The 102,596-nt window shown below is 66.7% G+C and carries 134 protein-coding genes, 4 tRNA genes and 1 pseudogene (2 of these 139 cut by a window edge); 65 read left to right on the forward strand and 74 right to left on the reverse strand.

Translation table 11 applies throughout. The features are described 5' to 3' along the window. Window positions 1–525, reverse strand: a protein-coding gene (prfB, locus tag ACSQ9I_RS08890; protein WP_139191607.1) for a peptide chain release factor 2 whose coding sequence is annotated in 2 segments (ribosomal slippage) — window positions 1–443 and window positions 445–525 — 1,104 coding nt in all; it reaches 580 nt to the left of the window's first position. Because the reading frame shifts where the segments join, the coding sequence is not laid out codon by codon here. A gap of 62 nt (window positions 526–587) precedes the next feature. After that, the gene (locus tag ACSQ9I_RS08895) at window positions 588–1,502 is read right to left on the reverse strand and encodes an alpha/beta fold hydrolase (protein ID WP_436312892.1); all 915 of its coding nucleotides are present in this window, start codon (window positions 1,500–1,502) and stop codon (window positions 588–590) included. Window positions 1,503–1,576: 74 nt separating this feature from the next. Here ACSQ9I_RS08895 and ACSQ9I_RS08900 point away from each other — a divergent pair, with 74 nt between their 5' ends. The 4 genes and pseudogenes from ACSQ9I_RS08900 (at window position 1,577) to ACSQ9I_RS08915 (ending at window position 3,919) form a co-directional block, all read left to right on the forward strand. Next, complete coding sequence (locus ACSQ9I_RS08900) at window positions 1,577–2,638, forward strand: aldo/keto reductase (protein WP_436312893.1); 1,062 nt, start codon at window positions 1,577–1,579, stop codon at window positions 2,636–2,638. Window positions 2,639–2,763: 125 nt separating this feature from the next. Continuing rightward, window positions 2,764–2,898 (forward strand): annotated as a pseudogene (locus ACSQ9I_RS08905) (Cys-tRNA(Pro) deacylase); the annotation flags it as partial. A gap of 19 nt (window positions 2,899–2,917) precedes the next feature. Continuing rightward, window positions 2,918–3,559 carry a glycerol-3-phosphate 1-O-acyltransferase PlsY gene (plsY, locus tag ACSQ9I_RS08910; RefSeq protein ID WP_436312894.1) on the forward strand — a complete coding sequence of 214 codons (642 nt, stop codon included), beginning with the start codon at window positions 2,918–2,920 and terminating at the stop codon, window positions 3,557–3,559. Window positions 3,560–3,565: 6 nt separating this feature from the next. Further along, a complete protein-coding gene (locus ACSQ9I_RS08915) occupies window positions 3,566–3,919 on the forward strand; it encodes a RidA family protein (RefSeq protein ID WP_436290764.1) in 354 nt (117 codons plus the stop codon). Window positions 3,920–4,044: 125 nt separating this feature from the next. Here ACSQ9I_RS08915 and ACSQ9I_RS08920 read toward each other — a convergent pair whose 3' ends face one another. Both ACSQ9I_RS08920 and ACSQ9I_RS08925 read right to left on the reverse strand, forming a co-directional pair. Continuing rightward, window positions 4,045–4,686 carry a retropepsin-like aspartic protease family protein gene (locus ACSQ9I_RS08920; protein WP_436312895.1) on the reverse strand — a complete coding sequence of 214 codons (642 nt, stop codon included), beginning with the start codon at window positions 4,684–4,686 and terminating at the stop codon, window positions 4,045–4,047. Between the two features lie 7 nt (window positions 4,687–4,693). Then, the gene (locus tag ACSQ9I_RS08925; RefSeq protein WP_126838876.1) at window positions 4,694–5,179 is read right to left on the reverse strand and encodes a YajQ family cyclic di-GMP-binding protein; all 486 of its coding nucleotides are present in this window, start codon (window positions 5,177–5,179) and stop codon (window positions 4,694–4,696) included. Between the two features lie 44 nt (window positions 5,180–5,223). Between ACSQ9I_RS08925 and murB the strand changes: the two genes are divergently transcribed. Together murB and ACSQ9I_RS08935 are read left to right on the forward strand one after the other, a co-directional pair. Next, the gene (gene murB / locus ACSQ9I_RS08930) at window positions 5,224–6,276 is read left to right on the forward strand and encodes a UDP-N-acetylmuramate dehydrogenase (protein WP_436303360.1); all 1,053 of its coding nucleotides are present in this window, start codon (window positions 5,224–5,226) and stop codon (window positions 6,274–6,276) included. Next, window positions 6,273–7,073 (forward strand): glycine-rich domain-containing protein, encoded by an 801-nt coding sequence (locus ACSQ9I_RS08935; protein ID WP_436312896.1) that lies wholly within the window; start codon window positions 6,273–6,275, stop codon window positions 7,071–7,073. Before murB ends, ACSQ9I_RS08935 begins: the two co-directional genes overlap by 4 nt. A 19-nt stretch (window positions 7,074–7,092) precedes the next feature. Here ACSQ9I_RS08935 and argG read toward each other — a convergent pair whose 3' ends face one another. The 4 genes from argG to ACSQ9I_RS08955 all read right to left on the reverse strand — a co-directional run bounded on the left by argG (window position 7,093) and on the right by ACSQ9I_RS08955 (window position 9,841). Beyond that, a complete protein-coding gene (gene argG, locus ACSQ9I_RS08940; RefSeq protein ID WP_436312897.1) occupies window positions 7,093–8,430 on the reverse strand; it encodes an argininosuccinate synthase in 1,338 nt (445 codons plus the stop codon). A 14-nt stretch (window positions 8,431–8,444) separates the two neighbouring features. Beyond that, complete coding sequence (locus ACSQ9I_RS08945) at window positions 8,445–8,768, reverse strand: pyrimidine/purine nucleoside phosphorylase (RefSeq protein WP_436290760.1); 324 nt, start codon at window positions 8,766–8,768, stop codon at window positions 8,445–8,447. 72 nt (window positions 8,769–8,840) lie between these two features. After that, window positions 8,841–9,407: a hypothetical protein gene (locus tag ACSQ9I_RS08950; protein WP_436312898.1), complete on the reverse strand. Its 567-nt coding sequence runs from the start codon at window positions 9,405–9,407 to the stop codon at window positions 8,841–8,843. A gap of 77 nt (window positions 9,408–9,484) precedes the next feature. Then, window positions 9,485–9,841 (reverse strand): ArsC family reductase, encoded by a 357-nt coding sequence (locus ACSQ9I_RS08955; RefSeq protein ID WP_436312899.1) that lies wholly within the window; start codon window positions 9,839–9,841, stop codon window positions 9,485–9,487. Between the two features lie 46 nt (window positions 9,842–9,887). Between ACSQ9I_RS08955 and folC the strand changes: the two genes are divergently transcribed. The 9 genes from folC to ACSQ9I_RS09000 all read left to right on the forward strand — a co-directional run bounded on the left by folC (window position 9,888) and on the right by ACSQ9I_RS09000 (window position 17,128). Then, window positions 9,888–11,183, forward strand: a complete 1,296-nt coding sequence (gene folC, locus ACSQ9I_RS08960; protein WP_436312900.1) for a bifunctional tetrahydrofolate synthase/dihydrofolate synthase — start codon at window positions 9,888–9,890, stop codon at window positions 11,181–11,183. A gap of 61 nt (window positions 11,184–11,244) precedes the next feature. After that, on the forward strand, window positions 11,245–12,102 hold the full coding sequence (locus ACSQ9I_RS08965) for an SPOR domain-containing protein (protein ID WP_436312901.1): 858 nt from the start codon (window positions 11,245–11,247) through the stop codon (window positions 12,100–12,102). 7 nt (window positions 12,103–12,109) lie between these two features. Then, complete coding sequence (locus ACSQ9I_RS08970) at window positions 12,110–12,595, forward strand: CvpA family protein (protein ID WP_093102111.1); 486 nt, start codon at window positions 12,110–12,112, stop codon at window positions 12,593–12,595. A gap of 12 nt (window positions 12,596–12,607) precedes the next feature. Then, window positions 12,608–14,128, forward strand: a complete 1,521-nt coding sequence (purF, locus tag ACSQ9I_RS08975; protein WP_093102112.1) for an amidophosphoribosyltransferase — start codon at window positions 12,608–12,610, stop codon at window positions 14,126–14,128. 15 nt (window positions 14,129–14,143) lie between these two features. Next, window positions 14,144–15,358 (forward strand): O-succinylhomoserine sulfhydrylase, encoded by a 1,215-nt coding sequence (locus ACSQ9I_RS08980; protein WP_436312902.1) that lies wholly within the window; start codon window positions 14,144–14,146, stop codon window positions 15,356–15,358. Continuing rightward, window positions 15,355–16,743 carry a glutamate--tRNA ligase gene (gene gltX, locus ACSQ9I_RS08985; RefSeq protein WP_436312903.1) on the forward strand — a complete coding sequence of 463 codons (1,389 nt, stop codon included), beginning with the start codon at window positions 15,355–15,357 and terminating at the stop codon, window positions 16,741–16,743. Before ACSQ9I_RS08980 ends, gltX begins: the two co-directional genes overlap by 4 nt. A 34-nt stretch (window positions 16,744–16,777) precedes the next feature. Then, window positions 16,778–16,853 (forward strand) — tRNA-Ala (locus ACSQ9I_RS08990). Between the two features lie 51 nt (window positions 16,854–16,904). After that, a tRNA-Glu gene (locus tag ACSQ9I_RS08995) sits at window positions 16,905–16,980 on the forward strand. A 71-nt stretch (window positions 16,981–17,051) separates the two neighbouring features. After that, window positions 17,052–17,128: transfer RNA gene (locus ACSQ9I_RS09000), tRNA-Asp, on the forward strand. 70 nt (window positions 17,129–17,198) lie between these two features. Here ACSQ9I_RS09000 and ACSQ9I_RS09005 read toward each other — a convergent pair. The 4 genes from ACSQ9I_RS09005 to ACSQ9I_RS09020 form a co-directional block, all read right to left on the reverse strand. Next, a complete protein-coding gene (locus ACSQ9I_RS09005; RefSeq protein ID WP_436312904.1) occupies window positions 17,199–17,648 on the reverse strand; it encodes a hypothetical protein in 450 nt (149 codons plus the stop codon). Between the two features lie 26 nt (window positions 17,649–17,674). Next, window positions 17,675–18,268, reverse strand: coding sequence for a DUF4272 domain-containing protein (locus tag ACSQ9I_RS09010; RefSeq protein ID WP_436312905.1), 594 nt, complete (start codon window positions 18,266–18,268; stop codon window positions 17,675–17,677). Beyond that, on the reverse strand, window positions 18,265–18,714 hold the full coding sequence (locus ACSQ9I_RS09015; protein ID WP_436312906.1) for a hypothetical protein: 450 nt from the start codon (window positions 18,712–18,714) through the stop codon (window positions 18,265–18,267). Before ACSQ9I_RS09015 ends, ACSQ9I_RS09010 begins: the two co-directional genes overlap by 4 nt. Window positions 18,715–18,777: 63 nt before the next feature. Next, a complete protein-coding gene (locus ACSQ9I_RS09020) occupies window positions 18,778–19,398 on the reverse strand; it encodes a DUF1294 domain-containing protein (RefSeq protein WP_436312907.1) in 621 nt (206 codons plus the stop codon). A gap of 184 nt (window positions 19,399–19,582) precedes the next feature. Here ACSQ9I_RS09020 and ACSQ9I_RS09025 point away from each other — a divergent pair, with 184 nt between their 5' ends. The 3 genes from ACSQ9I_RS09025 (at window position 19,583) to ACSQ9I_RS09035 (ending at window position 22,951) form a co-directional block, all read left to right on the forward strand. Further along, window positions 19,583–20,143 (forward strand): hypothetical protein, encoded by a 561-nt coding sequence (locus ACSQ9I_RS09025; protein ID WP_436303370.1) that lies wholly within the window; start codon window positions 19,583–19,585, stop codon window positions 20,141–20,143. A gap of 218 nt (window positions 20,144–20,361) precedes the next feature. Beyond that, window positions 20,362–21,153: a CHAP domain-containing protein gene (locus ACSQ9I_RS09030; protein WP_436312908.1), complete on the forward strand. Its 792-nt coding sequence runs from the start codon at window positions 20,362–20,364 to the stop codon at window positions 21,151–21,153. Window positions 21,154–21,316: 163 nt separating this feature from the next. Beyond that, a complete protein-coding gene (locus tag ACSQ9I_RS09035) occupies window positions 21,317–22,951 on the forward strand; it encodes a hypothetical protein (protein ID WP_436312909.1) in 1,635 nt (544 codons plus the stop codon). A gap of 26 nt (window positions 22,952–22,977) precedes the next feature. On the opposite strand, the gene merR is transcribed toward ACSQ9I_RS09035, so the two are convergent. After that, complete coding sequence (merR, locus tag ACSQ9I_RS09040; protein ID WP_436312910.1) at window positions 22,978–23,382, reverse strand: Hg(II)-responsive transcriptional regulator; 405 nt, start codon at window positions 23,380–23,382, stop codon at window positions 22,978–22,980. Between the two features lie 66 nt (window positions 23,383–23,448). On the opposite strand from merR, the gene merC reads away from it, so the two are divergent. Continuing rightward, window positions 23,449–23,871 (forward strand): organomercurial transporter MerC, encoded by a 423-nt coding sequence (merC, locus tag ACSQ9I_RS09045; RefSeq protein WP_436312911.1) that lies wholly within the window; start codon window positions 23,449–23,451, stop codon window positions 23,869–23,871. Continuing rightward, window positions 23,868–24,143 carry a GDCCVxC domain-containing (seleno)protein gene (locus ACSQ9I_RS09050; RefSeq protein WP_436312912.1) on the forward strand — a complete coding sequence of 92 codons (276 nt, stop codon included), beginning with the start codon at window positions 23,868–23,870 and terminating at the stop codon, window positions 24,141–24,143. The genes merC and ACSQ9I_RS09050 overlap by 4 nt, the downstream gene beginning before the upstream one ends. Before the next feature lie 42 nt (window positions 24,144–24,185). Here ACSQ9I_RS09050 and ACSQ9I_RS09055 read toward each other — a convergent pair whose 3' ends face one another. The 9 genes from ACSQ9I_RS09055 to ACSQ9I_RS09095 all read right to left on the reverse strand — a co-directional run bounded on the left by ACSQ9I_RS09055 (window position 24,186) and on the right by ACSQ9I_RS09095 (window position 31,197). Next, window positions 24,186–24,647, reverse strand: a complete 462-nt coding sequence (locus tag ACSQ9I_RS09055) for a methyltransferase family protein (RefSeq protein ID WP_436312913.1) — start codon at window positions 24,645–24,647, stop codon at window positions 24,186–24,188. Further along, entirely contained in the window at window positions 24,634–24,924 is a 291-nt protein-coding gene (locus ACSQ9I_RS09060) for a hypothetical protein (protein ID WP_436312914.1), read from the reverse strand. Before ACSQ9I_RS09060 ends, ACSQ9I_RS09055 begins: the two co-directional genes overlap by 14 nt. Before the next feature lie 76 nt (window positions 24,925–25,000). Further along, window positions 25,001–26,146, reverse strand: coding sequence for a glycosyltransferase family 4 protein (locus ACSQ9I_RS09065; RefSeq protein ID WP_436312915.1), 1,146 nt, complete (start codon window positions 26,144–26,146; stop codon window positions 25,001–25,003). Between the two features lie 13 nt (window positions 26,147–26,159). Beyond that, window positions 26,160–27,101, reverse strand: coding sequence for a methyltransferase, TIGR04325 family (locus tag ACSQ9I_RS09070; RefSeq protein WP_436312916.1), 942 nt, complete (start codon window positions 27,099–27,101; stop codon window positions 26,160–26,162). Between the two features lie 51 nt (window positions 27,102–27,152). Continuing rightward, a complete protein-coding gene (locus ACSQ9I_RS09075) occupies window positions 27,153–27,503 on the reverse strand; it encodes a copper-binding protein (protein ID WP_436312917.1) in 351 nt (116 codons plus the stop codon). Window positions 27,504–27,538: 35 nt separating this feature from the next. Then, a complete protein-coding gene (locus ACSQ9I_RS09080) occupies window positions 27,539–28,024 on the reverse strand; it encodes a cupredoxin domain-containing protein (RefSeq protein WP_436312918.1) in 486 nt (161 codons plus the stop codon). 33 nt (window positions 28,025–28,057) lie between these two features. Further along, on the reverse strand, window positions 28,058–29,470 hold the full coding sequence (locus ACSQ9I_RS09085) for a multicopper oxidase family protein (RefSeq protein ID WP_436312919.1): 1,413 nt from the start codon (window positions 29,468–29,470) through the stop codon (window positions 28,058–28,060). A gap of 24 nt (window positions 29,471–29,494) precedes the next feature. Beyond that, window positions 29,495–30,916 carry a TolC family protein gene (locus tag ACSQ9I_RS09090; protein ID WP_436312920.1) on the reverse strand — a complete coding sequence of 474 codons (1,422 nt, stop codon included), beginning with the start codon at window positions 30,914–30,916 and terminating at the stop codon, window positions 29,495–29,497. Continuing rightward, entirely contained in the window at window positions 30,913–31,197 is a 285-nt protein-coding gene (locus ACSQ9I_RS09095) for a hypothetical protein (protein ID WP_436303382.1), read from the reverse strand. Before ACSQ9I_RS09095 ends, ACSQ9I_RS09090 begins: the two co-directional genes overlap by 4 nt. 284 nt (window positions 31,198–31,481) lie before the next feature. Here ACSQ9I_RS09095 and ACSQ9I_RS09100 point away from each other — a divergent pair, with 284 nt between their 5' ends. Next, a complete protein-coding gene (locus ACSQ9I_RS09100) occupies window positions 31,482–31,769 on the forward strand; it encodes a hypothetical protein (protein ID WP_436312921.1) in 288 nt (95 codons plus the stop codon). 52 nt (window positions 31,770–31,821) lie between these two features. Here ACSQ9I_RS09100 and ACSQ9I_RS09105 read toward each other — a convergent pair whose 3' ends face one another. From ACSQ9I_RS09105 to ACSQ9I_RS09130, 6 genes are all read right to left on the reverse strand, one after another. Next, window positions 31,822–32,193, reverse strand: coding sequence for a copper-binding protein (locus tag ACSQ9I_RS09105; RefSeq protein ID WP_436303384.1), 372 nt, complete (start codon window positions 32,191–32,193; stop codon window positions 31,822–31,824). Further along, window positions 32,190–32,660, reverse strand: coding sequence for a DUF411 domain-containing protein (locus ACSQ9I_RS09110; protein WP_436312922.1), 471 nt, complete (start codon window positions 32,658–32,660; stop codon window positions 32,190–32,192). Before ACSQ9I_RS09110 ends, ACSQ9I_RS09105 begins: the two co-directional genes overlap by 4 nt. Before the next feature lie 235 nt (window positions 32,661–32,895). Next, window positions 32,896–33,360, reverse strand: a complete 465-nt coding sequence (gene cueR, locus ACSQ9I_RS09115) for a Cu(I)-responsive transcriptional regulator (RefSeq protein WP_436312923.1) — start codon at window positions 33,358–33,360, stop codon at window positions 32,896–32,898. A 232-nt stretch (window positions 33,361–33,592) separates the two neighbouring features. Continuing rightward, the gene (locus ACSQ9I_RS09120) at window positions 33,593–34,513 is read right to left on the reverse strand and encodes a F510_1955 family glycosylhydrolase (protein WP_436312924.1); all 921 of its coding nucleotides are present in this window, start codon (window positions 34,511–34,513) and stop codon (window positions 33,593–33,595) included. An 88-nt stretch (window positions 34,514–34,601) separates the two neighbouring features. Then, complete coding sequence (gene cueR / locus ACSQ9I_RS09125; RefSeq protein ID WP_436312925.1) at window positions 34,602–35,081, reverse strand: Cu(I)-responsive transcriptional regulator; 480 nt, start codon at window positions 35,079–35,081, stop codon at window positions 34,602–34,604. After that, window positions 35,081–37,315, reverse strand: coding sequence for a heavy metal translocating P-type ATPase (locus ACSQ9I_RS09130; protein WP_436312926.1), 2,235 nt, complete (start codon window positions 37,313–37,315; stop codon window positions 35,081–35,083). Before ACSQ9I_RS09130 ends, cueR (ACSQ9I_RS09125) begins: the two co-directional genes overlap by 1 nt. A gap of 332 nt (window positions 37,316–37,647) precedes the next feature. On the opposite strand from ACSQ9I_RS09130, the gene ACSQ9I_RS09135 reads away from it, so the two are divergent. Next, window positions 37,648–38,484, forward strand: coding sequence for a JmjC domain-containing protein (locus ACSQ9I_RS09135; RefSeq protein WP_436312927.1), 837 nt, complete (start codon window positions 37,648–37,650; stop codon window positions 38,482–38,484). A 6-nt stretch (window positions 38,485–38,490) separates the two neighbouring features. Here the strand turns inward: ACSQ9I_RS09135 and ACSQ9I_RS09140 are convergent, their stop codons facing one another. The 3 genes from ACSQ9I_RS09140 to ACSQ9I_RS09150 all read right to left on the reverse strand — a co-directional run bounded on the left by ACSQ9I_RS09140 (window position 38,491) and on the right by ACSQ9I_RS09150 (window position 41,976). Beyond that, a complete protein-coding gene (locus ACSQ9I_RS09140) occupies window positions 38,491–39,717 on the reverse strand; it encodes an IS110 family transposase (RefSeq protein ID WP_436312928.1) in 1,227 nt (408 codons plus the stop codon). 277 nt (window positions 39,718–39,994) lie between these two features. Continuing rightward, entirely contained in the window at window positions 39,995–41,257 is a 1,263-nt protein-coding gene (locus ACSQ9I_RS09145; RefSeq protein ID WP_436312929.1) for a c-type cytochrome, read from the reverse strand. A gap of 2 nt (window positions 41,258–41,259) precedes the next feature. Next, entirely contained in the window at window positions 41,260–41,976 is a 717-nt protein-coding gene (locus ACSQ9I_RS09150; RefSeq protein WP_436312930.1) for a c-type cytochrome, read from the reverse strand. A gap of 101 nt (window positions 41,977–42,077) precedes the next feature. Here ACSQ9I_RS09150 and ACSQ9I_RS09155 point away from each other — a divergent pair, with 101 nt between their 5' ends. Next, window positions 42,078–42,728 (forward strand): DUF1345 domain-containing protein, encoded by a 651-nt coding sequence (locus tag ACSQ9I_RS09155; protein WP_093102159.1) that lies wholly within the window; start codon window positions 42,078–42,080, stop codon window positions 42,726–42,728. Here the strand turns inward: ACSQ9I_RS09155 and ACSQ9I_RS09160 are convergent. From ACSQ9I_RS09160 to ACSQ9I_RS09170, 3 genes are read right to left on the reverse strand one after another with little or no spacing between them, the layout of a single operon-like run. Beyond that, complete coding sequence (locus ACSQ9I_RS09160; RefSeq protein ID WP_436312931.1) at window positions 42,725–43,681, reverse strand: DMT family transporter; 957 nt, start codon at window positions 43,679–43,681, stop codon at window positions 42,725–42,727. The two genes, ACSQ9I_RS09155 and ACSQ9I_RS09160, sit on opposite strands and share 4 nt — an antisense overlap. Then, window positions 43,678–44,175, reverse strand: coding sequence for a methylated-DNA--[protein]-cysteine S-methyltransferase (locus tag ACSQ9I_RS09165; RefSeq protein ID WP_436312932.1), 498 nt, complete (start codon window positions 44,173–44,175; stop codon window positions 43,678–43,680). The genes ACSQ9I_RS09160 and ACSQ9I_RS09165 overlap by 4 nt, the downstream gene beginning before the upstream one ends. Next, on the reverse strand, window positions 44,172–45,707 hold the full coding sequence (locus ACSQ9I_RS09170) for a DNA-3-methyladenine glycosylase 2 family protein (RefSeq protein ID WP_436312933.1): 1,536 nt from the start codon (window positions 45,705–45,707) through the stop codon (window positions 44,172–44,174). The genes ACSQ9I_RS09165 and ACSQ9I_RS09170 overlap by 4 nt, the downstream gene beginning before the upstream one ends. A 109-nt stretch (window positions 45,708–45,816) precedes the next feature. Between ACSQ9I_RS09170 and ACSQ9I_RS09175 the strand changes: the two genes are divergently transcribed. Together ACSQ9I_RS09175 and ACSQ9I_RS09180 are read left to right on the forward strand one after the other, a co-directional pair. Next, window positions 45,817–47,199, forward strand: coding sequence for a phosphomannomutase/phosphoglucomutase (locus tag ACSQ9I_RS09175; RefSeq protein WP_436312934.1), 1,383 nt, complete (start codon window positions 45,817–45,819; stop codon window positions 47,197–47,199). 11 nt (window positions 47,200–47,210) lie between these two features. Beyond that, window positions 47,211–48,566, forward strand: coding sequence for a 3-deoxy-D-manno-octulosonic acid transferase (locus tag ACSQ9I_RS09180; RefSeq protein WP_436303400.1), 1,356 nt, complete (start codon window positions 47,211–47,213; stop codon window positions 48,564–48,566). A 6-nt stretch (window positions 48,567–48,572) separates the two neighbouring features. On the opposite strand, the gene ACSQ9I_RS09185 is transcribed toward ACSQ9I_RS09180, so the two are convergent. From ACSQ9I_RS09185 to ACSQ9I_RS09210, 6 genes are read right to left on the reverse strand one after another with little or no spacing between them, the layout of a single operon-like run. Further along, window positions 48,573–50,090: a TolC family outer membrane protein gene (locus ACSQ9I_RS09185; protein WP_436312935.1), complete on the reverse strand. Its 1,518-nt coding sequence runs from the start codon at window positions 50,088–50,090 to the stop codon at window positions 48,573–48,575. A 22-nt stretch (window positions 50,091–50,112) separates the two neighbouring features. After that, window positions 50,113–50,451: a rhodanese-like domain-containing protein gene (locus ACSQ9I_RS09190; RefSeq protein WP_093102168.1), complete on the reverse strand. Its 339-nt coding sequence runs from the start codon at window positions 50,449–50,451 to the stop codon at window positions 50,113–50,115. Window positions 50,452–50,462: 11 nt separating this feature from the next. After that, window positions 50,463–51,146 carry a protein-L-isoaspartate O-methyltransferase family protein gene (locus ACSQ9I_RS09195; RefSeq protein ID WP_093102170.1) on the reverse strand — a complete coding sequence of 228 codons (684 nt, stop codon included), beginning with the start codon at window positions 51,144–51,146 and terminating at the stop codon, window positions 50,463–50,465. 29 nt (window positions 51,147–51,175) lie between these two features. Continuing rightward, on the reverse strand, window positions 51,176–54,406 hold the full coding sequence (locus ACSQ9I_RS09200; RefSeq protein ID WP_436312936.1) for an efflux RND transporter permease subunit: 3,231 nt from the start codon (window positions 54,404–54,406) through the stop codon (window positions 51,176–51,178). A gap of 12 nt (window positions 54,407–54,418) precedes the next feature. Then, window positions 54,419–55,579 carry an efflux RND transporter periplasmic adaptor subunit gene (locus ACSQ9I_RS09205; protein WP_436290729.1) on the reverse strand — a complete coding sequence of 387 codons (1,161 nt, stop codon included), beginning with the start codon at window positions 55,577–55,579 and terminating at the stop codon, window positions 54,419–54,421. Next, the gene (locus ACSQ9I_RS09210; protein WP_436312937.1) at window positions 55,576–56,256 is read right to left on the reverse strand and encodes a TetR/AcrR family transcriptional regulator; all 681 of its coding nucleotides are present in this window, start codon (window positions 56,254–56,256) and stop codon (window positions 55,576–55,578) included. Before ACSQ9I_RS09210 ends, ACSQ9I_RS09205 begins: the two co-directional genes overlap by 4 nt. A 100-nt stretch (window positions 56,257–56,356) precedes the next feature. Here ACSQ9I_RS09210 and msrA point away from each other — a divergent pair, with 100 nt between their 5' ends. The 4 genes from msrA to ACSQ9I_RS09230 all read left to right on the forward strand — a co-directional run bounded on the left by msrA (window position 56,357) and on the right by ACSQ9I_RS09230 (window position 60,457). Then, window positions 56,357–56,911, forward strand: coding sequence for a peptide-methionine (S)-S-oxide reductase MsrA (gene msrA, locus ACSQ9I_RS09215; RefSeq protein WP_436312938.1), 555 nt, complete (start codon window positions 56,357–56,359; stop codon window positions 56,909–56,911). 50 nt (window positions 56,912–56,961) lie between these two features. Then, entirely contained in the window at window positions 56,962–57,303 is a 342-nt protein-coding gene (locus ACSQ9I_RS09220) for a hypothetical protein (RefSeq protein ID WP_436312939.1), read from the forward strand. Window positions 57,304–57,384: 81 nt separating this feature from the next. Then, window positions 57,385–59,487 carry a TonB-dependent receptor gene (locus ACSQ9I_RS09225; protein ID WP_436308781.1) on the forward strand — a complete coding sequence of 701 codons (2,103 nt, stop codon included), beginning with the start codon at window positions 57,385–57,387 and terminating at the stop codon, window positions 59,485–59,487. A 22-nt stretch (window positions 59,488–59,509) separates the two neighbouring features. Further along, a complete protein-coding gene (locus ACSQ9I_RS09230; RefSeq protein ID WP_436312940.1) occupies window positions 59,510–60,457 on the forward strand; it encodes an AEC family transporter in 948 nt (315 codons plus the stop codon). 12 nt (window positions 60,458–60,469) lie between these two features. Here ACSQ9I_RS09230 and pdxH read toward each other — a convergent pair whose 3' ends face one another. Continuing rightward, the gene (pdxH, locus tag ACSQ9I_RS09235; RefSeq protein WP_436312941.1) at window positions 60,470–61,117 is read right to left on the reverse strand and encodes a pyridoxamine 5'-phosphate oxidase; all 648 of its coding nucleotides are present in this window, start codon (window positions 61,115–61,117) and stop codon (window positions 60,470–60,472) included. 40 nt (window positions 61,118–61,157) lie between these two features. Here pdxH and ACSQ9I_RS09240 point away from each other — a divergent pair, with 40 nt between their 5' ends. After that, a complete protein-coding gene (locus ACSQ9I_RS09240; RefSeq protein ID WP_436303414.1) occupies window positions 61,158–61,721 on the forward strand; it encodes a nucleotidyltransferase family protein in 564 nt (187 codons plus the stop codon). Here the strand turns inward: ACSQ9I_RS09240 and ACSQ9I_RS09245 are convergent. Together ACSQ9I_RS09245 and ACSQ9I_RS09250 are read right to left on the reverse strand one after the other, a co-directional pair. Beyond that, window positions 61,708–62,247 (reverse strand): superoxide dismutase family protein, encoded by a 540-nt coding sequence (locus tag ACSQ9I_RS09245; RefSeq protein WP_436312942.1) that lies wholly within the window; start codon window positions 62,245–62,247, stop codon window positions 61,708–61,710. The two genes, ACSQ9I_RS09240 and ACSQ9I_RS09245, sit on opposite strands and share 14 nt — an antisense overlap. 2 nt (window positions 62,248–62,249) lie before the next feature. Beyond that, complete coding sequence (locus tag ACSQ9I_RS09250; protein ID WP_170855461.1) at window positions 62,250–62,924, reverse strand: gamma-glutamylcyclotransferase; 675 nt, start codon at window positions 62,922–62,924, stop codon at window positions 62,250–62,252. Window positions 62,925–63,032: 108 nt separating this feature from the next. On the opposite strand from ACSQ9I_RS09250, the gene ACSQ9I_RS09255 reads away from it, so the two are divergent. Next, window positions 63,033–63,542 carry an OmpA family protein gene (locus ACSQ9I_RS09255; RefSeq protein ID WP_436290827.1) on the forward strand — a complete coding sequence of 170 codons (510 nt, stop codon included), beginning with the start codon at window positions 63,033–63,035 and terminating at the stop codon, window positions 63,540–63,542. A gap of 10 nt (window positions 63,543–63,552) precedes the next feature. Here the strand turns inward: ACSQ9I_RS09255 and ACSQ9I_RS09260 are convergent, their stop codons facing one another. Beyond that, the gene (locus tag ACSQ9I_RS09260) at window positions 63,553–63,939 is read right to left on the reverse strand and encodes a cupin domain-containing protein (protein ID WP_093102187.1); all 387 of its coding nucleotides are present in this window, start codon (window positions 63,937–63,939) and stop codon (window positions 63,553–63,555) included. A 116-nt stretch (window positions 63,940–64,055) separates the two neighbouring features. On the opposite strand from ACSQ9I_RS09260, the gene ACSQ9I_RS09265 reads away from it, so the two are divergent. The 5 genes from ACSQ9I_RS09265 (at window position 64,056) to ACSQ9I_RS09285 (ending at window position 69,667) form a co-directional block, all read left to right on the forward strand. Continuing rightward, a complete protein-coding gene (locus ACSQ9I_RS09265; protein WP_436290724.1) occupies window positions 64,056–64,937 on the forward strand; it encodes a LysR substrate-binding domain-containing protein in 882 nt (293 codons plus the stop codon). A gap of 87 nt (window positions 64,938–65,024) precedes the next feature. Next, window positions 65,025–66,863 carry a phosphogluconate dehydratase gene (edd, locus tag ACSQ9I_RS09270; protein ID WP_436312943.1) on the forward strand — a complete coding sequence of 613 codons (1,839 nt, stop codon included), beginning with the start codon at window positions 65,025–65,027 and terminating at the stop codon, window positions 66,861–66,863. Then, on the forward strand, window positions 66,854–67,495 hold the full coding sequence (eda, locus tag ACSQ9I_RS09275; RefSeq protein WP_093102191.1) for a bifunctional 4-hydroxy-2-oxoglutarate aldolase/2-dehydro-3-deoxy-phosphogluconate aldolase: 642 nt from the start codon (window positions 66,854–66,856) through the stop codon (window positions 67,493–67,495). The genes edd and eda overlap by 10 nt, the downstream gene beginning before the upstream one ends. Continuing rightward, complete coding sequence (locus ACSQ9I_RS09280; protein WP_436312944.1) at window positions 67,492–68,217, forward strand: haloacid dehalogenase type II; 726 nt, start codon at window positions 67,492–67,494, stop codon at window positions 68,215–68,217. The genes eda and ACSQ9I_RS09280 overlap by 4 nt, the downstream gene beginning before the upstream one ends. Before the next feature lie 232 nt (window positions 68,218–68,449). Beyond that, window positions 68,450–69,667: a tyrosine-type recombinase/integrase gene (locus tag ACSQ9I_RS09285; protein ID WP_436312945.1), complete on the forward strand. Its 1,218-nt coding sequence runs from the start codon at window positions 68,450–68,452 to the stop codon at window positions 69,665–69,667. On the opposite strand, the gene ACSQ9I_RS09290 is transcribed toward ACSQ9I_RS09285, so the two are convergent. From ACSQ9I_RS09290 to ACSQ9I_RS09340, 11 genes are read right to left on the reverse strand one after another with little or no spacing between them, the layout of a single operon-like run. Continuing rightward, on the reverse strand, window positions 69,615–69,890 hold the full coding sequence (locus ACSQ9I_RS09290) for a helix-turn-helix domain-containing protein (RefSeq protein WP_436312946.1): 276 nt from the start codon (window positions 69,888–69,890) through the stop codon (window positions 69,615–69,617). The two genes, ACSQ9I_RS09285 and ACSQ9I_RS09290, sit on opposite strands and share 53 nt — an antisense overlap. Continuing rightward, window positions 69,887–70,435 (reverse strand): hypothetical protein, encoded by a 549-nt coding sequence (locus ACSQ9I_RS09295; protein WP_436312947.1) that lies wholly within the window; start codon window positions 70,433–70,435, stop codon window positions 69,887–69,889. The genes ACSQ9I_RS09290 and ACSQ9I_RS09295 overlap by 4 nt, the downstream gene beginning before the upstream one ends. Beyond that, window positions 70,432–70,839: a hypothetical protein gene (locus tag ACSQ9I_RS09300; RefSeq protein WP_436312948.1), complete on the reverse strand. Its 408-nt coding sequence runs from the start codon at window positions 70,837–70,839 to the stop codon at window positions 70,432–70,434. Before ACSQ9I_RS09300 ends, ACSQ9I_RS09295 begins: the two co-directional genes overlap by 4 nt. Then, window positions 70,832–71,536: a hypothetical protein gene (locus tag ACSQ9I_RS09305; RefSeq protein ID WP_436312949.1), complete on the reverse strand. Its 705-nt coding sequence runs from the start codon at window positions 71,534–71,536 to the stop codon at window positions 70,832–70,834. Before ACSQ9I_RS09305 ends, ACSQ9I_RS09300 begins: the two co-directional genes overlap by 8 nt. After that, window positions 71,533–72,102, reverse strand: a complete 570-nt coding sequence (locus tag ACSQ9I_RS09310) for a J domain-containing protein (protein WP_436312950.1) — start codon at window positions 72,100–72,102, stop codon at window positions 71,533–71,535. Before ACSQ9I_RS09310 ends, ACSQ9I_RS09305 begins: the two co-directional genes overlap by 4 nt. A gap of 2 nt (window positions 72,103–72,104) precedes the next feature. Further along, window positions 72,105–72,329, reverse strand: a complete 225-nt coding sequence (locus tag ACSQ9I_RS09315; protein ID WP_436312951.1) for a hypothetical protein — start codon at window positions 72,327–72,329, stop codon at window positions 72,105–72,107. After that, complete coding sequence (locus tag ACSQ9I_RS09320; protein WP_436312952.1) at window positions 72,326–72,862, reverse strand: DUF1643 domain-containing protein; 537 nt, start codon at window positions 72,860–72,862, stop codon at window positions 72,326–72,328. Before ACSQ9I_RS09320 ends, ACSQ9I_RS09315 begins: the two co-directional genes overlap by 4 nt. Next, window positions 72,859–73,173 carry a hypothetical protein gene (locus ACSQ9I_RS09325; RefSeq protein ID WP_436312953.1) on the reverse strand — a complete coding sequence of 105 codons (315 nt, stop codon included), beginning with the start codon at window positions 73,171–73,173 and terminating at the stop codon, window positions 72,859–72,861. The genes ACSQ9I_RS09320 and ACSQ9I_RS09325 overlap by 4 nt, the downstream gene beginning before the upstream one ends. Further along, window positions 73,170–73,547, reverse strand: a complete 378-nt coding sequence (locus tag ACSQ9I_RS09330) for an ASCH domain-containing protein (RefSeq protein WP_436312954.1) — start codon at window positions 73,545–73,547, stop codon at window positions 73,170–73,172. Before ACSQ9I_RS09330 ends, ACSQ9I_RS09325 begins: the two co-directional genes overlap by 4 nt. Beyond that, complete coding sequence (locus ACSQ9I_RS09335) at window positions 73,547–73,810, reverse strand: hypothetical protein (RefSeq protein WP_436312955.1); 264 nt, start codon at window positions 73,808–73,810, stop codon at window positions 73,547–73,549. Before ACSQ9I_RS09335 ends, ACSQ9I_RS09330 begins: the two co-directional genes overlap by 1 nt. Then, window positions 73,807–74,862: a DUF5131 family protein gene (locus ACSQ9I_RS09340; protein WP_436312956.1), complete on the reverse strand. Its 1,056-nt coding sequence runs from the start codon at window positions 74,860–74,862 to the stop codon at window positions 73,807–73,809. The genes ACSQ9I_RS09335 and ACSQ9I_RS09340 overlap by 4 nt, the downstream gene beginning before the upstream one ends. A gap of 29 nt (window positions 74,863–74,891) precedes the next feature. On the opposite strand from ACSQ9I_RS09340, the gene ACSQ9I_RS09345 reads away from it, so the two are divergent. Continuing rightward, a complete protein-coding gene (locus ACSQ9I_RS09345; RefSeq protein ID WP_436312957.1) occupies window positions 74,892–75,191 on the forward strand; it encodes a hypothetical protein in 300 nt (99 codons plus the stop codon). Window positions 75,192–75,193: 2 nt separating this feature from the next. Here the strand turns inward: ACSQ9I_RS09345 and ACSQ9I_RS09350 are convergent, their stop codons facing one another. The 18 genes from ACSQ9I_RS09350 to ACSQ9I_RS09435 form a co-directional block, all read right to left on the reverse strand. Next, window positions 75,194–76,879, reverse strand: coding sequence for a DNA cytosine methyltransferase (locus ACSQ9I_RS09350; RefSeq protein WP_436312958.1), 1,686 nt, complete (start codon window positions 76,877–76,879; stop codon window positions 75,194–75,196). After that, window positions 76,876–77,043 carry a hypothetical protein gene (locus tag ACSQ9I_RS09355; RefSeq protein ID WP_436312959.1) on the reverse strand — a complete coding sequence of 56 codons (168 nt, stop codon included), beginning with the start codon at window positions 77,041–77,043 and terminating at the stop codon, window positions 76,876–76,878. Before ACSQ9I_RS09355 ends, ACSQ9I_RS09350 begins: the two co-directional genes overlap by 4 nt. 2 nt (window positions 77,044–77,045) lie before the next feature. Beyond that, window positions 77,046–77,738 carry a hypothetical protein gene (locus ACSQ9I_RS09360; RefSeq protein WP_436312960.1) on the reverse strand — a complete coding sequence of 231 codons (693 nt, stop codon included), beginning with the start codon at window positions 77,736–77,738 and terminating at the stop codon, window positions 77,046–77,048. 38 nt (window positions 77,739–77,776) lie between these two features. Beyond that, window positions 77,777–78,541 carry a hypothetical protein gene (locus tag ACSQ9I_RS09365; protein WP_436312961.1) on the reverse strand — a complete coding sequence of 255 codons (765 nt, stop codon included), beginning with the start codon at window positions 78,539–78,541 and terminating at the stop codon, window positions 77,777–77,779. A gap of 108 nt (window positions 78,542–78,649) precedes the next feature. After that, window positions 78,650–78,934 (reverse strand): KTSC domain-containing protein, encoded by a 285-nt coding sequence (locus ACSQ9I_RS09370; RefSeq protein WP_436312962.1) that lies wholly within the window; start codon window positions 78,932–78,934, stop codon window positions 78,650–78,652. A gap of 24 nt (window positions 78,935–78,958) precedes the next feature. Continuing rightward, window positions 78,959–80,896: a Heme peroxidase gene (locus ACSQ9I_RS09375; RefSeq protein WP_436312963.1), complete on the reverse strand. Its 1,938-nt coding sequence runs from the start codon at window positions 80,894–80,896 to the stop codon at window positions 78,959–78,961. Window positions 80,897–80,907: 11 nt separating this feature from the next. After that, window positions 80,908–82,026: a RecT family recombinase gene (locus ACSQ9I_RS09380; RefSeq protein WP_436312964.1), complete on the reverse strand. Its 1,119-nt coding sequence runs from the start codon at window positions 82,024–82,026 to the stop codon at window positions 80,908–80,910. Window positions 82,027–82,033: 7 nt separating this feature from the next. Further along, window positions 82,034–82,180 carry a hypothetical protein gene (locus tag ACSQ9I_RS09385; protein ID WP_436312965.1) on the reverse strand — a complete coding sequence of 49 codons (147 nt, stop codon included), beginning with the start codon at window positions 82,178–82,180 and terminating at the stop codon, window positions 82,034–82,036. Between the two features lie 10 nt (window positions 82,181–82,190). Further along, on the reverse strand, window positions 82,191–82,454 hold the full coding sequence (locus ACSQ9I_RS09390; RefSeq protein ID WP_436312966.1) for a hypothetical protein: 264 nt from the start codon (window positions 82,452–82,454) through the stop codon (window positions 82,191–82,193). A 10-nt stretch (window positions 82,455–82,464) separates the two neighbouring features. Next, window positions 82,465–82,707, reverse strand: coding sequence for a hypothetical protein (locus tag ACSQ9I_RS09395; RefSeq protein WP_436312967.1), 243 nt, complete (start codon window positions 82,705–82,707; stop codon window positions 82,465–82,467). After that, window positions 82,704–82,892 carry a hypothetical protein gene (locus ACSQ9I_RS09400; protein WP_436312968.1) on the reverse strand — a complete coding sequence of 63 codons (189 nt, stop codon included), beginning with the start codon at window positions 82,890–82,892 and terminating at the stop codon, window positions 82,704–82,706. Before ACSQ9I_RS09400 ends, ACSQ9I_RS09395 begins: the two co-directional genes overlap by 4 nt. Continuing rightward, window positions 82,889–83,311, reverse strand: a complete 423-nt coding sequence (locus ACSQ9I_RS09405; RefSeq protein ID WP_436312969.1) for a hypothetical protein — start codon at window positions 83,309–83,311, stop codon at window positions 82,889–82,891. Before ACSQ9I_RS09405 ends, ACSQ9I_RS09400 begins: the two co-directional genes overlap by 4 nt. Then, the gene (locus ACSQ9I_RS09410) at window positions 83,308–83,511 is read right to left on the reverse strand and encodes a hypothetical protein (protein ID WP_436312970.1); all 204 of its coding nucleotides are present in this window, start codon (window positions 83,509–83,511) and stop codon (window positions 83,308–83,310) included. Before ACSQ9I_RS09410 ends, ACSQ9I_RS09405 begins: the two co-directional genes overlap by 4 nt. Next, window positions 83,508–83,783, reverse strand: a complete 276-nt coding sequence (locus ACSQ9I_RS09415) for a hypothetical protein (protein WP_436312971.1) — start codon at window positions 83,781–83,783, stop codon at window positions 83,508–83,510. Before ACSQ9I_RS09415 ends, ACSQ9I_RS09410 begins: the two co-directional genes overlap by 4 nt. Continuing rightward, window positions 83,783–84,094: a hypothetical protein gene (locus ACSQ9I_RS09420; protein ID WP_436312972.1), complete on the reverse strand. Its 312-nt coding sequence runs from the start codon at window positions 84,092–84,094 to the stop codon at window positions 83,783–83,785. The genes ACSQ9I_RS09415 and ACSQ9I_RS09420 overlap by 1 nt, the downstream gene beginning before the upstream one ends. Before the next feature lie 169 nt (window positions 84,095–84,263). Continuing rightward, the gene (locus tag ACSQ9I_RS09425; protein WP_436312973.1) at window positions 84,264–84,473 is read right to left on the reverse strand and encodes a hypothetical protein; all 210 of its coding nucleotides are present in this window, start codon (window positions 84,471–84,473) and stop codon (window positions 84,264–84,266) included. 164 nt (window positions 84,474–84,637) lie between these two features. Next, window positions 84,638–84,889 (reverse strand): hypothetical protein, encoded by a 252-nt coding sequence (locus ACSQ9I_RS09430; RefSeq protein WP_436312974.1) that lies wholly within the window; start codon window positions 84,887–84,889, stop codon window positions 84,638–84,640. A 1-nt stretch (window position 84,890) separates the two neighbouring features. Beyond that, entirely contained in the window at window positions 84,891–85,493 is a 603-nt protein-coding gene (locus ACSQ9I_RS09435; RefSeq protein WP_436312975.1) for a hypothetical protein, read from the reverse strand. An 83-nt stretch (window positions 85,494–85,576) separates the two neighbouring features. Between ACSQ9I_RS09435 and ACSQ9I_RS09440 the strand changes: the two genes are divergently transcribed. The 25 genes from ACSQ9I_RS09440 to ACSQ9I_RS09560 are packed head-to-tail and all read left to right on the forward strand — an operon-like array spanning window position 85,577 to window position 99,400. Then, a complete protein-coding gene (locus ACSQ9I_RS09440; protein WP_436312976.1) occupies window positions 85,577–85,825 on the forward strand; it encodes a hypothetical protein in 249 nt (82 codons plus the stop codon). Next, the gene (locus ACSQ9I_RS09445; protein ID WP_436312977.1) at window positions 85,826–86,029 is read left to right on the forward strand and encodes a hypothetical protein; all 204 of its coding nucleotides are present in this window, start codon (window positions 85,826–85,828) and stop codon (window positions 86,027–86,029) included. A gap of 3 nt (window positions 86,030–86,032) precedes the next feature. After that, window positions 86,033–86,260, forward strand: a complete 228-nt coding sequence (locus tag ACSQ9I_RS09450) for a hypothetical protein (protein WP_436312978.1) — start codon at window positions 86,033–86,035, stop codon at window positions 86,258–86,260. A gap of 3 nt (window positions 86,261–86,263) precedes the next feature. Next, window positions 86,264–86,755 carry a transcriptional regulator gene (locus ACSQ9I_RS09455; RefSeq protein ID WP_436312979.1) on the forward strand — a complete coding sequence of 164 codons (492 nt, stop codon included), beginning with the start codon at window positions 86,264–86,266 and terminating at the stop codon, window positions 86,753–86,755. Beyond that, complete coding sequence (locus ACSQ9I_RS09460; protein WP_436312980.1) at window positions 86,752–87,075, forward strand: hypothetical protein; 324 nt, start codon at window positions 86,752–86,754, stop codon at window positions 87,073–87,075. The genes ACSQ9I_RS09455 and ACSQ9I_RS09460 overlap by 4 nt, the downstream gene beginning before the upstream one ends. Next, window positions 87,075–89,582, forward strand: a complete 2,508-nt coding sequence (locus tag ACSQ9I_RS09465) for a DNA methyltransferase (RefSeq protein WP_436312981.1) — start codon at window positions 87,075–87,077, stop codon at window positions 89,580–89,582. The genes ACSQ9I_RS09460 and ACSQ9I_RS09465 overlap by 1 nt, the downstream gene beginning before the upstream one ends. Beyond that, complete coding sequence (locus ACSQ9I_RS09470; RefSeq protein ID WP_436312982.1) at window positions 89,579–90,814, forward strand: phosphoadenosine phosphosulfate reductase domain-containing protein; 1,236 nt, start codon at window positions 89,579–89,581, stop codon at window positions 90,812–90,814. Before ACSQ9I_RS09465 ends, ACSQ9I_RS09470 begins: the two co-directional genes overlap by 4 nt. After that, the gene (locus ACSQ9I_RS09475) at window positions 90,811–91,059 is read left to right on the forward strand and encodes a hypothetical protein (RefSeq protein ID WP_436312983.1); all 249 of its coding nucleotides are present in this window, start codon (window positions 90,811–90,813) and stop codon (window positions 91,057–91,059) included. Before ACSQ9I_RS09470 ends, ACSQ9I_RS09475 begins: the two co-directional genes overlap by 4 nt. Beyond that, the gene (locus ACSQ9I_RS09480; RefSeq protein WP_436312984.1) at window positions 91,053–91,688 is read left to right on the forward strand and encodes an HNH endonuclease; all 636 of its coding nucleotides are present in this window, start codon (window positions 91,053–91,055) and stop codon (window positions 91,686–91,688) included. Before ACSQ9I_RS09475 ends, ACSQ9I_RS09480 begins: the two co-directional genes overlap by 7 nt. A gap of 59 nt (window positions 91,689–91,747) precedes the next feature. Next, on the forward strand, window positions 91,748–92,641 hold the full coding sequence (locus tag ACSQ9I_RS09485) for a hypothetical protein (RefSeq protein WP_436312985.1): 894 nt from the start codon (window positions 91,748–91,750) through the stop codon (window positions 92,639–92,641). After that, on the forward strand, window positions 92,638–94,083 hold the full coding sequence (dnaB, locus tag ACSQ9I_RS09490; protein ID WP_436312986.1) for a replicative DNA helicase: 1,446 nt from the start codon (window positions 92,638–92,640) through the stop codon (window positions 94,081–94,083). Before ACSQ9I_RS09485 ends, dnaB begins: the two co-directional genes overlap by 4 nt. After that, window positions 94,080–94,454 (forward strand): hypothetical protein, encoded by a 375-nt coding sequence (locus ACSQ9I_RS09495; RefSeq protein ID WP_436312987.1) that lies wholly within the window; start codon window positions 94,080–94,082, stop codon window positions 94,452–94,454. Before dnaB ends, ACSQ9I_RS09495 begins: the two co-directional genes overlap by 4 nt. After that, the gene (locus tag ACSQ9I_RS09500) at window positions 94,451–94,930 is read left to right on the forward strand and encodes a RusA family crossover junction endodeoxyribonuclease (protein WP_436312988.1); all 480 of its coding nucleotides are present in this window, start codon (window positions 94,451–94,453) and stop codon (window positions 94,928–94,930) included. Before ACSQ9I_RS09495 ends, ACSQ9I_RS09500 begins: the two co-directional genes overlap by 4 nt. Beyond that, window positions 94,930–95,172, forward strand: a complete 243-nt coding sequence (locus tag ACSQ9I_RS09505) for a hypothetical protein (RefSeq protein WP_436312989.1) — start codon at window positions 94,930–94,932, stop codon at window positions 95,170–95,172. Before ACSQ9I_RS09500 ends, ACSQ9I_RS09505 begins: the two co-directional genes overlap by 1 nt. Beyond that, on the forward strand, window positions 95,169–95,672 hold the full coding sequence (locus ACSQ9I_RS09510) for a DUF4406 domain-containing protein (RefSeq protein ID WP_436312990.1): 504 nt from the start codon (window positions 95,169–95,171) through the stop codon (window positions 95,670–95,672). The genes ACSQ9I_RS09505 and ACSQ9I_RS09510 overlap by 4 nt, the downstream gene beginning before the upstream one ends. After that, the gene (locus ACSQ9I_RS09515; RefSeq protein WP_436312991.1) at window positions 95,669–96,112 is read left to right on the forward strand and encodes a hypothetical protein; all 444 of its coding nucleotides are present in this window, start codon (window positions 95,669–95,671) and stop codon (window positions 96,110–96,112) included. Before ACSQ9I_RS09510 ends, ACSQ9I_RS09515 begins: the two co-directional genes overlap by 4 nt. Continuing rightward, complete coding sequence (locus ACSQ9I_RS09520; protein WP_436312992.1) at window positions 96,109–96,513, forward strand: hypothetical protein; 405 nt, start codon at window positions 96,109–96,111, stop codon at window positions 96,511–96,513. The genes ACSQ9I_RS09515 and ACSQ9I_RS09520 overlap by 4 nt, the downstream gene beginning before the upstream one ends. Further along, window positions 96,510–96,728 carry a hypothetical protein gene (locus tag ACSQ9I_RS09525; protein WP_436312993.1) on the forward strand — a complete coding sequence of 73 codons (219 nt, stop codon included), beginning with the start codon at window positions 96,510–96,512 and terminating at the stop codon, window positions 96,726–96,728. The genes ACSQ9I_RS09520 and ACSQ9I_RS09525 overlap by 4 nt, the downstream gene beginning before the upstream one ends. After that, the gene (locus ACSQ9I_RS09530) at window positions 96,725–96,877 is read left to right on the forward strand and encodes a hypothetical protein (RefSeq protein WP_436312994.1); all 153 of its coding nucleotides are present in this window, start codon (window positions 96,725–96,727) and stop codon (window positions 96,875–96,877) included. Before ACSQ9I_RS09525 ends, ACSQ9I_RS09530 begins: the two co-directional genes overlap by 4 nt. Next, the gene (locus ACSQ9I_RS09535; RefSeq protein WP_436312995.1) at window positions 96,874–97,332 is read left to right on the forward strand and encodes a hypothetical protein; all 459 of its coding nucleotides are present in this window, start codon (window positions 96,874–96,876) and stop codon (window positions 97,330–97,332) included. The genes ACSQ9I_RS09530 and ACSQ9I_RS09535 overlap by 4 nt, the downstream gene beginning before the upstream one ends. A 20-nt stretch (window positions 97,333–97,352) precedes the next feature. Then, window positions 97,353–97,565, forward strand: a complete 213-nt coding sequence (locus ACSQ9I_RS09540) for a hypothetical protein (protein WP_436312996.1) — start codon at window positions 97,353–97,355, stop codon at window positions 97,563–97,565. A 1-nt stretch (window position 97,566) separates the two neighbouring features. Next, complete coding sequence (locus ACSQ9I_RS09545) at window positions 97,567–98,025, forward strand: hypothetical protein (protein ID WP_436312997.1); 459 nt, start codon at window positions 97,567–97,569, stop codon at window positions 98,023–98,025. Next, complete coding sequence (locus tag ACSQ9I_RS09550; protein ID WP_436312998.1) at window positions 98,022–98,231, forward strand: hypothetical protein; 210 nt, start codon at window positions 98,022–98,024, stop codon at window positions 98,229–98,231. The genes ACSQ9I_RS09545 and ACSQ9I_RS09550 overlap by 4 nt, the downstream gene beginning before the upstream one ends. Window positions 98,232–98,262: 31 nt before the next feature. Then, window positions 98,263–99,021: a hypothetical protein gene (locus ACSQ9I_RS09555; protein WP_436312999.1), complete on the forward strand. Its 759-nt coding sequence runs from the start codon at window positions 98,263–98,265 to the stop codon at window positions 99,019–99,021. 43 nt (window positions 99,022–99,064) lie between these two features. Next, entirely contained in the window at window positions 99,065–99,400 is a 336-nt protein-coding gene (locus tag ACSQ9I_RS09560; RefSeq protein WP_436313000.1) for a hypothetical protein, read from the forward strand. A gap of 323 nt (window positions 99,401–99,723) precedes the next feature. On the opposite strand, the gene ACSQ9I_RS09565 is transcribed toward ACSQ9I_RS09560, so the two are convergent. Beyond that, window positions 99,724–100,014 (reverse strand): hypothetical protein, encoded by a 291-nt coding sequence (locus tag ACSQ9I_RS09565; protein WP_436313001.1) that lies wholly within the window; start codon window positions 100,012–100,014, stop codon window positions 99,724–99,726. 181 nt (window positions 100,015–100,195) lie between these two features. Between ACSQ9I_RS09565 and ACSQ9I_RS09570 the strand changes: the two genes are divergently transcribed. The 3 genes from ACSQ9I_RS09570 to ACSQ9I_RS09580 all read left to right on the forward strand — a co-directional run. Next, a tRNA-Met gene (locus ACSQ9I_RS09570) sits at window positions 100,196–100,272 on the forward strand. Between the two features lie 175 nt (window positions 100,273–100,447). Next, entirely contained in the window at window positions 100,448–102,043 is a 1,596-nt protein-coding gene (locus ACSQ9I_RS09575) for a hypothetical protein (RefSeq protein ID WP_436313002.1), read from the forward strand. Window positions 102,044–102,102: 59 nt separating this feature from the next. Continuing rightward, window positions 102,103–102,596 carry the 5' portion of a phage tail fiber protein gene (locus tag ACSQ9I_RS09580; protein ID WP_436313003.1) on the forward strand. It continues 388 nt past the right edge of the window, so only the first 494 of its 882 coding nucleotides appear in the window; its start codon is at window positions 102,103–102,105; its stop codon lies beyond the right edge, outside the window.

Below are 102,596 nucleotides of genomic sequence, written 5' to 3' on the forward strand. Positions count from 1 at the left end.
GTGTCGCCGGGCGTCTCGTCCTCGATCTGGGTCTTGAAGCCCTTGCGCTCGGCGTACTTCAGGTACTGGCGCAGCAGCATGCTGGCCCAGTCGCAGGCCTCGGTGCCGCCGGCGCCGGCCTGGATGTCGACGAAGGCGTTCAGCGGGTCGGCCGGGTTGTTGAACATCCGGCGGAACTCGAGCTGCTTGATGTCGGCTTCGAGCTTGGCTGCGTCATCGGCGATGGACTGCAGGCCGTCCATGTCGCCTTCTTCCTTCGACATTTCGAAGAGCTCGGTGTTGTCCGAGAGGCCGCTGGTGAGCCGGTCGAGCGTGACGACCACGTCGTCGAGCGACTTCTTCTCGCGGCCCAGCTCCTGGGCCTTCTTCGGGTCGTTCCAGACGTTGGGATCTTCGAGCGATGCGTTGACCGTCCTCAGACGTTCGGCTTTGGCATCGTAGTCAAAGATACCTCCGTAGATCGACCGTCCGGGCGCTCAGGTCCGCGAGGGTTGCGCCGATTTGGTTGATTTGCTCTGCATCCATGGGGTGTCCTGACGGTGTTCGGGGGAAACCGGGCATTTTCTCATGCCCGTCAAGCCCCGGTTTCAGGCCAGGAAGTCTTCGATCAACGCGGCCACCCGCGCGGGCCGGTCGTGGTGCAGCATGTGGCCGGCATCCTCGACGCGGGCCAGGCGCACGTCGGGCACGGATTTCAGCCGTTCCTGGAAGTCGGCCAGGGTGTAGCGGCCCTTCCACCACTTGCCGAGGCTGTCGTCGGAGGCCACCACCGCCAGCACCGGCGCGGCGATGCCGGCATAGAGCGCCAGCGCCTCGTCGACGCGGAAGATGTTGGCGTTGATGATCTTGTGCGCCGGGTCGCCGAGGATCTCCCAGCGCTCGCCGCCCTCGGGCAGGTGCCGGGCGGCGGACCATTGGCCGGCCAGCCAGTCGGCCTTGTCCTGCGTGAGGCGCGGGTTGGTCTTCATGAGGCGCCGTGCGACGCCCTCCGGCGCCGGATAGCCGGCCAGGGCCATCTCGCCGCGGTGTAGGCGCTTGAGTTCGTCGATCCACTTGCCGTAGCGCTGGGGCGCTTCGTCCGGCTGCAGCAGCGGCATGCCGAAGCCCTCGAGGTTGACCAGGCGGCGCACCCGCTGCGGCCGAACGCTGCCGTACTGCATGGCGATGTTGCCGCCCATGCTGTGGCCGACGAGGTCGACCGGCGCGTCGCCCGCGTAGTGGTCGAGCAACCAGTCCAGGTCGGCCAGGTAGTCGGGCATCCAGTAGTTGTCGACCCCGCCGCCTTCGGTGAGGCCGAAGCCGCGCCAGTCGGGTGCGATCACGTGGCGTTCCTCGGCCAGCGCATCGACCACGAACTGCCAGGAGGCGGCCACGTCCATCCAGCCGTGGAGCAGGACCAGCGGCGGGCGCTCGGTTGAAGGCTGGCCCCAGACGCGCACGTGGTAGCGGAGGTTGCGGACGCGGATGAATTCGCTGACGAAGGGGCGGAGGGCTTGGTACATCCGGTCGATGATAGGGAGGCAACGCAAGCCGCGCAGTCCAGCGCAGGACACGCACCCGCTGTAGCATTTCGCGCATGCAAAAAATCCAACTCGGTCAGAGCGACCTCCGCGTCACGCCGATCTGCCTCGGCACCATGACTTTCGGCGAACAGGTGGACGAGCCCACCGCCCACGCCATCCTCCACCGCTCGCTCGAACGCGGCGTCGACTTCATCGACACCGCCGAGATGTACGCGGTGCCGGCCCGCAAGGAAACCTACGGCGCGACCGAAACCATCATCGGCAACTGGTTTGCGAAGAATCCCGGCACGCGCGCCAAAACCGTGCTCGCCACCAAGGTCGCCGGCCCCTCGCGCGGCATGCCCTGGGTGCGCGAGGGTGGCGGCATGACGGCGGCCGACATCGTCGCCTCCTGCGAGGGCAGCCTCCGGCGCCTGCAGACCGACGTGATCGACCTCTACCAGATCCACTGGCCCGAGCGGCATGTGCCGGCCTTCGGCAACATCTACTACGACCCGGCCAAGGAGAGCTCGCAAACCTCCATCCGCGAACAGCTCGATGCGCTGGCGGGGCTGGTGAAGGCCGGCAAGGTGCGCACCATCGGCCTTTCGAACGAAACGCCCTATGGCGTGCACGAGTTCGTGCGGCTGGCCGAGGAACACGGGTTGCCGCGCGTGGCCTCGGTGCAGAACGTCTACAACCTGGTGAGCCGCGCGGCAGAGAACGGGCTGGACGAGACCGTGCACCGGCTCGGCGTTGCTTTCCTGGCGTATTCGCCGCTCGCCTTCGGGCTCCTGACCGGCAAGTACGACAAGAGCGGCATCGTCGGCCCTGATGCGCCCCAGGAGGCGCGCATCGCGCGCTACGAATCAGTGCGCAAGCAGCGCTGGGGCCGGCCCGAGTCGCTGAACGCGGCGCGCCGCTATAACGCGCTGGCGCGCGAGCTCGACATGACGCCGACGCAGTTTGCGCTGGCCTTCTGCTACACCAAGTGGCTGGTGGCGAGCACCATCATCGGCGTGACTTCGGTGGCGCAGCTGGACGAGGACATCGATGCCTGGGGCACGACGCTGACGCCGGAGGTGGTGGGCGAAGTCGACAAGCTGCGCTGGGAAATGCGGGACCCCGCGATCTGATGTCAGCCCCCGGCTTTTCACGCGCTCCGCGCGTGTAACTCCACCCCCGAGGGGGAGGCTCGGCCGCCTTGGGGCGGCCCGGCGGCGGCCGAATGAGCAAGAAGACCCACGTCAGCGAAACACCCTTGGAGGCGACGATCCTCGATTTGCCCAAGATCGCGATCAACGGCGGGCGGCGGGGCTACCTGGTTGGCATCGACCCGCAGGTTTGCGTCCGGCTGCTCGGCGCAAAACCGGTGCAGTGCGCGCTGGCAGAATAGCCGGCCGCCTGGAGACACCGTGAGTTCTTATCTTCCCTCGCTCATCGCGATCGTTCTGTCCTACCTGCTCGGATCGCTGTCCTTCGCGGTGATCGTCAGCAAGTCGCTCGGCATGGCCGACCCCCGCAGCTACGGCAGCAAGAACCCGGGCGCCACCAACGTGCTGCGCTCGGGCAACAAGGGCGCCGCGCTCGCGACGCTGCTGCTCGATGCGCTCAAGGGCTGGGTGCCGGTGTTCCTGGTCCATCGACTCGGCGCCGATTTCGGCATGGGGCCGGGCACGGCGGCGCTGGCCGGGCTGGCAGCCTTTCTGGGGCATCTCTACCCGGTGTTCTTCGGTTTCAAAGGCGGGAAGGGCGTCGCGACGGCGGCCGGTGCGCTGGTCGGCATCGAATGGCTGCTGGGGCTGGCGACCGGCACCACCTGGCTGATCATCGCCGTCTTCTTTCGCTATTCGTCGCTGGCTTCGCTGGTGGCGGCCTTCTTCGCGCCGGCCTACTACCTGATTGGCGGCGGCATCGCCTGGCCGTTGCATCCCACGGTGCTGCTGGCGCTGGTGGCGATCAGCCTGCTCCTGATCTGGCGGCATCGCGAAAACATCCGCCGGCTCGTGGCCGGCACCGAGTCCCGGCTCGGATCGAAACCAAAGACACAGGAGTAAACGGCCATGGGCACCATTCAGCGCTTTCACGTCGGCCCGCGCCTCAGCGAGACGGCGGTCCACAACGGCACCATCTACCTCGCGGGCCAGGTGCCCGACGACACCACGCAGGACATCCGCGGCCAGACCTCGCAGGTGCTCGCGATGGTCGACCGCCTGCTGGCCGAGGCCGGCGGCGACAAGTCGCGCATCCTGATGACGCAGATCTTTCTGGCCGACATCACCGACATCACGGCGATGAACGAGGTGTGGGACGCATGGATCCCCGCCGGCCACACGCCGCCGCGCGCGACAGTGCAGGCGACGATGGCCAAGGCGGCCTACAAGATCGAGATTGTCGTGACCGCAGCGGCTCAGTAGTTGTTCATAGGGCAAGCCCGACCCCGGGGCATGAAGCAGGGGGGCGCGGGTTGGTGCTTCTTAGTAGTTGTTCATCGGGCAGGCCCGACCCCGGCGCATGAAGCATGGGGTGCGAGTAGTGCTTCTTAGTAGCGTTTTTCGAGAACCATCTGGTCGGCGTCGCGCCGCATCGAGAAGCGGCTGATGAAGCTGTTGCCCAGCAGCACATAAGGCATCGGCTGCTGCGAGACCACCGCCTCGACGTCGTAGACCTCGACGTCGCCGACCCGCACGGAGTTGAGGCGCACGCGATAGCCCAGCGCAATGCCATTGGCCGTGCCCATGCGGATCGGCTGCCCCTTGCTGAAATCGAGCCCGATGCGCTGCGCGTCGGCGGCCGACATGGCGATGCTGGTGGCGCCGGTGTCGAGCATGAAGTTGACCGAACGGCCGTTGATGGCGCCCTGCGTCATGAAGTGCCCGCCGCTCGATACCGGCAGCACGATGCGGTTGCCGCCGCCACCGCCAGGACCGGCGCCGCCGATGCTGACCGGCGTATCCATGCGCAGCGCCACGCGCTTGCCGCCGGCCTCGACGGTGGCCTGCTCGCCCGCCAGCGAGAGCAGCTTGACGCCCTGGAAGGTCTCGCCCACGGCCACCGTCTTCGGCGCGCCGCCGTCCACGATCAGGATGGCGCGGCTGCCGATGGTGCCGGTGAGCATCACCGACTGGGCGTGCGCGAAGGTGCATGCCGCGGCCAGCAGCAGCACCGGAAGGATGGGCTTCATGGGCGGCTCAGTCGCGGAAATTGTTGAAGGACAGCGGCATGTCCGGCACGTCCTTCTTGATCAGCGCCATCGCGGCCTGCAGGTCATCGCGCTTGGCGCCGGTGACGCGCACCGCGTCGCCCTGGATCGCGGCCTGCACCTTGAGCTTGCTGTCCTTGATGAGGCGCTGGATCTTCTTGGCGGTTTCGCTTTCGATTCCGTTCTTGACCTTGATCACCTGCTTGACCTTGTCGCCGCCGATCTTCTGCACGTCGCCCTTGTCGAGGAAGCGCACGTCGACACTGCGTTTGGTGAGCTTGCTGCGCAGGATGTCCTCGACCTGGACCAGCTGGAACTCGGCATCGCCGATCAGGGTGATTTCCTTGTCCTTGAGCTCGACAGCGGCCGCGGTGCCCTTGAAGTCGAAACGCGTGGCGATTTCCTTGGCCGTGTTCTCGACGGCATTCTTGACCTCGGGCAGGTTGGGCTCGCAGACGGTATCGAAAGACGGCATGGACTCTCCTCGGACTCGCGCTGTGTGAATGCGACAATTCTCCCATGATCGTGGAGCACAACGTACCGCTGCAGCAGCACAACAGCTTCGGCATCGTCGCGCGCGCCCAGCACCTGGTGCGCGTCGCGGGCGAGGCCGACGTGGCGGCGGTCCTGGCGGATGCAGAGTGGCGCGGCGCGCCCAAGTTCGTGCTCGGCGGCGGCAGCAACATCGTGCTGACCGGCGACGTCAAGCCGCTGGTGCTCAAGGTCGAGATCAAGGGCCGCCGGCTCGTGGAAGAGACGCCGCGCGCCTGGATCGTGGAGGCCGGCGCCGGCGAGACCTGGCATGAGGTCGTGCGCTGGACGCTGGAGCAGGGCCATCCCGGCCTCGAAAACCTGGCGCTGATCCCCGGCACGGTGGGCGGCGCGCCGGTGCAGAACATCGGCGCCTACGGCGTCGAGCTGCAGGACCGCTTCGATTCGCTCGATGCCATCGACCTGGAAACCGGCCGAAGCTTCACCCTCGACGCCGCGCAATGCGCCTTCGGCTACCGCGACTCGGTGTTCAAGCACACGGCCAGCGGCGAGAACGATTTCGGCCTGGCCGGGCGGGCGCTGATCACGCGCGTGCGCTTTCGGCTGCCCAAGCCATGGAAGCCGGTGCTCGGCTACCTCGATCTGGAGCGCAAGATGGCCGAAACCGGCAACTTCACGCCCAGCGCGACCGAGATCTTCGACTGGGTCTGCGCCATCCGCACGGTCAAGCTGCCCGACTGGCGCGTGCTCGGCAATGCCGGCAGCTTCTTCAAGAACCCGACCGTCACGCCCGAACAGTGCGCCGACATCATCGCGCGCGACCCGAAGATCGTGCACTACCCGATGGCCGACGGCAGCATCAAGCTGGCGGCCGGCTGGCTGATCGACGCCTGCGGCTGGAAGGGCAAGTCGGTCGGCAATGCCGGCGTCTACGAGAAGCAGGCGCTGGTGCTGGTCAACCGCGGTGGAGCGGCGCACCCGGTGACCGGCGGCGAGGTCATGACGCTGGCCAAGGCGATCCAGACCAGCGTCTACGAGCGCTTCGGCATCCGGCTGGAGCCGGAGCCGGTGGTCGTGTGACGGAGCTGCTGCAGCTCAACTTCCGGCGCCGCATCCAGGCGTTGCTGTGGGGGCGCCGGCTCTTGTGGCTGGTGGGCATCGTGGTCGTGGTGTATTGGCGCACGGGCGCATCGCTGATCGCCTCCGTCATGGTCGGGCTGGTGCTCGGCGGTGCGCTCAAGGCCTGGGAAATGAGCGCGCGACGCCAGTTCGTGCGCGAGGCGACGTTTCCGCGCTTTCTCGGCGCCAAGCTGCGTGCCGCCTACCCGCAGCTGCAGGAGCGCGACACCGACCTGGTGCTGCGCGGTTTGCGCCAGTTCTTCATGGCCCACCTGCGCAGCGACCGCAAGTTCGTGGCGATGCCGTCCAAGGTGGTCGATGCCGCCTGGCACGAGTTCATCCTGCACACCCAGGGCTACCAGCGCTGGTGCGCCGCCGCCTTCGGCGGGCTGCTGCATCACACGCCGGCCGAGGTGCTGGGCCGGGATGCGCGCCGCAACGACGGCCTGCGCCGCACCTGGTTCTGGGCCTGCAAGGAGGAAAGCATCGACCCACGCACGCCGACGCGGCTGCCGCTGCTCTTCGCGCTCGATGCCAAGTTCGGCGTGGAAGGCGGATTCCAGTATGTGCCGGACTGCAAGGTGATAGACCAGCAGGCGGGCTCCGACGCCCATTGCGGCACCAGCTTCAGCGATTCGGGTGGCGGCTCCGGCGATGCGGGCGGCTTCGGCGGCAGCGAATCGTCGAGCGGCGGGGATGGCGGCAGCGGCGACTCCGGTTCGGGCTGCGGCGGCGGTTGCGGCGGAGGCGGCGACTGACCGCGGCCCCCGCTCAGGCTCACTCGCGTTCGTCGTTCTTCAGCTGGGGCAGCGAAGCGCCCTGGCCCGAAGACAGCAGCCCGGCCTGCGTATAGATCGCCAGCTTGTCGCGCGTGTCGACGATGTCGAGGTTGCGCATCGTGAGCTGGCCGATGCGGTCGGCCGGCGAGAAGCTCGATTCGCCTTTTTCCATCGTCAGCCGCTCGGGCTTGTAGGTGAGGTTGGGCGACTCGGTATTGAGGATCGAGTAGTCGTTGCCGCGGCGCAGCTCGACCGTGACTTCGCCCGTGACCGCGCGCGCCACCCAGCGCTGTGCCGTCTCGCGCAGCATGATGGCTTGCGGGTCGAACCAGCGGCCCTGGTAGAGCAGGCGGCCCAGGCGGCGGCCGTGGTCGCGGTACTGCTCGATCGTGTCTTCGTTGTGGATGCCGGTGACCAGGCGCTCGTAGGCGATGAACAGCAGCGCCAGGCCCGGAGCCTCGTAGATGCCGCGGCTCTTGGCCTCGATGATGCGGTTCTCGATCTGGTCGCTCATGCCCAGACCATGGCGGCCGCCGACGCGGTTGGCTTCCAGCAGCAGCTCGACCAGGCTCGGGTATTCGACGCCGTTGATCGCCACCGGGCGGCCTTCGGCGAAGCGCACCGTGACCTCCTCGCGCTTGACTTCGACCTCGTCCTTCCAGAAGGCCACGCCCATGATCGGCTGCACGATCTTCATGCCGCTGTTCAGGTGTTCCAGGTCTTTCGCCTCGTGCGTGGCGCCGAGCATGTTGGAGTCGGTCGAGTAGGCCTTCTCGGCCGACATCTTGTAGGCGAAGCCGGCCTTCTGCATGAATTCGGACATCTCGGCGCGGCCGCCCAGCTCGTCGATGAAGACCTGGTCCAGCCAGGGCTTGTAGATCTTCAGCGCCGGGTTGGTGAGCAGGCCGTAGCGGTAGAAGCGCTCGATGTCGTTGCCCTTGTAGGTGCTGCCGTCGCCCCAGATGTGGACGTCGTCTTCCTTCATGGCCGACACCAGCATGGTGCCGGTGACGGCGCGGCCCAGCGGCGTGGTGTTGAAGTAGGTGACGCCGGCGGTGGTCACGTGGAAGGCGCCGGCCTGCAGCGCGGCAAGGCCTTCGGCGGCGAGCTGCGTGCGGCAGTCGACCAGCCGCGCCTTCTCGGCGCCGTAGAGCATGGCCTTGCGCGGAATCTCGTCGTAGTCGGGCTCGTCGGGCTGGCCCAGGTTGGCGGTGTAGGCGTAGGGAATGGCGCCCTTGTTGCGCATCCAGTGCAGGGCCGCGCTGGTGTCGAGGCCGCCGGAAAAGGCAATGCCGACCTTCTGGCCGGCGGGAACGTTCTGAAGAATGGTCGACATGCAGGAATCCCGGTTCAGCCGAAATGGCAGATGTAGCTGTAGGGCTCGCCGCTCACGCGGATCTGGAAGCTCGAGTTGCCCGGCACGCTGAATTTTTCGCCCGGGCCTGAGCTTGCCCATTCGCTGCTGCCGGAGAGCAGGTATTCGCAGCGGCCGCCGGTGCCTTCCATGACTTCGGGCGCGCCGGTGTTGAAGGTGAGGGTGGACGGAAGGATCACGCCCACCGATTTCTTGCTGCCGTCGGCGAGCGTGAGGCTATGGCTCACGCACTTGCCGTCGAAATACACGTTCGCCTTGGTCGCTACCGCGGCGCTGTGAAGGGATTCGGTTGTCGTCATGGGAAGGAAGGCCTGGCGCCGGTGGAAAGCCCGTGATTTTAGGCTGTGCCGGCAGGCCCTCCGGCCCGGGGCTCAGCGCCAGCGGCCGTGGTAGCCGCCGCGATAGCCGCCGCCCCATCCGCGCGAGTAGCCGAGGTTGAGCGAAATGCCCACCGGCGGATAGATGTAGGGCTGCGGATAGTAGGCGGGCGCCACATACACCGGGGCCGGGGCGTAGTAGACGGGCGCCGGCTGCGCGTAGACCGGAACCGGCTGGCTGTAGACCGGCGCCGGAGCGCCGCCGCCCGAGACCACCACGCCCGGCTCAGGCACCACGTTGTTCCAGTCGGGCTGGCCGCTGTCGACGGGGCTCGGCGCCAGCTGCGGCTGAGGCGCCACGGGCGAGGTGGTGGCGACGCCGTAGCCGCCGACCTCGATCGGGATGCTGGCGCCGGGGCGGGTGTCGGTGACCGTGGTGTAGTGCCGGCCGCCGTACTCGTAGGTGACGTTGTAGCGGGTGGTGCCGGTCGCCTCGTGCGAGGGCGTGGCCGAGATCACGCGGGCCCAGACCTGCTCCGCCTGGGCCAGGCTGGCGGTGCCGGCCAGCGCTGCCAGGAGCGAAAGGGCCGTGAGGTTGCGAATGGTTTTTTGCGTGCGCATGTCGGAACTCCTGAGGGTTGGGGCGCAGGCCCCGCTGAAGCCGGTTGGACGCAAGCCGCTGGCCAGGGTTCAACCGTTTACACGGCGTGGTCTTTCTTCCATTGGGCGGCGTCGAACCCTGTGCTAACGCCGTGTTGCGGGCCCCAGTTGACCACCGGGCGCTTGATCAGGCTGGGGTTGGCGAGCAGCGCCGCACGCGCCGAGGCGGTATCGACCACCGACGCGCGCGTTTCGTCGTCGAGCCGCCGCCAGGTGGTACCGCGGCGGTTGACCAGGGCCTCCCAGCCGGGCGCGCGCAACCACTGGTCGAGCTCGTCCTCGGGCACGCCTTCTTTCTTGAAATCGTGGAATCGGTAGGCCACGCCGTGCTCGTCGAGCCAGGCGCGGGCGCGTTTGACGGTGTCGCAGTTCGTGATGCCATAGAGCGTTGTCATCCCGCGATGATGCCCGCGCGGCGGGTCGGCGACAATTCCGGGCTCCATGAAAAGCCTTGCCGACTGGCTCGCGCACGCCGAGCGCCTGCATCCCAAGAACATCGAGCTCGGGCTCGACCGCGTGCGCGCGGTCGCCCTGAAGCTCGGCCTCGCATTCGACTGCCCGGTGATCACCGTGGCCGGCACCAACGGCAAGGGCTCGACCTGCGCGATGCTGGAGTCGATCCTCACCCATGCGGGCTACCGCACGGCGGTGTTCACTTCGCCGCACCTGGTGCGTTTCGAGGAGCGGCTGCGGCTCTCGGGCGAGGCGGTCGACGGCAACGCGCTGTCGGCGCATTTCGAGGCGGTCGAAAAGGCCCGCGGCGAAGTCGCGCTGACCTACTTCGAATTCACGACGCTGGCCATCCTGCTGTGCACGGCGGCGAGCAAGCCCGACGTCGCGATCCTCGAAGTCGGCCTCGGCGGCCGGCTGGATGCGGTCAACATCGTCGACGCCGACTGCGCCGTGATCACCAGCATCGACCTGGACCACATGGATTTTCTCGGGCCGGATCGCGAAAGCATCGGCTTCGAGAAGGCCGGCATCATGCGCGCCGGCCGCCCCGCGATCGTCAGCGACCCGATGCCGCCGCAAAGCGTGATCGATCATGCAGAAGCCATCGGCGCCGACCTCTGGCGCGTGGGCCGCGACTTCAACGTCTCGGGCGACAAGCAGCAGTGGGGCTGGAGCGGGCGCGGCCGGCGCTACAGCGGGCTGGCCTATCCGGCGCTGCGCGGCGCCAACCAGCTGGTCAACGCGGCCGGCGTGCTGGCCGCGCTGGAATCGCTGCGGCAGCGGCTGCCTGTCACCGCACAGGCCGTGCGCACCGGCCTCGCGATGGTCGAGCTGCCGGGGCGCTTCCAGATCGTTCCGGGCGAGCCGGCGCTGGTGCTCGACGTGGCGCACAACCCGCACGCGGTCGCGGCGCTGACGGAGAACCTCGACGCGATGGGCTTCTATCCGACCACCCATGGCGTGTTCGGCGTGATGGCGGACAAGGACCTGGCGCCCATGTTCGCCCGCATCGGGCCCTTGATCGACCGCTGGTACTTCACCGATCTGCCCACCGCGCGCGCGGCCAAGGCGGCCGATCTGCTGGCCCGGTGGCAGGCGCAGAACACGCGCGCCGATGCCTCCGCCAGCGTGCACGCCGCACCGATGGAGGCCCTGCAGGCGGCCATCGATCGCGCGGGCCCCGCTGATAGAATCGTCGTCTTCGGATCGTTCTTCACAGTGGGTGGTGTGCTCGAGCACGGAACACCTCGTCTCGGGGCCAGGCACTTGTCGCCGGGCTCCTGATTGGCCTGATCTCCGGCGCCTTTTCCAACTCACGCTGCACTCCATCAGGGAAACGAATTTCATGGCGTTCTTCAAGTTCCGCAGCCGCGGTCCGCAGGCCAACGAAGGGCGAAACGCCAGCGTCGCAGCGGCGCCGGCGGAAAGTATCGAGGCGATGCGCCGCCGCGCGCGGCACCGGCTTCTGGGCGCCGCGGTGCTGGTGCTGGTCGGCGTGATCGGCTTCCCCTTGTTGTTCGACACCCAGCCTCGCCCCGTGTCGGTCGACATCCCGATCGAGATTCCGGATCGCAGCAAGACCAAGCCGCTCGCCCTGCCTTCGACGCCCGCGCCCACATCGACCACCGCGCCCACCACCGGCGCGAACACCGGCGCTGTCGTGGCCGCCGCGCCCTCCGGCGGCGGCATGATCACCGAATCGGCGGACGGCGCCGAGATCCCGCCGTCCAGGCCGGCACCCGCGGCACCGCCCGCCGACACCAAGCCGGCCGCACCGGTTGCCGAAGCGAAACCGGAACCCAAGCCGGAGCCCAGGCCGAAGCCGGAGGCCAAACCCGAAGCGAAGGCCGAGGCCAAGCCCGACAAGCCGCCCGCCAAGCCGGCCGACGACGGCAATCGCGCCCGTGCCTTGCTCGAAGGCAAAGCCGCCGCCGCAGCAGCAGCCAAGCCCGCCGTCGCAGCCGACGAAAGCGGCCGCTTCGTCGTCCAGGTCGGCGCCTTCGCCGATGCCGACAAGGCGCGCGAGGTGCGGCAGAAGCTGGAAAGGGCCGGGCTCAAGACTTACACCAACGTCGCGAAGACGGCCGACGGCGAGCAGCGCACGCGTGTGCGCGTCGGCCCCTTCGGTACGCGCGCCGAGGCGGACAAGGCGGCGAGCCGCGTCAAGGGCTTGTCTTTGTCGGCCTCCGTCCTCAGCTTGTAGAACTGGCGTGGCGCTCTTCGACTGGATCGCCATCGTGTTGCTGGTGGTGTCGATGCTGTTCGGCCTGGTGCGCGGCCTGGTGTTCGAGGTGATTTCGCTGGCGGGCTGGGTGGCGGCCTTCTTCTGCGCGCAGTGGCTGGCGGACGATGCGGGGGCTTGGCTGCCCTTCGGCGACCCGGCGGCCACCTGGCGCTATGCGGCCGGATTCGTGCTGGTGTTCGTGGCGGTGGCTTTCGGCGTGGGGCTGGTCGCAGCGATCACGCGCAAGCTCATCGCGGCCGTGGGGCTGCGGCCGGTGGATCGCGTGCTGGGCGCGGCCTTCGGCGTGGCGCGCGGGGCGGTCGCCCTGCTGGCCATGGCAGTCGTGGTTCATTTGCTGGCGTTGGGCGACAGTGTCTGGTGGCACGAATCGCGCAGCGCCATTGTTCTCGATGCGGCATTGCAGGGCCTGAAACCCGCGCTGCCTGAAAAGTTGGCAAGCTACCTGCCCTGAGAGGATCGCTTCATGTGTGGAATCGTCGGCGTTGTCAGCAACGCACCCGTCAACCAGCTGCTCTATGACGCGCTGTTGCTGCTGCAGCACCGCGGCCAGGACGCGGCCGGCATCGTCACCCTGCTGGAACGCAAGTTCTTCATGCACAAGGCCAAGGGCATGGTGCGCGACGTGTTCCGCACGCGCAACATGCGGGCGCTGCCGGGCAGCGTCGGGCTGGGGCAGGTGCGCTATCCGACTGCCGGCAATGCCTACAGCGAGGAAGAGGCGCAGCCCTTCTACGTGAACGCCCCCTTCGGCATCGTGCTGGTGCACAACGGCAACCTCACCAATGCGCATGCGCTGCGCGCAGAGCTGTTCTCGACCGACCATCGCCACACCAATACCGAGAGCGATTCCGAAGTGCTGCTCAACGTGCTGGCGCACGAGCTCGACCGCGCGACGCGCGACGGCATGCTCACTTCCGAGACGCTGTTCGCCGCCGTGCGCAACGTGCACCGGCGGCTGCGCGGCTCCTATGCCGTGGTGGCGCTGATTTCAGGCCACGGCCTGCTCGCGTTCCGCGACCCTTACGGCATCCGGCCGCTGGCGATGGGCCGCAACGCCGACGGCACCGTGATGGTGGCCAGCGAGTCGGTGGCGCTCGAAGGCTCGGGCCATGTGTTCGAACGCAACATCGCGCCGGGCGAGGCCGTGTTCGTCGACCTGCAGGGCCAGGTGCACGCCGAGCAGTGCGCCGAGGCGCCGACTCTGAACCCGTGCATTTTCGAGTTCGTCTACCTGGCGCGGCCCGACTCGGTGCTCGATGGCATCTCGGTCTACCAGGCGCGGCTGAACCTGGGCGAAACGCTGGCCAAGCGCGTGGTCTCGACGGTTCCGCCGAACGAGATCGACGTGATCATCCCGATCCCCGAATCGAGCCGCCCGAGCGCGACGCAGCTGGCGCACCTGCTGGGCGTTCCGTACCGCGAAGGCTTCGTGAAGAACCGCTACGTGGGCCGTACCTTCATCATGCCGGGGCAGGGCGTGCGCAAGAAGTCGGTGCGCCAGAAGCTCAACGTGATCGCGAGCGAGTTCAAGGGCCGCAACGTGCTCCTGGTCGACGACTCGATCGTGCGCGGCACCACCAGCCGCGAGATCGTGCAGATGGCGCGCGAGGCCGGCGCACGCAAGGTCTATCTCGCCAGCGCGGCGCCGCCGGTGCGCTACCCCAACGTCTACGGCATCGACATGCCGACCAAGGACGAGCTGGTTGCGCACGACCGCACCATCGAAGAGATCCGCGAGCTGATCGGCTGCGACGCGCTGATCTACCAGGACGTTGAAGGCATGAAGCGCGCCATCCTGAAGGCCATGCCGGGCACGGCGGGGACGCTGAAGCTCGACGGCTTCGATGCCTCGTGCTTCGATGGCGTCTACGTGACCGGCGACATCGACACCGAGGCCATCACGCGCATGAACGGCAACCGTCCCCGCATCGAGGAAACCGAGGAAGACTCCTCGCGCCTCGCGCTGCCCAATCTGAGCGAATAGAAGAAGAACCACGACGTGACCGATCGATCCCTGCCCCCCGGCCTGCACCGCGACACGCTCGCGGTGCGCACGGCGCTGGAACGAAGCCAGTACGGCGAGAACTCGGAGGCGCTCTTCCTCACGAGCAGCTTCGTGCAGCCCGATGCCGAGACCTCGGCGCGCCGCTTCGCCGGCACCGAGGAGGGCTTCACCTATACGCGCACCTCGAACCCGACGGTGGCGAGTTTCGAGCAGCGCCTGGCCGCGCTCGAAGGCACCGAAGCCGCGATCGGCGCGTCCAGCGGCATGGCTGCGATCCTCATGATGTGCATGGGGCTGCTCAAGGCCGGCGACCACGTGGTGTGCTCGCGCTCGGTGTTCGGCTCCACGCTCAACCTGATCGGGCGCGAGTTCGGCAAGTTCGGCGTCGAGACCACCTTCGTCTCGCAGACCGATGTCGCCGAATGGAGGGCGGCCATGCGGCCGAGCACCAAGCTGCTCTTCGCCGAGACGCCGACCAACCCGCTGACCGACGTGTGCGACATCCGCGCGCTGGCCGATCTCGCGCACGATGCAGGTGCGCTGCTCGCGGTCGACAACTGCTTCTGCTCGCCGGCGCTGCAGCGGCCGACCGAGCTCGGGGCCGACCTCGTGATCCATTCGGGCACCAAGTACCTCGAAGGGCAGGGCCGCGTGCTGGCCGGCGCCATCTGCGGCCCCGCGAAGCTCGTCAACGACGTATTCGGCCCGGTGGTGCGCACCGCGGGCATGGCGCTGTCGCCCTTCAACGCCTGGATCGTGCTCAAGGGGCTCGAAACGCTGGGCATCCGCATGCAGGCGCATTGCGCCGCTGCGCTCGCGCTCGCGCAATGGCTCGAAACGCAGCCGGGGATCACGCGCGTCTACTACCCGGGCTTGGCCTCGCATCCGCAGCACGAGCTCGCGATGCGCCAGCAGTCGGGGCAGGGCGGGGCGGTGGTGTCCTTCGACGTGCAGGGCGGCGATCCCGCAGCGGCGCGCGCCAACGCTTTTCACGTGATCGACAGCACGCGCGTGCTGAGCATCACCGCCAACCTGGGCGACACCAAGACCACCATCACCCATCCGGCCACCACCTCGCACGGCCGCCTCACCGAGGCGCAGCGCCAGGCGGCCGGCATCGGCCAGGGCCTGGTCCGCGTGGCGGTCGGGCTGGACCATATCGACGACATCAAGGCCGACCTGCTGCGCGGCTTGAGCACCCTCGCATGACGCAAAAGACCCGCACCCGCTTCGCTCCCTCGCCGACCGGTTTCATCCACCTCGGCAACATCCGCTCCGCCCTCTACCCATGGGCCTTCGCGCGCTCCACGGGCGGCGACTTCGTCCTGCGCATCGAGGACACCGACGTCGAGCGTTCGTCGCAGGCGGCCGTCGACGTGATCCTCGAAGGCATGCAATGGCTGGGCCTCGATCATGACGAGGGCCCCTACTACCAGATGCAGCGCATGGACCGCTACAAGGCGGTGCTGGCCGAGCTGCAGGCCGCGGGCCAGCTCTATCCCTGCTACATGAGCGTGGCCGAGCTCGACGCGCTGCGCGAGAAGCAGATGGTGGCCAAGCAGAAGCCGCGCTACGACGGCACCTGGCGCCCCGAGCCCGGCAAGACGCTGCCCCCGGTGCCCGAAGGCGTGCAGCCGGTGCTGCGCTTTCGCAATCCGCAGGGCGGCGTGGTGGCCTGGGACGACAAGGTCAAGGGCCGCATCGAGATCGGCAACGACGAGCTCGACGACCTCGTGATCGCGCGCCCCGACGGAACGCCCACCTACAACTTCTGCGTGGTGGTCGACGACATCGACATGGCCATCACGCACGTGATCCGCGGCGACGACCACGTCAACAACACGCCGCGCCAGATCAACATCTTCCGTGCGCTCGGCAAGGAGCCGCCGGTCTATGCCCACCTGCCGACCGTGCTCAACGAGCAGGGCGAGAAGATGAGCAAGCGCAACGGCGCCAAGCCCGTCACGCAGTTCCGCGACGAAGGCTTCCTGCCCGATGCGATGGTCAACTACCTCGCGCGCCTCGGCTGGAGCCATGGCGACGACGAGATCTTCACGCGCGCGCAGTTCATCGAGTGGTTCAACCTCGACCACCTGGGCCGCAGCGCGGCGCAGTTCGACGAGGCCAAGCTGCGTTGGGTCAATGCGCAGCATCTGAAGGCGATGGCCGACGATGCGCTGGCGCCGCTGGTCGCGTCGCAACTGCAGAAGCGCGGCATCGCTGCCGACGATCGGCTACCTGCGATCTGCGGTCTCTTCAAGGACCGCTGCGACACCACGGTCGCGCTCGCGAACTGGGCCGCGGCCTTCTACGCCGACGTCGCGCCGAGCGAAACCGATCGCGCGCAGCATGTGACCGAGGCCGTGCGCCCCGCGATCGCCACGCTGGCCGACAAGCTCGCAAGCGTCGCGTGGGACAAGGCCGCGATCGCAGCCGCCATCAAGGAAGTGCTGGCCGCGCATGGCCTCAAGATGCCCGCGCTCGCGATGCCGGTACGCGTGCTCGTGATGGGAACGCCACAGACGCCGTCGCTCGACGCGGTGCTCTCGCTCTTTTCTCGTGAAACAGTCATCACGAGATTGAAAGCAGCCTGATTTTTCAGGCTATAATTTGAGGCTCGACACCCAAGGGGGTATAGCTCAGCTGGGAGAGCGCTTGCATGGCATGCAAGAGGTCAGCGGTTCGATCCCGCTTACCTCCACCATCAGGGCGTCGAGAAAACAAGCGCTGATCGCAGCGCGGTTCCGAAGGTTTTGACCCTATCGTCTAGAGGCCTAGGACACCACCCTTTCACGGTGGCTACCGGGGTTCGAATCCCCGTAGGGTCGCCAGTTTTCACCGCTCGGTGAAGCGGGCACAAGTCGCAGCACTTGGCTCCATATGGAGCGAACGTTGTCTACCAGGAGTGGTAGTTCAGTTGGTTAGAATACCGGCCTGTCACGCCGGGGGTCGCGGGTTCGAGTCCCGTCCACTCCGCCAGATTCCTCAAAGAGATCAATGGGTTGCAGCTTCATCGCTGTGACCCATTTTTGTTTTTGGAATCTTGGCACTATGCATGCGACGAGTTGAAGGTGCCGCGCTCCAGGATGCCTGTGCGCGCCAAGGGCACACGAGTGCAAAAGTCCAGCGGGAAGACATGCTGACGGCCGAGTCCAAGCCGCTTCAGGCTGCGCCGGATTTCGGATGGCGAATCATTCTTCGAAAACAGGACGCGACCTCCCGTGGTCAGAAGCGCAACCGCCGCTATGTCGAGGCCGGCATGTGTGTCGCAGAACATCACGCCAGGATAGACACGCCCGTTGGCCAGCTTGAGGACAGCGGCCACACTGAGTGAGAAGCCGTCGGCCGGCACTTCGGAGGTTGGCACGGGCCTCACCCAGGTTTCGTCCTGTTCTTCGACTTCCTCTTCGTCCATGGCGAACTCCCACACGGGGAACGCATCGAGGTCCGAGGCCGTGAGTTCGTCGACCGGCTTGCGTGTGGCGATGGTGGCTTGCATGCGTTGCGTTCCAAGGGAGAGGTCTGTCAGGTGTCAGTTGTGATCTCATTCCAGGACTGAGCTTCGTACCCGACGAGCCAATTGATCGCGTGGTGACGTTCCTGTACGACCTCGATGTCCACCGCCGGCTCACCTGCACGGTGGCTTGGCTCTTTCGTCCTCTGCCTTGCGCGTGCGTGGAGCGTTTGAAGGTCGACCGCTGTGTCGAACAGTTCGTCCTCCGATCGAAGGCGAGCGGATTCGCGAAACACGGCAAGCGACTGATCTCCGTACGGCGGCAGCAGTTCCTCCAGCGTTCCGAGGCGGCACTGCTCCGCAGGAGACGGTATCTCCTCAATCTTGCAGAGAGCCCACAGGAGAACGAGGAGCCGCTCGCTTTGCCACGACATGTTGGCAACTTGCTTGGCGTTGCGGGCATCCATTCCAAGAAAGGAACGCTCTTCCGGCGTGAGCGCCGTTTCGAGATTCGACTCGTGCAACCATGCAACAAGCTCGGCTGCCGGTGCTCCAAAGCTCGCGGCTACGGCAGCACCCAAGGCAAGTGTGCGGTCCAGCACCTCGCCAAGCGAGCGCGGTACGTCGCCTTCTTCACCCCCGATCTCAATCGACCGCTGTGTCATGACACCAAAGGGCCAAACCGCCGAGCGACCAGTACGACGAAGAGAAGGACCCAGATCGCCGACCCCATGACGGCGGCCAGCCAGTCCTTCCATCCGATGGAGCCTGGGTACATGCGACCGAGAACAATGGGACTCGATGCGGCTTCATAGAGCGACCAACCTCCTATGGCAATGAAGATGGCCAGGCCCCACGTGCTGCCGCTTGAGGCTGAGTTGTAGGCAAATGCCGCGACGGCTGTGACGGCAACGAACCAAACCACGCTGATCCACAGGAACCCCTTTGCCATTTCGCTCTTCTCTTCCCCTTGCACCGATGGCTCGACCTTCTCCACGGCCAAGAGTAGGGCGGGCAGGGGTTTGCCTCCTAGCAGCGAAGCCGCAAGCAGCACGGCGCGAACGCCAGACCAAATGAGAAAGATATACAGCGCCAGACTTGTTGATGGCATGCGAGAAACCCAATGTTTGACATGCGCGGCTGGCCGAGCATAGGCGACGTTCAGGATTCGACCTCAGGCTCGCGCCCACAATGAACTACGCAGCGGAGAGCACAAAGCCACGAAGCCAAGCGCATTGAGAACGACCGTTGCCCAGAATACGCTGCGGAACTCAGCCTTGGTGGACTTGTGACGCAAGAGCTGTTGCGCGAGGAGCGCGCCTGGCCATCCGCCAGCAAGGGCCAGAAGGTGAAGAGTGCTTTCCGACGTGCGCCAAGCTTGGCGGCGTGCAGCCGACTTGTCGACTGCGTATGCCAGGAACGTCAGCGCACTGCCCACGACGTAGACAGCGGCAAAAAACCAGAGAGGCGGTCTCCAGAGCAAGCTGACTGCGACGAACAGGATCAAGAAGACAGGAATGGCGAACAGCGAGGCGGTTCCCCACTGTGCCGGAGATTCGCCACGCGCATTGGGGCGTCTGCGGACGGGCTGCACGGGCGCAACGTTCTTTGCACGCTTCTTGCCCTGAGGCCCGAGTTCAATCTCGAACGAGAACACCTGATTGATCTGCGGCCGGCCAGTTCGGGCCTTGAACGCCTTGACGTGGACGAAGATCTCTTGTCCGCCTTGACTGGACTCGATGAATCCGAAGCCGCGTTCGTCGTTCCATGTCTTGAGAGTTCCTTCAAAGCGCATGTCGGGAGTCGTGATGAGGGGCCAGCGCTTGGCGTGAGGAGCGGGCGACGTGGAAGTACTCGTGCGAGACGGGCGGGATGACAGGATAACTTGGCGTCCGGCTCGAAGAGATCCTCGAATCAGTAGTTAAGTTCTACCTTTGTGCGGCCGAGCATTTTTCGGTCGCGGCTGCGCGAATCCTCTGTTGCCAAAAATTGACGAGTTGCCCGAGTTTCCCGTGCAGAAGACGTGCGCATCAGCGCTGCTCGCCCCACACTTGAGCCTGTCGCAAAAAGAGGCTGCCATGGAAAATCTGGATCTGGAAACGATCGAGAAAGCAAGGACCGCCATCGAAGAGGTGATTGCGGGTCGAAGTCTTGGGGTGCAGGCCGTGCCCTACTTTGCTCCCACCGATCTGGGCGTCCTCCCTTCATCCCAGCAGGAGGCGGAACTTCGGCTCAAGGAAGAGAACGATTACGGCAATCGCGTACGTGCCGGCATCCACATGAGCCTGAGTGCCGCAGAGGCCGCGCTGCGGGTTGCCGAGACCTTGCTGAGGGACGCCGCCTACTTCACGCTGAGCGAGCGAAAGCAGGAGCTCGCCAAGTGCGCGAACCGCGCGCGAAGGGCAAGCGCCTCCGCATCGCATGCGGCGGCCGTTCTTGCCGGGGAAGAAGCACCGAAGACCGATGCGATGATGGAGATCAAACGGCTCGGGTCCGCCATGTTTCAGCGTTTCGGCCAGGTCCCCGAAGACAAGCCCTAGGCCGCCGGCAATACCGAGGGATTGAGCGCTTCTTTCAACCTTCCTTCGGCGAACTGGTTGATGTGGTCGAAGGCGATGCCGAAATAGCGCCCGAGCTGAGTGCGCCGCTGCTGGCGCTCGGCGAGCAGATCGGTGCGGCATTCCGGGATACGCCGTTTGCCAGATGAATTTCCGTGAGGGCAAACCTAAGCTGAGTCCGCACCAGCAAGGAGAAGCCCATGGAATATCCCGGACGCGTCGTCAAGCTCGGGGAGGCGGATGCCTCGGTCGTCCAGGCCGTGCGCGGCCAGCTCAATCGAATGATGGCGGGCGAAAGCAATCTCGATGATCCGCAGGGCACCGCATTCGACGCCGACATGAAGCGCGTGGTCAAGCTCTTCCAGGCCCGCCATGTCGATCCGGCAGGCCGTCCGTTGAAGCAGGACGGCGAGATCGGCTCGCTGACCTGGGGCGCCCTGTTCGGCCTGGACACCATCGCATCCGACAACGTTGCGGGCAGTGATCTGCTGGCGCAAGTGCTGGCGGTCGCGGCAGGCGAAGAGGCGAAGGAAGTGCGCGAGATCCCGATGAACTCGAATCGCGGCCCCGACGTCGAAAAGTACCTCGCGCGGACAGGGGCGTCACCCGGCTTGCCGTGGTGCTGCGCCTTCGTCTACTACTGCTTCGACGAGGCGTCGAAGAAGCTGGGCCGGCCGAAGAATCCCATGGTGCGCACCGCCGGTTGTCTCGATCACTGGAACAAGGCGCCTTCCAGAGGCGCGGCACGCATCCGCGCGGCCGAGGCCACGGACGACCCGACGTTGGTGAAGCCCGGAATGATCTTCATCATGGACCACGGAAAGGGCCGCGGCCACACCGGCCTGGTCGATGCGGTCGAAGCCGGCATGCTGAGCACCATCGAGGGCAATACCGATGCGAGCAAGACGCGCGAAGGCGGCGGCGTCTACCGGCTGACCCGCAAGGTAGGGGAGATCAACAAGGGCTTCATCGACTACACGCTGGTCGGCTGAGAGGAGGCCGTTGTCGCATGTTTGCTAGCCATTCGGCGCCCATCGAATGGTGGATGCGCGCGCCGATGGTCGTGCGTAGGATTTCTCGATCGCCTTTGCCATCAGTGGCCGGTCGAAGAAGAGCACTGTGTGCTTATGTCCACCAAAGAAGAGTGAGGATGTCATGGTCAAGCCCAGCGCAACGGGGAATTCGTCTGCCCACGGGATCAAGATCGCCATCAAGTCCTTCGGGCCCACCAGCGAAGAACTGGCGTCGATCGGCGAGCGCTTGTCGCTCAATCCCGCGCTGCTCGACTACGTCGGGCATTCCAGGGCACGGCTCCTGTACGTCGAGGCGCTGGAGGAAGCCGAGCCGGCCAAAGGCGGCAGGCCAAAACCGCCGAGCGCGTTCCGTGCCACGCTGTATGACGACAAACGTCATCGCACAATCTTGGCCGAAGGGCTGCTCAGCGCGCCGCGCAAGCTGTCGCTGACCGAATCGGCCCTTCCCCCGCCGCCGTCGGATGCCGAATTCGCCGCTGCCGTCAAGATCGTGCGCCGTGATGCAGCCTTGGGTGCTGCTCTCGCTGGCGGCCAGTCAGAGCCATACCAGCCGATCCCGGCTCTTTCGCTGACCGAGTTGCCCGACGGAAGCATCGAACGCCGTATCGCCGTCGGCTTGCTCCCCCGGGGCCCCAACGCGGAGCACGAGATCGTCGCTGTCGATCTAGCGGCGCGCGCAGTGACTCGATTCGAGGGGCGTGCGCCTGGCAACGCGCGTCCTCACGGAGGCGGGTTGTGCGGCGTGCCGCATGATGCCAATCAGGCCACGGCCGCCAAGGGCACGGCCGGCCAAGTCTGGGTGACAGTGACTCAAGGCGGCCAGACCCTGTGGCGCTTCCTCGCCGTACGCCCGGCCGCGTCAAGTGGCACTAACGGCTCGGGCATCGAACTGCGCTTCGTCGACTACAAGAGCAAGCGCGTTCTGTACCGAGCCCATGTGCCGATCCTGAACGTCAAGTACGACGCGGACGCCTGTGGTCCCTATCGCGACTGGCAATACCAGGAAGGAATGATCCAGGCACAAGGCATCGACGTGGCGCCGGGCTTCCGTCTCTGTTCGGTGCCCGCCTCGACCATCATGGACACGGCCTCCGACACCGGGAATTTTCTCGGGGTCGGCATCTACGTGCGTGGCAACGAGGTGGTCCTCGTGAGTGAAATGGAAGCGGGCTGGTACCGCTACGTCAGTGAGTGGCGCCTTGGCACCAACGGCACCATTCGACCGCGCTTTGGTTTTGCCGCCGTCGAGAGCCAGTGCGTGTGCAACGTGCACCATCACCATGTCTACTGGCGCCTGGACTTCGATATTCGGACCGCGGGCAACAATCGAGTGCGAGAGTTCAATGATCCGCCCTTGGTCGGATCGAGCAAGTGGCACACCAAGTCATTCGAGATCCGCAGGGCGCGCGACTTTGCGCGCAAGCGCAAGTGGCGCGTGGAGAACACCGTCAGCCGGGAGGGCTACGAAATCATCCCGAACGCGAGCGACGGGGTCGCCGGCGCCGAGCCAGATGCGCCCTTTGGTCGCGGAGACGTCTGGATACTGCGCTACCGGGGTAGCGAGATCGATGACGGTTCCGTCGCGATTGGCCCGCCGTACGAGGCCGACATCGATCGATGGGTCAATGGCGAGGCCATATCGAACCACGATGTCGTGGTCTGGTATGGCGCGCATTTCACGCATGACGTGAACCATGCCGGCCCGGCCCACCCTGATCACATCGTTGGGCCCGACCTGAAGCCAGTCAACTGGTAGTTGCGGCAGGTACTCCTCTCAACGCACTAGCCCTGCAGCGCGGCGATCAATGGGCAAGACACCCTGCCGCGGCTCGCGCAGCAGTCGTCAATCAAGGTGGCCAGGACTGACTCGATGCGATGCAGGTCCGCCAGCTTGGCACGCACATCGGCGAGTTTTTGCTCCGCGAGTTGGCGCGCCTCGTCGCAATGCGCGCCATCGTCCAGGGTGAGCAATCCGGCGATCTCGTCGAGGCTGAAGCCCAGGCGCTGGGCAGACTTGACGAATCGGACCCGCGCCACATCGGCCTTGCCGTAGCGCCGGATGCTGCCGTATGGCTTCTCTGGTTCCGGCAGCAGTCCCTTGCGCTGGTAGAACCGGATGGTCTCCACATTGACGCCGGCCCTCTCAGCGAAGGCGCCGATGCTCAGGGTGTCGATTGCCTGTTCCATACCGGTTGACTCCGTACTTGAGTACGGGAGTATTGTGGGCTCATCGAAGAGACAAGGAGCCGATCCATGGAATGGATCACGCGTGCGGCCGACAAGGCCGGTGCTCTGGGCAGCGTTGCCTCGGCGGCCTCGTGCCCGGCCTGCTTTCCGGCCCTGGCGAGCCTCGGCGCCGCCGCAGGCCTGGGCATCTTCAGCGCGTACGAGGGCCTGTTCCTCAGCACCCTGCTTCCACTGTTCGCGGCCGTCGCGCTGGTCGCCAACGCCGTCGGCTGGTTCAGCCATCGTCAGTGGCATCGCAGCCTGCTGGGCATGATCGGCCCGGCGATGGTGCTCGCGGCCATGCTGCTGTTCTTCGGCCAGCGGTGGACCGCCGGGCTGCTGTACACGGGGCTGGCCTTCATGGTCGGCGTCTCGCTGTGGGATCTTTTGTCGCCCGCGAACAAGCACTGCAGCACAGATGGCTGCGGGACCGGGCAGGCGCGCCCATGACGGGAGGACAGAACTCGCGCAGCGCCTTGATTCTCGACTCGGTGCTGACATGCCCGCACTGCGGCCACGCAAAACGCGAGGACATGCCCGTCGACGCCTGCCAGTTTTTCTATGAATGCGAGAACTGCAAGACCCTGCTGCGACCGCAGCCCGGCGATTGCTGCGTGTTCTGCTCATTCAGCTCGGTGAAGTGCCCGCCGGTCCAGGCGCGGAGGCAATGTTGCGGGGAAGGCCTGCTCGCCATCCCCGCAGATCGTGCCCAGATTACTTGACCGCCGCCACGACGTAGCCAAATGGATGGAGGAGGTTCGGCCTCACAGCCAGCGGCGAACCCTTTCCTTGTATGCGGCGTAATCTGGACCAAACAGCGAGGACAACGCGCGCTCCTCAGGCTTGATCTGGAATTCGTTGATGTAGAGCACGAACACGGGCACAAAGAGCAAGGCCCACACGTTTGACAAGTACACGGCCCACGCAAGCAGGTAGAGCAGAAGGCTGAGGTACATGGGATTGCGTGTGAAGCGAAAGGCACCGCTGGTAACCAGAGACGATGTAGCCATAGGCTTGATTGGATTCATCGTGGTTCTTGCTCGCCAGAAGGAGACCATGCCCGAGACGCCGAAAACCAGGCCAACTGAAGCAAGAACAAGGGCAACCGATACGCGAGGGCCAGACGGCACTTCAAGCGGCGCGACCAGTGAGGACACGAGCCACATGAGGACGCCGAAAAGCAGCGCCACTGCAGGAGGCGGGACCTTCAGCTCAAGCGAGTTCATGGGGCTGCAACAACGCACGCTGCTCGTGCTCTTTACGCACTCCGTACTGGGTCCTGCCCCGCGGCTTGTAAACCGACAGCACGGCGGGCACGAGCAACACCAGCAGGCCGCCGGCGGCGATCAACTCCATCGCGAGATAGGCGGCGCGCGCCATTTGAGCGTTTTGACTGGTCACACCGGCAATGGCGAGAGCCAGGAAGCTGGAGATCGCGCCGAGCAAGCCGACCGAGGAGACGACATGTACGATGAGCGCGAACTTGCGGAGGCGGTGTGTCATGTCGTCACGTATATTGGGGTGATGCCGAAGCTGTGGAACGAGACGATCGAAGCGCACCGTCGCGACCCGCGCGGCCCTATTGGCGGCGCTGCCGTGCTCCCAGCACGCGGCGATATGCAGCGAGGTAGTTCGCCATCATCTGTGCCGCCGAGTACTGCAGAGCGTTCTCCAATCCCAAGGCGCGCATCTCCTCAAATCGCCCAGCCGCCTGCTCGATGGCCTGGGCCATGGCTTCGGGATTGTGTGGATCCACGTAGCACACGCCGGGGCCTCCGATCTCATTCATCGGCGCCAGGTCGGACGTGAAGACCGGGCAGCCGCAGGCCTGCGCCTCGATCAACGGCCAGCCGAACCCTTCCTGCAGGGAAGGGAACAACAAGGCCGTGGCGCTGGCGTAGAGCGCGCGCAGTTCCTCATGGGAGACGTGTTGCAAGGTCCTTATCCGATCCGCAACGCCATGGTGGGATGCCAAGTCGATCAGGTCTGTCTCCAAACTCGGCCCCACGAAAACCAGGTGCTGCACGATAGGAGGGCCGCCGCATGCAGCAGCACGCTGCTGCAGCGCAATGAACGTCTCGACGACCGCCTTGCGATTCTTGCGCGGCAAGTCCGAGCCGACATGGATCAGGTACTTGTCGTTTGCGCACAACCCGAAACGCTCGATCAGTGCGTCGGCTTCCTCTGGCTGGACAAGATAGAAGCTGTCGTTGAGGCCGTTGAGCACCGTTGTCACCCTACGCTCATCCGCGAACTTCAAGCCCAGCAGCTCACGTCGCGTCATGTGCGAGACGCAGGCGATCAGGTCGGCCTTCGCAAGTCCCGACGCGATGAGCCGCTGGAACACGCGTCCGCTCCAACCGACGTTCCACCCTTGCACCATGCCTCTGGCGGCCTGCACGGCGATGACATCGTGGCAGGTGATGACCGTCGGGCTGCTTTTCACCCAGCGCACGTACATACTGTTGGAGTGATCGCAAATGTGAACGACGTCCGCCCAACGCGACTGCGTAGCAAGCGTAGGGATGAAAAGGACGAACTTGTCTAAGTAGCCAAGCCACTTCCACAAGAGGGACGTTTGTGGCACGCGCTGCAGCCACCGCTTAGGCGTGAGGATGCGCAGCTCGCAACCCTGGTTCGACAACTCACGCTCAAGGACTCGCATGAAAGCTCGCATGCTGGTCTGATTGTCAGGCACATAGTTGCCTATCAGCAGGATCTTCATGGGTTGGCGGCCCTCATCGATGCCACCGGACCGCGCAGTCGCTGCAGGCCTCGATGCATTCGGTACATCTTTCATGTGGCATCTCGATCTCCTTGGGATGTGCCGAAACTCCGGCGAGCGGGGCGGCTGATTGCGACTCGGCCGCGAAATACAGACCTGTGAAGGACGGAAATGAGCGTTCCGGGTAGCCCGGCAGGTACAGCGCCCGCTCGTGGACTGCCCATCGATCCCGAAGGTGGTAGCCCAGTGCTTCGATGCTTCGTATCAATCGATCGCGGTTGAAAACATGCATGGGTGCAAAACAGCCTTCGCTGATGTTCTGCGTGGTGACGAAGTCATCGCCTTCGTAGAGCGGCAGCTTGTTGAGAAGGATGTGCATGGGCGCCTCAAGGCATCGCTTGAGCAGATCGCTCGGCCGCGCATCTTCCATGTAATGAAGAGTACCTGATGAGATCCAGATGTCAGCGCCGGCGCTGGTCAGGCCCTCTTCCAGATCGTCGGTGAAGCTCAGTGCCATCGCCCCGCGTTCTGCAGCCAGCCTGCGGCCGATGGCGACCATTGCCGGAACTTCGACAATGCGCCATGTCAGCGCCGATGGCATATCGATGTATGACCGATACGCGTGGTAGTGAACGCCGACCGAGCCGCCGATATCGAGCACGCTCGCGGCGCCGTGACGAAACGCTCGGTCAAGCCACCACATCATCGGATAGTCATAGGTAAATACCTGCCGGGTCCGGACCTCGACATACTCGGTGGCCAATGTGTCGTGATTGAATCCCGGATTCGGCGGCAGCCATTCGCGCGCGGCCGCAAAGCTCTCGAACACCCCAAAATAGAAGCCGAATCCTTCCTTGGCGAGGAATTGCTGTCGCCGCCACCGCAGCAACGCGGGTCGAGCGACCGGTCCTTCCAGTAGCTCGCGCATGATCTGCGCAGCACTCGCGTGTGTCATGGGAACCTCCTTTCCGGACGTTGCGCCGTTGCGAGCGGCGCACTCTGAGGCCTAGCGCGCCGCTTCGAGCTTGGTGATGGTGAATTTGCCGTCGATCTTCTCGGCCTGGAAACGGATCTTGTCCCCGGCCTGGACCTTGTCCAGCATAGCGTCGTCCTTCACTTGGAAGACCATCGTCATGCCAGGCATGTCGAGACTCTTCAGAGGACCATGCTTGAGCGTGAGCTTCTTGCTTTCCTTGTCCACCTTGCGGACCTCGCCCTCGGCGAGGTCGCTGGCAGCGGACGATGGCGCAGAACCTGCAGTCGGTGCAGCGGTGCCACTGCCAGTCTGTGCGGAGGCCAAACCTGAGAGGGCGAGCGCAGCAATGGTGGCGGCGAGAGCGGTACGAATGTCGATCATGTGAGTTCCTTCGATGGAGTGGGGCGAGGGTGGCGCTACTTGCGAGCGGCCTTGGTTACGTTGACGGCGCCTTTCATTCCGGCGTCGTAGTGACCCGGCTGCAGGCACGCGAAGTCGACTTTCCCGGCCTTGGTGAACTGCCAGATGATCTCGCCCGTCTTGCCGGCGGCGAGCGTCACCATGTTCGGATCGGCGTGTTCCATCTCCGGATTCTTCTTCATGACTTCGTAGTGCTCCTTCAGCTCCTTCTCGGTGCCAAGCACCAGTTCGTGCTTGAGCTTGCCGGAGTTGGTGACCACGAAGCGCACGGTCTCGCCTTGCTTCACATCGATGCTGGCCGGGCTGAAGCGCATGCCGTCGGTCATGTCGACCTTGACCGTGCGGGTCGCCTTGGCGACGACGCCGGGCTTGCCGATGAGCTCTTCGGAGTGGTGACCGCCGGCATGCGTGCCGGAGGCATGGACGCCTGTTGTAGCCAAAGCGCTCAACGCAGCCAAAGCGGTGTGGCGGAGGGTTTTCATGAAAGTCCTTTCAGAGGGTGGTTAAAGAAGAAATCAATGGCCCGAGTGACCGCTGGGCTTGCGGACCTGGACCTCGATGTTTTTGGCGGGCATGTTTTGCGCGGGCATGGCAGCTGAACCGGCGCCCTTGGCGCGCGGTGCCTCGGGCATCGTCGCGTTGAATTCGTACGCGACCTGGCCTTTGGGATGCTTGAACCAACCTGGGTTCGAGTAGTCGCGGGGCCTCTGTCCCCTGCGCACCTTGACGACGCTGAACATGCCGCCCATCTCGACGGAGCCGAACGGACCTTCGCCGCTCATCATTCGCGCGGTGTTGTCGGGCAGCGGCATCTCCATCTCGCCCATGTCGGCCATGCCGCGCTCGCCCATCACCATGTAGTCCGGGACCAGCTTGGTGATCTTCTTGACCACGTCACGGTGGTCCACGCCGATCATGGTCGGCACGTCATGGCCCATCGCGTTCATCGTGTGGTGGCTCTTGTGGCAATGGAAGGCCCAATCGCCCTCTTCGTCCGCAAGGAACTCGATCTGGCGCATCTGGCCGACCGCCACATCGGTCGTCACTTCGTGCCAGCGGCTGCTCTTCGGTGTCGGGCCGCCATCGGTCCCCGTGACCACGAACTCGTGGCCGTGCAGATGCATCGGGTGGTTCGTCATCGTCAGGTTGCCGAACCGGATGCGCACCTTGTCGTTCAGCCGCACGTTGAGCGAATCGATGCCCGGAAAAATGCGGCTGTTCCAGGACCACAGGTTGAAGTCCAGCATGGTCATGATCTTGGGCGTCGCGCTGCCGGGCTCGATGTCGTAGGCATTGAGCAAGAAGACGAAGTCGCGGTCGACCTCGTCGATCAGCGGGTGCCTGGCCTTGGGATGCGTGACCCAGAAGCCCATCATCCCCATCGCCATCTGCGTCATCTCGTCCGCATGCGGGTGGTACATGAAGGTTCCAGGGCGGCGCGCGACGAACTCGTAGACGAAGGTCTTGCCGGGCTGGATCGCCGGCTGCGTCAGGCCGGTCACACCATCCATGCCGTTGGGAATGCGCTGGCCGTGCCAGTGGATGCTGGTGTGCTCGGGCAGTTTGTTGGTGACGAAGATGCGCACGCGGTCGCCCTCGACCACTTCGATGGTGGGCCCCGGCGACTGGCCGTTGTAGCCCCACAGGTGGGCCTTGAAGCCGGGCGCCATCTCGCGCACCACGGGCTCGGCCACCAGGTGGAACTCCTTGACGCCGCTGTTCATGCGCCAGGGCAGCGTCCAGCCATTGAGCGTGACGACGGGGTTGTATGACCGCCCGGTGGATGGCGCCAGCGGCGGCATCGTGTCGGGTTTCGTCTGGAGCACGGGCTCGGGCAAGGCAGCCATCGCCACCTTGCCGACCGAAGCGGCGGCGATGGCGCCCGTGATGGCGCCTGCACCGCTGAGAAAGTTGCGTCTGTTTGTCATGTTGATCCGTAGAAGGAGCGCCGCTCAGTGAGCGGCAGCGGCCGCAGGCGGTGCGCCTGCGCTGGCCGTCGGTGCCGTCATGGCCGAGGGCTTGCCGATCACGGACGCCGCAAGCGCTGCGTCCGCCAGCCAGAACTGCTGCTGCGCGTTGATGGCGTTGTTCACGCTCGCGATCTGGTCGCGGGCCTCGGCCAGCAGCTCGAAGACGCCGATCAGCATCCCGTTGTAGCGAAGCACGTTCTCGTCGGCCATGGCCTGGCGCAGCGGCACGATCTCGTCGCGGTAGTGGCGCGCGATGTCGTAGGCCGTGCGATAGGCGGAATAGCCTTCGCGCAGCTGCGAGGTCGCGCCGCGCACGGTGGCGTCGTAGCGGTTGGCCGCAGCGAGCGCCTGGGCGTTCAGCGCGTTGCGCTGGGCGGATCCCCAGTCGAAGAGCGGCAGCCGGATGTCGAGCTCGAAACCGCGCCGCGTCCCTCGGGTGCCCGCCGCGTTGTCGAACACCGTGTCCCGCCGGATGCCGGCCTCCACGTCGATGAAGGTCGACAGCAGGTTGATGCCCTGCGACTTCCCGGCGACGTCGAGTTGCGCTCGGGCTTGCTGCACATCCAGGCGTTGCTCGCTGGCGGTCGCAGCCACGTCGCGTGCTTCGCGAGGTGCCTTGGGCAGATCCGGCAGGCGCTCAGGCAGCTTCAGCTTGGCCGCCTGGGCATCGTCCAGGCCAAGGGCGCGGACCAGCTCTTCACGCGCGGCCGTAGCCGCGTGTCGCGCCGATGCAAGCTGCGTCGTGGCGTCTGCATAGAACACCTGCTGGCGTGCGCGCTGCAGCTTGCTGAAATTGCCGACGAGCTGCATGCGCCGTGCGAGTTCGGCGCTGGCCTCGGCCGATTCCTTGACCTGCTCTGCATACTGCAGCGACTGCTGGGCCGCCACGGCGCGCACCCAGGCTTGCCGCACCTGCGTGACCTGGTCCACCACCGTGCCGCTCAACTGCACTTGCGCTTGCGCGGCCTGGCTTCGGGAAATCGAAAGCCGCTGGGGCAGCAGGATGAGATCGACCAGTCCGAAAGACAGCAAGCGCCCGATCTCGAGCTCGTCGCCGAGGCGCACGCGCTCGAAGCTGAACACGGGGTTGGTCAGCCGGCTCGTCTGGTTGGCCGCAGCAATGTCGGCCCAGCTTTGCGCGATGAGCGCCTGGACTGCAGGACTGTTCGCAAGTGCCAGGCGGACTGCATCATCCTGAGAAAGCGGCTTGCCGAGCAACTCCTCGGAAAGCGCCGTGCGGGCCTCCCGCTGCTCCCTGGTTCGACTCAGTTCGAGTTTCCCCCCGGTGAACTGCGAGGCGGAGGAATTCGTCTCCTTTAGCGCATCGTCGATTCCAACGGAAGCACAGCCGGCGAGGAATGCAGCGGCGAGTGCGATCCAGGCAATCTGCAGCGTTCGCCTCATGGCTTTTCCTTCGGGGGTGCTGCCATCGGCGTGGACATCGAATGCCCGGCGTGCGGGTCATCGGTTTCGCCGGCACCCTCCTTGGCGTAGGCGCGCCAGCCTCCGCGTTGATAAACGGTCTCGTTGGCCTCCTTCCACGGAATGGGCTTTTCTTCGGCGAAAGGCTTGTAGCCCTCCATGGCCGAGCGGAAAGAAAGCGGTGCCGCGGCTTCGGTGGCGGCCGCGGTGTTTGGCGCAGGGCTGGTCTGAGCGCCCGCTGCAAGAGCAGCCAGGGCGGGCAAGGCAGCCAGCCATCGGGCCGGCAAGAAAGTGAACATGGGATCCTCGCGATGTTCATGAACGGCATGTCGTCAGCGAGCCCGCGAAGGGCGTGACGACACGAGCGATGCATGCGCGTCCGCGCGCCGGCAGCCGAGCTGCCGGACGCTGGACGCGGTTACGCGCGAGGAGGTTTGTGAGGAACGCTGGGCGAGACAGTCGCCATCGCGTGAAAAGGCTCTGCAAGGTCGGCCGGCGGGAGACCGTGAAGAAGGGATGTCCCGAGCGTCGGCATCATCCCGACCGAATGACACGCCGCGCAGTTGCCACATTTGTGGAACGCATCGGACTGGTCGTCCTGCGCGCTCTGAGCGACGTGATGGTCCTCGCCATCGTCGCCGCTCACATTCACGTGATGATGCTCGACGCCTTGCGGCGAGGCACGGTCGCGCTGGCTGTGATCGTGCACCACGCCGGCACTCATCTGCGCCGGCTCAGGTGCGCAAAACGCCATGGCCGCAGCCGCGTAGCCCTGAAAGGGCACTGCGAGCATCATGAGCCACAGCAGGATTGCGCGAAAGCTGACCATCGCTGAAATTGTAGTGGGCTTGTCAGGGGTTTGGCTATTCACCTAAGCCAGATACTGGCTACCGACCGCGTGCACGCGCGGGTTTGTTAGCAAGTTCCATGTGTGTGATGGTTGGCCTACCTTTCACGATTTCCGCCTGAAAGCGCACCTTGTCGCCGGGCTTTACCGCATCGAGCATCTTCTTGTTTCCGACGTCGAAAGCCATGGTCATCGCAGGCATCGCGAGATTGGGCAAATCCTCATGCTCCAAGACGATTTCACCGGATTCACGAAGGACGCGTTCGACAATGGCGTCCGTCAGCGGGAGCGAGGCAGTCTGACCGGGCTTGGCCGATTGCTTGGTCACTGACATCGCATTCGGGGATGTCTGCGTCTGGGCGCCGGCAGCCGTGAGCACCAGGCCGAGAGCCAGGAAAGAAGCGAATCTCATCCTGCGCCTCCAACGGTTGAACTGCCCGGGTAACTGGCAAAGACGCTATCCCGGCCTCGGCGATCAATGAGCAGCACCTTGTAGGGCTCGCGGCGGTTGCCGTACTCCATGCCAGGCGAACCAACGGGCATGCCAGGTACAGCGAGGCCGACGGCTTGCGGCTTCGTCGCCATCAGGCGCTTGATATCGGCCGCGGGCACATGACCTTCCAGGACATAGCCCTCCAGCGTCGCGGTATGGCAACCTGCCAAGCGCTCCGGCATTCCGAAGCGCCTGCGGATGCTGGACATGTCCGGAGTTTCCGTCACCCGCACGGAAAAACCGGCGGCCTTCAAATGGTCGACCCAAGCGCTGCAGCAGCCGCACTTCGGGTTCTTGTGGACCTGGATCGGAGCAGCTGCAAGGGACTGGCCTGGCTGCAGGAAGGGGGTCGCTCCGATTGTGAAGAGGAATGAACGTCTTTTCATGTGAGTCCTTCGAGTGCGCTTATCGCAGCGCCGCGGTGACCACCAGACCCACCTCCGGCATCCCGGCCATCAGCACCGTGGTCTCGATGATCGTGTTGTCCGTGCGAAGCTTCCTCGGGAGTCGCGATGGGCGCGGTCGGATGGCGGGAATGTGGATTCATTGAGACCTCTTGTATTGTCAGTCTCGACCCTCCAACCATAGGAAGGTCAACAGGCTTCTGGTATCGGCCGCAGGCTAGGTCGCTAGGACTTGAGCCTTGGACCTGTGATGGCAGTCTGCGAACCCGCTGAGCTCGGCGAGTTCGTCGATGATGGGGCAGTCCGGCCGCTGGTCTCCCTGGCAGCAGTCCGCCAGCCGCTCCAGCGTGCGCTTCATGCTTTCCATCTCTTCGATACGCCGGCTGAGGTCGTCGGCATGCGTCAGAGCAATGCGTTTGACGTCGGAGCTTGCGCGGCGCTTGTTCCGCCACAGCTTCAACAGCTCAGAAATCTCGGCCATGCTGAAGCCGAAAGAGCGTCCGCGCCGAATGAACCGCAGCGTGTGCACATCCTTCTCGGTGTACTGGCGGTAGCCCGAGTCCGTGCTGCCGACCTTGGACAACAGTCCAAGCGATTCGTAGTGACGGATCATCTTGGCATTGACCCCGCAACGGGCGGATGCCTGACCGATATTGAACGGCCCATCAAAGGTGCTGCACATCACGCACCTCCTTTCCAGCGCCGCGACGCATGCTGTTGCTCATCGACATCTCCTGTCTTTAGATTTCCAATTCAGGAAATATCAACTCTCCCATCATGGGAAGGTCAATCCGACATGTACGAACCCCACCTTTTTTCAGGGTTAAGCAGGCCTTGGGGACTACTTGAGCGGCAATTTCAGGATGCTTCCGCTTGCTGCCGCAGACGCATCAACATGCCCCGACACATGTGAGTCACTCATGGGTCGTTCCGCCCTTCGCGATCTGCGTCCAGGTCCGACCCTGGTCCTTGCTGAGAAACACGCTTCGCTTGAAGGTCGCGATCGCGATCTCTCCGCGCCGGACAGGGTTCTGCGCGATGTACGCCACAGCATCGTCTGTCGGCGCTGGGATCGGCACCTCTTCGGCCTTGGCCCTGGCCTTCAATACGATCCTCGCCAGCACCGCCTTGTCGGCATAGGTGCTGAACCACAAGTGCTGCCCATCCAGATCGAAGCTTGCGGCAGTCACCATGCCGCCGACCAGCCGCTCGAAGCTCTCGGCCGAATTCCGGGACAGATAGAGTCCCTCGTCCGTGCTGGCGGCGACGACGGCAGCGTCGGTGGGATGCACGGCCAGGCTATGGAGCCAGCGCCCCAGTCCCTTGGCCGCGGCGCGTCGCCACCTGAGGCCGTCGGTCCGCGTGTGGTAGATGCCGACTTGGCTCATGCGGGTGTTTGCCTCTTTGTTGGCCACGTACACGGCGTTGGTCGCGAAGCTGGTTGCCAGTATGTGGAAGTCCGACTCGCCCGTGAGCCCGAGCTGCTGCCAGGTTTTGCCGCCGTCGCTGCTCTTGATCAGGCCAAAGGGATCGGTCAGCTCGGAACCCGGCGCCGGGTGCCCGCTGCTGTACAGCGCATCGCGCGTGGCGGAGAAGCCCATGTAGTCGTGCGCCGGCCCCTCCGCCTTGGACCAATGCCCGTCCGCGTACACGGCAAGGCCATGGTGGCTGGGGATCAGGAGCTGCTTTCCGTCAGCGCTATAGGACAGCCCGTGGACGTGAGTCAGGGTCACCGGTTGGCCGGCACGAACCGGCGGCGCCGCGAGGACGCCAAGTGCGCATGCGAGCATCCAGGCGTGGAGAGTCTGTCGTTGGGCGAGGCTCGCACGAATCATCTGAGGCCTCCGGTCCTCGTCATGATGATTTGTGTATCGGCAGGTAGAACAGTTCCTCGCCACGCAAACCAGCTTCTTGATCCGGCACCTAGACTGTCGAGTCCGCCTGCAAGATTTGGCGCTTGGCAGCAACAGGATGGCGGCCCGCAATTCCGGTGAGGTCGGCGAGCTCGTCAATGATCGGACAGTCTGGCCGCTCGTTTCCCTGACAGCAATCCGCCAGCCGCTCCAGCGTGCGCTTCATGCTTTCCATCTCTTCGATGCGCCGGCCGAGATCTTCCGCATGTGCGAGCGCGATGCGCTTGACGTCAGCGCTTGCACGGCGCTTGTTCTGCCACAGCTTCAGCAGCTCGGCAATCTCGGCCATGCTGAAGCCGAGCGCGCGCCCTCGCCGGATGAAGCGCAGCGTGTGCACATCGTTCCCGGTGTACTGGCGGTAGCCCGAGTCCGTCCGGCTGATCTTGGGCAACAGGCCGAGAGATTCGTAGTGCCGGATCATCTTGGCGTTGACCCCCGAGCGGGTGGCTGCATCGCCGATGTTGAACGGCCCCGCAAAAGTACTGCTCATCACGCACCTCCTTTCCAGCGCCGCAGGAGCAGCGCATTGCTCACCACGCTCACGCTGCTGAAGGCCATCGCCGCGCCGGCGATCACCGGGCTCAGCAGGCCGAAGGCCGCGAGCGGGATGGCGACCACGTTGTAGACGAAGGCCCAGAACAGGTTCTGCCGGATCTTGGCGTAGGTGCGGCGCGAGATGTCGATCGCGTCGCTCACCAGCGCCGGGTCGCCGCGCATCAGCGTGATGCCGGCCGCATGCATCGCGACGTCGGTGCCGGTGGACATCGCGATGCCGACGTCGGCCGCGGCCAGCGCCGGCGCATCGTTGATGCCGTCGCCCACCATCGCAACGCGCTGGCCCTCGACCTTGAGCTGCGCGACCACGGCGGCCTTGTCTTCGGGCAGCACCTCGGCGCGCACGGTGTCAATCTTCAGCAGCTTCGCCACCGCCTCGGCGCTGCCGCGGTTGTCGCCGGTGACCAGCGCCGTGCGGATGCCCTGCGCGTGCAGTTGTTCGATGGCGGCCGCGGCATTCGCCTTCGGCGCATCGCCGAAGGCAAGGAGGCCGATCAGCTTCGGACCTTCGCTGACGTCGGCCAGCCAGGACACGGTGCGGCCTTCGGCCTGCAGCTGCGAGGCGCGCGCGTCGAGCTTGCCCAGCGGCACCGAGAGCTCGCGCATGAAACGCGTGCTGCCCAGACGCAGCGCGCGGCCCTCGACCGTGGCCGCCATGCCGCGCCCGGCCGCGGCGCGCACTTCGCCGGCGCGCGGGATCGCGAGGCCCATCTGCTGCGCTCGCGCGAGCACCGCGCGCGCCAGCGGATGCTCGCTGCCCGCCTGGATGGCTGCGCTTGCGCGCAGCAGGGCGGTTGCATCGCCGTCCACCGCTTCGAAGGCCGCCAGTTCCGGCCGACCTTCGGTCAGCGTGCCCGTCTTGTCGAAGGCAACGATCTTCACGCTGTGCGCCACTTCGAGCGCCTCGGCGTCCTTGATCAGCACCCCGTGGCGCGCGGCCACGCCGGTGCCGGCCATGATCGCGGTCGGCGTCGCTAGACCCAGCGCGCAGGGGCAGGCGATCACGAGCACGGCCACCGCATTGAGGATCGCGGCTTCCCAGTCGCCCGTGCCCAAGCCCCAGCCGAGCACGGTCACGAGCGCGATGCCGATGACGATCGGCACGAAGACGCTGCTGACCCGGTCGACCAGGCGCTGGATCGGCGCCTTCTTCGCTTGCGCGGATTCGACCAGCCGCACGATGCGCGCGAGCGTCGATTCCGCGCCCACCGCGGTGGTCCGGACGACGAGCAGGCCCTGGCCGTTGACGGCACCGCCGGTCACCGCGTCGTCCACTTGTTTGGCGACCGGCAGGCTTTCGCCGGTGATTAGCGACTCGTCGACCTCGCTCGCGCCCTCGGCCACGAGGCCGTCCACCGGCACGCGCTCGCCGGGCCGCACGACCACCAGGTCGTCGACCTGGACCTGCCCGAGCGCGACGTCCCGGTCCACGCCGTTGCGGCGCACGCGGGCGCGCTCCGGACGCAATGCATTCAAGGCGCGGATCGCCTCGGTGGTCTGGCGCTTGGCCCGCGTCTCCAGCCACTTGCCCAGCAGCACCAGCGTGATCACCACCGCCGAGGCCTCGAAGTACAGATGCGGCGGCATGCCGTCGCCCGCATGGGTATAGAGCAGGTAGACGCTCAGCCCGTAGCCGGCCGTGGTGCCGAGGGCCACCAGCAGATCCATATTGCCGGTGCCAGCCTTCAGGGCTTTCCATCCGGCGCGGTAGAAGCGCGCTCCGAGCCAGAACTGCACCGGTGTCGCCAGCGCGAGCTGCAGCCAGCCGTCGAGCATCCACGCGCTGCCGAACAGGAGGCCCAACATCGGCAGCATCAGCGGCGCCGAGAGCAGGGCCGCCACCGCGACCGGCCACCAGTCGGGCCAGCGGCGAGCGACCGTGGCCGGCGCAACGGGCGCCTCCTCCTCGACCTCGTGCGCGGCATAGCCCGCCTTCTGAACGGCGGCGATCAGGCTGTGCACGTCGAGCGAGCGGTCGACGAACGCGACCTCTGCCTTCTCTGTGGCCAGGTTCACCGTCGCGGAAGCCACGCCCGGCACTTTGGCCAGCGCCTTCTCGACGCGCGAGACGCAGGATGCGCAGGTCATGCCCTCGATCTGCAGACTCAGCGTCTGCTCGCCGGCGTCGTGGCTCGATGCGGGCGGCCGTAGCGCCAGGCTGTCGTTCATGAACTCTCCTATTTCCAGACGGTGTTGCAGCTGGCAAGGAGCTTCAACCTTCCCATGATGGGAGAGTCAAATGATCTCACGGGACAACCTTGTTCCGCGCGCGGTCTACGGGTGGTCCGTTCTCGCCGGCTGCCGTTTAATCTGGCTGTGGAAAGGTAAACGAAAGTATTAGACGCGATGAAGCGCGCCGGGGAGATGCGATGGGAGATTGCACCGCGATTGCCGTGCCGTCCTCTGCAACCCATAGGTTGTGGATGGATGACCCTGCAAGTTTTTCGACCTACAGGATTGCTACGTTGCATCACAACCTGCACGAGCATCCTCTGTTTCAAATGCGCGAACTCGCGAAGCTCGCCAAGGAGCTCGTCCCGTTCAGCCAGTGCCGGTTCATGCGGCCGGACATCACCCCGGCTTCCAAGATCGCGCACGACAGCCTGCATCCGGACGGGCGCAGCATCGACGAGTGTTTCGAGCGCATCGAAGAGCTGAATTCGTGGCTCGCCCTCTACAACATCGAAGTCATTCCGCGCTACCAGGCCTTGCTGTTCGACATCGTCGACACCATGCGCTTCTATGTGGAACGCGAGCAGCCGGACATCTTTCGGGTGAACGGCTTCGTCTTCATCACGGTGCCGCCCTCGGTGACGCCCTTCCACATCGATCGCGAGAACAACTTCTGGCTGCAGTTGCATGGGCGCAAGACGCTGTACGTCTGGGACCATGCGGATCGCAGCATCGTGCCGGCCGAGGCGGTGGAGGATTTCATCGTCACCCATTCGCTCAGGAAGGTGCGCTTCAAGGAGGAGTTCAGGCCTCTCAGCCACGAGTTCAACGCCCGTCCGGGAGACGGCGTCTATTTCCCGAGCACCTCGCCGCACATGACGAGTTCCGATACCGCCTGGACCTCACCGGGTGACCGCGTGTCGATCTCGGTCGGCGTGACCTTCTACACCTCGGTCACGCGCATGACCGCTCGCGTCCACCAGGTGAACCGGGTCTTGCGCAGATGCGGCCTCTCGCCCGCCTACCCCGGCGAGTCGCCCGCCGTGGACGTCCTCAAGGCGCCCGTGGGCCGGCTGATCGGTGCTGCGCGATCTTCGATCGTCAAGAGGATCGGGCCGGCCGCGCGCTTCAAGCTGTCGACGGCGCCGCCGCCGGGCTCCTACTAAGAAGCGCTAACCCGTATGTACCAGCGCAGGAACATCGCAGCCGAGGTCTTGAAGTCGTTTCATGAGGCGACGGATGATCTTGGTTCGATCCTGGCGGTCGAAGTGTTCGCTGCCCAAGTCGTTGTACTCGGTGCCGTCGCGAAGCATGTGGTACGCGGCGGTGAGCATCGAGGCGGCCACAGCGAGGATGGCCTTCTTGGCTCCGCGGCGTGCCTTGATACGCAGGAACTGCGCTCGCAGGTAGCTGGTCTTCACGCGCACCGCGGCCCAGGCGGCGGTCACCAGGGTGGTCTTGATCCAGGTGCCGCTCTTGCGCACGCGGGTGGAGCGACGCTTGCCGGCGCTCTCGTCGCTGCGCGGACACAGGCCTGCCCAGGAGATCAGATGGCCGGCACTGGGGAAGCGCGACATGTCTACGCCGATCTCCGCCACTACGACGCTGGCCGTCAGGTCACTGACCCCCGGCATCGTCGTGAGCAGGCGGGCGCGCTGCCGGATCGGCGCCAGCGCTTTTCCCACGGCCGCATCCAGTTCGGCCAACGTGCGTTGCAGGGCATCGATCACCTGCAGGTGCAGCCGCAGCATCGTGCGATGGTGCTCGGTGATGCGTCCGCGCAGCGCCTCGCGCAGCTCAGCGCTCTTGTTGCGCGCCGTGCCCTGGGCCAGCGCGGCCAGATGCGCCGGATCGCTCTGGCCGGCGACGATGGCATCGAGCATGGCGCGCCCGCTCTTGCCCAGCACATCCGACAGGACGCTGCCCAGCTTGAGATTGGCGTCCTCCAACACCTTTTGAATGCGCAGCGAGTGCTGAGAGACCTCGCGCACGAGTTGCTTGCGGGTGCGGGTGAGGTCGCGCAGCTGCTGGATGGCCTGCGGCGGCACGAAGCTGGAGCGGATCAAGCCGTGCGCGAGCAGATCGGCAATCCACATCGCGTCGTTGACGTCGGTCTTGCGACCAGGCACGTTTCGAATATGCGCCGCATTGGCCAGCACCAACTCGAACTCAGCCTCCAGCACATGCCACACCGGCTTCCAGTACACGCCGGTGGCCTCCATCGCCACGTGGGTGCAGTCGTGCTCGGCCAGCCAATCGGCCAGTTCGAGCAACTGGGCAGTCGTGGTGCCGAAGCTGCGCACCTCCTGATGCATGGGCGGCGAGACGCATCGCACGCAGGCCACGATGGTGTCCTTGTGCACGTCCAGGCCCGCACAGCGCGTGTAAAGCACTTGCATGAGAACCTCCTGGCGGTTGATGGGCACCGCAGGCAGTCCTCGTCATCGAACTCTACTAAGCGTGCTTCGGGGCGTCGCCGCCCTCTGCCACATTCCGGGGTGCTCGCAGGACTGCGGGTCCAACTACTGAACGGGCTTGTCGCACCAAGGGAAAGCCGACCTCGTCAGCAGCGCCCAAATTCATCCTACAACCACGCGCCATCTGTCGCCAGCCACGTCCCCCGCTTCATGCCCCGGGGTCGGGCTCGCCCGATGGCGAACTACTGAGCGCGAAGCCTCAGCGGCGCATCGTTTCCCGCTGCGTGACCGGCGGCGCGTTGTTGCCCCACGAGCCGCGGATGTAGGTCAGCACGGCGGCGATGCCGTCGTCGTCGAGCACATGGCCGAAGGGCGGCATGCCGTAGGGCCGTGGATTGCCGGCGGTGGAGGGCAGGAAACCGCCGTGGCGCAGTGCCTGCACCAGGTTGACCGTTGAATCCATCTTGACCGTGCGGCTGCCCGCCAGGGCCGGGTAGGCACCCTCGGCGCCTTGGCCCGCGTCGCCATGGCAGTAGGCGCATTGCTGGTCGTAGATCTTGGCGCCGCGCGCCATCACGCCGGCATCACGGCGCGCGGGTGCTGTCGCTGCAGCAGTCGGCGCGCGTTCGGGTAACTGCTTCAGGAACACCGCCATCGCCTGCAGATCGGCCTCGCTCAGGTGCTGGGTGCTGCGGTACACCACGTCGGCCATCGGCCCCATGACCGAGCCGCGCGGCGAAGTGCCGTTCTTGAGCAGGGCGACCACGTGCCGCGTGTCCCAGTCGGCCACGCCGGCCTCGCGCTTCGAGTTCAGCGAAGGCGCATACCAGTTCTCGACCGGGCCGCCCGCGAGGCCCAGCTTCTCCTCGGTGGCGCCCAGCACGTTGCGCGTGCCGTGGCAGGCGATGCAGTGGCCGAGGCCGTCGACCAGGTAGGCGCCGCGGTTCCATTCGGCCGGCTTCGCCGGATCGGGAACGAAGCCGCCGGGCGAGAAGAAGAGCGCGCGCCACACCGCGAGTGCCGCTTGCGTGTCGTAGGGAAAGCGCAGCTTGTGCGGCGTGTTCGGCGCCGGCGCGGGCGGCACGGTCCGCAGGTAGGCGTAGATCGCGTCCGAATCCTCGCGCGACACGCGCGTGAAGTTCGGATAGGGGAAGGCCGGGTACAGCAGGCGTCCGTCCTTCGAACGTCCGTTGTGCATGGCGCGCCAGAAATGCGCCGCGCTCCAGCTGCCGATGCCGGCGCTTTCGTCGGGCGTGAGGTTGCTTGCGTACACGGTGCCGAAGGGCGTGTCGATGCCGAGCCCGCCGGCATAGGGCGCGCCGCCGCGCGTCGTGTGGCAGCCGGCGCAGTTCCCGGCCAGCGCGAGATAGCGGCCGCGTTCGACCTGGGCCGGTGTGGCACTGAAGGCTGCAGGGACGTCGGGCAGCTTGTCTTCGCCGCGCAGGTTGAACGCGACGATCGCAAGCGCGGCCAGCACCAGCAGCGCGAGTACCCCAAGCAGCGCGTAGAGGAGGCGTCGCATGGCTAGGGCCCCATCGCGCTGCAAGGGATCGGCAGGGGTCCCGGCAGCGCGGGTGCGGGCTTGGGATTCGCCGGCACCGGCTGCAGGGCCAGCCAGCTCGCCACCGCGTTGATGTCGGCCGGGTTCAGCTTGCGTCCCACCTTGGCCATGCAATCGGGCGGCAGCGCATGGCGGCCGTTGTTGAGCCAGTCGCCGAGCTGCGACGCGAGATAGAGGCGAGGCAGGCCGAGCAGCGAGGGAATGGCGGGCGCCACACCGGTGAGCGCTTCGCCATGGCATTGCGCGCAGGCCGGAATGCCGCGCCGCGCATCGCCCTGGAGGGCGAGGGTCTTGCCGTGCTGCAGGCTTTGCTCCGACGCGTGGGAGCGGGTCGGCACGGGTGGATAGGGCAGGTCGAGCCCGGCGAAGTAGCCTGCGATCTCGCGCAGGTAGGCATCCGAGAGGTGACGCACCATGTGGACCATGTCGCTGTTGAAGCGCCGGCCGTCGCGAAAGCTCAGAAGCTGGTTGTAGAGGTAGCCCTCGGGCTTGCCGGCCAGGCGCGGGAAGTAGCCCGCGTTGGTGCTGGCGCCTTCGCGGCCGTGGCAGGCAATGCAGGCTGCCACGCGCTGCTCGATAGTGTCGGGGACGCGGGTGGATGTCGCGGCGGCGGCAGGCGGCAGCGGCGCGAGACTGCAGGCGGCGAACAGCAAGGCGCGCCAGTAGCGTGGGATGTTCATGGGTTGCGCGCGATTCTCCCCGCATGGCCGCCGGGAGAACAGGCTCAGTGCGCGCTCCGGCGACCGGATCAGTTGCAGTCGCAGGGCGCTACAGTGCCTGCATGCGCATCCTTTTTTCGCGGATGGTCGGCTGGCAGCGCCTGCTGTGCTGCGCGGTCATCGGCCTGGCGGCGGCCCTGCTGCCCTGGCCGCTGGACGGCATTGCGCGCGGCCTGCTGGGCTGGTGCTTCGGCGCTGCCTTGTACCTGCTGTCGGCCTGGTGGCTGGCCGAAATCTCGGATGCCGAGAGCACGCGGCTGCGCGCGCAGTCGCTGGACCAGCCCAGCGCACTGATCCTGGCGAGCATGTTGAGCGTGGTCGGCGCCAGCGTGGTGGCGATCGCGATGCTGCTGCAGCAGGTCAAGCAGATGGGCGGCGTGGAGCGCGCCGGCCATATCGCGCTCGGGCTGGTCGCGCTGGCGGGCTCCTGGCTCATGATCCACACGATCTACGGCTTTCACTACGCGCACCGCTACTACCAGGTGGAACGCGGGCGCAAACACCCGGGGCTCGATTTCCCCGGCAAACTGGACCCCGACTACTTCGACTTCCTCTACTACGCCTTCGTGGTCGGCATGTGCTCGCAGGTGTCCGACGTGCAGGTCAGCTCGCGCGAGATGCGGCGCATCACGCTCGTGCACAGCGTGCTGTCCTTCGCCTTCAACATGCTGGTGCTGGCGCTGTCGATCAACGTGGTGGCCGGCGTGATCTAGGCTGGGGCGCTCTGCCGGCGTCCCAGCTTGACCAGCCCGGTCGACAAGGCCACGCCGCAGACGATCACCACCGCGCAGATCAGCATCCACTGCGTGATCTCCTCGCCGAGGAACACGGCGCCGTAGAACAGCGCGAACACCGGCACCAGGAAAGTCACGGTCAGCGCGCGCGCCGGCCCGGCGGTCTCGATCAGGCGGAAGAACAGGATGTAGGCCAGCCCGGTGCAGGCGGTGCCCAGCACGATGAGCGCGAGCCAGGCCTGCAGGCTTGGCATCGTCGCCGGCCAGAGCCAGAGGGCCGGCAGCGCGAGCGCCAGCGTGGCGCCGATCTGGCTTCCGGTTGCCGTTGCAAGCGCCGGCACGCCGCTCAGGTGCTTGCGCGTCAGGCTGGCCGCGAAGGCATAGCAGATGCAGGCCGCGAGGCAGGCGCCGATGGCCCAGCGTGCGGCGGCCTCATCGGCCCCCGATTGCAGGCCCGCGCTGCGGCCGGCCAGCATCGCGACGCCGGCGAAGCCGATCACGAGGCCGATGCCGCGCGAGCGATCGGGCCGTTCGCCGAAGAAGCGCCAGGCCACCAGCGCGCCGAACATGGGCACCGTCGCATTGATCACCGCGGCCAGGCCGCTGTTGATGGTGAGCAGCGCGAAGCAGAAGAAGGCGAAGGGCAGGCCGGAGTTGAGCACGCCGATGCCCAGCGCGGGCTTCCAGTATTGCCTGAAGCTGGACCATTGGCCGCGCATGAACAGGAGCGGCAGCAGAAACAACATCGCGATCGCGACGCGCACCGCGGCCGTCGGCAGCGCGCCGAATTCGGCGGCGCCTACACGCATGAACAGGAAGGAAGCGCCCCAGAGCATGCCCAAGAGCACCAGATCGACCAGCCAGCGGCGGTTGGCCGGGCGTGCGGCGGTTGGCAGCGGAGCAGCGGCCGTCGTGCACTCGCCTTCGCTCACAGCGCACCTTCCAGTTCGAGCAGCGCGCTCTTGCGTTCGAGCCCGCCCGCATAGCCGGTCAGCGAGCCGTTGGTGCCCAGCACGCGGTGGCAAGGGACGATCACGCTGATCGGATTGCGGCCCACGGCGGCGCCCACCGCGCGCACGGCGGCCGGCTTGCCGATGCCGGCGCTCAAGGCGCCGTAGCTGATGGTGCGGCCCGCCGGAATGGCGAGCAGGGCTTGCCACACCGCCTGCTGGAAGCCGGTGCCGTGCGAGAGGTCGAGCGGCAGGTCGAAGTGGTGGCGCTTGCCGGCGAAGTAGTCGGCGAGCTGCGCGCCCGCCTCGCGCAGCACCGGGTGCTTCGCATCAGGCTGCCAGCCGCTCGTGTCAGGCCAGTGGCGTTGCCGGTCGAACCAGACGCCGGCCAGGCCTTCGTCGGTGGCGGCCAGCGTGATGCCGCCGAGCGGGCTCTCGATGTGGGTGCTGTAGATGGTGGTGTTCTTGAATTTCATGGCTGATCGGAAGGAAGTGCTGCCGTGGCATCGGCAGCGGGTAGAGGACTGTGCCAGGCGCGCAGCACCGCGTAGCTGCGCCAGGGGCGCCAGGCTTGCGAGGCTTCGGTTGCGGCGCGTGCAGAGGAGACGCCGAGCGCCTTTTGCAGCGCGACGTCGCCGGCCGGGAAGGCATCGGGCCAGCGCAGCGCGCGCATCGCGATGTACTGCGCGGTCCAGTCGCCGATGCCGGGCAGGGCCTGCAGGGCGGCGAGCGTGGCGGGCACGTCGGCGCCGGCATGCAAGGCCAGCCGGCCGGCCGGCACCTCGCGGGCGAGCGCGCTCAACGCGGCCTGCCGTTGCCGCACGATGCCGAGCTGGCCCAGCGCATCGCCGCTCGCGCCGGCGATGGCCGCGAGCGTGGGGAACAGGCGGTCCAGCCCAGCGATCGGCGTCGCGATCACTTCGCCGAAGGCCTGCACCAGTCGCGTGCCCATGGTGCGCGCCGCGGCCACCGTGATCTGCTGGCCGAGCACGGCGCGCACCGCGAGCTCGAAACCGTCGACCGTGCCCGGCACGCGCAGCCCGTCGCCATGCGGAAAGCTCGCATGCAGCGCACTGTTGATCGCCATCGGCTCGGCATCCAGGTCGAGCATGGCGCGCACGCGGCTGATCACGATCGGCAGCACCGCGGCCAGCGAATCGCCGACGCGCAGCAGCAACTGCTCGCGCTGCGCGTCGAAGCGAAGCTGGAGCCAGCCCGCATGCACGTGTTCGCCCTGCACGACGCGCAGCGTGCGCGCCAGCTGCGGCGTGCCGCCGGCATCGGTGATCGACTCGACGCCGCCGAGGGCCCGGCGCGCGAAGAAGCCCAGCATCGCCGCACCGTCATAGGGCGGCCGGAAGCCCAGCCGCACGTCGATGGCCTCGCCTTCGCGACCGTCGCCCGCAGGGCCGGCGCGCCGCAGCGCGCTCGGATTGAGGCCGTAGTGTGTCACGAAGGCCGCGTTGAAGCGGCGCACGCTCGCGAAGCCGCTGGCCAGTGCGACCTGCGTCATCGGCAGCCGCGTGTCGGCGATCAGCTGCTTGGCGGCCAGCAGGCGGCGCGTCTGCAGGTACTGCAGCGGCGACACGCCGAACTGGGTCTCGAAGATGCGGCGCAGGTGGCGGTCGCTCACGCCCAACCGCGCGGCGATGCGGGCGGCGCCGGGGCCGGTTTCGTCCCAGGCATCGGGTTCGTCGATCAGGCGCGCGGCTTGCAAGGCAAGGATGCGCGATGCGTCCTCGGTCGACCAGCTCGCGGCCCGCGGCGCGAGTTCGGGCCGGCAGCGCAGGCAGGGCCGGAAGCCCGCGGCCTCGGCCTGTGCCGCATGGCGGAAGAAACGGCAGTTCTCGCGCCGCGGCAGCTTCACGCGGCAGACCGGGCGGCAGTAGACGCCGGTGGAGGTCACGCCGGTGAAGAAGGAGCCGTCGAAGCGTGCATCGTGGGCCTTCATGGCCAGGTAGCAGGCGTCGCTCTCGAGTCCGGCGGTGGGTGCGATGGCGGGAGACATGGGGAAATGATAGGTGTCCGTGCGCGCAGAAGTAGCCATTTCCGGACATTTGGCTCACGAGGGCCATGCCTACAATGGTCCTCAGTTTGTGAACTTTCAAAGGAAGCCCATGCAGCTCAGCGCATCGATCTTCAAGGCCTATGACATTCGCGGCGTCGTGCCGACCACGCTCGACGCCGAGGTCGCCGAGGCGCTCGGCAAGGCCTTCGGCAGCGCGGCGCGCGCGGCCGGCGAGAAATCGGTGGCGGTGGGGCGCGACGGGCGCCTGTCGGGCCCCGCACTGGTCGAGGCCCTGATCCGTGGTCTGGTGGCCACCGGCATCGAAGTGATCGATGTCGGCGCCGTCACGACCCCGATGCTCTATTTCGCGGCCAACACGCTGGCCGACAGCGGCATTCAGGTCACAGGAAGCCACAACCCAAAGGATTACAACGGTTTCAAAATGGTACTGGCCGGCCGTGCGATCTACGGCGACGAGATCCAGGGCCTGTACAAGGTGATGGAAGCCGGCAGCGCCAAGCTCGCCCCGGGCGGCAGCGTGCGCAAGGTCGACGTGACCGAGGCCTACACGCAGCGCATCGTCGGTGACATCAAGCTGGCGCGTCCGCTCAAGATCGTGGTCGATTCGGGCAACGGCATCGCCGGCGCGTCGGCCCCGGCCATCCTGCGCGCCATCGGCTGCGAGGTGACCGAGCTCTTCAGCGAGGTCGACGGCGACTTTCCCAATCACCACCCGGACCCGAGCAAGCCCGAGAACCTCAAGGACCTGATCGCCGCGCTGCAAGCCGGCGATGCCGAACTGGGCCTGGCCTTCGACGGCGACGGCGACCGCCTCGGCATCGTCACCAAGGACGGGCAGAACATCTATCCCGACCGCCAGATGATGCTGTTCGCGCAGGACGTGCTCTCGCGCGTGCCGGGCGCGACCATCATCTACGACGTCAAGTGCTCGCAGCGCCTGGGCCCCGCGATCGAGGCCGCCGGCGGCAAGCCGCTGATCTACAAGACCGGCCACTCGCTGATCAAGGCCAAGATGAAGGAGATCGCATCGCCGCTGGGCGGCGAGATGAGCGGCCACATCTTCTTCAAGGAGCGCTGGTTCGGTTTCGACGACGGCACCTATGCGGGCTGCCGCCTGCTCGAGATCCTGAGCAAGACGCCGAATGCGAGCGACACGCTCAACGCACTGCCGACCAGCTTCTCGACGCCCGAGCTCAACGTGAAGTGCGCCGAAGGCGAACCGCACGCGGTGGTCGATCAGCTCGTGAAGACCGCGAAGTTCGATGCCCCGGCCAAGGTCTCGACCATCGACGGCGTGCGCGTCGACTGGCCCGATGGCTTCGGGCTCATCCGCGCCTCCAACACCACACCGGTGCTGGTGTTGCGCTTCGAAGGGCAGACGCAGGCGGCGCTGGACCGCATCCAGAAGGAGATGCTCGCGCTCCTGAAGAGCGCGAAGCCCGACGCCACCCTCGCGGAAGCCGCGCACTGAATTTTCGAAGCGTGCGTTCGTTGCTGCTGCGCCTCTACGGCGTCTTCACTTCTCTGGCCGAACCCCTGGTGCGGCGCAAGCTGCGGCGCCGGGCCGTGGCCGAGCCCGGCTACGCGCATGCGGTAGAAGAACGCTTCGGCCACTATGACGAAGCTGCGAGCGGCACCGGCTGGTGCTGGATCCATGCGGTCTCGCTCGGCGAGGCGCGCGCCGCCGGCATCCTGATCGCCGAGCTGCGGCGGCAGTACCCGGGCATCCCCATCCTGCTGACCAACGGCACGGCCACCGGGCGCGAAGAGGGCGCCAAGCTGCTGGAAGACGGCGATCTGCAGGTCTGGCAGCCCTGGGATGCGCCCGAGCCGGTGGCGCGCTTTCTCGATCGCTTCCAGCCGCGCATCGGCGTGCTGATGGAAACCGAGGTCTGGCCCGAGATGTCGGCGGCCTGCGCTGAACGCGGCATTCCGCTGGTGCTGGCCAACGCGCGGCTGAACGAGAACTCGCTGGCCTCGGCCGAGCGCCTGGGCTGGCTCGCGCGGCCCGCCTATTCGGCATTGGCCGCCGTGTGGGCGCAGACCGAGGCCGATTCGCACCGACTGGTTTCGCTCGGCGCCAAGGTGGCGGGCGTGTTCGGCAACCTCAAGTTCGACGCCACGCCCGATGCGCGCCAGCTCGCGGCGGCGACCCGCTTGCGCGAGCAGCTGCCGCGGCCGGTGGTGGTGTTTGCGAGCTCGCGCGACGGTGAGGAGGTGCAGCTGCTCGAAGTGCTCAAGCGCTTCGGCGCGCTGGCGCCCGTGCCGCCGGCGCAGGACGCGGTGCAGTCGATTGCCAAGCGGGTGCACGAGGTGCAATGGATGATAGTGCCGCGTCATCCCCAGCGTTTCGACGACGTCGCGGCGCTGGTCGAATCCCACGGCTTCGCGGTGGCGCGGCGCAGCGCGGCCGGCGCGCCGGCCGAATGCGAGATCTGGCTCGGCGATTCGCTCGGCGAGATGGCGCTCTACTACGGCCTGGCCGACGCGGCGCTGCTGGGCGGCAGCTTCGAACCGCTGGGCGGCCAGAACCTGATCGAGGCCGCGGCCTGCGGCTGCCCGGTGATCATGGGGCCGTCGACCTTCAACTTCGCCGAGGCGGCCGAACTCTCGCTCGCGGCCGGCGCCTCGCAGCGCGTGGACAACATGGAGCAGGCGGTCACGGCGGCGCTCAAGCTGGTCGAGAAGCCTGAGCGGCGCGAAGCGATGGCCGAGGCCGCCCTGGCTTTCGCCAACTCGAACCGCGGCGCGGCGCAGCGCACGGCGGCGGCGGTGCTGGCGGTTGCGGAGGCGGCGACGGCCGAGACCGAGGAGCGGGCCGAGCCCAGTCTCGAGTAGGACGCTCTAGCGCGTCGGCGGCAGGATCACCGGCGGCGGTGGCGGCGAAGGCATGACCGGCGGCGGCGGGCTGAAAGGCGGCACCGGCACCGGCGGCACGACCGGGATCGGCGTGGCGGGCCGGCCGGGCGCCGGGGCCTGCTGCGAGGCCGGCGGCTGTGCCGGCGTGGCGGTGCTGTCCACGGCAGGGCGGCCGTCGGTGGCCAAGGTGCCGTTGATCGCGCGCAGGTCGTCGGCCGTCAGCGTGCCGTTGGCCTGCCGCAGCTTGAGATTGCCCAGCAGCACGTTGTAGCGCGACACCGCGAGGTCGCGCTTGGTCTGGAACAGCTGGCTCTGCGAATTGAGCACGTCGATGTTGATGCGCACGCCCACCTGGTAGCCGAGCCGGTTGGCATCGAGCGCGACCTGGCTGGAGGCCTCGGCGGCTTCGAGTGCCTTCACCTGCCCGGCCCCCGAGACCAGTCCGAGGTAGGCCGCGCGCGTGGCTTGCGTCACGCTGCGGCGCGTCGATTCGAGCACCGAGCGCGACTGCTCTTCGAGCGCCAGCGTTTCCTTGACGCGGTTCTCGGTCGCATAGCCCGCGAACAAGGGCAGGGTGAACACCACGCCCACGGTCGCCGCATTGATGCGCGAGCGGCCCATGGTGGTGCTGGTGCCCTGCGGGTTGTTGGTGACGTTGTAGCCCAGGTTCGCGTCAAGGGTGGGCTTGTGGCCGGCTTCGGCCTTCCGGACTTCGAGCGTGGCCACGTCAAGGCCGAGCCGCGCCTGCCGGATCGAGGGATGCACGTCCTCGGCCTGCGCGACCCAGGCGTTGATATCGGCCGGCATCACCTCGGGCAGCACCACCGGCGCGGCCAGCGGAACCGGCACGCTGCCGGGGCGGCCGACCAGCTGGTCGAGCGCGATCTTCTTGACCTGGAGGTCGTTCTCGGCCGCGATCTCCTGCGAGATCACGAGGTCGTAGCGCGCCTGGGCTTCGCGCGTGTCGGTGATGGTCGAGGTGCCGACCTCGAAATTGCGCTTGGCCGATGCCAGCTGCTCGGCCACCGCGATCTTCTGCGCCCGCACCAGCGCCAGGCTGTCCTGGGCCGAGAGCACGTCGAAGTAGGCCTGGCTCACGCGCACCACCAGGTCCTGGTCGGCGATGGTCAGCACCGCCTGCGCGATGTCGACCTGGCGCTTGCCCTGTTCGTAGGTGGCCCAGTTCGCGGGCCGGTAGAGGGGCTGGGTGGCGTTGACGCCGACGTTCTGCGTGTTGAAGCCGCGCGAGGTGTTGCCGACGGGCGTGTCGACGTCGAGCTCGGTGTGCGAGGCACCGGCCGACAGCCCGACCGCCGGCAGGATGCCGGCCTTGGCCTGGGCCGCGCGCGCCAGGCTGGCGTCGTACTGCGAACGCGCGGCCTGGTAGGTCGCGTCGTAGCTGCGCGCCGATTCGTAGAGATCGATCAGGCTCTGGCCGTGGGCCGGCAGTGCGAACGCGGCGGCGAGCGCCACCGAGAGGGGAAGAAGCCGGAGCACGGGCATTGAGCGTCCTTGGGAAAAGAAATCAGTAGCGCGGCACAGAGGGGTCGTGCTGCGTCGACCAGGCATCGATGCCGCCGGCGACGTTCGCCACCTCGGCAAAGCCGTTCTGGATCAGGAAGGCGGCCACGCGCTGGCTGCGCGCGCCGTGGTGGCAGAGGCAGGCGATGCGCTGCGCCGGGTCGAGCTCCGAGATGCGGGCCGGAATCTCGTTCATCGGGATCGCCACCAGCGTGAAGCCCTGCGGCACCACGCTCGCGGTTTGCACTTCCCACGGCTCGCGCACGTCCAGCAGCACCGGCTGCGCACTCGCGTCGTGGCCGAACCAGTCGGCGAGTTCGGGCGGGCGGACCTGGTCGATCATGAGAGCTCCGCTCAGAAGTTGAAGCGCGAAGGCGCAGGGAAGTTCAAGAGGCGCGGCGCCACCGTGTCCCACGGCTGCACGATGTCCCACTTACCTTCGCCGACGCGCGTGACGAAGTGGGCGCGCATCATCGGTTCGTCGCCCACGATCGCCGCCAGCCGGCCGCCCATCTTGAGCGAGCCCATCAGGCTCTGCGGCAGGCGCGCGACCGAGCCGCTGAGCACGATCACGTCGAAAGTCGGTCCGCTGGGCAGCGGCACGGCGCCGTCGGCGTTGCGCACTTCCACGTTGTTCACGCCGTTGCGGCGCAGGTTCTCGGTGGCGACGGCCGCTAGCCCAGGATCGATCTCGAGCGTCAGTACTTGCGCCGCGCGGTGCGCCAGCAGCGCGGCCATGAAGCCGGAGCCGGAGCCGATCTCGAGCACGGATTCGTGCTTCTGCACATGCAGGTCTTGCAGCATCCGCGCCTCGACTTTGGGCGAGAGCATGCACTGGCCGGGCTCCTTCGTCTTGGCGCCCTCCAGCGGGATCTCCATGTCGAAGAAGGCCAGGCCGCGGTGGGCCTTGGGCACGTAGTCCTCGCGCCGGATGTGGGCCAGCAGGTCCAGGATTTCGAGATCGAGCACGTCCCAGGGACGGATCTGCTGCTCGATCATGTTGAAGCGCAAGCGCTCCAGGGTGGGAATGGGGTTCATGTGCTTTTTCCTCGTGCGGGTCGGGTCAATCAGGACAAACCTTCAATTTTAGGCGGCGGCTCCACAGTGTCGGCCGTGCGCGTGACCGCTTGCTGGCGGTGCCAGCGGCGCCGGGCCCAGTTCGCCAGGTCGTCCATGTAGCAATAGACCACCGGCACCACCACCAGCGTCAGCAGCGAGGAGGTGATCACGCCGCCGATCACGGCCTGGCCCATGGGCGCGCGCTGCTCCGAGCCTTCGCTGATCGCGAAGGCCAGCGGCACCATGCCGAAGATCATCGCCAGCGTGGTCATCAGGATCGGGCGCAGCCGCACGCGCGCCGCGAGCAGCAGGGACTCGGCGCGCGGCAGGCCCGGCACCGGCGTGCCGTCGGGCGCGACGCCGCTCTCGCGCGAACGGATCGCGAAATCGACCAGCAGGATGGCGTTCTTGGTCACAAGGCCCATCAGCATCACGATGCCGATGATCGAGAACATCGAGAGCGTGGATCGGAACATCAGCAAGGCCAGCACCACGCCGATCAGCGTGAGCGGCAGCGCCGTCATCAGCGCCAGCGGCTGCAGGAAGCTCTTGAACTGGCTGGCCAGGATCATGTAGATGAAGATGATCGCCAGCGCCAGCGCCGACACCGCATAGCCGAAGGACTCCTGCATGTTCTTGGTCGAGCCGCTGAACTGCCAGACGTAGCCCGGCGGGAAGGCGATGCCGGCCAGCGCCGTGCGGATGTCGGCCGACACTTCGCCGGCCGAGCGGTTGGCCACGTTGGCATTGATGCTGACCTCGCGCGCCAGTGCGCGGCGGTTGATCTGGTTTGGCCCGGTGGCTTCGCGCACATCGGCCACCTGCTGCAGGCGAACGATGCGGCTGGAGCCGTCGGCATTGGCGCCCATGGCGGTGCTGACGAAGGGCAGGCGCGCCAGGTCGGCCGGCGAGTTGCGCACCTCGGGCGCCAACCGCACGTTGACGTCGTAGGTCTGGTCGTCGGGCGCGCGCCAGTTGCCCACCGTGGTGCCGGCCACCAGCGTGCGCAGCGCGTTCGCGACCGGCGCCACGCCGAGGCCGAGGTCGGAGGCGGCATCGCGGCGCATCACCACGCTCACGGTCGGCTTGTTGGGCTTCTGGCTCGAATCGAGATCGACCAGCCCGGGAATCGGGCGGATCGCCTCCATCACGCGCTGCGTGAGCCGTTCGAGCTCCTGCAGGTCGGGGCCCTGCAGCGAGAACTCGATGACCTTGTTGCCGCCCACCGAGTCGCGCAAGCCCACGTGCGTGACCGTGATGCCCGGGATCGCGCGCAGCTTCTCGCGCAGCACGCCCGACATCTGGTCGACGCTGCGCTCGCGCAGCTTGCGCTCGACCAGGCGCACGTAGATGCTTGCGTAGATCTTGCCCTGCGCGTCGCCGGTGTTGATGGTGCTGAGCGTGTAGCGCACCTCGGGCATTTCGCGCAGGATGCCCTCGACCTGGCGGGCCTTGGCCTCGGTCACTTCGAGCGAGGAGCCGACCGGCGTGTAGAAGTTGATCGCGGTTTCCGAGAAGTCGGCCTTGGGCACGAACTCGGTGCCCAGGAGCGGCACCATCACCACGCTGGCGGCGAAGATGCCGAGCGCCGCGGCCAGCGTGGCGAGCTTGTGCACGAGGGACCAGCGCAGGATGGCCTGGTAGGCTTCAGCGAGCCGGTCGGTCGCGCGGTCGAACCAGCCGGTGACGCGGCCGATGGTCTTGTCGTAGAAGGTCACGGGCGGGCCGCGCTTGCCGTGCGTATCGATTGCAGGGTCGTGCCAGATGCTCGAGAGCATCGGATCCAGCGTGAAGCTCACGAACATCGAGATCAGCACTGCCGCCACGATGGTGATGCCGAACTCGTGGAAGAACTTGCCGATGATGCCTTCCATGAAGCCGATTGGCAGGAACACCGCGACGATCGAGAGCGTGGTCGCCAGCACCGCGAGCCCGATCTCCTGCGTGCCGTCGAGCGCCGCGCTGTAAGGCGCCTTGCCCATCTGCACGTGGCGCACGATGTTCTCGCGCACCACGATCGCGTCGTCGATCAGCAAGCCTACGCACAGCGACAGCGCCATCAGCGTCACCATGTTGATGGTGAAGCCGAACATGGCCATGAACCAGAAGGTGCCGATCAGCGCGATCGGCAGCGTGAGCCCGGTGATCACGGTCGAGCGCCACGAATTCAGGAACAGGAACACGATCAGCACGGTGAGCAGCGCGCCTTCGATCAGTGTCTCCCGCACGTTGTTGACCGCGACGCGGATCGGCCGCGCAGCGTCGGCGATGGGTTCGAGCTTGACGCCGGGCGGCAACTGCGGCCGGATGTCGGCGATGGCCTTCGTGAGCCCGTCGACTACCGCGATGGTGTTCTCGTCCTGCGCCTTCTGCACCGACAGGAGCAGCGTGCGCTGGCCGTTGTAGAGCGCGAGGCTCTCGAGTTCCTGCGCGCCATCGCGCACGGTCGCCACCTGGTCGATGCGGATCGGCGCGCCGCCCCTGCGCATCAGGATGATCTTGCCGAAGTCCTCCGGCCGCTCCATGCGCGCATCGACCTGCACCACGCGTTCCTGCTCGAGCGAGCGCACGGCGCCCACCGGCAGCGCCTGGTTCTCGTTGCGCACCGCCTCGACCACCTGCGACGCACTGACGCCGAAGGCTTCCATCGCCTGCGGATTGAGATAGATGTTGATCTCGCGCTTGGTGCCGCCCACCAGCGTCACCGAGCCGACGCCGCGCACGTTCTCCAGCCGCTTCTTCAGCACCTGATCGGCCCAGTTGGTCAACTCGACCGCGCTCGGTTGTTTGTCTTCCTGCCCATCGGGCAGCACGGCCACCGACCACACGGGCCGCGAGGCCGGGTCGAAGCGCAGCACGCGCGGATCTTTCACCTCGTCGCGGAACAGAGGCCGCACCGCTGCGACCTTTTCGCGCACGTCGTCGGCCGCCTTGCGGCCGTCGACGTAGAGCTGGAATTCGATGATGACGACCGACTGGCCCTCGTAGCTGCGCGAGGTGAGGGCGTTGATGCCGGCGATCGAGTTGACGCCTTCCTCGACCTTCTTGGTCACCTCGCTCTCGACGATCTCGGGCGAGGCGCCCGGGTACTCGGTGATCACCACCACCACCGGGAAGTCGATGTTCGGGAACTGGTCGACCTGCAGCCGCTGGTAGGAGAAGATGCCGAGCACCACCAGCGCGAGCATCAGCATGGTCGCGAAGACCGGGTTCTTCAGGCTGACGCGCGTGAACCACATGGTATTGCGCGCTCAGGGCGCGGCGACCGGCGAGAGGCGCACTGCCGTGCCTTCGCGCAGCGAGCCGACGCTGCCCGCCACCACCACCGCGCCATCCTCGACGCCGCGCACCGCGACCAGCGTCTGGCCGTCGACCTGGCCGCGCTGGCCGGTCTGGACCGCGCGGTGGGCGATGCGTCCCTCGATCACCATCTGCACGTAAGGCGCCGGCTTGTCGATGCGCACCGCGGACAAGGGCAGGGCGAGCGCGTCGACGCGCCCCACGTCGATGCTGCCCTGCGCGAACAGGCCCTGGCGGAAGCCGGCGCTGCGGTCCAGCCGCAGGTAGACCAGCACGCTGCGGCTGCCGGCCTGTGCGCTCGGGTTGACGCGCACCACGCTGGCGCCCACCTTGCGGTTGGTGCTCGCCGGGTCTACAGCGCTGCTGCCTTCGATCTGCAGCGTCGCGCGCTGGCCCACGCGCACCGCGACCGAGTCGGCTGCCGCGAGCGTGGCCTCGACCTCGATGCGGCTCAGGTCGACCACCTCGATCACGCGCGCATCGACAGCGACGCGCTCGCCCGGCTGCGCCAGCCGCTGCGCGACCTGACCGGTGAGCGGGCTCTTGAGCACGGTGTCGGCGAGCGACTTGTGCGCCATCTCCACCGCGGCGAGCGCGGCGCGGTGGGTCGAGAGCGCGGCGTTGAGATTCGACTGCGAGGTGTCGAGCGCGGTGCGGGAGATGAAGCCCTGGTCGACCAGCGCCTTGTTGTTGTCGTAAGTGCGTTGCGCCACCTCGGCCTGCGCGCGGGCCGAGTCCGCCTGCTCCTGAGCCTGGCGCACGCGCGACTGGTACTCGACCGGGTCGATGCGCGCGACCACCTGGCCGGCCGTGACCGCATCGCCCTCGCGCAGCGTGAGGCCGATCAGCTCGCCGGCCACGCGGGCCTTGACCAGCGCCGAATCGACCGCCTTGAGCGTGCCCGAGACCGCCAGCGTCTGCGCGAGTTCGCGCCGCGTGGCGCGCACCACGTCGGACGGCGAGAGCTGCACCACCGTTTCGGCCGGCTTCGCGGCGGCGGCGACCGCGGCTTGCTGCGCGCGGCGCGCCTCGATGGCGCGCAGCACGCCGCCGGCCAGCAGCGCGACGACCACTGCCGCGACCGCCCATTTGATGACGAGTGACCGCTTCATACGCCCGCCTTCGGCGGCATGCTGAGCCCGTGGAGCACGGTCTCGGCCTGGGTCGCAAGGTACTTCTCGGGATCGAGATCCGAATCGGCGTCGACGCAGATGACGGCCGAGTGCTTCCACAGCATCAGGAAGAGCATCGGCGCGATGATGGCGTAGATCGCGTGGCCGACGTCGACCGGCGCGAACTCCCCGCTGTCGATGCCGCGCTGCACGATGCGCCGCATCAGCGTGTGCCCGGGCCGCACCACCTCTTCGCGGTAGAACTCGGCCAGCTCCGGGAAATTGCGGCCCTCGCTCAGCATCAGCTTGGTGAGGCCCGAGGCCTTGGTCGAGCCCACGCGCTCCCACCAGATGCGCATGCAATAGCGCAGCATGTCGGAGGTGCTGCCCTCGAACTCCTCGAACTCCTTGTTCCACTCGGTGAAGCGGCCGGACAGGTTCTCGACCACCACCGCCTTGAAAAGTTCTTCCTTGCTCGGAAAATAAAGGAACAGGGTGCCCTTGGACACGCCGGCGCGCGCCGCCACCTCTTCGGCACGGGTGGCCGCGAAGCCCTTGTCGACGAACAGGTCCAGTGCGGCCTCGAGCAGTTCCCCGGGACGCGCCTCCTTGCGGCGCTCGCGCTTGGCGCGCGCTGTGCTGCAGAATTTGTCGCCGAGGAAACGGGGAGCGGGCATGGATTTCTTAATGACTCACGGGTTAGTAATGTAGTGAGCGTGCCTGGACCCGTCAAGCCGCGACAATGCAGGGTTCGCCAATTTCCACCCTGGAGTTTTCATGTCCACGCCATCACCGCAAACCGAGATCATCGCGCTGGGCGGCGGCTGCTTCTGGTGCACCGAGGCGGTTTTCGACCGCGTGCAGGGCGTGGTGGATGTCGAATCGGGCTACAGCAACGGCGAGACGATCAATCCGAGCTACGAACAGGTCTGTACCGGCCGCACCGGCCATGTCGAGGTGGTCCGGGTGGAATTCGATCCGCAGCAGATCACGCTGCGTGAGATCCTGGAGATCTTCTTCGTCATGCACGATCCCACGACCCTCAACCGGCAGGGCAACGACGCGGGGACCCAGTACCGCAGCGGCATCTATTACGCCAACGACGCGCAGAAGCAGGTCGCCGAAGAGGTGATCCGCGAGATCGAGGCCAGCAAGACCTACCGCTCGCCGATCGTGACCGAGGTGAAGCCGCTGGCCAACTACTCGACCGCCGAGGCCTACCACCAGGACTACTTCCTGAACAACCCGAACCAGGGCTATTGCACCTTCGTGGTCGGGCCCAAGGTCGAGAAGTTCCAGAAGACCTTCGCGGCGCGGCTCAAGAAGGCCTGAGCCATTCTTCTTTCATGCGCCTCGCACGCCACCCGCTCCGAGCCCGCGCCATGCTGTGCGTGCTGGCGCTCGCCTTGTGGTTTGCGACGACGCTCGGGCTCGTGCACCGCACGATCCACAGCCCGCTTGCGGCGCATGCGCATGCGGCTGCGTCCGCCCATGCGGGAGAGGCGGACCATGGGTCCCATGGCCTGGTCGCGCTCTTCGGCGAGCACAGCGATGCCGATTGCCGGCTCTACGACCAGTTGTCCCACGGCCCGGCCGCGCTCTGCGTGCCGGCCCTCCTGCTGCCGGTCATGCTGCCGGCGGCCACCTTTGCCTATCTCGAGGGCGAAGCAATCGCCCGATGGGTCGCGCTGTTCGACGCGCGCGGCCCGCCTTCCGCTCGCTGAATCCGCCTTGCCGACCGACAGCTGCACCCGCCTTTTCGCGGGCTGCGGCCGGTCTTTCATCGATTCAACGAGTGTTCCAACATGTCATCCCATTTCCGGCGCAACGCCATCGGCGTTGCCGTTCTTTCCCTTTTGTCCTGCGCTGCCTGGGCGCAAGCCGACGCGAGCGCGCCCGCGCCTTCGCTGCCCGAGGTCACCGTCACCGGCAACCCGTTGGGCGCCACCGACCTGATCGCACCGACCACCACCCTCTCCGGCGACAGGCTGCTCTTGCGTTCCCAATCCACGCTCGGCGAGACCCTCAACGGCCTGCCGGGCGTCAGCAGCAGCTACTTCGGGCCCAACGCGAGCCGGCCTTCGATCCGCGGCCAGGACGGGGACCGCATCCGCATCCTGCAGAACGGCGGCGCGGCACCGGACGCCTCCTCGCTGAGCTACGACCACGCGGTGCCGGTCGATGCCCTCGTCACCGAACGCATCGAGGTGCTGCGCGGGCCCTCGGCGCTGCAGTACGGCGGCAGCGCGGTAGGCGGCGTGGTCAACGTGATCGACAACCGCATTCCGAGCGAGCCGATCGACGGTTTCGGCGGCCGCGCCGACCTCGGCTACGCGACCGGCAACCGCGAGAAGAGCGGCGGCGTGGTGCTGGAGGGCGGCAACAACCGCTATGCGCTGCACGTGGATGCCTTCAACCGCGACGCGGACGATACCTCGGTGCCGATCGAACTCGGCTGCGAGAACCCGCGCCGGCCCGGCCTGGCGCGCAAGATCTGCAACTCGGCCAACCAGGCGCACGGCGGCGCGATCGGCGGCAGCCTGTTCTTCGACCAGGGCTGGATCGGCGCTTCGGCCAGCACTTACCGCAGCGACTACGGCACTGTGGCGGAGGACGACGTCACCATCAAGATGAAGTCCGACCGCTATGCGCTCGAAGGCGAATGGCGGCCGGGCGGCTTCTTCACCAGCATCCACGGCAAGCTGAGCCGCACCGACTATCGCCACACCGAGTTCGAGGGCTCGGAGACCGGCACGGTGTTTGCCAACAAGAGCAACGATCTGCGCATCGAGGCGCGCCATCAGAAGATCGGCGGCGTGGAGGGCTTGATCGGCTTCACCAACGAAAGCAACGACTTCTCGGCCGTCGGCGACGAGGCCTTCGCGCCGCACAGCCGCACGCGCTCGCGCGCCTTGTTCCTGCACGAAGAGCTCGGTACGTCGTGGGGCCGCCTGAGCTTCGGCGCGCGCACCGAGCAGGTGAAGGTGCGTTCCTTCGGCTATCCGGAAGATCCGTCGGTCACGCGGTTCGCCGTCGGCGAGCGCAGCTTCAATCCGCACAGTGCGGCCTTCGGTGCGCTGGTCAACCTGGCGCCCCAATGGCAGCTGACCTCGAACCTCGCCTACACCGAGCGCGCGCCCAAGGACTACGAACTCTTCGCCAACGGCCCGCACGTCGCGACCGCGGCCTGGGAGGTCGGCGATCCGAACCTGCAGAAGGAAAAGTCGGTCGGCTTCGACCTCGGCGCCCAATGGAAGTCCGGCGCCAACAGCGCGCGCGTGAATGCCTACGTCACGCGCTTCCGCAACTACATCGGGCTCGCGGCCTCGGGCAATGTGCGCGGCGAGGACGGCGAGATCAACCCGGGCCCGGTGGAAACCGACGAAGGCCTGCTGTTCCCCGACGTGGTGGACGAGTTCGTCTATCGCGGCGTGCGCGCCCGCTTCACCGGCATCGAGGCCAACGGCAACCTGCGGCTCCTGGGCACCGACGGCTTCTCGCGCGCGGCCGACGGCTCCACGCTGGACCTCGAATGGCGTGCCGACCTGGTGCGCGCGAAGAACACCGATACCGGCGAGCCGCTGCCGCGCATCTCGCCGGCGCGCGTGGGTACCACGCTGGCCTACGGCAACGGGCCATGGACGGCGCGCCTGGGCTTCGACCACTACGCAGCCCAGCGAAGGGTGCCGAGCATCGGCGCCCGCGAGACCGATGCCTTCACGCTGTGGAATGCGGCGCTCACCTACCGCATGAAGGTGCAGCGCGCCAACCTCACCTGGTATGCGCGCATCGACAACCTGACGAACAAGCTGGCCTACAGCGCGACCTCGATCCTGACCACGACCGCCTTCCCGGATGCGCCCTTGCCGGGGCGGACCTTGAAGGTGGGCCTGCGCGCGACGTTCTAGCGCCCCTGTATGCTCGCCGCCGATGAATTCATCGGTCCTCTCGTCGCTGCTGCCCGTCGTCCTGCTCATCGCTGCGGGCTTCGTGGCAGGGCGGCGGGGCTGGGTCGGCGGCGGCGCGGTGCGGGACCTGTCGAACCTGATCTTCCTGCTGCTCGTGCCGGCGCTCCTGTTCCGTGCCATGAGCACGGTGCACCTGGAGCAGCTGAGCCTCAAGCCTGTCGCGGCCTACTTTGTCGCGGCCGGCCTGATCTTCGCGGCCACCTTGCTGTGGCGCGGCTTCAACCGCACGGCGGCCGTGCTCGCGCTTGCCAACACCTTCAGCAACACCGTGATGATCGGCATCGCGCTGATCGGCCTGGCCTACGGCCCCGAGGGCATGGTTGTGCTGCTGACGCTGATCTCGCTGCATTCGCTGGTGCTGCTGACCAGCGCGACGCTGGTGCTCGAACTTGCGGTGGCCCACGAGAACGCCAGTCTGAGCGGCACGCCGCGCCAGCCGATCCTGCACACACTGGGCCGCGCGTTCTACAACGCGATCGTCCATCCGGTGCCGCTGCCGATCATCGCGGGCCTGCTGTTTGCGCAGACCGGTTGGGTGATGCCCGAAGTGATCGACAAGCCGATCGCGCTGCTCGGGCAGGCCTTCGGACCGATCGCGCTGGTCATGGTCGGCATCACGCTCGCGTTCACGCCCATCGGCACCCACTGGCGCGGCGCGCTGGTGCAGGCGCTGGTCAAGAACGTGGCGCACCCGCTGCTGGTGGCGGGGCTCGGCTGGCTGCTGGGCCTGCGCGGGCTGCCGCTGCAGGTGATGGTGGTGGCCGCGGCGCTGCCGATCGGCGCCAATGTGTTTCTGTTTTCGCAGCGCTACAAGACGGCCGAGGATCTCGTGACCGCCAGCATGGCAGTGTCGACCGCGCTGGCGCTCGTCACGCTTTCGATCGTGATGCAGTTGGCTGGCAGGCTCTGAGCGAGGATCGGCTCAGGGGGCCAGCCGCTCGCGCACCCACGCGCCGTCCTCGCGCCGGTAGCGCAGCCGATCGTGCAGCCGGCTCTTGCGGCCTTGCCAGAACTCCCAGCGGTCGGGCACCAGGCGGTAGCCGCCCCAGTGCGGCGGCCGTGGCGGCGAGAGCAGGTGCCGGGCGGCCTCGATGGCGGCGTTCTTCACCAGCACCTCGCGGCCGCTGATCACCTCGCTCTGCGGGCTGGCCCAGGCGCCGATGCGCGAGTCGAGCGGGCGGCTCGCGAAGTAGGCATCGCTCTCTGCCGCATCGACCTTCTCGACCCGGCCCTCGATGCGCACCACGCGCTCGAGCTCGACCCAGTGGAACTGCAGCGCGGCCCAGGGATTGCCGGCGAGCTCCTGGCCCTTGCGGCTCTTGTAGTTGGTGTACCAGACGATGCCGCGCGCGTCGTAGCCCTTGATCAGCACGATGCGCGTCGATGGCCGCAGGTCGCCGCCGACGGTGGCCAGCGTCATCGCGTTGGGCTCGGGCAGCTGCGCATCGATCGCCTCGGCGAGCCAGCGCTCGAACTGGAGCAGGGGATCCTGCGCACTGCGGGCTTCGTCGAGTTCGGCGCGCTCGTAGCTCTTGCGCAGCGCGGCCAGCGCTTCTTTGGGGGAATTCATGGCCGCATTGTTGCGCATGCGAAGAGGGGATACTGGGCGCATGAATCCTCGACCGCCCACCGTCATCGTGCTCGCCTCGGGCCGCGGTGAGCGCTTTCGCGCCGCCGGCGGCAACGGCGCCAAGCTTGAGGCGCCGCTCGCGGGCAAGACGGTGCTCGAGCACACGCTCGCCGCCGTGCACGCCAGCGGCCTGCCATGGCATCTGGAGGACGCGGGCCATCCCGGCATGGGCGACTCGATCGCGGCTGCGGTGCGGGCCACGGCCGATGCCGCGGGCTGGCTGATCCTGCCCGGCGACCTGCCGCTGGTGCAGCCTTCAACCCTGCAGGCGGTGGCGCGGGCGCTGGCCGGCGCCGTGCAGGCGGCTCAGCCGCGGCATCGCGGCGAGCGCGGCCATCCGGTCGGCTTTGCCGCGGTCTGCGGGCCGCAGCTCGCGGCGCTGTCAGGCAATCTGGGCGCGGCGCCGGTGCTGCGCGCGCTGCGGGAGGCCCATGCGGTGGCGGAGATCGAAGTGGACGACATCGGCATCCTGACCGACATCGACACGCCCGCCGAACTCGCGCGCGCCGAGGCGCTGCTGGCGGCGCGGCTCAGCGCCTCGTGATCAGCGCGCAGGCGATGCGCGGGCCGGAGTTGCCGGCCGGCTGCGAGGTGAAGTCGTCGCGGTCGCGGTGAACGATGAGGGCGCGGCCGACCACGTTGTTGGCCGCGCCGTCGGTGAGCGAGATCGAGTGCACGTCGACGCTGAAGCGCGCCACGCCGCTCGCATCGGCCACCAGACTCGGCAGCTCGCCCGCATGGCTGCCGGGCGCGCCGAACTTGCCGTGCGTGCCGCCGGCCGGATTGAAGTGGCCGCCCGAGGCATTGCCGTTGTCGCCGCAGTCGCCCTTCTCGTGGATGTGGAAGCCATGTTCCGTGCCCGGCACGAAGCCGCGCACTTCGCCGGCCACGCGCACGCCATGGTCGAGCGCCGTGAAGCTCACGTTGCCCGTGGTCGGATTCGGCGTGATCGCCGCGGTCGGCGCCAGCGCGGCGCTGGCGCTCGCCTTGGACCCCATCATGGTGCCGCAGCCGGCAAGCAGGCTGGCCGCAACGACGGCAAGGGCGGGGACGATCAGACGAGAGGACATGGCTACTCCTTGGATGAAGAACGGGAAGAAGAATCGAGAGAAGAGGCCGCAGGGTATACCGGAGCGGGCGCTTCGCCGCAATCGGCTTGCGCCGACAGCTTGGCCTCGGCCAACCTGATCAGGCGTGCCAGCGCTGCATCGTGGATCGCATGGCGCTGCAGTTCGAGCAGGGTCTGATGCGCATAGTCGAGCGAACTGCCATAGCGGCCGACCGCGCTGGCGAAGATGTGGCGGTAGCGCTCGTCGTCCAGGTTGCCGGTGAAGTTGGGACTGCGCCGCGACAAGGTGAAGGCCAGGGCGCGCACCGATCCGTGCGGGGTCTCGCAATCGAGCCATCGGGGGTCGTAGACGCCGGTCGGCATCTCGCGCAGCCAGAGCCGGCCCAGGGTTTCGAGGCCGTCGGCCGCGGCCACGCGGAACACCATGCCGCGGCAGCTGCCGCCCGAGAGCAGGCCGAACACCAGGCCCGGATTCTCGACCGTGCCGCGATTGATGCGGCTCCACATCTTCAGCGCCCGATGCCAGCCGTGCACCCGCGCGGGGTGCCGCTCGATGAAGCCGAACTCGGGGCGCCAGATCAGCGAGCCGTAGCCGAACACCCAGAGATCCTGGTGGCCGCCCCATTCGGCGATCACGCGGTCGAGCATGGGCTTCGGGTCGCGCAGCGGTTTGAGCATAGGGTCCAAACCGGGCGGGCCGGGGTCGCCACCTACAATTTCACGGTCATGGTTCACCGCACCATTATTTACCGACCGCTTTCCTACGGAGATCGACCCATGGCAGGCATAGCCGACGACGACAGCCAACAGAACTTCATTCTGGCCTTTCTGCTCGGGCTGATCGCACTGGTGATCTTCTTCGTGATCGGGATCGTGCTCTACACGCAGAGCCACAAGGCGGGCGCGAAGCCCGCGGCGTCCATGGTGGAGATCCTGACCGAAACCGTGGCAGTCGTGATCCCCGACGGCGCGAGCATCCGCGTGCAGGGCGGGGTCGTGAACTTCTATTTCGCCACCGGCAGCGCCGATCTGGCTCCCGGCGCGGCAGGGGCCCTGGCCACGGTGATCAAAGGCGTGGAAGGTGGGCGCAAGGCAGTGGTCTCGGGCTTCCATGACACCACCGGCGATGGGGGCCTCAACGAACAGCTCGCGCAGAGGCGTGCCGAGATGGTGCGCAACGTGCTGACCGGGCTGGGCGTGCCGGCCGACAAGATTGAACTGAAGAAGCCCGCCGTGACCACCGGTTCGGGGAACGACGCCGAGGCGCGCCGCGTCGAGGTCCGGCTGGTCGACTAGCGCGCTGCGCTCACCACGGCAGCTGCATCGGCTTCGCTTCGAGGTCGAACACCCCGACCGGGGCAGCCGGAAACACGCCGGTGATCTCCATCGGCTCGTCGCCCACATTGAAGATCTGATGCGGCACGTCGCGCGGCAGCAGCACGCTGCTCGCGGGGCCGAAGCGGTGCACCTGTCCGTCGAGGTGGACCTCGCCGCGGCCCGCGTGGCACAACACGACTTCCTCGGTGTCATGGCTGTGCGGCGGCGTGGAAGCGCCGGGCGCCAGCGTCTGCTTCCAGATCGACAACTGGGTCAATCCATGCTCGTGGCCCGCCAGGGTGCGGTGGGTGATTCCGGGCAGCTCTGCCAGGGGCAGCGTGGCGTGGGAGATAACGTTGCGGGCAATGGCGGTCATGAGGCGGCTCCGTGCAATCGAGTGAAGGTGAAGGCAGTGTCCTGGACCCAGAGGCGCGAGTGAAGACAGCGCAATGACCTAACATTGAGGACATTCGTTCCTCAATCGGAGGCGCCATGCAAGGCCTGCAGCAGTTCCTCGCCTTCACCGAGACCGTCAAGCACGGCAGCTTCGCCGCCGCCGCGCGCGAAGCGGGCACCGCGCCTTCCACGCTGGCCAAGGCGGTGCTGAGGCTGGAGGATTCGCTTGGCGTCAAGCTGTTCCATCGGACCACGCGGCAGGTCACCCTGACGCCGGACGGCGAGCGCCTGTACCACCGCTGCCAGCGCGTCCTCGCCGAGATCGAGGACCTGCATGCCGACGCTGCCGGCACGCGGGCCACGGCCACGGGCCTGCTGCGCATCGACATGCCGATCGTCTTCGGCCGGCGCGTGATCCTGCCGCTGCTCGCGCGGCTCCAGCAACAGCATCCGCGACTTGAAATGGACGTGCGCCTGCAGGACGGCTACGTCGATCTGGTCAAGGACGGCATCGACCTCGCCATCCGGGTCGGCGCACTGCAGGAATCGTCGCTGGTGGCACGCCGCTTTGCGAGCCAGACCTTGCTGCTGGTGGCCAGCCCTGCCTACCTGGCGCAGCATGGCCATCCGGCCTCGCTGCGGGCGCTGGCACAGCATCGCGCGATCGTCTTCCGCATGCCGACGAGCGGTCGCGACCGCCCCTGGCAGTTCCTCCAGCGCGGCCACGCCGTCACCCTGCATCCGCAGAGCCAGCTGCGCCTGAATGACGGCGAAGCCATGGTGCAGGCCGCGATGCTCGGCCAGGGCCTGGCGCAACTGCCCGACTACATGGTCGAAGACGAGCTCGGCGATGGGCGCCTGGTCGAGATCCTGCCTTCGCTGCGGCCGCCGGCCATGCCGATCAGCGCCGTATACCCCTCCCAGCGCCTGTTGCCGCCGCGGGTGCGGGTCGTGCTCGATGCCTTGACGGCACCCTAGGGTCTTGCGGGCTTGGTAGGATGCGGGGCCACGCAACCTGCGCGTGGCAGGGGCCGCGCGCAGCCCCAACTGCACAGTGAAGCACTCATGACTACACATCCCACCGTACGCGATGTCACCGAGCGCATTCGTGCGCGCAGCCGGGACCTTCGAAGCGCCTATCTCCAGCGGCTGACCGAGACCCGCAACCGCGACCGCGGCTCCGACCGCATGGGTTGCGCCAACGTGGCGCACGCCGTGGCCGGCATTCCGGCCAGCGACAAGTTCAAGGTGGTGACCGAGCGCGCACCCAACATCGGCGTCGTCAGCGCCTACAACGACATGCTCTCGGCCCACGCGCCGTACCAGGGCTATCCCGACATCGTCAAGCACGAGGCGCGCCGCCTCGGCGCCACCGCGCAGGTGGCAGGCGGCGTGCCGGCGATGTGCGACGGCGTCACGCAGGGCACGCCCGGCATGGAGCTGAGCCTGTTCAGCCGCGACGTGATCGCGATGGGTACCGCCGTGGCGCTCACGCACGACATGTTCGACGCCGCGCTGCTCCTGGGCGTGTGCGACAAGATCGTGCCGGGCCTCCTGATCGGCGCGCTGCACTTCGGCCACCTGCCCACCGTCTTCGTGCCCGCCGGGCCGATGCCCTCGGGCCTGTCGAACAGCGCCAAGTCCAAGGTGCGCGAGCAGGCGGCCCAGGGGCTGGTCGGCCGCCAGGGCCTGCTCGATGCCGAGATGGCCGCCTACCACGCGCCGGGCACCTGCACCTTCTACGGCACCGCCAACAGCAACCAGATGCTGCTGGAGGCGATGGGCCTGCACGTGCCGGGCACCGCTTTCATCCAGCCCGGCGATGCGATGCGCGAGGCGCTCACGCGCGAGGCGGTGCGCACGGTGCTGGGGGTGGCCGCCAAAAAGCCTTATGCCACGCCGCCGATCGGCGAGATGGTCGACGAGCGAAGCATTGTCAACGCCATGGCAGCGCTGCTCGCCACCGGCGGCTCGACCAACCACCTGATCCACTGGGTCGCGGTGGCGCGCGCTGCCGGCATCCTGATCGACTGGAACGATTTCTCCGAGCTCTCGGAGGTGGTGCCGCTGCTCACGCGGGTCTATCCCAACGGCAGCGCCGACGTCAACGAATTCCAGGCCGCGGGCGGCCCGGGCTTCGTGATCGGTGAACTGCTCGACGCCGGCCTGATGCATGCCGACGTGCTGACCGTGCGCGCCGGCGGCCTGCGCGAATACGCCAGCATCCCGACGCTGGCCGGCGCGCCGTCGGACGAGCACGTGCTGAAGTGGCACGCCGCCGCACCCTCGAAGAACGAAGCCGTCGCGCGGCCGGTCTCGGCGCCGTTCAGCGCCACCGGCGGCCTGAAACTCTTGAGCGGCAACCTCGGACGCAGTGTGATCAAGGTGTCCTCGGTGCCGGACGATCGGCACGTGATCGAGGCGCCGGCCCGTGTCTTCGATTCGCAGGCCGAGCTGCAGCACGCCTTCACCGCCGGCGAACTCGAACGCGATGTGGTCTGCGTGGTGCGCTGGCAGGGTCCACAGGCCAACGGCATGCCCGAGCTACACAAGCTCACGCCGCCGCTGTCGGTGCTGCAGGGCAAGGGCTTCCGTGTGGCACTGGTGACCGACGGCCGCATGAGCGGCGCCTCGGGCAAGGTGCCGGCCGCGATCCACGTCTCGCCCGAAGCCGCCGCCGGCGGCCCGCTGGCCAAGGTGCGCGATGGCGACCTGATCCGGCTCGATGCGGTGGCCGGCACGCTGGCCGTGCTGCTGCCGGCCGACGAATGGGCCGAGAGAGAAAGCGCGACCCTGCCCGACGAACTGCGCATCGCCAACGGTCACGGCCTGGGCCGCGACCTGTTCGCCGGCATGCGCCGCAATGCATTGACTGCCGAAGAAGGAGCCTGCACATGGCTGTGAACCCCACGCTGTCCGCCATCGACGTGATGCGCGACGCCCCCGTGATCCCGGTGATCGTGCTGCACGACGTCAAGGACGCGGTACCGCTCGCGCGCGCGCTGGTCGCCGGCGGCATCCGCATGCTCGAAGTGACGCTGCGCACGCGCGAGGCGCTCGAATGCATCGAGATCATCGCCAAGGAGGTGCCCGAGGCCGTGCCCGGCGCCGGCACCATCCGCAGCGCGGCCGATGCCCAGGCCTCGGCGCTGGCCGGCGCGAAGTTCGGCGTCAGCCCGGGCTACACGCGCGCCGTGGGCAAGGCCTGCCACGACCTCGGCCTGCCGCTCCTGCCCGGCGTGGCGACCGGCAGCGAAATCATGCTGGCGCAGGAGGACGGCTTTACCGAACTCAAGTTCTTCCCGGCCGTGCAGGCCGGCGGCGTCGCCATGCTCAAGGCCTGGCAGGGACCTTTCGGCGAAGTGAAGTTCTGTCCCACGGGCGGCGTCACGGCGGCCAATGCGCACGAGTTCCTCTCGCTCGCCAACGTGGCCTGTGTGGGCGGTTCGTGGATCGTGCCGACCGAGGCGATCGCGGCCGGCGACTGGGCGCGCATCGAAGCGCTGGCGCGCGAAGCCAGCCAGCTGGTGCGATGAGCGAAGACTTCGATGCCGGCGATCTGAAGGTCATCGCCTTCGACGTCTTCGGCACGGTCGTCGACTGGTACAGCGGCATCGCCGCCGAGGCCGAGCGCATCGTGCCGGGCGTCGACGGCGGCGCCTTCGCGCTGGCCTGGCGCGCGGGCTACCAGCCCGCGATGAAGAGCGTGATGGAACGCCTCGCGGCCGGCGAGGGCGGCTTCACGCTGCTCGACGAACTGCACATGGGCATTCTCGAAGGCGTGCTGCGCGACTTCGGCCTGGGCGATCTGGATTCGGCGCGCAAGCGCGAACTCAACAAGGCCTGGCACCGGCTGCCGGCCTGGCCCGATGCGCTCGAGGGTCTGGCGCGGCTCAAGCGCAAGTACATCATCTGCACGCTGTCCAACGGCAATATCGGCCTCTTGACCGAGATGGCCAAGAATGCCGGGCTGCCCTGGGACTGCGTACTGTCGGCCGAGGTCTTCAAGGCCTACAAGCCCGATCCGCGCACCTACCTCGGCGTGGCCGCGGTGTTCGACGTCACGCCCAGCCAGGTGATGCTCGCGGCCGCGCACCACGACGACCTGGCCGCCGCGCGCACCTGCGGCCTGCGCACCAGCTACATCGAGCGGCCGAAGGAGTTCGGACCCGACCGCCCGAAGGATGTTTCGCCGCGCGCGGACAACACGCTGCATGCGCGCGACATCGGCGCGCTGGCGGATCTGCTCGGTTGCTAGCGAAGCCCGCCGCCGGCGGCGCCTTCCGGACGCTGGATCAGCTCGATCTTGTACCGGTCGGGGTGAATTGGCGGCCTATTGAAGTGCCTATATAAATCAAGCACTTACGGAATTCTCTAAGTCACCAGACCCCCTCGAATTGCTCTGAAACTGGCTCCAGCCGCCACGAACTGGCGTTTGCGCCGCCAATCGACCGATAGAATTGCCGTCCGATTGAGTTCAAGGAATTGGCATGGCAAAGGCGCGGCAGAAGCCATCTGGCATGTGGGAAATCGGCGTGCGCCATCCGTCGTTGCCAGGCGGTCGAAAGTATTTCACCTTTGACACCGAGGAACAGGCCAACGGCTTCGGCGAGCAGTGGACCACGATGAAGCTGGCCGGGCTGCCGCCGCCGGCGGAACTGCTCAAGCCAGTTGGGCCCGCGCACTCGCTGGGCCATGTGATCCGCCTTTGGGCGAACAGTGGTCTCGCCGCACCGTCTCAGTTCTCCGTGCTCGGCTCGCTCATCTCCGAGGTCGGTGCCGTGAAGCTGGCCGACGCGAACTACGCCTGGCTGTCGAGCTACGTGCAGCGGCTCAAGGTGCAGAACAACCTCGCTCCGAATTCCATCCGCCACCGCGTCCAAGCGCTCGGCCGCGCGATCGACGAGTTCGCCCGCACAAATCCCACCATGACGATCGCGAACCCCGTGCGGCTACTGCCCAAGGGCTACAGCACCTACACCGCGCTGGATCAGAAACTTGTCGAGGCGAGCGGCAAGGAAGTGAAGGAAGACGTTGAGCGCGATCGTCGACTGCACCCAGGGGAAGAGGAACGGATCATCGCGGCGCTGTCCGGCAAGCAGCGCGACGACCGTGAGCGCGGCCTGATGCTGATCGGAGGCAATGCGCTTCTGTGCATGTTCCAGCTCATCGTCGGGTCCGGCCTGCGCCTGCGCGAGGCCTACAGGCTGCAGCGCGGCCAGATCGACCTGGAGGCAAAGGTGATGCGCGTCCAGAGCAGCAAGCAATGGCGCGGCAAGGTGGTCTTCCGCGACGTGCCGATGCGGCCCGAAGTTCACCGCGCCTTGAGCAGCTACCTCTCAACGCGCGCGATGCTGCCGGCGGCCTACCTCTTCCCGTTCATGGAAGAAGAGCCCGACATGACGCTGAAGAAGGTGACGCAGCGCCTCTCGGACCGGTTTCGGATCGCTTTCCAGTACGCCGACTGCATGGACCTCCGCGAGCACGACCTGCGCCACGAGGCGACGTGCCGATGGCTTGAGCTGCGGGATGCCACGGGGAACTGGATGTTCCGGCTCGAAGAGGTCAACCGCATCATGGGCTGGTCGGCGAACTCGACGATGGCGCAGCGCTACGCCAGCTTTCGCGGCAGCGACCTGGCGCAGCGGATGTGGGCTACTGCCGGGCCAGAGTCGGCAACGTCGGCGCGGGCCGGCGGCGGGGCCTAGCGATCGGCGTCGGGGCATTGGGATGGCGCTTGGCGCGCCTCTCCTGCGCTTCGGCACGCGCCTTCTCCGCGAGGTAGGCCAACAGGTCGGCGCGCACAAACAGCCAGCCGCGGCCGAACTTCAGCGCCGGGATCTCGCCGGCCCTGGCCAGCTCTTCGACCTGGTCAGAGGTGCAGCGAAGCAGCTCGGCGCATTCTGCTGAGTCGATGGTCTCTGCTGTCATCGAGCATCCCCTTCGCCAGTCTCCAGCGAGCCGAGCTCGGGCAGCGCCGCCGGTAGCGGTGAGTACTTGGGCTTCGCCGCTTGCTTGGCGCGGATCCTCAAGATGATTTCGGGCACGTTGATGCGCGCCAGCTCGCGCTCGCCCTCGGCGTGCATGTCCAGGGCCTGCGCGAGGCACAGCGCCGCGAGCGTCACCATGACGCCGCCGACCTCCTGGCCGCGCTCGCCGGCCGGCCGGTCGAATACGTAGTCGACCAGCTGGTGCGCTTCGCCGCGCGTGCAGCCGCAGGCCTGCACGAGCTCCAGACCCTCTTCGAGGAACCGGTGGTTCCGCTCTTCACGGTCACCGGCGATCATCGCGCCGAAGCATTCCATCAGCCAGGGCTGGACACGCGCCTGGAAGGTCGCGATCGAGGAGGTCGTCTGGACGGCGAGGGTGTATCGCGTCTTGAATTCGCCGTTCGCACGAGCCAAAGCCAGCTCGCACTCAGGACACCAGCTTTCGCGGCCGAGCGGGTGGCCGCATTTACGCAACTTGTCGGTCATGGGGTGGGCTCCGGATCGGATTGGCAGATAAGCGGGCTGACGTTGGGAAAGATGCCCATGAGTCGCTCGATCTCGCAGCTCAGGTTCTGGCACCATGCCATCGGGTCCAGCTTGTCCAGGTCGAGTGCAAAGAGATCGTTCTCGCACAGCACGGCGGCTGGGCCCTTGTTGGCCTCGTCGTACTGAGCCGGCGCTTGGTCGAAGGCCGACAGGAAGGCGGCGCGGATGAACGCGTCGCGCAAGTCCCGAAATGTGATGCCCGTGATCTCGGTTGCCCCGCGTTCACCCGTGCAGGTGTGCGGCTGTCCTGTGTAAGGACGGTCCCGACGCATGTTGTGATCGTTGAACCCGAGATCGTCTTCGATCTGACCCCACAGAGATTGAAGGGGGTGCGCTTCAGACATTGCCCACCTCCTTCCCCAGCGCATCGCGAGCGGCGTCGATGGCGGCGTCCAGCCGATCGTGGTTTGGGCAGTCAGTCCCCAGACGGACCTGCGATTTCGAGCCAGCGACCACGAACAGGCTTGAAGAATTCCAGTACTGACTCCGCAGCCACCGATACCGCGCTGCATCTCTAGCATCGGCCGCTTCGGCCTTCGGTGCTGCCTGCTCGGCGTCCATGAACAACGCCACGCGGGCATCGATCATCTGAAGGCGGTTGCCGAGCGGCTGCTCTTGGTCTTGAACGATCGCGCGAATCTCTTTGAGAAGGTCGGTCGGTGCTGCCGGGGCAGGGGCAAGCCAAAGGCGGCGCTCGATGACGCTTGCCAAGGCGGGGCGCCAGTCCTTGCCATCCTTCAGGCACAAATCGACCCACGTCTCTACGATGCCGGCCAGATAGCCTGCGAACGTTGCCGCCTCCTGCACTGCCACAGGCTGCTCAGCGGGGGATTGGAGGGCGGCGCGTGCGGCCTCCCATGCGATGGGCTGGCGGCGCTTGTAATCGGCCTCAAGGCGCTCGCATTCTGCGACGGCCTCAGGATCGCGTCCGAAGACTACGGCGCGGCGTTGCTTTAAGCGTGAGAACTCGTCCTTGATGTCCTTCACCGCTACCAACTCGGTTAGAGCGCGCTCCGCTGCACTGTTGTGGGTCGTGCTCATGAGCGGTCCTTCAGCGCGGCGGCGCGTGCTTGGTTGATCTCGGTCATCTTCTGGGTGCTGCCACCTTTGTCCGGGTGGTGCTCAGAAGCGAGGCGCTTGTAAGCCGCATCGACCTCGGCGACGGTTGCCGTGGCCTTGACGCCGAGCACCTGCCTCCACTCAGTGCCGGCTGGCTTGGGCAGCGCCTTGAAGCCCTGGAAGGTGGCGCGCACCAGCGCCAGCGTGCCGTGGCGCAGTTCCACGCGGCGAGCTTCGATGATGTGGTGGATCGCCTGTAGGTTCCCCTCGACGCTGCTGTAGCGGTCGACCGGGATGCATAGCCCCAAGCCGTCCCAGGTGAACCAGACGGCGACGCCAGGGTCATCCGGCCGCTGGACGCCCAGAGTGACGTTGCTGCTGATCACGATGTTCGTCAGGTCCTTGCCCGAGTCGTTCGCGAAGCGCTGCATGCTGGTGTCGACGTTCTTCAGGGCGCCGGCGAGCGTCGTCTGGAACTTGCCCTTCTCTCGCTCCTTGGAGCGTGGGATGGTGGTGGGCCAAGTCAGGGGGAAGGCGGTGGCGTTCATGGTCATTCGTTCCAGCGGATGCACCCCGAGCTCGAGCAGCGACCGGAAGTTCGGCCGTCGATCGCGGATGCGGTGAAGGAGAGCCGGCCGCGGCATTTCATGCAGGGCATCGAGCCGCGCACGGCCGCCGCGGGCCGGAAGTCAGGGGCAGGGCAGTGCTCAGTACGCACCGCGGCAATCGCGCGCGCGGTGGCGCTGGCAAGGGCGGAGAAGTGCTTCGTCGTCATGAAGCACTCCAGAGCTGCAGCTTCGCGTCCTTGGGCACCTTGTGCTTGCCACGCGCCATCGGGTGCTTGGGGTGCCCGCCAGCGGTCTTACCGAGGCAGTAGAGCGGCACGCCGTCGGGCAGCGCGCACTCGATCTCCTCCCGCACGTTGTCGAACCAGTCGGGGCACCGGTCGGCCAGGGCGCCCCAGGCCAGCAGCACCGCGCCGGCGCGCTCCACCTCCTCGACGATGATCCCGATGTTCTGCTGCAGGCGGTCGCGCGCATACCAGTCCTGCGTCTTGTCCCAGTTCGTCATCGCGATGGCTGCTGCCGGCGTGGACGCGATCAGCGGGATGCCATTGACGATCGTCAGGCCGCCAAAGCCGTTGTGGCTGGCGATGTGGCAGAGCAGGGTGCAGGTCTGGTCATCGCGCTCGCCGTTCGCCTCGCTGGGATTGAACATGCACGCGAGCAGGACAGGCCGGTCATCCCAGACGCGGCCGAGGCGCGTGCGGTAGGTGCCGCAGGGGGAGAGCTGGGCGGTGCGCTTCACAGCTCGGCCTCATTGGTAGCTACGTGGTGGATCGGCGCTGCCTCCTCTGGCTCTTCGTCGACCTCGGGCGGATGCATGCCGTGCGGGCAGGTGGCGACGCATTCGGCGTGGCCCGGGCCGCCTGGCTCGCCGTAGTCCCAGTCGTCGCTCTTGGCACAGCGGAAGACCGCCTGCGAACAGTCATCCCAGTCGAGGGGGCAGCGGCGGCCGCCCGCGAACTTCCACAGCCTACCGTTGTGCATGCGGCTGTCGTCGTTGCCCGCGATCGCGAGCGCGTCGCTGATGAGCGCGTCGAGGAGATTGGTGCTCACGGGGCGACCTCGAAAAAGCCCAGCGCGCCCTTGAACGGCCGGTAGGGAAGCGGCTCAGCATTGGCGAGCACGAAGCCGGTCGCGCCCATGTACCAGGGCGAGTTGCTGTCGGTGACGCAGTCGACGATGTCGACCTGTCCGACGATGCCGCCGCACTCAATGGCCTCGAAGGCCGGCAGGTGGGGCCGTGTCGCCGCAGGAAGGCTCGTGACCAGGAACATGACGACGTCCTGATACTCGCGGCGCGTCATGGCCTGGCTCGCGTGCACGAGGATCGTCCCGCGCTGGCGCGTTCGCCACGTGCGGTTCTCGATGTCTTTGTGGCCGTGGACGATGAGCCAGGCCCAGGGCTGGCGGATGGACAGGGCTTTCATCAGTTCGTCCCTTCCACCGTGTAGCCCATGAGCGTCTGCATCGGGTTCGGCCGCTGGCCGTCCGGGAAGATCGCAAGATTCGCTTCCAGCCCGTCGAGGCTGACCGTGGCGCCGTCGAAGTTGAGGCCCGGCTTCAGGCCGAGGAACTGGAATGGCTTGCCGCAATCGATGCACTTGATGCGCACCTCCAGCATGAAGCGGCCGGTGTCTTCCAGGCGCGCGACGCCGCAGCTGGCGTCGAAGTTCAGGTGAGCGCAGTTCATGACGGCACCCCGTCCCACGTGCGGCCGTCGAGCAGCCGCCCGGCGAGCTTCTTCCCGAACTTCTGCATCGGCTCGTCCAGCGATCCCGGCGTCGCCAAGATCCTGCTGTCGGTGGCGCCGCGATCGTATGGCGCCCACGAGCCCCACTGCTTCATCAGGTAGGCGATGCCATGGGCCTCGGCGAAGTCCCGGGCGGCGCGGTGCCAGTCCGGATGCGATGGCCGCGCCTTGTGGCCGCTCTCGCCGCCGCTGATGAGCTGCTTCAGGAACTCCCAGCCGGCCCAGTCCACCGGGCCCAGCGCCGGCTCGTAGCTGACGAAGGTTTTCCAGCCCGCGGCCGCGATGCGCTGCATGTGCGGGCGCCGCAAGTCGGCCTGCTCCTGGTCTTCGGCCGTGCAGCCGATGAAGACATTGGGCAGTGGCCAGTACTCGGTGCCGTCTTTGCACTGGTCGGCCATGGGGTAGATGCCGGCGGACAGGCTGCCAGCGTTCACGCGGTTGTGCGCCCAGGTGTAGGCGGCGCTGGCGACCAGCCGGCGGAAGCTCTGGCGCTCCAGGAGGTCGGCCAAGCGCTCGGTGCGCTTCGTCAGGACCATGAACGTGTGCGGCCCGCTGAGCGAGTTCGGCCACTTCGCGGGAATCCACTTGCCGTCACTGGCTGTCCAGCCGCCCTCGACCGTGTAGCCGTCCTGCTCGCGATGGAAGGGGCCCACTGCGCCGGCCACGGCCATCACGCCGAACATCTCCGCAATCTGCTCCGGCGTCAGCGCGTCATGCGCGACGTCGCCCATGCTGGTGAGGAACCAGCGGCCGGGCCGGCGCACCGTCAGCGGCTTGACCAGGTCGGCCTCGCTGAAGTTGACCTTGCCGGTCCACTTGCCCTTGCCGCCGGCGCGCACGGCGACCCCGCGGTACTTCTCCATCCCCATCGCCTCCAGGCGCGCGGCCATCAGCGCGGCGTAGCAGTTCGCGCATGCCGGGCTCACCGCGTCGCAGCCGACGACGGGCGTCCAGGTGTGGTCGCACCATTCGATCTTGCTGTTCTCGCTCATACTGTGGCTTTCAACGCGAGGAGATCCAGATGGCGCAGATTCCGATGGTCACGGCGGTGCGTTTCAACAAGCACGGCGATGTATCGCATGTCCTCATGGGAACGGCAGATAACGACACGCCCCAGCCCCGATGGGTGCACGAGCCTGTGGAGACGCCGGTACTGGACCTGGTCGACAAGTTGATGGCAGATGACCTGGTCGAAACCCGCATGGCAAACGGAACCTCGGGCCCGAAACTTCGGGTTGTGGAAGGGAAGGCGGGAGGCGGCATTGAGACAGTCGTAACCGATGACCCGAAGCGGCCGATCGAAGACTTTCCACGGTTCTGACATCACGCGGCCCTCCGTTGCGGTTCATCCCACAGGTCGCTGTAGTTCGCGGCGGTGACTGCGCGCTGCAGCCCAGGCGGCACGGCGTTGCCGATCATTGCCACCTGCTTGGTCTTGGTGAACATGCGACCGTCGTGGCCGCGGTCGATGACGTACTGGCGGGGGAAGCCAGTGGCGTTGGCCAACTCGCGCGGCACCAGCATGCGCAGGCAGATGTCGACCACTACCCAAGGTTCACCCCGGATCCATACGGTGACCAGCGCCAGCCGGTCCTTCGTCGTGATGGTGTGCATCGGCTCGCGCAGATCGCCCCACTGGCCGCCCTCGCCGTAGTAGCGGATCAGGAATGCCGCGCAGCGCAGTGCGCCGGCTTCGGCCTCGGGCGCGAGGTGGTACTCGACCAGACCGTGATGCTGGCCGCCTGCGCTGACGGTGCGCAGCGGTTCATCTAGCGGCCGCGCGTCGCAATTCCCACGCAGGTGCGCCAGGTGGGCCGTCACGAGGCGCTGGTTCGCGCCCTTCGTCATGATCGTGGACAGCGGACCGTCGAGGCTGTGCGCCGGCAGAGCGTTGCCGAAGCCGTTCGCCTGCTCGACGAACGCAGTCACGAGTGCATGCTTCGCCGCGCCAGCAACCGCGGTGCCGAGCGGCTGCTCGATGTCCAGCGCGCGCGGCGCTTGGCCAGCGCGTTCGCCGTAGCCGGTCTGGACGAGCAGGGGCGTGACCACCGACAGCGATCCTCCGCGCGGCCACGCCGTGATCGTGCGGATCGGGTCGTGCACCGAGTCGACCGATTCTCGCGACCAGTTGGCGATCGGCACGATGAACGGGTCCCCGCTGTCCAGCACGAACTTCTTCATGCCATGAGCCACGCGGCGGCAGGTCGCATCCGCCAGCGGCTTCGGCCGATCGAAGATGCTGCGCGTCGGCAGCGTGAAGTCGATGCATTCAGCGGCTGAGCGCCACTTCTGCTTGCCCTTGGCAGGCTTCCGCGCGTGCGTCGGCTCCGGCCATTGGATCGGCAGGCCGTCGCGGCGTGCGACCATGAACAGGCGCGTTCGCGTGGTCGGTACGCCATAGTCCGCGGCCTTCAGCAGCCGGTGCTCGATCACGTAGCCCTGGCTGCGCAGGATCGCAAGGAAGCGTTCCCAGGTCTTGCCCTGGCGCTTCGGGTCCGGCACCAGGTGCTGCAGGCGACGCAGCACGTACTCGCCGGGCACTGCCACGGTGCCATCGACCTTGACCACGCGGCCGGTCGCCTTGTCGCGCTTCGCGATCAGCGGGCCCCACTTCCGGATCTGCTCGACGTTCTCCAGCGTGATGACGTCGGGCTGCGCCTGACCGCCCCAGCGCACGACGACCCAGGACAGCGAGCGGATCTCGGTGTCGCGCGGCTGACCGCCGAGCGCCTGGCTGAAGTGTGTGCAGTCCGGGCTCGCGTGGAAGTAGCCGGCCGGCCGTCCGCCGGTTAGCTCGCGCGGGCTGAGCCGGCGCACGTCTTCGCGGTAGTGCCGCGTCTGCGGGTGATTGATCGCATGGCACGAGACTGCGTCGTCGTTGTGGTTGACGGCAATGTCCACGTGCCGGCCGATCGCCTGCTCGATGCCGGTGCAGCTGCCGCCGGAGCCGGCGAACAGCACGATCACCAGCTTCGCGGCGAGGTTGAGAACGAACTGCGGTGAGATCATGCTGCGCCCGTCGTGTCCTGGCCGGCCAGCTCGAGCGCGACCTCGCGCACCACCTCGACCGGGATGGCCAGGGCCTGCGCGGCCGCAGCGCACGCCTGCTCGATGTCTGTGGCGCCGAGCTGTTCGGCGCGCGCAAGCGCGGCGCGGACCTTGTCCTTGCTCATGATCACTTCGCGTCGTCCTGCGGCTGGTCGTCGGTGTCGTCGTCGCTGCCGCCACTCTTGCCGTGCTGCGCTGCGAAGATGTCGCCGGCATCCGGCTCGCCGCCGCTCCCATCACCCGGAGGTTGATCGGCCGGCGGCGTGTCCGGCTTGCCGGCGCGGTAGCCCTTCTTCACGGGGATCAGCTCGGCCGGCGCAAGGAGCTTGGCGTAGATCTCGCCCTCGGACGCCAGGCCCGAGAGCTCGCCGTAGACGTCGTTGTCCTGCAGCTCTTCGCCGTTGTATTGGATGGTCCCCATGATGGTGACGCTGCCGCCCTCGTGGAGCTCGTAGTGCAGGTTGGCCAGCACCACGTCCGTGAAGTCGACGTGCGCGCCGTCGGTGCCCCAGTCCCAGATGAAGCGATAGCCGCGGTACTTCTCGCCCTTGGCATAGCTGTACGCCTGCGGCAGCTTCGGGTAGCGCAGATTCGGGAGCGGGATGATCACGCCAGGTAGCGCCTCCTGGCCATCCTTCAGCGCTTTGTTGAAGTAGTGGTGCTCGCGCAGGCCCGGCTCGATCAGGTCGAGCAGGGTGTTCTCGCCCTTGACCGAGAACGCAATGTCGATGGCCCGCACGCGCTCTTCACCGTGCAGCTCGCGGCGCGGGTTGGCGTTGGTGACCAGGATCTGGGTGACTTCTTCGAGTTGGAAAGACATGGGCGCCTCTGGAGTGGAGTGGGGTGCGGAACGTGAGCTCAGGGCAGCAGGTCGAGCGATGCGGCTGCGGTGACCTGGCGCGGCGCTACGGGCTCGCCGTTCAAGATCGACTCAGCGCGCTTGGCCTCTGCCTTGGCGGCGTCTTCGGCGCATGGCTTCTTCACGCGCAGGCGCGCCGCGCGATAGGCGGGGATGCCGCACTTCACTTCCTTGGCGACCTCGGCCTCGCCCTCGTTGTAGGCAGAGCGGGCGATCTCCAACTTCTCGCAGAAGTCGGCGATCGGCGTGCCGCCGAAGCTGAAGCCGAAGTCCCGGGCCTGAACGCCGCCGCTGACGGTCAGGGCGCAAGGGCTGGTCGGATTGATGTTCGGTGCGTAGGCCGAGCTTACCGGCCGGACATCGCGGTACTCCGGCACGATCACGGGTTCGGCCTTCTCGGTGACCGTGCTGAGCGCGAGCTTGTCGCCGTCCGTCGCCTGCGCGGTCGGCACCGTCACGCCGACGCTCACGGTCACCGGCGCGCCGTTCAGCGTGTTGGTGTTCGTGCTGGTCAGCGCCTGCGACTGCCGCTGCGCCTGGCGCTGGGCCTGGGCCGCGATGGCTGCTGCATTGGCCTGTGCGGCCGCGGTAGCCGAGCCGCCTGCGCCACCGTTCCCGCCGGCACCGCCTTGGCCGCCGCAGCCGTTGGTCTGCTGGCCGACCCCGCAGCCGCCATTCCCCCCGCCGTTATTGCCCGGCGGGGTGGCGTGTGCAGACAGAGCGAAGGCCGAGAGGAGCGAGAGGACAAGGATCGAACGTTTCATGAGGTACTTTTCAAAGGTTGAGAGAGAAGGGGTGAGCCGGGGCGACTACTACGAACGCCAGGCGCGCGGCTGAATAACTTCCGCTTGCCCTCGCCGGCCCGAACTTGGTCAGGCGGCGACGGGCGCCCGGAATTTCAGGAAGGGAAGCTGCTTGATGTGCTCGCCGAAGTACTTGCCCTTCGACTCGGCCGCCATGAAGGCGGCGTGCACCTGCGGCTGCACGTTCGGGTAGTGATAGATCGCGCCCGCGCCACGGGTGAAGGTGACGGCCAGCGTCTGCGTGGCAGCGTCGTAGCCGACGGCCGCGACCTGATGCGACTCGACGGGCGTCATGGGAATGGCGACGTACTCGACGTCGGTGTAGCCCTGCGGCTCGGTGAAGGTCTTCTTCATGGTCGTCCTTTGGAGTTGGAAGGGTCAGGCGGCCTGCTTGGCCTGGATGGCCTGGACGTGCGCGACGAGCGCGGCCAGGATGTGCGGGTACTCGGACTCGTGGAACAGCACGGAGCCGCGATCCTTCAGGCCGTTGAAGCCCAAGGTGGCCAGGCCGTCGGCGGTGATCTGGATCGGCGCGATCCGCTCCTTGATCTGGCCGAGGCTCAGCGTGGGCTTGCTGGTGGGCACAGCGGCGGCGCGCGGTTGCATGGCGATGACGGTCGGCGCTGGCGCAGCCGCGATGGGCTGCGGAGCTGCGGCAGCCGGTGCTGGCGCGGGAGCCGCGGCTTGCTCGCGCGCCTTTGCCGCCTCCAGCCTTGCGCTCATCTGCTCCCGTGCTGCAGTGAGGGCGGCGACCACGCGGGGGCGTGGATCGTTGTCGAAGTCTTTGGCGCCGGACTCGAAGGCGGCGATGGCCTTCTGGATGTACGGCACGCTGTCGAACTCAATGCGGTTCGCGTTGGCCTGGAAGCTGGCGACCAGGGCATCCTCTGCCTCCTGGGCTTTGCGCTGCTCACGCTCGAGTCGCTCGCGCTCTTCGTTGCGGATGCGCTCGCGCTGCTGCTCTTCCTTGAGCCGTTCCTTCTCGGTGTGCTCGGCGATGCGCGCCTTCACCAGCGTGGTGAGGTCGTCCGGCGCCTTGAGCACGATCTGCGCGGTGTCCGGGAACAGCATCACGTGCGCTAACGCCAGCTCGCGCAGGGTGGTTAGGTTCGTCTGAATGCGGTCGGCCGCGGCGCTGGCTGCAATCTTTGCGGTGGCCAGCGCACTGTCGACGGCGTTCTGCATGCTCTCGAACGTGCGCAGACTTTTGACTGCGCCGCCGAAGTCAGCGGGAATCGCTGGCATGTAGGGCTTGCCGAGCCTGGTGTTCAGCGCCGCGATGTGGTCGGCCAGTCCCTTGACGCCGCCGGCAACGATCTCGCCCTTCCGCGCGATCTTCCGGGCCTCGACCAGCTTGTTGAGCTCGAGGCGGGTAGCCCTCGCCTCATCGGTGATCGCGTCGATGGTCTTGAAGAGCTTGTCGATGCTCTCGGTTTGGCTCAGCGCATGTTCCTTGGCGGCCTTCAATCGCGACTCGACGTCGCCGCACCACTGCACGGTCTTCGCTGCATTGGCGAAGTCCTGGTCCGTCTTGAGGTCGCGATTGATGCCTGCGAAGACGGCCAGCGCGTGCTCGCGGTACTGCTCCAGGTTGCTGTCCGTCACCTCGCCTGTGACCTCGATTCGAAGCGCCGGCAGCGTCTCCGGTGTGCGGCCCACGACTGCGGGCGCAGCGGCCGGCGGTGCCACATACGTGGCGAGGTCCGCATCGAACTGGCGCCAGCCCGGGATGATCTCGGCACGCAGCGCGGCGTCGGGGTAGTACCAGGCGTGGCGTTCTTCCGCAATCTCCCCGTTCTCGTCGAGCCGCGCCGCGGTGAACAGCGTGCGCTTCGCGCCGTTCACCAGCATCTGCTGCTCCATCTGCACCCGCTTGTCCTTCGGGAGCGCCTTGCCGTCGTTGCGCTCGTGGCTGTCGCGGCCGGCATGCGGCAGGGCGGCGCGCAGTTCCTCGTTGAGGGATTTGCATTCCCAGTTGCCGTCTTCCATGAACGTGGTGCCGTCCAGGGACGCGCCGAGGGGCCGCGAAAGGCCGTCGACGGGCAGCGAGCCGGCAATCACCTGCAGCTCCTCGTCGAGGATTTCCTCGGCGATCGGGCGGGCCTTCGCTTCGACTACGTGGCCGGGGTCGATGACGCGCTCCTGGACGTAGTCGCTGAACTCTCGAGCAATGCCGGTATGGATCTCGTGGAGCAGTTCCGTGCGGGTCTTGAGCGGCGAGCAGTTGAGCATGGCCGGCGCGTCGCCGGCGTTGAAGCAGCGCGCGCGGCGCGCGTGCCAGGCCGGAGAGCCGGGGAGGTCGTAGTGCTTGTCCATGATGCTGGCCCTCAGAACGGCAGCTCGTCGTCGCGACGGGCGTGGATGGTGGTGAGCTCGGCGCGCTGCTGCTCGTCGGCGACCTGCGCGATGAGTTCGGCGGCCGCTGCGAGCTGAGCGCGGTCCTGCGCGGCGTGGAGCTTGTCGGCGACCTGGGCGTAGGTGACCTTCGGCACCGCGTCGGTGACTTCGCCGGTGGTGGGGTCGACCTTGGCGGCGTCCGCCTTCGCGCCGGCCGGTGCCTTGAGGGCGCGGATCTTCTTCTTTTGCGCCTCGCTCAGCGTGCCCTTCGTCTCGGCGAAGGCGATGATCTCGTCGTGCGTCTTGCCCGCGGCGAGCCACTCCTGGTACTTGGGGAAGCGCTGCGCGAGCTTGTCATCCGGCCATGCTGCGGGAGGAGGCGGAGCTGGCGGCGGCGGCGCCGGCGTGCTGACGACCTCGGCCGAGCCCATGAACTTCTCGCCCGGGGCTTCCATCTCGTCGTTGGTGTAGACGCCGAGGATCACGCCCGGCTTGTGCAGGCGCACGAACTTGCGCAGCGCGAGGTAAGAGATCTGCTGCTTCGGATCGGTGGCCCACTGGGTCGAGAACCGTGGATAGGCCTGCGACATCATTACGGTGAGTTCGCGCATCTTGCTTTCGCCGCGCAGCTGCGCCCGCACGATGACGCCGAGACCGTCTTCGTCGGCCTTCGTATAGGTCGCGACGTAGTACTTGCCGCCCTTGTCGGACTTGCGCTCCTCGACCTTGCCGAGCACCTTGCTCCAGTCGCCGACGTACTCGTAGTCGGGGTCGGTTTGCAGCGCGCCGCTACCCTGGATGACGGCGTTGACCAGCTGCGCCTCGTACCCGAGAGCGCCGCTCTGCGAGATGTGGGTCTTCTGCGCCACCGCGTAGGGGTTCATGCGCCAGCCGAACGCCTGCAAGGCGACGGCGGTGCAGTCCGCCTCGTTGCCCTGCAGGTGCCTCGGGATCGTGACGGAGCCGCGGGCCATCATCTTTCCGAAGGCCTGGATGCGGTCCCACGACGGGCCCAGGATCAGCGACGCCGCATCGAGCTGCGTCAGATCGAACTGCTGGTCCGGTGCGACGGCCAGAGCGGTGGATTCAGGTTGGGTGGCGGCGTTCATGGACGTCTCAGAAGTTGATGAAGAGGGAGTTGAGAAAGAGGGCGAGGTCCATGCCGAAGAAGGCGAGACCGATCGCACCTGCGGACAGCAGCGCAGCGGCTTCCAGGAAGTCGCGGTCCTCGGCGGACGAGCAGGGGAATTCGTCGGGCGTCATGGCGTGCCTTTCAGGAAAGTGAAGGGATCGACGGCCAGCCGAAGAGCCAGATGGCCATGGCGCCAAGCAGCACCAGCATCAGAAGCACGAACGGCAGGTAGAACTCGAGGACTTCGGTCCAGACGCTCGCGGCCTTGACCTTTGGGATCGCCGGCGATCTGCAGGTGCCAGGGCGAGCGCGAGGGCTGTCCTTAGCGGGACGGCCGGCGCGCACGACGCGCGTCTGCTTGTCGATGACGATGGGGCCGTGGTAGCCGGTGTGCTCGTGGTCCATGCGATGCCTTTCAGCACCAGCGCCACACGGCGCCGGCGATGCGTTGAAGAACTGGCAGGGGGCGCGAGGTGCGCGGCTCGAGCAGGGCCGACTGGATCAGCGTCGCGTCAGCGGGCAGCGGGCGCGGGCCGGGCTGCCAGCGCGAGCCGATGAGGATCCCGCCGCCCCTGGGCGTGCGCGGAGTGCGCACCAGGCCGTTCGCGGGTATGAACGCCTCGCGCTCGAACAGGTCGGGGTGGGCCAGCGCGCTCACGACGCAGCCTCCGAATTGGTCAGCAGCTTGATCGTCGGGCTGCGGTCCTGGTCCTTGGCCGGCAAGAGCTTCCAGCACAGCTCGCGCGCGCTCTTGGCATCCGTATCGGTGTACGTCTCCGTCCGCGTCTCGCCGTTGCGAAACGAGACCAGGAAGGTGAAGCGCTTCAGGGCCGGCGCGCTCATGCGGCACCGCCTTGCGCGTTGGCGATCGCGGCCGCCGCGTCGCGCATGCACTGGTGGTATTCGTCTTCTGTCGGGCGCTGGGCTTCGCCCTCGAGGTCCTGCGCCAGCATGTTTGCGTGCAGGGCCTGCAGCGCGGACAGCACCTCGTGCTTGATCGCGATGTGGTAAGCCATGCGCCGCTGCAGCTTCTCGTGCGTGTCGGGCCCGGCGCTCTTCGGCAGGTCGACGTCGATGTCGCGGAACTCGTCGCCGCGCAGGGCGATCAGGGCTCGCTGCTCGATCCAGCGCAGGCGCCGCGTCTGGCTGCGGCTGCGCGCGGCGGTGCGCGCGATGTGGTCAAGCGCCTGAGCCAGGATTAGCGGATCGACCTTCGTCGCGGCTTCGTAGGCGCGCGGGAACTCGTGCGTGATGTGGCTCATGCCAGCACCCCGAACAGAGAGTCTTGAGCCGCAATCCGGGCCTCGGTCACCTCATCCTGCTGGAGCTTCACGCCCATCGACTGGGCGATCCATCTGGAGCGCTCGATCGTGCGCACAAGGGCCTCGCGCTCGGCGGCCTTCTGCTCGCGGTGCCGCTGCAGCTGCGCCGGCGTGGTCACGTGGTAGGTGGCGGCGTTCACGACAGTTCCGCCTCTGCAGCTTCTTCAGCCATCTGCCGAACGTGTTCGAGGTAGGCGGGGCACTGCTCGGGCCGATCGCTCGCGCGCTGGCCGAGGGTGCATTCGCTGCTGGTCATCGGCATGTACGCCTCGCCATAGGGCACCTGCTCGACTTCGACGCTGCAGTGCGAGCATTCCTCGCAGCGCGGGTCGGCGTCCTGGAAGGCGGCGCCGACGATGGCCCAAGCCACCATGCCGGCGCGGATGTCAGCGGAGATCGTTGCGGTGTGCATCACGCCACCGCCATGAGCTTGGCGACCACCGCGGCGTGCGCCGACTCGGTCGAGGCCTTGGAGATCGCGGCAGCGGCTTGCTGCGCAGCGATGCGCTTGCCCTCGGCGACCAGCTCAGCGGCCTCGGCCGCCGTCATCTTCACCAGTCCCTTGTGCGGCACGAAGCGATAAAAGCACTTCGGGCTCGACAGCACGTAGGCGTCGGGAGCGAAGTCACCGGGCGTTGCCACTGCGGCCACGACCACCAGGGACATGAAGCCGACCTTGACGGTCGAGCCCACGGTCCAGGCTTGCTTGCTGCGGTTGATCATGTTTCTCTCCGGTGCCGCCGCGGGATTGCAGGGCATGAGAGAAATGTACCCGCAGGTATTGATGCGAGTCAATACCCATGGGTAATCTTTTTTATGGCGCCGGGAAAACCATTACCTCGCGGACGAAAAAAAGCCCGCGCGCGGCGGGCAGCGATGTTTGAACGAGGTGCTACTTAGAGGCCGTTGGCTCGAATGCTTCGGAAGGGGCCCAGTAGCCTTCTGCCAGCGTGGAGCCGACGGGGACAAACTCAACCTTCCCCGCCTTCACTGAGAGCAGCTTTGCCGGCTTCCCGCCCACCAGCGGGGCACAGGTGTTCGGCATCATCGCGTTGGCCTTCGTACTCTCTCCCAGGACAGCGTGACCGATGAACTTGTCCAAGGCTTGCTCCGTAAGGCAGGCCACATAAGGGGTTCCAGGTCGGATCCGCGCGACCTGTTCCGCGCGTAGCGGCTCAGTGGCGGCGCAGACCAGCGGAAGCGCGGCGAGCGACGCGGTACTCCAGGACAGCAATTTCAATCGGAGGGGTCTTTTCAGTCGACGGGTCATCTGGTCTCCAATGGATCACGCCCGTGCACCAGGTGCGCGATCTCGTCAGAGAGCGACATCACCATGCCGCGGGCAAAGGTGGGGTTCGTGTGGCAGTGGCCGGCGAGGTTCGTGATGTAGCGCTGCCGCTTCAGGGTGACGGCGAAGGCGATGCCGGTGACTTCGCCCTCTCTGGCCAGGTCCAGTAGCGTCTGCAGGGCCTCGACCACGTCGTGGCTGATGTTGTCGGGAACGAGCTGGTAGGGCACGTCACGACCCTTTCTTTGCCTCGTCCGTGCCGTCCGCCGCTGGTAGCGGCGAATGGGCATCCCGCTTCGGGAACTGATTTCGCAGCCTTGCAGCCGCCGTCTGGCCGCTGGTTGAAGCGGGGGCTGAGGGAGCGAGCAGCCGCTCGACTGTGGTGGCGGCCGCCTGCCATTCGAGCGGATTGTCGAGTGCATACCGAACGGCGTTCTGCGCTTGGGAAAGGGCAAAGCCCTCCAGCGTCCCGAGCGCATCGAACAAGACCCTCATCGCCTCGTTCACGTTGGCCCTGCGAGCTGCCGGCGCGGGCGCGGTCGTCAGGCTCGCCGACGCGGAGCTTGACGTCTTGGCCTGGGCCGCGATCTCGTCGGCAAAAGCCTCCTCCGGCTGCATGTCCCAGAAGCCACGGGGCAGGGCGAACGCCTCATTGCACACCTGCTGGATCTCCGGGCCGATGCCCTTCGCACCTTTCCTGCCTTCCTCCCAGAAAAGGCGGTGTACGTAACTCGCGTCCTTCCGAATTCGGCGCGCCAGCTCGGTCGCATTCCCCGCGCAGCGCAGGTCCCGGATCTTCAAAAGGAGCTGCTGCCAGCGCTCGTAGTTGCTCATGAACCATTGTCCCAAGCGACTACCTGCGGGTAAATTGACCTGAGGGTATTGCATTAATCAGTACCTTCAGGTATTGTTAGGCGATGACCTTCAAGGACCACTACCTCAACCTCACCGTCCCCGAGCGCGAGGCGCTGGCCGTGAAGGCCGGCACCACGCGGGGGACGCTCAACCAAGTCGTCTACGCGGGCAAGCAGGTCGAACTCGGCCTGGCTGACTGCCTCGTGGCGCTGTGTCCCGGCCTGACGCTGCAGGACATGCCGCTGACGGACCGCGCGATGAAGCAAGACCTCACGCGCCGCGGAATTCCGGACGAAGCCAAGGCGGCCTAGATGCTCACCCCGGCCGGCGGCATTGTCCGCGCCAACCCTGAGCACACCTGCACCGAGTGCGGCCGCGATCTTCGCAACGTCACGCGCTATCCAGGACCGATCCAGTTCCGCTGCGTCAATCGCGCCTGCGGCCAGTCGTGCCTGCCGGGCGTCGCCCAGCCCATGCGCGTGCCAGCCGGCGCTGCGCTCGGCGTCTGGAGCTGATCCATGCGCCGCGCGCCAACACACAACTGGGAAGCCCGGCTCGCCGCCGCGCTGTTCCTGGTCTGCGTGTACGGCGCGGTCTATCTCGTTCGCACCGGCGAGCTCGGCTGGGCCGGGATGGCCGTGTGCTCTGCCTTCGGCTTCTTCCAGGCCCTCACGGCTTTCACCTTCGTCGCCGACTGGAGCGACCGCGTGCGCCGCCAGCAGGTGGCCGAAAGCCTCGATGGCTAGTTCGTGGAGCGTTTTGAACATGAGACCGATGGTCTTTTTTTTGGGTCCAAAGGGGATAGCCAAGTGAAATCAAAAGAATTGAGTCAGGCTGAAGCACAGAGGGAACTTGATCTGTTCAGGCAGCCCGCGCCGAACGAAGTGCCGCTCGAACTGATCCGCAAGCAGGCCACTGCCGGCGCGGCTTTCACGCTCGCGTGCAGTTCGTCCGGCCTCGCCGATCAGCAGATCTATGAGTTCGTCGGCATCGACGCCGGCACCTTCTCCAAGATGAAGAAGGGCTTGGCCACCCTCCAGGCGGACGACTGGGCGAAGTTCTGCTACGCGGTGAACAACCGCATCTATCCCGAGTGGTGCGCATACCAGGTGCACTGCACCCTCGTGCTGGTGAAGACCGAGGCCGAGCGGCGCGCCGAGGCCGCGGAGAAGCGCGCCGCGGAGGCCGAGCTCAAGCTGAGCGTGCTGATGGAGACCTTCCACGTGAGGTCCGCGGCATGAGTTTGGTCCATCCGAAAAATCCCAGGCGCTGGGCCGACGGCAGCAAGCGCAGCATCGACAACGGCTTCGTGCTGGGCTTCTCCGGAGTGCCGATCGACTGGGCGCCCCTGCAGCGGTCGGCGGTCCTGCGCAGCGCCAGCACCCGCAAGGTGGAGAACGCACGGGCCCGCGGCACCGACTTCTCCACGATCCACGGGATCAGCAAGAAGTCCGACGCGATCCTGAGCGCGCGGCGCAAATACAGCGCGCCGGTGGAGGGTGCTGAGGCTGGCCAGCGGTCGGCTGACAAGCGCGATGCGCTGCGTCGGGGAGGGCGGTAGTGGACTACACCGACTTCCTGCGGCAGAAGATCCGGCTGGCCAAGTTCAAGGGCTTCGACGTGTCGCTCGACGAGATCAACCCGGCACTGAAGCCGCATACGCGCGACATCGTGCAGTGGGCCGTCAAGGGCGGGAATCGGGCGGTCTTCGCCAGCTTCGGCCTGCACAAGACCGTGACGGCGCTGGAGTGGTTTCGGCTGATCGGCATTCACCGGCCGGGCCTGCGGCTGAACGTCTGCCCGCTGGGAGTGCGCCACGAGTTCATCGGCCAAGCCGCCGAGCACTTCCGCGGCGACTACGCGATCGACGTGCGCTTCATCAGGAGCGACAGCGAGATCCACGACGAGCGGACGATCTACCTGACCAACTACGAATCCGTGCGCGAGGGGAAGATCGACGTCAGCAAGTTCCGGGCGTCGAACCTCGACGAGGCGAGCGTGCTGCGCAGCTACGGCAGCAAGACCTATCAGGAGTTCCTGCCGGCCTTCGAGCCCGTCGAGTTCAAGCTGGTCAACACGGCCACGCCGAGCCCGAACCGGTTCAAGGAGCTGATCCACTATGCCGGCTACCTGGGTGTCATGGACACCGGCCAAGCCCTGACTCGCTTCTTCCAGCGCGACAGCGAGAAGGCGGGGAACCTCACGCTCTACCCGCACAAGGAGCAGGAATTCTGGTTGTGGGTTGCGAGCTGGGCGGTCTTCATCCAGCGCCCGAGCGACCTCGGCCATTCCGATGACGGATACGACCTGCCGGACCTCGACGTGCACTACCACGAGGTGCCGAGCGACTATGCCGCGGCCGGCGCCGAGAAGAACGGGCAGGGCCTACTGATCCCGGACGTGGCCATGGGCCTTTCGGCGGCGGCCAGCGAGAAGCGCGGCAGTATGCCGGCCCGCGTCGCCAAGGTGCAGGAGCTGGTGACTGCGGATCCGGACGACCACTTCATCGTCTGGCACGACCTCGAGGATGAGCGCCACGCTATCCAGCAGGCGATCCCCGAGGCGGTCAGCGTCTGGGGCAGCCAGGACCTGGACGAACGCGAGCAGCGCATCGTCAACTTCAGCGACGGCGCCTACCGGGTCCTTTCCACAAAGCCCGTTATCGCGGGGTCCGGCTGCAATTTTCAACGGCACTGCCACCGCGAAGTCTTCGCAGGCGTCGGCTTCAAGTTCAACGACTTCATTCAGGCGATCCACCGCGTGCAGCGCTTCCAGCAGCAGCACCGCGTGCGCATCGACATCGTCCATACGGAAGCCGAGCGGGAGGTGCTGCGCACTCTGCAGGTGAAGTGGGCCCAGCACGAGGAAATGGGAAAGAAGATGACCGAGATCATTCGCAAGTACGGCCTGAGCCAGCTCGCCATGCAGGAGACGCTGGCCAGGACGATCGGCGTGCAGCGCGTCGAGGTGAAGGGTGACCTTTTCACCGTGGCGCAGAACGACTGCGTGGAGGAGGCGAGGCTGCAGCCCGAGAACTCCGTCGACCTGATCGTCACCAGCATCCCCTTCGCCAACCACTACGAATACACGCCGAGCTTCAACGACTTCGGCCACACGAAGGACAACCGCGAGTTCTGGGCACAGATGGACTTCCTGACGCCCGAGCTGCTGAGGATCCTGAAGCCTGGCCGCATCTACTGCTGCCACACCAAGGACCGCATCAACTTCGGCAACGTCACCGGCGCAGGCGTGCCCACGGTCAGCCCGTTCCATGCCGAGGCGCTCTTCCACGGCCTGAAGCACGGCTTCGACTACCTGGGGATGATCACGGTGGTGACCGACGTGGTCCGGGAGAACAACCAGACGTACCGCCTCGGCTACACCGAAATGTGCAAGGACGGCACGAAGATGGGCGTCGGGTCTCCCGAGTACATCCTGCTGTTCCACAAGCCCCAGACCGATCGCTCGCGCGGCTACGCCGACCAGCCGGTGGTGAAGTCGAAGGCGGAATACAGCCTCGCGCGCTGGCAGGTCGATGCGCACGCGTTCTGGCGCTCCAGCGGCAACCGCCTGCTGACAGCCGAGGAGATGGCCAGCTACGGTCCTGCCAAGCTGGCGAAGCTCTTCACCGAGCACAGCCTGGCCAACCTCTACGACTTCGAGTTCCACGTAAAGATCGGCGAGGAACTGCTCGCGCGCCAGGCGCTGCCGAGCACCTTCATGAGCCTCGCGCCGGGCAGCCACCACTCCGAGGTCTGGCACGACGTCAACCGCATGCTGACCCTGAACGGCGACCAGTCGCGCCGGGCGGTCGAGCAGCACGTCTGCCCGCTGCAGTTCGACATCGTCGATCGGCTGATCGAGCGCTACAGCATGAAGGGCGAGCGGGTCTATGACCCGTTCTGCGGTCTCGGAACGGTCCCGGTGCGGGCTATCAAGGCAGGAAGGACCGGTGGCGGATCCGAGCTCAACGCCGCGTACTTTCTCGACCAGGTGCATTACCTGAAGGCCGCCGAGCGTGACGCCAGCATGCCTAGCCTCTTCGACCTCGAGGAGCTCGCAGCGTGAAAGCCCACCAGTCGACCTTCTTCGACGGCGGGCAGCGCCTGCAGATGACCGAGAGCATCGATCTCACGATCCAGTCGCTGCAGGCCTACCTGCCGGATCACCCGGACATCGCCTTTGCCTGGAGCGGCGGCAAGGATTCCACGGCGACTCTCACCGTAGTGCTGTGGTTGGTCGAGACCGGGAAGGTGCAGCGCCCGCGCTCCATCACCGTGTTCCTGGCGGATACGCGCCAGGAGCTGACTCCGCTGTGGCATGCGGCCATGTTGATCATCGACGAGCTGCGCGAGCGCGGCATCCGCGTCGAGATCGTGATGGCACCGATGGACAAGCGCTTCATGGTCTACATCCTCGGGCGCGGCGTGCCGCCGCCGAACAACAACACGCTGCGCTGGTGCACGAGGCAGATCAAGATCGATCCAATGCAGGACGCCATCGAGGCGCGGCTTGCCGACTTCGAAGGCAACGTCCTCATGATCACCGGCGTGCGGCAGGGCGAGAGCGCCATCCGCGACGCGCGCATCGAGATGTCCTGCGGCAAGGACGGCGCCGAGTGCGGTCAGGGCTGGTACCAGCAGGTGCTTCCCAACGCAAAGGGCCTGCGCGGGCGCATCGCCACTCTGGCGCCGCTGCTGCACTGGCGCGTCTGCCACGTCTGGGAATGGCTCAAGCACTGGGCGCCGCTGCCGGAGTACGGCGACTGGAGCACGTCGGCGATCGCCGACGCCTACGGAGGCGATGAGGCCGAGGAGATCAATGCGCGCACCGGCTGCATCGGCTGCCCGCTTGCGCAGGAGGACACTGCCCTCAACACCATCTTGAAGGTGGACCGCTGGCAGTACCTGGAGCCGCTCCGCGGCATCCGGCCGTTGTGGCGCGAGCTGCGCGAGCCCCAGCACCGCCTGAAGAAGGCAGGGCTCGAGCGCCTGCAGGACGGCAGCATCGCCAAGAACCCCCAGCGCATGGGCCCGCTCACCTTCGAGGCTCGCCTCATGGGCCTGGATCGCATCCTGGCCATCCAGAGCGACATCAACGCCTCGGCGCGCTCCCTGGCCCGTCCGGAAATCAGCCTCATCAACGTCGAAGAAGAGGCCCGGATCCGCGAACTGATCGCCCTGGAGACCTGGCCGCAGGGCTGGGACGGCGACGAGCCGACAGCCGACACCGTGATGGAGACGGTCTATCAGAACGGCGCCGTGCAGCCCCTGCTGTTCAGCGCGGAGGAATCGTCGTGAACAAGATCCAGAAGCTGGTCGCCGAGATCCGATCGCTCGAGATCGTCGCCCAGGGCAAGCGCGTCGAACTCTGCATGGCTCTGGGCGATCGCGATGGGGCCGCGCGCCACCTCTGCGAGATGAACGCCCTGATCGCCGCACGCTTCGCCCAGCTCGAACAGTTGGAAGAGGAGGGCGGCAACTACTTCGCCCTGGCTGGCCAGATGTCCGCCATGCAGGCGGAGGCCCGGAGAGTGGCATGTTGATTTCAGGCGCGGCTAGGGTAGCTCCCGAAAAGGCGGTCTTCCGGCCCGCTCTGCCGATGTCCTTTTTGCCGGGCATTTCGGAGATGCATGTGTCGAAGACCTATTTCGAGAAGCTCAAGGATCCGCGGTGGCAGAAGCTGCGGTTGGAAGCATTGCAGGCTGCGGACTGGCGATGCGCCGCCTGCAGCGACGAATCGAGCACCCTGCACGTGCACCATCGCCAGTATTTCAAAGGCCGCGAGCCTTGGGAGTACGAGACGGGCCAGCTGGAGGTGTTGTGCGAGTCGTGCCATACCTTGGAGCACGAATCGCAGGATCCGCTTCTGCTCGCCGCATCGTTCGTCCCCAGCGTCGGCCGCCAGAACCGCGACGCAGCAGCAAGCGTGGTTGCGGGTTTCTGCGCACTTGGGATGACTACCGAACGAGGCGTCGGCGACCCTGGCTCCTATGTAGCTGGGCAGATCGCCAACATCCTTGAACAGCACTGCACGATGGATGGGCTGCTCAGGATGCTGGAAGCCCTGCAGAGTCGCGATCGATGGACGGTCGAAGCAGCGGGTTGGACGTTCACAGAAGACCTCAAGAACCGTCCGGACGCGCCGGCTAGAAAGACAGGGTTCGATCTGTGACCGACAGTGCGCTTCCGCCGCTGACCCCTGCAGAGTGCGATCTGCAGGACTTCGCGTTCATGCCTCTCGACGTCGCCCGCCTGCGCGATTCCGATCTGGCGTCAGACGAATCTCCGGAGGCGTGCTGGGCAGCGGTCTTGATCTGGGCGGCCTCATGGCATCAGGTGCCTGCTGCGTCGATTCCGGACAACGACAACTGGATCGCGAAGCAGGCCGGCTATGCGCAGCGCGGGAAGATTGCCAAAGAGTGGGCGGCCGTCAGGCCTGGAGCCCTCCGCGGATGGGTCCTCTGCTCGGACGGTCGCTACTACCACCCGGTGGTGGCTGAAAAGGCCCGCGACGCATGGAAATCAAAGCTGGAACAACGCTGGAAAAGCGAGTCGGCACGCATCAAGAAGCACAACCAGCGGCACGGGACTTCCATCCCTTGTCTTGAGTTCGACGCTTGGATTGATGCGGGACGTCCCCAGGGACAACAACTATTTGTCCCTGGGGACAGCGCCGACTTGCTAGGGGACAAGCCCAAGGACAGCGGCTCCAAGAGACAGGGAGAGAGACAGGGACAGGGACAGAGAAAAAGGAAGGGAGCTAAAGCTCCTTCGTCAGCAGACGAGCTGCCGACCTGGATGCAGTCGCTCGTCGCCCTCTACCACGAGGTCCTGCCCGAACTGCCTGGAGTTCGGGTTATGGACAAGGAGCGCGATCAAGCACTGCGCGACTTCTGGGACTGGGTGCTCACCACCAAGCGCCCTGACGGCACCGCGCGCGCCACGAATCCCGACGAAGCACTTGCGTGGGTACGCGACTACTTCACGCGAGCTCGCAACAACGACTTCATCATGGGCCGCGGCACGCGCTCTCCGGATCACCCGAACTGGCGCTGCAGCATCGAATACCTGCTTTCGAGCCGTGGCATGAAGAAGGTCATCGAAGAAACGCAGGAGCCCGCATGAACGCCCGTGCTGATGAACATTTCTTCGACGGCTCGGACGTCGCGCAGCTGCGCGTACCGCCGCACTCCATCGAGGCCGAGTCCAGCGTGCTGGGGGCGCTGCTGCTCGACGCCGCTGCATGGGACCGCGTCGGCGACCTGCTGGTCGACGGCGACTTCTACCGCCACGAGCACAAGCTGATCTACGCGGCGATCGGCACCCTGGCCAACGCATCGAAGCCCGCCGACGTCGTCACCGTGTTCGCCCAGCTGCAGCGGATGGGCAAGGACACCGAGATGGGCGGGATGGTCTACCTGAACCAGCTCGCGCAGTACACGCCGAGCCCTGGAAACCTCCGCCGCTACGCCGAGATCGTGCGCGAGCGGTCGATCCTGCGGAGGCTGATCTCGGTCGCCGACGAGATCGCCACCAACGCATTCAACACCGAGGGGAAGGGTGTCGACGCTGTGCTCGACGCGGCGATGCAGAAGGTGATGGCGATCAGCCCGGATGCGGCTGCCGACGAGTGGGAGGGCATGGATACCGGGATGGTCGAGTTGCTCGACCGCATCACCGACGCGGCTGAGGGCACTTCGAAGCCCGACTTCATCCCGACCGGCATGAAGGACTTGGATGAGCGCCTGGACGGCGGCATGCGGCCTGGAGAGTTAATCGTCGTCGGCGCCCGGCCGAGCATGGGCAAGACCGCGCTTGCTCTATCGATAGGGGTGAACGTCGCGCTCGAGCAAGGCCTGGTCGTTGGCATGTTCTCGATGGAGATGCCGAAGGCGCAGGTGATGAATCGCGCGATGTCGTTGGTGTCGCGCATCCACCTCAGCCGTATCAAGCGCCCCGAGCGTCTCAAGGACTACGACTGGCCGTCCATCACCAAGGCGGTCGAGACCCTGCGCCAGATCAACTTCCAGGTGAGCGACCGCAGCGGCGTGAGCATCAACCAGCTTCGCGCGCGCGCCCGCGGCCTGCGGCGGAAGCACGGGAAGCTCGGCTGCCTGATCGTCGACTACCTTGGCCTGATGGATGGCACCGACCCGAAGATGCCGCGCGTGTACCAGCTCGAGGAGGTGACCAAGGGCCTCAAGTCGCTGGCGAAGGAGTTGGCCTGCCCGATCCTGCTGCTGGCCCAGGTCAACCGCAAGGTTGAAGAGCGGCCGGACCAGATGCCGATCCTGGCCGACCTGCGCGACTCAGGCTCGATCGAGCAGGACGCGGACATCGTGATCTTCGTGCACCGGCCGATCAAGGCGAAGCCGGATCTCGGCGACGAGTGGAAGTACTACGCCAAGGCCTCTGTCGCCAAGTCGCGCGACGGCGAGCCGGGCTACCTCGACCTGATGTACGTCGGCGAGAACACCCATTTCATGGACTGGCCTGAAGGCACGCCCGTCCCCATCAGCCAGGTGCGCGTGGCGCGCAGCGGCAAGACCAGCGGGAGTGACCTGTGAACTGCAAACCGAACGATATCTGCGTGGTGGTCGGTGAAGTGCCGGGCTGCGAATGCAACATCGGCGCGCAGGTGCGCGTGACACGCCGTATCCCTTTCGGCGGCGCCGATGCATGGGAGTTCGAGGAGGCGAGTCGGCCTCTGAAGATGATCCCCGATGACGGTCGGCCACTCGTTGAGTGGGTGCGCGGCTCTTCCGAGGGCATTCCCCGCGGCCGTCTCTATGGCTTCTACGACAGGCACCTGCTGCCGATCCGGGCGCCCGGCGACGACGCGATCGACTGGGCGAGCCGCCGCACGCCGCGCAGCGTCGACTTGCAGGCCGACCAGTTCGCGCGGGCGCGGGCTCAGCTGCAGGAGGCGCAGTCTTGATCGCCTTCACCATCCTCGGCGAGCCGGCCAGCAAGGCGAACAGCCGCGAGATCGTGACGATCGGCGGCCGGCCGAGCTCTATCAAGAGCAAGAAGGCGCGCGACTACGAGCGCGACGCCCTGCGCCAGATCCCGCCGATCGCGCGCGTCCAGATGAAGGGCCCGGTGGCTGTGACCATGCGGATCTTCTACGCGTCCGAGCGGCCTGACCTTGACGAGTCGCTCATCCTCGACGTGCTCCAGGACCGATACAAGACCACCAAGATCGGCGAGACCAAGCGGCGTGACCTGGTGCAGCGCGGCGTCTACGTCAACGACCGGCAGGTGCGCGAGAAGCACATCTTCCACGGCATCGATCGCGCTCGGCCCCGCGTCGAGCTTGAGGTGTGGCCGGCGCAGGGAACAGACCAGCCCTCGCTGATCGACGAAGAAGAGCTCTTCCAGCTCGATGAAGAAAACGCGGGGTTGCCCTTCTGATGAGACCGACACAACACCCTTCCAACAATCGCGTGCTCGGCGCGGCCGCGGGCTGGGACCAGGGCGATCTGCCGTGCGGCGCGCTGGCCATCACGGACGCGACCCAGGGTGGCATGCCCTGCGTGGTCTCGTTCTGGCGGCCGGACGCCGCCGAGCTCGCGCTGCTCAATGCCGGCGGCCTGGTCATGCTTTCAATCATGGGCGCCACGATGCCGCCGGCTTCGATTGGAGTCGAGCTGTGAGCCGCGTCTACATCGCGGGCCCGATGACCGGACTGCCAGAGCTGAACTTTCCCGCTTTCCACGCTGCGGCCGCGATGCTGCGCGGCTTGGGCCACCAGGTCGACAACCCGGCCGAGATCAATCCCGATCCCACCATGGGATGGGCTGCGTGCATGCGCAAGGACCTCGCCGTCTTGACACAGTGCGATGCGATCTACCTCCTGCCGGGCTGGCAGAACTCGCGCGGTGCTTCGCTGGAGGCCTACGTCGCCAGGTCCCTGGGCCTGGAGGTACTGAACCCCTGGATCCTGAAGGTGACGGTGAAGCAGGCGAGGGTGCTGGACTTCATGCGCCAGTACATCGGCGACCACGGTAAGCCGCCACCGCTGAAGACCATCGGCTTCCATGTCGGCGCCAGCCCGGCCGGCGCACGCCAGTTTCTGAAGACCCTCCAGCGCCACGGCTATGTGGCGCCCGTGGGCCATGGCAAGTACTCGCCGACGTTGGAGGTGGCGCTGTGACGGTCATTGCCTGGGACGGAAAGACGCTCGCTGCAGACAAGCGCACTGGATTCGGAGGTCTGCACGCCACAACCACCAAGATTCACCGCGTGAACGGCTGTCTGCTCGGAGGCGCCGGCACCACCGCCCAGATTGCCGAGATGGTGGAGTGGTTCGCCAAAGGGCGCGACGCTGGAAAGTTGCCCGCCTCCCAGCGCGACGCAAAGGATTGCGTAAGCCTGCTGGTCATCGAGCCAACCGGGCGGGTGCTGCAGTTTGAGAACACGCCGCACCCGCTCGTTCTGGAGAACAGGATGTGGGCCATCGGCAGCGGACGCGATTTCGCGATGGCCGCGATGCACTGCGGCAAGACGGCGGCGGAGGCGGTGGAGATCGCGTGCCATCTCGACTTGAATTGCGGCAACGGAATCGACACGCTGACGATGGAGCCCGCTCCATGAAGCCAGTCATGCAAGACGCCTTCGGCGAACTCGGCAACTGCTTCAGCGCGTGCCTCGCATCGCTCTTCGAGTTGGATATCACCGATGTGCCGAATTTCTACGTCACAGCCGGACGCGACGACGCAGCGGCGTGGTGGTCAGCAGTCCGCGAGTGGCTGCGCCCGCGCGGCTTCGGCGTCATGACCCTGCAGTGGGCTGATCCGAAACTGATCGGTGAGTTCGAGGGCTGGTTCATCGTATGCGGCGAGTCGGAGCGCGGCTTACAGCACGCGACCATCTGGCGCGATGGGAAGCTGGTGCACGACCCGCATCCGTCGCAGTGCGGCATCCGCTCGCCAGAGAGCGTTGATCTGCTGTATCCGCTAGACCCTGGCGCGATGCTGCCGAGGAGCGCTCGGTGAAGCCCGCATGGTCCCAGGTGAAGCTGCGCGTCGCTTTCGGCGATGTGCCGGAGTTCGGTGACGAGCTCCGCATCGAGTCGACCGGCCGCCGGTACCAGGTGATCGGCGTGCGCGGAAGAACGCTCACCTGTCTGGTGCTGCCGCGCGAAGCTGAGGTCACCGGCCGCGTGCTCCCGTGGCAGTGGTGTTCGCGCCGGCGGAGGGCTCGCGCGTGATGCTCGTCCTCCGCCCCATTGGCCGAGGCAACTGGAAACCCCTGATCGTGGCGATCGAGGGTCAGCGCGCGGCGCCGCTACTCGTGCGTGTCGGCCAAGTCGTGCCGCTCGGCGGGCTGAACTTCCGGATCTCGAAGGTGCTGCCGTGACCAGTCGCAGCTACATCGTCGCCAGCCCCCGCCAGGCGAACGAGATCCTGAACCACCTGTACCAACAGGAAATCAAGCCCCACACGGCGAAGGGTGCGCGCGGCCGTATCCGCTGGGAGACCGTCACCCTCTATTACCGGCACCAGCTGCGCAAGCTCTTCCACGGCCCGGTGCTGCGCGATATCTCCGAGCAGGTCTGGTTGCGCGATCCGATTACCGGCTGCCGCGTCCGCTACGTCCCGAAGGTCTGGAAGGAATTCTTCGCCCAGCTCTTCATCGAGCCGACGTTCGAGGAATACACGGTCAAGAGCACGGGCGAGGTGAAGGTGCGCGAGCGCCGGCGCAGTACCGAAGAGTTGAACGACGACGAGTTCCAGGAGTTCGTAACGCAGGTCCAGGCCTTCGCCACCGTCGACCTGGGCGTCGAGTTCACCGAACAGGACGAAGAGCAATGAACCAACCTGAGGAATCCACCATGCAAGAAGAGCGATTCGCCTTCGCTTCATTCGATCATCCGCGCAACATCAAGGTCGGTAACGGCCGCGTGTTGTGGGCGAAGGAAGCCACCGACACCAGTGGCATCCATCATCAGGAGGGCTGGGTGCTGCCCGGCGGCGTGCGCACGCGCGACAGCGACGCCGCGCACGCGACGGCCGTGTCGATCGACGAGCTGAGCCGGGGCGCCTGACGTGCTCCGCCGCTCTGGCTTCAAGCGCCACCTCTACGTGCCGCCGCCGGCGCCGCCGCTGCGCCGTGTAGAGCGCGCGGGCGTCGCCGCTCGTATCGGCGAGGCCTTCACGACCGTCCCGAAAGAGAGCGTCATTCGTCACGAGGGTTATCGCCGCCTGGTGGCCGCGTTGCCGTGCAAGCACTGCGGCATCTGGCAGTACAGCCAGTGCGCCCACGGAAACCTCGGCAAGGGCGGCGTCATCAAAACCGACGACAGATACAGCTTCCCACTGTGCACTGTGCACCCCGATTCATCCGGTACCTACGTGCAGGGCTGCCACGAGAAGTTCGACCAGCATGCGCTGTTTTCGAAGGCCGCCCGCCGCCTGATTGAGCCGGTGTGGGCGGCCGACACGCGGCGTCAGATCCTGGCCATGCATGCGTGGCCGAAAGACCTACCCCTCTGGAGCGACGAATGAACGCTCCGGCAAGCCTGTACGACTGGCAGGAATGGCACGGCGGCCCGTGCCCGGTACCGCCGACGGAGCGCGTCGAGGTCGTGCAGCATGCCCGCCACGCGCGCGGCCTGGCGCTGGCTTTCAACTGGGAGCCGCACGGCAAGGACCCCGTGCACTTCTGGCGCTTCGAGCGTCCGATCAAGACGGCGCGTGAGTTCGACCGATGAACAAGATCCACCTCTATCGAGACCAGACTGCATGAGCGAAGAGAACCTACCCCCGACCATCGAAGAGCGGTACATGACCGCGACGAACACCAGCACGCTGAAGATGGAGCTCGACCGGCCGAACGTGGCGGATGTCCTCGTCGCCGCCGGCTGGAATCGGGCGAGGTTCGGCATGGCGCTGATGCGGCTGCAGTCCGAATGGGACAGCACAGCGAAGCCAAGGCGCCTGTCGAAGGCGGCAGAGGGCGTTCTCGCGAAGACGTTCCTGCGCGGCGGCCCGCTGGTGCTGACCGACCAGGGCCTGCGCGCGCGCGGCATGCGCGACCACTTCCATTGCGATGCGGTCGGGCGCGAGAACGCGGCGCGGCGTCAGGCCGACGAGTGGTTCAAGCAGGAGCTCGGCCTGCAGCTGCTGCGGCTAAAAACGCTGCCCGAGGCGCGGGACATGCTGGCCGAGTTCGGGATCATGCAGAACATCCAGCATGCGCACGGCAAGGCGGCCAGCGCCATCGCCTGGTGGCTCGATCACACGTGCCCGGTCTGCGGCGGCGGCAGGTACCAGCTGATGCCTGGCACGAACCGGCACTCGAACAGGCTCTGCGGCGAATGCGAAGGCCGCGGTGAAGTGGTTATCCCGCACGGCTATGACGGGCGCCGCTTGGTCGGGGAGATCGAGAGCAGCATGAACGAGGGACGCTGCGGGCTGGGTTCGGAAGCGCCGAGGGTCCGGGATCGGAAACGCTGGGTGCTCGAGCAGCAGGAGGCGAGCAAGACCTCGCAGAGGAGGTGACGGCCCGCTGTACGATGGGCGCCGCAACGAGCACCAGGCAAACATGACGCCGCGCGAACTCCTCCCGAAGATTGATCATTGGCTGGAGCTCGGCGTCGCCGGCAGCGGCCCCGGCTGTGGCCACGCGCTGACCGACGAGCAGGCGGCTCGCTATGCCAAAGAGCCCGAGGCAGTCATCGAGGCATTGACCGGCGTGACGTTCGCGCAGTGGTGGGCGTGGCGAGAGGCTGGTGGTCTTCCAAGCTGTCTCGCCACGACTCGAACGGGACAGCAGTGCAAGGGTCGTGTGCCGGGCGTGCTGCTGCAATCTCCCGCGGCATGGGCAGCCTACTCGGGCGGCTACTGCTCGGCGCACGGCGGTGATCGGCCCGCTGCTTGACGTTCAGAAACTCCTGCATACAATCGCCGCCCCATCGGGGACCTCACTGCCTGCTCAGGTTGTCGACCCTCGTACAACGGCACCAGCCTACATCGACCGTCACGCTTGGAACACAGCGCGTTCGCCCTTCGATGGACACGTGCCTCTGAATACACACCCGCAGGGGGCTAACCGTGATGTCAAGCACGGGATGAAGTCATTGGGCGTCCGGTAGCTGTGCAGAGTGACCCGGGCCGAGGCCAGATCTGGCGCTTGTCTGCACCATCGCCCCGTTTCTTTGCCAAGCCCGCACGTCATAGACCAGGTCCTGTGGCGCATCGTTTTCAGTGGACTGGCGTATCTGGCGGGCGCACTTGTGGCGGCCCTTCGGGATTGGCCAGCATCTGGCGAATCCCATCGGCCAGCCTGCCGGCTGCATCGGCAGAGAGGACGACGCGGCCAAGCACGACAACGTTGACCGGGCCCGGGCTGCTGTTGTGGTCGATGCGGCCTGCGCCCAGCGTGATGTGGAGGTTCCCTTGATTCATCCAAAGCCCGACATGCCCGGTGGAATAGACCTCTGGTGCATGTGGGTTGTCGATGAAGTTAACCGGCACCTTGTTTTCGTCTGCCATTGCTTGCTCCTTTGTTTGAGCCAGCATGATGGCCTGAGAAGCTCGAACAGCAAACTGCCTATTCAAATAAGAATTGGCGCGTTGATTAGAAGGTCCAACGCGAAATCAGAAGCCTTGTCTCCAAGGTCCCTCCCTTCGGACCTTTTGGCCCTGGCCGCTTGCGGCTGGGGCGCTTCTCTTCAGCGGTGTAGCTCAGCCAGGTAGAGCGCCGGGTTCATACCCCGGAAGTCGTCGGATCGAAGCCGACCATCGCAACCAGAAACCCAGCGCTATCCCTCCGCGGCACCGCCATTCCTCCCTCTGGCGGCTCTGCTGCTTCGCGCTGGCCCCAGCGGTTGGGTGGGCAAACCCTCCGCCCCGCGCCGCCCCCGGCATAGCTCCCTTTCTCCTTTCGGGACGCCGGGGGCGCGTCCGGCCATGAAAGGCAGGCCATATGCCGATCGCAAACAGCCTGAAGGCGACCGGTTCGGGTGTCACGACGCTCAGCGCCGCGAGCTTCACGTCAACGCCTGGCAACACGATCTTGGTCGCTGTGTCGCAGGCTTCTGGCCAGGGCACCACGACCCCGAAGGACAACAAGGGGAACACCGCCAATTTCGTGCAGATCGGCACGACGCAGACCAACGGTAGCGGCAGCGAGACTCGCTGGTGGTACTGCCCGAACATCGCTGGTGGCACAGGCCACGTGGTCAGCATCGACTGGGCTGCAGCTGCGGATCCGACGATGTTCGTCGTTGAGCTCTCTGGCGTCCTGGCTGCATCGCTGGACTCTGGCAGCGCAGCGCAGAACTCGGACCCGAACCCGCCCTGGACGGCAACGACCGGTACCCTCGCGCAGGCCAACTCGATCGTGCTGGCTCTCTGCGGCTGCGCGTTCTCTGGCACCTTCACGGAGAGTAGTGGCCTCACCATCCTGCAGCAGGAGGGGAACAACTCGCTGTATTGGACTGGGGCCATCGCGTGGCTGGCAGTCAGCGCGACCACGGCGCGCACGCCGTCCTTCACGATCTCGGGTGGCGGTAGCGACGCCTCGGTGATGGCGGTGGCCTTCAAAGAGGCGGCAGCGGGAATCGCTATTGCTGGTGCCGCGCAGTCGGCCTCGACGGGCAGCGCAGCCTTGACGACGACGGTCGCTGTGGCAGCGGTCGCGAGTACTGCGGTGCGCGGCGCAGCTTCCCTGACCACCGTTCAGGCTTTGGCGGGGTCGGGGACCACCCGCGCGGCTGGCGCCTCGGCGCTGACCACTCAGATCCGGATCGCCGCAGCAGGGCAAAGCGCATGCACGGCGGCTGCATCGCTCGCGCAGACGCTGACCATCGCCGCGGCCGGGGTGGCGACATCCGCTGCTGCGTCGACGCTGACCACCAGCATCGCCCTGCAGGCGGCCAGCGCTGCGCGCGCGACGGGCGGTGCGGCCCTGACCACGGCGATCGCGATTCAGGCAGTTGCGACCTCGGCGAGCGCAGGGGCGGGCGCACTCTCGGGAAGCGCAGTCGCAGCGGCCGGCGCGACGGCGGCGCGGGCGAGCGCAACGCTGGTGACGGGCATCGCGATTCAAGCGGCGGCGACCAGCGCTTCAGCGGGGACGGCCGCCCTGCAGCAGACCTCGGCGATCAGCGCGGCCGGTGCCAGCAAGTGCACGGCCTTCGTCTCGCTGCAGACGGGCATCGTGATCTCCGCGGGCGCGGCATCGGCGACCAGGGCGAGCAGCTCCCTGTCGACGGGCCTGGCGGTGTCCGCCACCTCGAGCTCGACCTCGCGTGCTAACGCGGCGCTGACAACGCCAACGGGATTCAGTGCAGAGGCGCGAACTTTAGGGTTAGGACTTTCGTCGATCTCGACGCAGATCTTTGTTGCGGCGTCAACACGCACTCCTTCGCAAGGTGCGGCGAATCTCACGCTTCGGCCAAGTCTTCCGGGTGACGCGTGGATTGCTGACAGCCGATCGACGCTCTGGATCGCAGACTCGCGCCCCGCGCGCTGGACGGCAGACGGCCGCGCGGCGCTCTGGGTTGCGGACCCGCGGTGAACGCTCGCGCCGACTGAGAAATTGCGACGACGAGTTGGACCACAGAAAAAGGTGACCTCATGTCAGGACTTTCGGATTACTCGCAGAACTTTCTTACCGACGCGCTCTTCCGCGGCGGTGCGCTCAACGCAGCCGGTACCGTCAACTCGACGGCGACCGTCAAAGGCATCTGGACGGCCTCCACCGCCTACGTGCTGGGCGACACGGTGGTGCCGCACGCGAACATGACCGGCGCGGGCGGCAAGTTCCTGCGCTGCACCACCGCCGGTACCAGCGGCTCGACGAACACACTGGCCGTGCCTGCGGTGGGCTCGACCCTCGTCGACGGCGGTGTCACCTGGACGGCCGTGTCTGGCGTGCCGTGCCCCTCGAGCCTCTACGTCGCGCTGCTCACCTGTATCAAGGGCGGCCGCCTGAGCTCGACGGCCTACTCGCTGAATGACACGGTGGCGGTCACCGCGAACGACGCGAAGATCCACCTCTACAAGGTGACCACCGCCGGCACGACCGCAGCCGCGCAGAGCACGCTCTACCCGGGTGTGGTGGGCGAGGC

The sequence above is a fragment of the Variovorax sp. LjRoot84 genome, from assembly GCF_964254305.1.
Taxonomy (GTDB): domain Bacteria; phylum Pseudomonadota; class Gammaproteobacteria; order Burkholderiales; family Burkholderiaceae_C; genus Variovorax.

Excerpts from the sequence above, each read along its gene's own strand:
- ACSQ9I_RS09090 (WP_436312920.1), bottom strand. The coding sequence starts at position 30,916 with ATGAGGCGAACGCTGCAGATTGCCTGGATCGCACTCGCCGCTGCATTC.
- ACSQ9I_RS09185 (WP_436312935.1), bottom strand. The coding sequence starts at position 50,090 with ATGCCCGTGCTCCGGCTTCTTCCCCTCTCGGTGGCGCTCGCCGCCGCG.
- ACSQ9I_RS09130 (WP_436312926.1), bottom strand. The coding sequence starts at position 37,315 with ATGAACGACAGCCTGGCGCTACGGCCGCCCGCATCGAGCCACGACGCC.
- ACSQ9I_RS09080 (WP_436312918.1), bottom strand. The coding sequence starts at position 28,024 with ATGAAAACCCTCCGCCACACCGCTTTGGCTGCGTTGAGCGCTTTGGCT.
- ACSQ9I_RS09460 (WP_436312980.1), top strand. The coding sequence starts at position 86,752 with ATGAGTTTGGTCCATCCGAAAAATCCCAGGCGCTGGGCCGACGGCAGC.
- ACSQ9I_RS09340 (WP_436312956.1), bottom strand. The coding sequence starts at position 74,862 with ATGAGCGAGAACAGCAAGATCGAATGGTGCGACCACACCTGGACGCCC.
- ACSQ9I_RS09360 (WP_436312960.1), bottom strand. The coding sequence starts at position 77,738 with ATGTCTTTCCAACTCGAAGAAGTCACCCAGATCCTGGTCACCAACGCC.
- msrA (WP_436312938.1), top strand. The coding sequence starts at position 56,357 with ATGTCCACGCCATCACCGCAAACCGAGATCATCGCGCTGGGCGGCGGC.
- ACSQ9I_RS09400 (WP_436312968.1), bottom strand. The coding sequence starts at position 82,892 with ATGAGCGCGCCGGCCCTGAAGCGCTTCACCTTCCTGGTCTCGTTTCGC.
- eda (WP_093102191.1), top strand. The coding sequence starts at position 66,854 with ATGGCTGTGAACCCCACGCTGTCCGCCATCGACGTGATGCGCGACGCC.
- ACSQ9I_RS08950 (WP_436312898.1), bottom strand. The coding sequence starts at position 9,407 with ATGCGCACGCAAAAAACCATTCGCAACCTCACGGCCCTTTCGCTCCTG.
- ACSQ9I_RS08895 (WP_436312892.1), bottom strand. The coding sequence starts at position 1,502 with ATGTACCAAGCCCTCCGCCCCTTCGTCAGCGAATTCATCCGCGTCCGC.
- ACSQ9I_RS09380 (WP_436312964.1), bottom strand. The coding sequence starts at position 82,026 with ATGAACGCCGCCACCCAACCTGAATCCACCGCTCTGGCCGTCGCACCG.
- ACSQ9I_RS09055 (WP_436312913.1), bottom strand. The coding sequence starts at position 24,647 with ATGAACTCGCTTGAGCTGAAGGTCCCGCCTCCTGCAGTGGCGCTGCTT.
- ACSQ9I_RS09295 (WP_436312947.1), bottom strand. The coding sequence starts at position 70,435 with ATGACCGACAAGTTGCGTAAATGCGGCCACCCGCTCGGCCGCGAAAGC.
- ACSQ9I_RS09070 (WP_436312916.1), bottom strand. The coding sequence starts at position 27,101 with ATGACACACGCGAGTGCTGCGCAGATCATGCGCGAGCTACTGGAAGGA.
- ACSQ9I_RS09565 (WP_436313001.1), bottom strand. The coding sequence starts at position 100,014 with ATGGCAGACGAAAACAAGGTGCCGGTTAACTTCATCGACAACCCACAT.
- ACSQ9I_RS09220 (WP_436312939.1), top strand. The coding sequence starts at position 56,962 with ATGCTGTGCGTGCTGGCGCTCGCCTTGTGGTTTGCGACGACGCTCGGG.
- ACSQ9I_RS09175 (WP_436312934.1), top strand. The coding sequence starts at position 45,817 with ATGCAGCTCAGCGCATCGATCTTCAAGGCCTATGACATTCGCGGCGTC.
- ACSQ9I_RS09015 (WP_436312906.1), bottom strand. The coding sequence starts at position 18,714 with ATGCCATCAACAAGTCTGGCGCTGTATATCTTTCTCATTTGGTCTGGC.
- ACSQ9I_RS09260 (WP_093102187.1), bottom strand. The coding sequence starts at position 63,939 with ATGACCGCCATTGCCCGCAACGTTATCTCCCACGCCACGCTGCCCCTG.
- ACSQ9I_RS09225 (WP_436308781.1), top strand. The coding sequence starts at position 57,385 with ATGTCATCCCATTTCCGGCGCAACGCCATCGGCGTTGCCGTTCTTTCC.
- ACSQ9I_RS09100 (WP_436312921.1), top strand. The coding sequence starts at position 31,482 with ATGACACGCCGCGCAGTTGCCACATTTGTGGAACGCATCGGACTGGTC.
- ACSQ9I_RS09415 (WP_436312971.1), bottom strand. The coding sequence starts at position 83,783 with ATGCACACCGCAACGATCTCCGCTGACATCCGCGCCGGCATGGTGGCT.
- dnaB (WP_436312986.1), top strand. The coding sequence starts at position 92,638 with ATGAACGCCCGTGCTGATGAACATTTCTTCGACGGCTCGGACGTCGCG.
- ACSQ9I_RS09520 (WP_436312992.1), top strand. The coding sequence starts at position 96,109 with ATGAAGCCAGTCATGCAAGACGCCTTCGGCGAACTCGGCAACTGCTTC.
- ACSQ9I_RS09350 (WP_436312958.1), bottom strand. The coding sequence starts at position 76,879 with ATGATCTCACCGCAGTTCGTTCTCAACCTCGCCGCGAAGCTGGTGATC.
- ACSQ9I_RS09550 (WP_436312998.1), top strand. The coding sequence starts at position 98,022 with ATGAACGCTCCGGCAAGCCTGTACGACTGGCAGGAATGGCACGGCGGC.
- ACSQ9I_RS09370 (WP_436312962.1), bottom strand. The coding sequence starts at position 78,934 with ATGAAGAAGACCTTCACCGAGCCGCAGGGCTACACCGACGTCGAGTAC.
- ACSQ9I_RS09440 (WP_436312976.1), top strand. The coding sequence starts at position 85,577 with ATGACCTTCAAGGACCACTACCTCAACCTCACCGTCCCCGAGCGCGAG.
- ACSQ9I_RS08955 (WP_436312899.1), bottom strand. The coding sequence starts at position 9,841 with ATGACAACGCTCTATGGCATCACGAACTGCGACACCGTCAAACGCGCC.
- ACSQ9I_RS09150 (WP_436312930.1), bottom strand. The coding sequence starts at position 41,976 with ATGAACATCCCACGCTACTGGCGCGCCTTGCTGTTCGCCGCCTGCAGT.
- folC (WP_436312900.1), top strand. The coding sequence starts at position 9,888 with ATGAAAAGCCTTGCCGACTGGCTCGCGCACGCCGAGCGCCTGCATCCC.
- ACSQ9I_RS09075 (WP_436312917.1), bottom strand. The coding sequence starts at position 27,503 with ATGATCGACATTCGTACCGCTCTCGCCGCCACCATTGCTGCGCTCGCC.
- ACSQ9I_RS09540 (WP_436312996.1), top strand. The coding sequence starts at position 97,353 with ATGCAAGAAGAGCGATTCGCCTTCGCTTCATTCGATCATCCGCGCAAC.
- ACSQ9I_RS09030 (WP_436312908.1), top strand. The coding sequence starts at position 20,362 with ATGGAATATCCCGGACGCGTCGTCAAGCTCGGGGAGGCGGATGCCTCG.
- ACSQ9I_RS09190 (WP_093102168.1), bottom strand. The coding sequence starts at position 50,451 with ATGATCGACCAGGTCCGCCCGCCCGAACTCGCCGACTGGTTCGGCCAC.
- merC (WP_436312911.1), top strand. The coding sequence starts at position 23,449 with ATGGAATGGATCACGCGTGCGGCCGACAAGGCCGGTGCTCTGGGCAGC.
- ACSQ9I_RS09265 (WP_436290724.1), top strand. The coding sequence starts at position 64,056 with ATGCAAGGCCTGCAGCAGTTCCTCGCCTTCACCGAGACCGTCAAGCAC.
- cueR (WP_436312923.1), bottom strand. The coding sequence starts at position 33,360 with ATGTGCAGCACCTTTGATGGGCCGTTCAATATCGGTCAGGCATCCGCC.
- ACSQ9I_RS09085 (WP_436312919.1), bottom strand. The coding sequence starts at position 29,470 with ATGACAAACAGACGCAACTTTCTCAGCGGTGCAGGCGCCATCACGGGC.
- pdxH (WP_436312941.1), bottom strand. The coding sequence starts at position 61,117 with ATGAATTCCCCCAAAGAAGCGCTGGCCGCGCTGCGCAAGAGCTACGAG.
- ACSQ9I_RS09485 (WP_436312985.1), top strand. The coding sequence starts at position 91,748 with ATGCCTCTCGACGTCGCCCGCCTGCGCGATTCCGATCTGGCGTCAGAC.
- edd (WP_436312943.1), top strand. The coding sequence starts at position 65,025 with ATGACTACACATCCCACCGTACGCGATGTCACCGAGCGCATTCGTGCG.
- ACSQ9I_RS09050 (WP_436312912.1), top strand. The coding sequence starts at position 23,868 with ATGACGGGAGGACAGAACTCGCGCAGCGCCTTGATTCTCGACTCGGTG.
- gltX (WP_436312903.1), top strand. The coding sequence starts at position 15,355 with ATGACGCAAAAGACCCGCACCCGCTTCGCTCCCTCGCCGACCGGTTTC.
- ACSQ9I_RS09450 (WP_436312978.1), top strand. The coding sequence starts at position 86,033 with ATGCGCCGCGCGCCAACACACAACTGGGAAGCCCGGCTCGCCGCCGCG.
- ACSQ9I_RS09145 (WP_436312929.1), bottom strand. The coding sequence starts at position 41,257 with ATGCGACGCCTCCTCTACGCGCTGCTTGGGGTACTCGCGCTGCTGGTG.
- ACSQ9I_RS09200 (WP_436312936.1), bottom strand. The coding sequence starts at position 54,406 with ATGTGGTTCACGCGCGTCAGCCTGAAGAACCCGGTCTTCGCGACCATG.
- cueR (WP_436312925.1), bottom strand. The coding sequence starts at position 35,081 with ATGAGCAGTACTTTTGCGGGGCCGTTCAACATCGGCGATGCAGCCACC.
- ACSQ9I_RS09405 (WP_436312969.1), bottom strand. The coding sequence starts at position 83,311 with ATGAGCCACATCACGCACGAGTTCCCGCGCGCCTACGAAGCCGCGACG.
- ACSQ9I_RS09285 (WP_436312945.1), top strand. The coding sequence starts at position 68,450 with ATGGCAAAGGCGCGGCAGAAGCCATCTGGCATGTGGGAAATCGGCGTG.
- ACSQ9I_RS09280 (WP_436312944.1), top strand. The coding sequence starts at position 67,492 with ATGAGCGAAGACTTCGATGCCGGCGATCTGAAGGTCATCGCCTTCGAC.
- ACSQ9I_RS09135 (WP_436312927.1), top strand. The coding sequence starts at position 37,648 with ATGCGCGAACTCGCGAAGCTCGCCAAGGAGCTCGTCCCGTTCAGCCAG.
- ACSQ9I_RS09205 (WP_436290729.1), bottom strand. The coding sequence starts at position 55,579 with ATGAAGCGGTCACTCGTCATCAAATGGGCGGTCGCGGCAGTGGTCGTC.
- ACSQ9I_RS09390 (WP_436312966.1), bottom strand. The coding sequence starts at position 82,454 with ATGGACCACGAGCACACCGGCTACCACGGCCCCATCGTCATCGACAAG.
- ACSQ9I_RS09140 (WP_436312928.1), bottom strand. The coding sequence starts at position 39,717 with ATGCAAGTGCTTTACACGCGCTGTGCGGGCCTGGACGTGCACAAGGAC.
- ACSQ9I_RS09300 (WP_436312948.1), bottom strand. The coding sequence starts at position 70,839 with ATGTCTGAAGCGCACCCCCTTCAATCTCTGTGGGGTCAGATCGAAGAC.
- ACSQ9I_RS09335 (WP_436312955.1), bottom strand. The coding sequence starts at position 73,810 with ATGAACTGCGCTCACCTGAACTTCGACGCCAGCTGCGGCGTCGCGCGC.
- ACSQ9I_RS09245 (WP_436312942.1), bottom strand. The coding sequence starts at position 62,247 with ATGTCCTCTCGTCTGATCGTCCCCGCCCTTGCCGTCGTTGCGGCCAGC.
- ACSQ9I_RS09445 (WP_436312977.1), top strand. The coding sequence starts at position 85,826 with ATGCTCACCCCGGCCGGCGGCATTGTCCGCGCCAACCCTGAGCACACC.
- ACSQ9I_RS09165 (WP_436312932.1), bottom strand. The coding sequence starts at position 44,175 with ATGAAATTCAAGAACACCACCATCTACAGCACCCACATCGAGAGCCCG.
- ACSQ9I_RS09420 (WP_436312972.1), bottom strand. The coding sequence starts at position 84,094 with ATGATCAACCGCAGCAAGCAAGCCTGGACCGTGGGCTCGACCGTCAAG.
- ACSQ9I_RS08925 (WP_126838876.1), bottom strand. The coding sequence starts at position 5,179 with ATGCCGTCTTTCGATACCGTCTGCGAGCCCAACCTGCCCGAGGTCAAG.
- ACSQ9I_RS08945 (WP_436290760.1), bottom strand. The coding sequence starts at position 8,768 with ATGACGACAACCGAATCCCTTCACAGCGCCGCGGTAGCGACCAAGGCG.
- ACSQ9I_RS09435 (WP_436312975.1), bottom strand. The coding sequence starts at position 85,493 with ATGAGCAACTACGAGCGCTGGCAGCAGCTCCTTTTGAAGATCCGGGAC.
- ACSQ9I_RS09155 (WP_093102159.1), top strand. The coding sequence starts at position 42,078 with ATGCGCATCCTTTTTTCGCGGATGGTCGGCTGGCAGCGCCTGCTGTGC.
- ACSQ9I_RS08965 (WP_436312901.1), top strand. The coding sequence starts at position 11,245 with ATGGCGTTCTTCAAGTTCCGCAGCCGCGGTCCGCAGGCCAACGAAGGG.
- ACSQ9I_RS09555 (WP_436312999.1), top strand. The coding sequence starts at position 98,263 with ATGAGCGAAGAGAACCTACCCCCGACCATCGAAGAGCGGTACATGACC.
- ACSQ9I_RS09210 (WP_436312937.1), bottom strand. The coding sequence starts at position 56,256 with ATGCCCGCTCCCCGTTTCCTCGGCGACAAATTCTGCAGCACAGCGCGC.
- ACSQ9I_RS09110 (WP_436312922.1), bottom strand. The coding sequence starts at position 32,660 with ATGAAAAGACGTTCATTCCTCTTCACAATCGGAGCGACCCCCTTCCTG.
- ACSQ9I_RS09035 (WP_436312909.1), top strand. The coding sequence starts at position 21,317 with ATGGTCAAGCCCAGCGCAACGGGGAATTCGTCTGCCCACGGGATCAAG.
- ACSQ9I_RS09385 (WP_436312965.1), bottom strand. The coding sequence starts at position 82,180 with ATGACGCCCGACGAATTCCCCTGCTCGTCCGCCGAGGACCGCGACTTC.
- ACSQ9I_RS09290 (WP_436312946.1), bottom strand. The coding sequence starts at position 69,890 with ATGACAGCAGAGACCATCGACTCAGCAGAATGCGCCGAGCTGCTTCGC.
- ACSQ9I_RS09345 (WP_436312957.1), top strand. The coding sequence starts at position 74,892 with ATGGCGCAGATTCCGATGGTCACGGCGGTGCGTTTCAACAAGCACGGC.
- ACSQ9I_RS09240 (WP_436303414.1), top strand. The coding sequence starts at position 61,158 with ATGAATCCTCGACCGCCCACCGTCATCGTGCTCGCCTCGGGCCGCGGT.
- ACSQ9I_RS09560 (WP_436313000.1), top strand. The coding sequence starts at position 99,065 with ATGACGCCGCGCGAACTCCTCCCGAAGATTGATCATTGGCTGGAGCTC.
- ACSQ9I_RS09060 (WP_436312914.1), bottom strand. The coding sequence starts at position 24,924 with ATGACACACCGCCTCCGCAAGTTCGCGCTCATCGTACATGTCGTCTCC.
- ACSQ9I_RS09355 (WP_436312959.1), bottom strand. The coding sequence starts at position 77,043 with ATGAGCAAGGACAAGGTCCGCGCCGCGCTTGCGCGCGCCGAACAGCTC.
- ACSQ9I_RS09330 (WP_436312954.1), bottom strand. The coding sequence starts at position 73,547 with ATGAAAGCCCTGTCCATCCGCCAGCCCTGGGCCTGGCTCATCGTCCAC.
- ACSQ9I_RS08920 (WP_436312895.1), bottom strand. The coding sequence starts at position 4,686 with ATGAAGCCCATCCTTCCGGTGCTGCTGCTGGCCGCGGCATGCACCTTC.
- ACSQ9I_RS09505 (WP_436312989.1), top strand. The coding sequence starts at position 94,930 with ATGAGACCGACACAACACCCTTCCAACAATCGCGTGCTCGGCGCGGCC.
- ACSQ9I_RS09305 (WP_436312949.1), bottom strand. The coding sequence starts at position 71,536 with ATGAGCACGACCCACAACAGTGCAGCGGAGCGCGCTCTAACCGAGTTG.
- ACSQ9I_RS09575 (WP_436313002.1), top strand. The coding sequence starts at position 100,448 with ATGCCGATCGCAAACAGCCTGAAGGCGACCGGTTCGGGTGTCACGACG.
- ACSQ9I_RS09020 (WP_436312907.1), bottom strand. The coding sequence starts at position 19,398 with ATGCGCTTTGAAGGAACTCTCAAGACATGGAACGACGAACGCGGCTTC.
- ACSQ9I_RS09315 (WP_436312951.1), bottom strand. The coding sequence starts at position 72,329 with ATGACGACGAAGCACTTCTCCGCCCTTGCCAGCGCCACCGCGCGCGCG.
- ACSQ9I_RS09010 (WP_436312905.1), bottom strand. The coding sequence starts at position 18,268 with ATGACACAGCGGTCGATTGAGATCGGGGGTGAAGAAGGCGACGTACCG.
- ACSQ9I_RS09375 (WP_436312963.1), bottom strand. The coding sequence starts at position 80,896 with ATGGACAAGCACTACGACCTCCCCGGCTCTCCGGCCTGGCACGCGCGC.
- ACSQ9I_RS08900 (WP_436312893.1), top strand. The coding sequence starts at position 1,577 with ATGCAAAAAATCCAACTCGGTCAGAGCGACCTCCGCGTCACGCCGATC.
- merR (WP_436312910.1), bottom strand. The coding sequence starts at position 23,382 with ATGGAACAGGCAATCGACACCCTGAGCATCGGCGCCTTCGCTGAGAGG.
- ACSQ9I_RS08915 (WP_436290764.1), top strand. The coding sequence starts at position 3,566 with ATGGGCACCATTCAGCGCTTTCACGTCGGCCCGCGCCTCAGCGAGACG.
- ACSQ9I_RS09310 (WP_436312950.1), bottom strand. The coding sequence starts at position 72,102 with ATGAACGCCACCGCCTTCCCCCTGACTTGGCCCACCACCATCCCACGC.
- ACSQ9I_RS09230 (WP_436312940.1), top strand. The coding sequence starts at position 59,510 with ATGAATTCATCGGTCCTCTCGTCGCTGCTGCCCGTCGTCCTGCTCATC.
- ACSQ9I_RS09365 (WP_436312961.1), bottom strand. The coding sequence starts at position 78,541 with ATGAAACGTTCGATCCTTGTCCTCTCGCTCCTCTCGGCCTTCGCTCTG.
- ACSQ9I_RS09120 (WP_436312924.1), bottom strand. The coding sequence starts at position 34,513 with ATGATTCGTGCGAGCCTCGCCCAACGACAGACTCTCCACGCCTGGATG.
- ACSQ9I_RS09005 (WP_436312904.1), bottom strand. The coding sequence starts at position 17,648 with ATGCAAGCCACCATCGCCACACGCAAGCCGGTCGACGAACTCACGGCC.
- murB (WP_436303360.1), top strand. The coding sequence starts at position 5,224 with ATGATCGTGGAGCACAACGTACCGCTGCAGCAGCACAACAGCTTCGGC.
- purF (WP_093102112.1), top strand. The coding sequence starts at position 12,608 with ATGTGTGGAATCGTCGGCGTTGTCAGCAACGCACCCGTCAACCAGCTG.
- ACSQ9I_RS09195 (WP_093102170.1), bottom strand. The coding sequence starts at position 51,146 with ATGAACCCCATTCCCACCCTGGAGCGCTTGCGCTTCAACATGATCGAG.
- ACSQ9I_RS09480 (WP_436312984.1), top strand. The coding sequence starts at position 91,053 with ATGTTGATTTCAGGCGCGGCTAGGGTAGCTCCCGAAAAGGCGGTCTTC.
- ACSQ9I_RS09170 (WP_436312933.1), bottom strand. The coding sequence starts at position 45,707 with ATGTCTCCCGCCATCGCACCCACCGCCGGACTCGAGAGCGACGCCTGC.
- ACSQ9I_RS09250 (WP_170855461.1), bottom strand. The coding sequence starts at position 62,924 with ATGCTCAAACCGCTGCGCGACCCGAAGCCCATGCTCGACCGCGTGATC.
- argG (WP_436312897.1), bottom strand. The coding sequence starts at position 8,430 with ATGTCGACCATTCTTCAGAACGTTCCCGCCGGCCAGAAGGTCGGCATT.
- ACSQ9I_RS09065 (WP_436312915.1), bottom strand. The coding sequence starts at position 26,146 with ATGAAGATCCTGCTGATAGGCAACTATGTGCCTGACAATCAGACCAGC.
- ACSQ9I_RS09105 (WP_436303384.1), bottom strand. The coding sequence starts at position 32,193 with ATGAGATTCGCTTCTTTCCTGGCTCTCGGCCTGGTGCTCACGGCTGCC.